The organism is Pseudoalteromonas haloplanktis ATCC 14393, assembly GCF_000238355.1.
Taxonomy (GTDB): Bacteria; Pseudomonadota; Gammaproteobacteria; order Enterobacterales; family Alteromonadaceae; genus Pseudoalteromonas; species Pseudoalteromonas haloplanktis.
The window spans coordinates 807,399-922,741 of the sequence record NZ_AHCA01000001.1; the positions used below are offsets into that span (position 1 = coordinate 807,399).

The 115,343-nt window shown below is 41.0% G+C and carries 98 protein-coding genes and 1 pseudogene (2 of these 99 cut by a window edge); 42 read left to right on the plus strand and 57 right to left on the minus strand.

From position 1 onward, the window contains the following. Positions 1 to 881, plus strand: the 3' portion of a protein-coding gene (locus PHAL_RS0103295) for a TonB-dependent receptor (protein ID WP_016706991.1). The gene continues 2,251 nt to the left of window position 1, outside the view; only the last 881 of its 3,132 coding nucleotides appear in the window; the start codon falls outside the window, past its left edge; its stop codon occupies positions 879 to 881. A gap of 61 nt (positions 882 to 942) precedes the next feature. On the opposite strand, the gene PHAL_RS0103300 is transcribed toward PHAL_RS0103295, so the two are convergent. Next, the gene (locus PHAL_RS0103300) at positions 943 to 1,374 is read right to left on the minus strand and encodes a MarR family winged helix-turn-helix transcriptional regulator (protein WP_016706992.1); all 432 of its coding nucleotides are present in this window, start codon (positions 1,372 to 1,374) and stop codon (positions 943 to 945) included. A 131-nt stretch (positions 1,375 to 1,505) separates the two neighbouring features. On the opposite strand from PHAL_RS0103300, the gene hmgA reads away from it, so the two are divergent. Together hmgA and maiA are read left to right on the plus strand one after the other, a co-directional pair. Then, positions 1,506 to 2,798, plus strand: a complete 1,293-nt coding sequence (gene hmgA / locus PHAL_RS0103305) for a homogentisate 1,2-dioxygenase (protein ID WP_016706993.1) — start codon at positions 1,506 to 1,508, stop codon at positions 2,796 to 2,798. Positions 2,799 to 2,810: 12 nt separating this feature from the next. Further along, positions 2,811 to 3,440 (plus strand): maleylacetoacetate isomerase, encoded by a 630-nt coding sequence (gene maiA / locus PHAL_RS0103310; RefSeq protein ID WP_016706994.1) that lies wholly within the window; start codon positions 2,811 to 2,813, stop codon positions 3,438 to 3,440. Here maiA and PHAL_RS0103315 read toward each other — a convergent pair. Beyond that, positions 3,437 to 3,670, minus strand: a complete 234-nt coding sequence (locus PHAL_RS0103315; protein ID WP_016706995.1) for a TIGR02647 family protein — start codon at positions 3,668 to 3,670, stop codon at positions 3,437 to 3,439. The genes maiA and PHAL_RS0103315 overlap by 4 nt on opposite strands. 97 nt (positions 3,671 to 3,767) lie before the next feature. Here PHAL_RS0103315 and PHAL_RS0103320 point away from each other — a divergent pair, with 97 nt between their 5' ends. After that, on the plus strand, positions 3,768 to 4,070 hold the full coding sequence (locus tag PHAL_RS0103320) for a DUF1496 domain-containing protein (RefSeq protein ID WP_016706996.1): 303 nt from the start codon (positions 3,768 to 3,770) through the stop codon (positions 4,068 to 4,070). Between the two features lie 78 nt (positions 4,071 to 4,148). Further along, positions 4,149 to 4,415: a VF530 family protein gene (locus PHAL_RS0103325; protein WP_016706997.1), complete on the plus strand. Its 267-nt coding sequence runs from the start codon at positions 4,149 to 4,151 to the stop codon at positions 4,413 to 4,415. An 8-nt stretch (positions 4,416 to 4,423) separates the two neighbouring features. Here PHAL_RS0103325 and PHAL_RS0103330 read toward each other — a convergent pair whose 3' ends face one another. Together PHAL_RS0103330 and PHAL_RS0103335 are read right to left on the minus strand one after the other, a co-directional pair. Beyond that, the gene (locus PHAL_RS0103330; protein WP_016706998.1) at positions 4,424 to 6,049 is read right to left on the minus strand and encodes a diacylglycerol kinase family protein; all 1,626 of its coding nucleotides are present in this window, start codon (positions 6,047 to 6,049) and stop codon (positions 4,424 to 4,426) included. Positions 6,050 to 6,317: 268 nt separating this feature from the next. Beyond that, on the minus strand, positions 6,318 to 7,319 hold the full coding sequence (locus PHAL_RS0103335) for a branched-chain amino acid aminotransferase (RefSeq protein WP_016706999.1): 1,002 nt from the start codon (positions 7,317 to 7,319) through the stop codon (positions 6,318 to 6,320). Positions 7,320 to 7,660: 341 nt separating this feature from the next. Between PHAL_RS0103335 and PHAL_RS0103340 the strand changes: the two genes are divergently transcribed. From PHAL_RS0103340 to PHAL_RS0103365, 6 genes are all read left to right on the plus strand, one after another. Then, complete coding sequence (locus PHAL_RS0103340; protein ID WP_016707000.1) at positions 7,661 to 8,200, plus strand: sigma-70 family RNA polymerase sigma factor; 540 nt, start codon at positions 7,661 to 7,663, stop codon at positions 8,198 to 8,200. Continuing rightward, positions 8,197 to 8,898 (plus strand): anti-sigma factor, encoded by a 702-nt coding sequence (locus tag PHAL_RS0103345; RefSeq protein WP_016707001.1) that lies wholly within the window; start codon positions 8,197 to 8,199, stop codon positions 8,896 to 8,898. Before PHAL_RS0103340 ends, PHAL_RS0103345 begins: the two co-directional genes overlap by 4 nt. Before the next feature lie 214 nt (positions 8,899 to 9,112). After that, positions 9,113 to 10,705, plus strand: coding sequence for a DUF4331 domain-containing protein (locus PHAL_RS0103350; protein ID WP_016707002.1), 1,593 nt, complete (start codon positions 9,113 to 9,115; stop codon positions 10,703 to 10,705). Between the two features lie 11 nt (positions 10,706 to 10,716). Beyond that, a complete protein-coding gene (locus tag PHAL_RS0103355; RefSeq protein ID WP_016707003.1) occupies positions 10,717 to 11,229 on the plus strand; it encodes an Ig-like domain-containing protein in 513 nt (170 codons plus the stop codon). A gap of 52 nt (positions 11,230 to 11,281) precedes the next feature. Further along, complete coding sequence (locus PHAL_RS0103360; RefSeq protein WP_016707004.1) at positions 11,282 to 12,289, plus strand: hypothetical protein; 1,008 nt, start codon at positions 11,282 to 11,284, stop codon at positions 12,287 to 12,289. Next, the gene (locus tag PHAL_RS0103365) at positions 12,286 to 13,398 is read left to right on the plus strand and encodes a HupE/UreJ family protein (protein ID WP_016707005.1); all 1,113 of its coding nucleotides are present in this window, start codon (positions 12,286 to 12,288) and stop codon (positions 13,396 to 13,398) included. Before PHAL_RS0103360 ends, PHAL_RS0103365 begins: the two co-directional genes overlap by 4 nt. On the opposite strand, the gene PHAL_RS0103370 is transcribed toward PHAL_RS0103365, so the two are convergent. The 8 genes from PHAL_RS0103370 to PHAL_RS0103405 all read right to left on the minus strand — a co-directional run bounded on the left by PHAL_RS0103370 (position 13,381) and on the right by PHAL_RS0103405 (position 25,316). After that, entirely contained in the window at positions 13,381 to 14,016 is a 636-nt protein-coding gene (locus PHAL_RS0103370; RefSeq protein ID WP_016707006.1) for a TetR/AcrR family transcriptional regulator, read from the minus strand. The genes PHAL_RS0103365 and PHAL_RS0103370 overlap by 18 nt on opposite strands. Before the next feature lie 133 nt (positions 14,017 to 14,149). Next, complete coding sequence (locus tag PHAL_RS0103375) at positions 14,150 to 15,547, minus strand: efflux transporter outer membrane subunit (RefSeq protein ID WP_016707007.1); 1,398 nt, start codon at positions 15,545 to 15,547, stop codon at positions 14,150 to 14,152. Next, positions 15,537 to 18,677 carry an efflux RND transporter permease subunit gene (locus PHAL_RS0103380; RefSeq protein ID WP_016707008.1) on the minus strand — a complete coding sequence of 1,047 codons (3,141 nt, stop codon included), beginning with the start codon at positions 18,675 to 18,677 and terminating at the stop codon, positions 15,537 to 15,539. The genes PHAL_RS0103375 and PHAL_RS0103380 overlap by 11 nt, the downstream gene beginning before the upstream one ends. Positions 18,678 to 18,689: 12 nt before the next feature. Beyond that, positions 18,690 to 19,844: an efflux RND transporter periplasmic adaptor subunit gene (locus tag PHAL_RS0103385; protein ID WP_016707009.1), complete on the minus strand. Its 1,155-nt coding sequence runs from the start codon at positions 19,842 to 19,844 to the stop codon at positions 18,690 to 18,692. A 387-nt stretch (positions 19,845 to 20,231) separates the two neighbouring features. Next, positions 20,232 to 21,860: a cyanophycinase gene (locus PHAL_RS0103390; RefSeq protein WP_016707010.1), complete on the minus strand. Its 1,629-nt coding sequence runs from the start codon at positions 21,858 to 21,860 to the stop codon at positions 20,232 to 20,234. Positions 21,861 to 21,955: 95 nt separating this feature from the next. Continuing rightward, positions 21,956 to 23,263, minus strand: a complete 1,308-nt coding sequence (locus PHAL_RS0103395) for a hemolysin family protein (RefSeq protein WP_016707011.1) — start codon at positions 23,261 to 23,263, stop codon at positions 21,956 to 21,958. 132 nt (positions 23,264 to 23,395) lie between these two features. Next, a complete protein-coding gene (locus tag PHAL_RS0103400; protein WP_029216004.1) occupies positions 23,396 to 24,088 on the minus strand; it encodes a substrate-binding periplasmic protein in 693 nt (230 codons plus the stop codon). Positions 24,089 to 24,200: 112 nt separating this feature from the next. Continuing rightward, positions 24,201 to 25,316: an arginase family protein gene (locus PHAL_RS0103405; RefSeq protein WP_016707013.1), complete on the minus strand. Its 1,116-nt coding sequence runs from the start codon at positions 25,314 to 25,316 to the stop codon at positions 24,201 to 24,203. Between the two features lie 503 nt (positions 25,317 to 25,819). On the opposite strand from PHAL_RS0103405, the gene udp reads away from it, so the two are divergent. After that, positions 25,820 to 26,575 (plus strand): uridine phosphorylase, encoded by a 756-nt coding sequence (gene udp, locus PHAL_RS0103410; RefSeq protein ID WP_016707014.1) that lies wholly within the window; start codon positions 25,820 to 25,822, stop codon positions 26,573 to 26,575. Here udp and cdd read toward each other — a convergent pair. Both cdd and PHAL_RS0103420 read right to left on the minus strand, forming a co-directional pair. After that, positions 26,556 to 27,482: a cytidine deaminase gene (cdd, locus tag PHAL_RS0103415; RefSeq protein WP_016707015.1), complete on the minus strand. Its 927-nt coding sequence runs from the start codon at positions 27,480 to 27,482 to the stop codon at positions 26,556 to 26,558. The genes udp and cdd overlap by 20 nt on opposite strands. A gap of 48 nt (positions 27,483 to 27,530) precedes the next feature. After that, positions 27,531 to 27,908, minus strand: a complete 378-nt coding sequence (locus PHAL_RS0103420) for a hypothetical protein (RefSeq protein ID WP_029216005.1) — start codon at positions 27,906 to 27,908, stop codon at positions 27,531 to 27,533. A 223-nt stretch (positions 27,909 to 28,131) separates the two neighbouring features. Between PHAL_RS0103420 and PHAL_RS0103425 the strand changes: the two genes are divergently transcribed. Beyond that, on the plus strand, positions 28,132 to 30,189 hold the full coding sequence (locus tag PHAL_RS0103425; protein ID WP_016707017.1) for a tetratricopeptide repeat-containing sensor histidine kinase: 2,058 nt from the start codon (positions 28,132 to 28,134) through the stop codon (positions 30,187 to 30,189). Between the two features lie 5 nt (positions 30,190 to 30,194). On the opposite strand, the gene ppc is transcribed toward PHAL_RS0103425, so the two are convergent. Next, a complete protein-coding gene (ppc, locus tag PHAL_RS0103430; protein WP_016707018.1) occupies positions 30,195 to 32,840 on the minus strand; it encodes a phosphoenolpyruvate carboxylase in 2,646 nt (881 codons plus the stop codon). A 221-nt stretch (positions 32,841 to 33,061) separates the two neighbouring features. Between ppc and PHAL_RS0103435 the strand changes: the two genes are divergently transcribed. The 3 genes from PHAL_RS0103435 to PHAL_RS0103445 are packed head-to-tail and all read left to right on the plus strand — an operon-like array spanning position 33,062 to position 34,778. Then, positions 33,062 to 33,427 carry a thiol-disulfide oxidoreductase DCC family protein gene (locus tag PHAL_RS0103435; RefSeq protein ID WP_016707019.1) on the plus strand — a complete coding sequence of 122 codons (366 nt, stop codon included), beginning with the start codon at positions 33,062 to 33,064 and terminating at the stop codon, positions 33,425 to 33,427. Beyond that, entirely contained in the window at positions 33,412 to 34,161 is a 750-nt protein-coding gene (locus PHAL_RS0103440; RefSeq protein ID WP_232321821.1) for an SDR family NAD(P)-dependent oxidoreductase, read from the plus strand. Before PHAL_RS0103435 ends, PHAL_RS0103440 begins: the two co-directional genes overlap by 16 nt. A gap of 8 nt (positions 34,162 to 34,169) precedes the next feature. Beyond that, positions 34,170 to 34,778, plus strand: coding sequence for a flavin reductase family protein (locus PHAL_RS0103445; RefSeq protein ID WP_016707021.1), 609 nt, complete (start codon positions 34,170 to 34,172; stop codon positions 34,776 to 34,778). Here PHAL_RS0103445 and PHAL_RS0103450 read toward each other — a convergent pair. The 5 genes from PHAL_RS0103450 to PHAL_RS0103470 form a co-directional block, all read right to left on the minus strand. Further along, the gene (locus PHAL_RS0103450) at positions 34,763 to 35,161 is read right to left on the minus strand and encodes a hypothetical protein (RefSeq protein WP_016707022.1); all 399 of its coding nucleotides are present in this window, start codon (positions 35,159 to 35,161) and stop codon (positions 34,763 to 34,765) included. The genes PHAL_RS0103445 and PHAL_RS0103450 overlap by 16 nt on opposite strands. 5 nt (positions 35,162 to 35,166) lie before the next feature. After that, entirely contained in the window at positions 35,167 to 36,111 is a 945-nt protein-coding gene (locus PHAL_RS0103455; protein ID WP_016707023.1) for an ornithine cyclodeaminase family protein, read from the minus strand. A 2-nt stretch (positions 36,112 to 36,113) separates the two neighbouring features. Then, the gene (locus PHAL_RS0103460; RefSeq protein ID WP_016707024.1) at positions 36,114 to 37,199 is read right to left on the minus strand and encodes a M24 family metallopeptidase; all 1,086 of its coding nucleotides are present in this window, start codon (positions 37,197 to 37,199) and stop codon (positions 36,114 to 36,116) included. After that, a complete protein-coding gene (locus tag PHAL_RS0103465; protein WP_016707025.1) occupies positions 37,196 to 38,245 on the minus strand; it encodes a proline racemase family protein in 1,050 nt (349 codons plus the stop codon). The genes PHAL_RS0103460 and PHAL_RS0103465 overlap by 4 nt, the downstream gene beginning before the upstream one ends. Positions 38,246 to 38,462: 217 nt before the next feature. Continuing rightward, a complete protein-coding gene (locus PHAL_RS0103470; protein WP_016707026.1) occupies positions 38,463 to 41,456 on the minus strand; it encodes a TonB-dependent receptor in 2,994 nt (997 codons plus the stop codon). Between the two features lie 290 nt (positions 41,457 to 41,746). On the opposite strand from PHAL_RS0103470, the gene PHAL_RS0103475 reads away from it, so the two are divergent. Together PHAL_RS0103475 and PHAL_RS0103480 are read left to right on the plus strand one after the other, a co-directional pair. Further along, positions 41,747 to 42,598: a GNAT family N-acetyltransferase gene (locus tag PHAL_RS0103475; protein ID WP_016707027.1), complete on the plus strand. Its 852-nt coding sequence runs from the start codon at positions 41,747 to 41,749 to the stop codon at positions 42,596 to 42,598. A 338-nt stretch (positions 42,599 to 42,936) separates the two neighbouring features. Further along, positions 42,937 to 43,905, plus strand: coding sequence for a dihydrodipicolinate synthase family protein (locus PHAL_RS0103480; RefSeq protein ID WP_016707028.1), 969 nt, complete (start codon positions 42,937 to 42,939; stop codon positions 43,903 to 43,905). A gap of 317 nt (positions 43,906 to 44,222) precedes the next feature. On the opposite strand, the gene PHAL_RS0103485 is transcribed toward PHAL_RS0103480, so the two are convergent. Continuing rightward, positions 44,223 to 44,729 (minus strand): GNAT family N-acetyltransferase, encoded by a 507-nt coding sequence (locus tag PHAL_RS0103485; protein WP_016707029.1) that lies wholly within the window; start codon positions 44,727 to 44,729, stop codon positions 44,223 to 44,225. A gap of 373 nt (positions 44,730 to 45,102) precedes the next feature. On the opposite strand from PHAL_RS0103485, the pseudogene PHAL_RS24720 reads away from it, so the two are divergent. After that, a pseudogene (locus PHAL_RS24720) lies at positions 45,103 to 45,427 on the plus strand (group II intron reverse transcriptase/maturase); the annotation flags it as partial. Between the two features lie 412 nt (positions 45,428 to 45,839). Here the strand turns inward: PHAL_RS24720 and PHAL_RS0103500 are convergent. Beyond that, positions 45,840 to 46,805 (minus strand): hypothetical protein, encoded by a 966-nt coding sequence (locus PHAL_RS0103500; RefSeq protein ID WP_016707032.1) that lies wholly within the window; start codon positions 46,803 to 46,805, stop codon positions 45,840 to 45,842. A gap of 239 nt (positions 46,806 to 47,044) precedes the next feature. On the opposite strand from PHAL_RS0103500, the gene PHAL_RS0103510 reads away from it, so the two are divergent. Further along, positions 47,045 to 48,088 carry an IS110 family transposase gene (locus PHAL_RS0103510; RefSeq protein ID WP_016707034.1) on the plus strand — a complete coding sequence of 348 codons (1,044 nt, stop codon included), beginning with the start codon at positions 47,045 to 47,047 and terminating at the stop codon, positions 48,086 to 48,088. Positions 48,089 to 48,578: 490 nt separating this feature from the next. Here PHAL_RS0103510 and PHAL_RS0103520 read toward each other — a convergent pair whose 3' ends face one another. Then, positions 48,579 to 49,175 (minus strand): hypothetical protein, encoded by a 597-nt coding sequence (locus PHAL_RS0103520; protein WP_016707036.1) that lies wholly within the window; start codon positions 49,173 to 49,175, stop codon positions 48,579 to 48,581. 294 nt (positions 49,176 to 49,469) lie between these two features. On the opposite strand from PHAL_RS0103520, the gene PHAL_RS0103525 reads away from it, so the two are divergent. Next, entirely contained in the window at positions 49,470 to 50,399 is a 930-nt protein-coding gene (locus PHAL_RS0103525; protein WP_036980292.1) for an integron integrase, read from the plus strand. Positions 50,400 to 50,493: 94 nt separating this feature from the next. On the opposite strand, the gene PHAL_RS0103530 is transcribed toward PHAL_RS0103525, so the two are convergent. From PHAL_RS0103530 to PHAL_RS0103545, 4 genes are all read right to left on the minus strand, one after another. Further along, the gene (locus PHAL_RS0103530) at positions 50,494 to 51,162 is read right to left on the minus strand and encodes a GntR family transcriptional regulator (protein ID WP_016707038.1); all 669 of its coding nucleotides are present in this window, start codon (positions 51,160 to 51,162) and stop codon (positions 50,494 to 50,496) included. A 133-nt stretch (positions 51,163 to 51,295) separates the two neighbouring features. After that, complete coding sequence (locus PHAL_RS0103535; protein WP_016707039.1) at positions 51,296 to 52,792, minus strand: aldehyde dehydrogenase (NADP(+)); 1,497 nt, start codon at positions 52,790 to 52,792, stop codon at positions 51,296 to 51,298. Positions 52,793 to 52,805: 13 nt separating this feature from the next. Next, a complete protein-coding gene (locus tag PHAL_RS0103540; protein ID WP_029216006.1) occupies positions 52,806 to 53,807 on the minus strand; it encodes a 4-hydroxyproline epimerase in 1,002 nt (333 codons plus the stop codon). Between the two features lie 3 nt (positions 53,808 to 53,810). Next, positions 53,811 to 53,990: a hypothetical protein gene (locus PHAL_RS0103545; protein WP_016707041.1), complete on the minus strand. Its 180-nt coding sequence runs from the start codon at positions 53,988 to 53,990 to the stop codon at positions 53,811 to 53,813. 271 nt (positions 53,991 to 54,261) lie between these two features. On the opposite strand from PHAL_RS0103545, the gene PHAL_RS22760 reads away from it, so the two are divergent. From PHAL_RS22760 to PHAL_RS0103560, 3 genes are all read left to right on the plus strand, one after another. Next, positions 54,262 to 55,551 (plus strand): NAD(P)/FAD-dependent oxidoreductase, encoded by a 1,290-nt coding sequence (locus PHAL_RS22760; protein WP_016707042.1) that lies wholly within the window; start codon positions 54,262 to 54,264, stop codon positions 55,549 to 55,551. Positions 55,552 to 55,576: 25 nt separating this feature from the next. Beyond that, positions 55,577 to 56,797 (plus strand): M24 family metallopeptidase, encoded by a 1,221-nt coding sequence (locus tag PHAL_RS0103555; protein ID WP_016707043.1) that lies wholly within the window; start codon positions 55,577 to 55,579, stop codon positions 56,795 to 56,797. A gap of 143 nt (positions 56,798 to 56,940) precedes the next feature. Continuing rightward, positions 56,941 to 57,600: a DsbA family oxidoreductase gene (locus tag PHAL_RS0103560; protein WP_016707044.1), complete on the plus strand. Its 660-nt coding sequence runs from the start codon at positions 56,941 to 56,943 to the stop codon at positions 57,598 to 57,600. A gap of 48 nt (positions 57,601 to 57,648) precedes the next feature. Here PHAL_RS0103560 and PHAL_RS0103565 read toward each other — a convergent pair whose 3' ends face one another. Beyond that, the gene (locus tag PHAL_RS0103565; protein WP_016707045.1) at positions 57,649 to 59,775 is read right to left on the minus strand and encodes a TonB-dependent receptor; all 2,127 of its coding nucleotides are present in this window, start codon (positions 59,773 to 59,775) and stop codon (positions 57,649 to 57,651) included. Positions 59,776 to 60,050: 275 nt separating this feature from the next. On the opposite strand from PHAL_RS0103565, the gene PHAL_RS0103570 reads away from it, so the two are divergent. Beyond that, positions 60,051 to 61,463, plus strand: coding sequence for a YfcC family protein (locus PHAL_RS0103570; RefSeq protein WP_016707046.1), 1,413 nt, complete (start codon positions 60,051 to 60,053; stop codon positions 61,461 to 61,463). A gap of 131 nt (positions 61,464 to 61,594) precedes the next feature. Here PHAL_RS0103570 and ppiC read toward each other — a convergent pair whose 3' ends face one another. From ppiC to PHAL_RS0103595, 5 genes are all read right to left on the minus strand, one after another. Then, on the minus strand, positions 61,595 to 61,873 hold the full coding sequence (gene ppiC, locus PHAL_RS0103575; RefSeq protein WP_016707047.1) for a peptidylprolyl isomerase PpiC: 279 nt from the start codon (positions 61,871 to 61,873) through the stop codon (positions 61,595 to 61,597). Between the two features lie 62 nt (positions 61,874 to 61,935). Then, a complete protein-coding gene (locus PHAL_RS0103580) occupies positions 61,936 to 62,829 on the minus strand; it encodes a hypothetical protein (RefSeq protein ID WP_138973916.1) in 894 nt (297 codons plus the stop codon). Between the two features lie 34 nt (positions 62,830 to 62,863). Continuing rightward, the gene (locus tag PHAL_RS0103585; protein ID WP_016707049.1) at positions 62,864 to 63,289 is read right to left on the minus strand and encodes a thiol-disulfide oxidoreductase DCC family protein; all 426 of its coding nucleotides are present in this window, start codon (positions 63,287 to 63,289) and stop codon (positions 62,864 to 62,866) included. 43 nt (positions 63,290 to 63,332) lie between these two features. Next, positions 63,333 to 65,717 carry an alpha-glucosidase gene (gene ygjK, locus PHAL_RS0103590; RefSeq protein WP_016707050.1) on the minus strand — a complete coding sequence of 795 codons (2,385 nt, stop codon included), beginning with the start codon at positions 65,715 to 65,717 and terminating at the stop codon, positions 63,333 to 63,335. Further along, positions 65,707 to 67,476 (minus strand): MFS transporter, encoded by a 1,770-nt coding sequence (locus tag PHAL_RS0103595; RefSeq protein ID WP_016707051.1) that lies wholly within the window; start codon positions 67,474 to 67,476, stop codon positions 65,707 to 65,709. Before PHAL_RS0103595 ends, ygjK begins: the two co-directional genes overlap by 11 nt. A gap of 68 nt (positions 67,477 to 67,544) precedes the next feature. Here PHAL_RS0103595 and PHAL_RS0103600 point away from each other — a divergent pair, with 68 nt between their 5' ends. From PHAL_RS0103600 to PHAL_RS0103620, 5 genes are all read left to right on the plus strand, one after another. Beyond that, positions 67,545 to 70,019 carry a hypothetical protein gene (locus tag PHAL_RS0103600; protein WP_016707052.1) on the plus strand — a complete coding sequence of 825 codons (2,475 nt, stop codon included), beginning with the start codon at positions 67,545 to 67,547 and terminating at the stop codon, positions 70,017 to 70,019. Between the two features lie 284 nt (positions 70,020 to 70,303). After that, positions 70,304 to 71,116, plus strand: a complete 813-nt coding sequence (locus PHAL_RS0103605; protein ID WP_016707053.1) for a hypothetical protein — start codon at positions 70,304 to 70,306, stop codon at positions 71,114 to 71,116. Beyond that, complete coding sequence (locus PHAL_RS0103610) at positions 71,117 to 72,157, plus strand: extracellular solute-binding protein (protein ID WP_016707054.1); 1,041 nt, start codon at positions 71,117 to 71,119, stop codon at positions 72,155 to 72,157. Continuing rightward, positions 72,157 to 73,656: an ABC transporter permease gene (locus tag PHAL_RS0103615; protein ID WP_016707055.1), complete on the plus strand. Its 1,500-nt coding sequence runs from the start codon at positions 72,157 to 72,159 to the stop codon at positions 73,654 to 73,656. The genes PHAL_RS0103610 and PHAL_RS0103615 overlap by 1 nt, the downstream gene beginning before the upstream one ends. A gap of 14 nt (positions 73,657 to 73,670) precedes the next feature. After that, positions 73,671 to 74,687 carry an ABC transporter ATP-binding protein gene (locus PHAL_RS0103620; protein ID WP_016707056.1) on the plus strand — a complete coding sequence of 339 codons (1,017 nt, stop codon included), beginning with the start codon at positions 73,671 to 73,673 and terminating at the stop codon, positions 74,685 to 74,687. A gap of 49 nt (positions 74,688 to 74,736) precedes the next feature. Here the strand turns inward: PHAL_RS0103620 and PHAL_RS0103625 are convergent, their stop codons facing one another. Together PHAL_RS0103625 and PHAL_RS0103630 are read right to left on the minus strand one after the other, a co-directional pair. Next, the gene (locus tag PHAL_RS0103625) at positions 74,737 to 77,514 is read right to left on the minus strand and encodes a collagenase (RefSeq protein WP_016707057.1); all 2,778 of its coding nucleotides are present in this window, start codon (positions 77,512 to 77,514) and stop codon (positions 74,737 to 74,739) included. Between the two features lie 287 nt (positions 77,515 to 77,801). After that, positions 77,802 to 79,340 carry an EAL domain-containing protein gene (locus PHAL_RS0103630; protein WP_016707058.1) on the minus strand — a complete coding sequence of 513 codons (1,539 nt, stop codon included), beginning with the start codon at positions 79,338 to 79,340 and terminating at the stop codon, positions 77,802 to 77,804. A 317-nt stretch (positions 79,341 to 79,657) separates the two neighbouring features. Here PHAL_RS0103630 and PHAL_RS0103635 point away from each other — a divergent pair, with 317 nt between their 5' ends. After that, complete coding sequence (locus PHAL_RS0103635) at positions 79,658 to 80,689, plus strand: LacI family DNA-binding transcriptional regulator (protein ID WP_016707059.1); 1,032 nt, start codon at positions 79,658 to 79,660, stop codon at positions 80,687 to 80,689. Between the two features lie 17 nt (positions 80,690 to 80,706). Here PHAL_RS0103635 and gtfA read toward each other — a convergent pair whose 3' ends face one another. Further along, positions 80,707 to 82,179 (minus strand): sucrose phosphorylase, encoded by a 1,473-nt coding sequence (gene gtfA / locus PHAL_RS0103640; protein WP_016707060.1) that lies wholly within the window; start codon positions 82,177 to 82,179, stop codon positions 80,707 to 80,709. A 175-nt stretch (positions 82,180 to 82,354) separates the two neighbouring features. Between gtfA and PHAL_RS0103645 the strand changes: the two genes are divergently transcribed. The 3 genes from PHAL_RS0103645 (at position 82,355) to PHAL_RS0103655 (ending at position 87,157) form a co-directional block, all read left to right on the plus strand. Continuing rightward, positions 82,355 to 83,584, plus strand: a complete 1,230-nt coding sequence (locus PHAL_RS0103645; protein WP_016707061.1) for an MFS transporter — start codon at positions 82,355 to 82,357, stop codon at positions 83,582 to 83,584. Positions 83,585 to 83,751: 167 nt separating this feature from the next. Continuing rightward, positions 83,752 to 86,148: a TonB-dependent receptor gene (locus PHAL_RS0103650; protein WP_016707062.1), complete on the plus strand. Its 2,397-nt coding sequence runs from the start codon at positions 83,752 to 83,754 to the stop codon at positions 86,146 to 86,148. Between the two features lie 61 nt (positions 86,149 to 86,209). After that, positions 86,210 to 87,157, plus strand: a complete 948-nt coding sequence (locus PHAL_RS0103655) for a carbohydrate kinase family protein (RefSeq protein WP_016707063.1) — start codon at positions 86,210 to 86,212, stop codon at positions 87,155 to 87,157. 36 nt (positions 87,158 to 87,193) lie between these two features. Here PHAL_RS0103655 and PHAL_RS0103660 read toward each other — a convergent pair whose 3' ends face one another. The 3 genes from PHAL_RS0103660 to PHAL_RS0103670 all read right to left on the minus strand — a co-directional run bounded on the left by PHAL_RS0103660 (position 87,194) and on the right by PHAL_RS0103670 (position 89,237). Then, positions 87,194 to 87,583, minus strand: a complete 390-nt coding sequence (locus PHAL_RS0103660; RefSeq protein WP_016707064.1) for a nuclear transport factor 2 family protein — start codon at positions 87,581 to 87,583, stop codon at positions 87,194 to 87,196. 86 nt (positions 87,584 to 87,669) lie between these two features. Continuing rightward, entirely contained in the window at positions 87,670 to 88,320 is a 651-nt protein-coding gene (locus PHAL_RS0103665; protein ID WP_016707065.1) for a DsbA family protein, read from the minus strand. A gap of 41 nt (positions 88,321 to 88,361) precedes the next feature. After that, entirely contained in the window at positions 88,362 to 89,237 is an 876-nt protein-coding gene (locus tag PHAL_RS0103670) for an MBL fold metallo-hydrolase (RefSeq protein ID WP_016707066.1), read from the minus strand. Positions 89,238 to 89,355: 118 nt separating this feature from the next. Between PHAL_RS0103670 and PHAL_RS0103675 the strand changes: the two genes are divergently transcribed. Beyond that, on the plus strand, positions 89,356 to 90,243 hold the full coding sequence (locus PHAL_RS0103675) for a LysR family transcriptional regulator (RefSeq protein WP_016707067.1): 888 nt from the start codon (positions 89,356 to 89,358) through the stop codon (positions 90,241 to 90,243). A 326-nt stretch (positions 90,244 to 90,569) separates the two neighbouring features. Here the strand turns inward: PHAL_RS0103675 and PHAL_RS0103680 are convergent, their stop codons facing one another. The 6 genes from PHAL_RS0103680 to PHAL_RS0103705 all read right to left on the minus strand — a co-directional run bounded on the left by PHAL_RS0103680 (position 90,570) and on the right by PHAL_RS0103705 (position 98,152). After that, positions 90,570 to 92,036, minus strand: a complete 1,467-nt coding sequence (locus tag PHAL_RS0103680; RefSeq protein ID WP_016707068.1) for a carbon starvation CstA family protein — start codon at positions 92,034 to 92,036, stop codon at positions 90,570 to 90,572. A 219-nt stretch (positions 92,037 to 92,255) separates the two neighbouring features. Further along, positions 92,256 to 93,173 carry a carbohydrate kinase family protein gene (locus PHAL_RS0103685; protein ID WP_016707069.1) on the minus strand — a complete coding sequence of 306 codons (918 nt, stop codon included), beginning with the start codon at positions 93,171 to 93,173 and terminating at the stop codon, positions 92,256 to 92,258. A gap of 2 nt (positions 93,174 to 93,175) precedes the next feature. Continuing rightward, positions 93,176 to 94,693: a mannitol dehydrogenase family protein gene (locus tag PHAL_RS0103690; RefSeq protein ID WP_016707070.1), complete on the minus strand. Its 1,518-nt coding sequence runs from the start codon at positions 94,691 to 94,693 to the stop codon at positions 93,176 to 93,178. Between the two features lie 26 nt (positions 94,694 to 94,719). Beyond that, complete coding sequence (locus PHAL_RS0103695; protein ID WP_016707071.1) at positions 94,720 to 96,441, minus strand: purine-cytosine permease family protein; 1,722 nt, start codon at positions 96,439 to 96,441, stop codon at positions 94,720 to 94,722. A gap of 71 nt (positions 96,442 to 96,512) precedes the next feature. Beyond that, positions 96,513 to 97,475 (minus strand): sugar-binding transcriptional regulator, encoded by a 963-nt coding sequence (locus tag PHAL_RS0103700; RefSeq protein WP_016707072.1) that lies wholly within the window; start codon positions 97,473 to 97,475, stop codon positions 96,513 to 96,515. Further along, on the minus strand, positions 97,472 to 98,152 hold the full coding sequence (locus tag PHAL_RS0103705) for an HAD family hydrolase (protein WP_016707073.1): 681 nt from the start codon (positions 98,150 to 98,152) through the stop codon (positions 97,472 to 97,474). Before PHAL_RS0103705 ends, PHAL_RS0103700 begins: the two co-directional genes overlap by 4 nt. A gap of 349 nt (positions 98,153 to 98,501) precedes the next feature. Here PHAL_RS0103705 and PHAL_RS0103710 point away from each other — a divergent pair, with 349 nt between their 5' ends. Both PHAL_RS0103710 and PHAL_RS0103715 read left to right on the plus strand, forming a co-directional pair. Continuing rightward, complete coding sequence (locus PHAL_RS0103710) at positions 98,502 to 100,040, plus strand: catalase (RefSeq protein ID WP_016707074.1); 1,539 nt, start codon at positions 98,502 to 98,504, stop codon at positions 100,038 to 100,040. Between the two features lie 399 nt (positions 100,041 to 100,439). Continuing rightward, entirely contained in the window at positions 100,440 to 100,916 is a 477-nt protein-coding gene (locus PHAL_RS0103715; RefSeq protein ID WP_016707075.1) for an ankyrin repeat domain-containing protein, read from the plus strand. Between the two features lie 55 nt (positions 100,917 to 100,971). Here PHAL_RS0103715 and PHAL_RS0103720 read toward each other — a convergent pair whose 3' ends face one another. Further along, positions 100,972 to 103,473: a S8 family serine peptidase gene (locus PHAL_RS0103720; protein WP_016707076.1), complete on the minus strand. Its 2,502-nt coding sequence runs from the start codon at positions 103,471 to 103,473 to the stop codon at positions 100,972 to 100,974. 599 nt (positions 103,474 to 104,072) lie between these two features. Here PHAL_RS0103720 and PHAL_RS0103725 point away from each other — a divergent pair. The 4 genes from PHAL_RS0103725 to PHAL_RS0103740 are packed head-to-tail and all read left to right on the plus strand — an operon-like array spanning position 104,073 to position 107,226. After that, on the plus strand, positions 104,073 to 105,587 hold the full coding sequence (locus PHAL_RS0103725) for a curlin (RefSeq protein WP_016707077.1): 1,515 nt from the start codon (positions 104,073 to 104,075) through the stop codon (positions 105,585 to 105,587). Positions 105,588 to 105,623: 36 nt separating this feature from the next. Next, positions 105,624 to 106,022 (plus strand): curli production assembly/transport protein CsgE, encoded by a 399-nt coding sequence (locus tag PHAL_RS0103730; protein ID WP_016707078.1) that lies wholly within the window; start codon positions 105,624 to 105,626, stop codon positions 106,020 to 106,022. Then, positions 106,012 to 106,452: a curli assembly protein CsgF gene (locus PHAL_RS0103735; RefSeq protein ID WP_016707079.1), complete on the plus strand. Its 441-nt coding sequence runs from the start codon at positions 106,012 to 106,014 to the stop codon at positions 106,450 to 106,452. The genes PHAL_RS0103730 and PHAL_RS0103735 overlap by 11 nt, the downstream gene beginning before the upstream one ends. Continuing rightward, positions 106,453 to 107,226, plus strand: coding sequence for a CsgG/HfaB family protein (locus PHAL_RS0103740; RefSeq protein ID WP_016707080.1), 774 nt, complete (start codon positions 106,453 to 106,455; stop codon positions 107,224 to 107,226). A 114-nt stretch (positions 107,227 to 107,340) separates the two neighbouring features. On the opposite strand, the gene PHAL_RS0103745 is transcribed toward PHAL_RS0103740, so the two are convergent. The 7 genes from PHAL_RS0103745 to PHAL_RS0103775 form a co-directional block, all read right to left on the minus strand. Further along, entirely contained in the window at positions 107,341 to 107,712 is a 372-nt protein-coding gene (locus PHAL_RS0103745; RefSeq protein WP_016707081.1) for a hypothetical protein, read from the minus strand. Positions 107,713 to 107,756: 44 nt separating this feature from the next. Continuing rightward, positions 107,757 to 108,218: an HIT family protein gene (locus PHAL_RS0103750; RefSeq protein ID WP_016707082.1), complete on the minus strand. Its 462-nt coding sequence runs from the start codon at positions 108,216 to 108,218 to the stop codon at positions 107,757 to 107,759. 137 nt (positions 108,219 to 108,355) lie between these two features. Beyond that, complete coding sequence (locus PHAL_RS0103755) at positions 108,356 to 109,048, minus strand: response regulator transcription factor (RefSeq protein ID WP_029216007.1); 693 nt, start codon at positions 109,046 to 109,048, stop codon at positions 108,356 to 108,358. Between the two features lie 298 nt (positions 109,049 to 109,346). Further along, positions 109,347 to 110,552: a sugar efflux transporter gene (locus PHAL_RS0103760; protein WP_138554461.1), complete on the minus strand. Its 1,206-nt coding sequence runs from the start codon at positions 110,550 to 110,552 to the stop codon at positions 109,347 to 109,349. 80 nt (positions 110,553 to 110,632) lie between these two features. Beyond that, positions 110,633 to 111,277, minus strand: coding sequence for a GDSL-type esterase/lipase family protein (locus PHAL_RS0103765; RefSeq protein WP_016707085.1), 645 nt, complete (start codon positions 111,275 to 111,277; stop codon positions 110,633 to 110,635). After that, positions 111,278 to 111,802 carry a DsrE family protein gene (locus PHAL_RS0103770; protein ID WP_016707086.1) on the minus strand — a complete coding sequence of 175 codons (525 nt, stop codon included), beginning with the start codon at positions 111,800 to 111,802 and terminating at the stop codon, positions 111,278 to 111,280. 48 nt (positions 111,803 to 111,850) lie between these two features. Then, the gene (locus tag PHAL_RS0103775; RefSeq protein ID WP_016707087.1) at positions 111,851 to 112,315 is read right to left on the minus strand and encodes a flavodoxin family protein; all 465 of its coding nucleotides are present in this window, start codon (positions 112,313 to 112,315) and stop codon (positions 111,851 to 111,853) included. A 100-nt stretch (positions 112,316 to 112,415) separates the two neighbouring features. Between PHAL_RS0103775 and soxR the strand changes: the two genes are divergently transcribed. Further along, on the plus strand, positions 112,416 to 112,877 hold the full coding sequence (gene soxR / locus PHAL_RS0103780) for a redox-sensitive transcriptional activator SoxR (protein WP_029216008.1): 462 nt from the start codon (positions 112,416 to 112,418) through the stop codon (positions 112,875 to 112,877). A gap of 15 nt (positions 112,878 to 112,892) precedes the next feature. Here the strand turns inward: soxR and PHAL_RS0103785 are convergent, their stop codons facing one another. From PHAL_RS0103785 to PHAL_RS0103800, 4 genes are all read right to left on the minus strand, one after another. Continuing rightward, a complete protein-coding gene (locus tag PHAL_RS0103785) occupies positions 112,893 to 113,399 on the minus strand; it encodes a DUF6795 domain-containing protein (protein ID WP_016707089.1) in 507 nt (168 codons plus the stop codon). A gap of 131 nt (positions 113,400 to 113,530) precedes the next feature. After that, a complete protein-coding gene (locus tag PHAL_RS0103790; RefSeq protein WP_016707090.1) occupies positions 113,531 to 113,743 on the minus strand; it encodes a hypothetical protein in 213 nt (70 codons plus the stop codon). A 138-nt stretch (positions 113,744 to 113,881) separates the two neighbouring features. Beyond that, positions 113,882 to 114,871 carry a hypothetical protein gene (locus PHAL_RS0103795; RefSeq protein WP_016707091.1) on the minus strand — a complete coding sequence of 330 codons (990 nt, stop codon included), beginning with the start codon at positions 114,869 to 114,871 and terminating at the stop codon, positions 113,882 to 113,884. Between the two features lie 8 nt (positions 114,872 to 114,879). Further along, positions 114,880 to 115,343, minus strand: partial view of a hypothetical protein gene (locus tag PHAL_RS0103800; protein WP_016707092.1) — the end only. The gene runs 2,749 nt beyond the window's last position; only the last 464 of its 3,213 coding nucleotides appear in the window; the start codon falls outside the window, past its right edge — the gene reads right to left on this strand; the stop codon is at positions 114,880 to 114,882.

Consider the following 115,343-nt stretch of genomic DNA (forward strand, 5'->3'; position numbering starts at 1 on the left):
TTGATGGTCGTCCTATCTACCAAAGAAAAGAAGACGTTCTAAATCCTGATAAATACCGCGATGGTGATTTAATGCTTACCAACGTCGATGGTGATAGCGGCGACTCTTCGATCATTTCGGCAGCAATCAGTAAAGCTTACGACAATGGTATTAGCATCCAATTTGCTTATGCATACACAGATTCTGATGATGTAAACCCGATGACGAGTTCAACGGCAAGTTCAAACTATGGTAACTTAGCAACCTCAAATCCTGGAAACCCTGGTGTAGCAACATCAGATTATGAAATCCCACATCGCTTTACCATGACTCTTGGTTACACTAATGAATTCTTCGATGGTTATAGCACGCGCTTTAACTTATTCGGCGAAGCATACAAAGGTCTACCATACAGCTATACGTTTAATGATAGTGATGAAGATGGGTTCGGTGATTACAATTCAAATGGTTCTCGCCAATTACTTTATGTACCTCTTGAAAACGATCCTAATGTAACGTATGACATGACTGCTGCTGAAATTGCAGACTTCAATAAATGGATTGGTGATAATGGTCTTGAGCGCGGTCAAATTACTGGCCGTAATAGCCAAAATGCAGATTGGTTTGTGAAGTTTAACTTTAAAGTTAGCCAAGAAGTACCTGGCTTCATGGAAGGCCACAAAGGTGAAGCTTACTTTGTTATCGATAACTTAACTAATATGTTAAACGATGACTGGGGCGTATTAAAGAAAGGTGGTTTTGTAGGCAATCCTGTCATCTCAACATCTGTTGATGCACAAGGTAACTACACATATTCAGGTTTCTCAACTGCGTCTAATACATCTGTACAATCAAGTGCTTCTGTATGGGAAATGCGTGTAGGTGTTAAATACACTTTCTAATCTAAGCGTTTTATAACTTACTTAGTTAAAATAAAGCCCATCATTTGATGGGCTTTTTGTTCTACTCCGCTAATTTACTCGTTAACTTATCTAAACAGCTGAGCAAGGCTTGATATTCCGCTTTATTTAAGACCGTTAATAACTCTTGCTCCCACGCTAAGGCATCTGGTGCTAATTTTTGATATAACAGCCTTCCCTGCTCACTGAGTTGTAATAAGCTGGCGCGCTTGTCATTTGGGTTAACTAAGCTCACCACTAATTGCTTATCGATCAGCGCTTTTATCGCCCTTGATACGGTTGACTTGTCCATAGCCGCTTGCACACATAATGCTTTGGCGTTGCTCTGCCCAAACTGGGCTAAATTAAACAAAATACGCCATTGCGGAATTGTTAAATCACTTTGCTGTTGGTAAACAGGTGCAAACTCCTCACTCATTTGATTGGCTAAATTAGCTAAACGGTAAGGTAAAAAAGTATCTAGATCGAGCGCCATCGCATGCCTCTTTTTCTTTATTTACAAGTATGCTTTGCCTGTCCATAAATATGTACACTTGCAAAAAGCATGATGATTGAATTTAGTCTCACTTGAGAGTATCTTACAGTAAAACACAAAGGAGTCGAGTGATGACGAGCGAATTAAAATACATGACCGGATTTGGCAATGAGTTTGAAACCGAAGCCTTGCCAGGTGCCCTGCCGATTGGCCAATTTAGCCCACAAAAAGTCAAATATGATCTGTATGCTGAGCAATTTAGCACTACGGCATTTACCGCGCCCCGTGCAGATAACCGCCGTACGTGGATGTACCGTATTCGCCCGTCAGTGGTACAAGGTGATTATAAGGCTATTGATAATGGGTTAATTCGTACGGCACCCATCACAGAAGTGCCAACACCACCTACCATGTTACGTTGGGATCCTATTGATATTCCCAGCGCACCGACCGATTTTATTGATGGTTTAATTACCATGGCTGCAAATGGGTGTGCTAATAGTCAAACTGGTATTGGCATCCACGTTTACGTAGCGAATAAGTCGATGACTGATCGCTATTTCTACAATGCAGACGGTGAAATGCTGTTTGTGCCACAACAAGGTGAGCTATTACTTAAAACTGAATGTGGTCATTTAAGCATTAAAGCCGGCGAAATTGCGGTCATTCCACGGGGGATTAAATTCCAAGTAGTACTATTAACTGACACAGCACGTGGTTATATTTGCGAAAACTATGGTCATGCCTATGTTTTACCTGAGCGTGGCCCTGTGGGTGCAAATGGCTACGCCAATGACCGTGATTTCCACTACCCGGTCGCCGCCTATGAAGATAAAGAAGGTAACTTTGAATTAATCGCTAAGTTTAATGGCAACATGTTCAGTTGCGATATTGGCCACTCCCCTCTTGATGTTGTTGCGTGGACAGGTAACAGCGCACCTTATAAATATGACCTCGCACGCTTTAATGTGATGAATACGGTAAGTTACGATCACCCAGATCCATCAATATTTACTGTACTCACATCACCATCCGGGACTGAGGGGGTTGCTAATATTGACTTTGCTATTTTCCCACCGCGTTGGATGGTTGCAGAAAACACCTTCCGCCCACCTTATTATCATCGCAATATCATGAGTGAGTTTATGGGCTTAATTGAAGGCGTATACGATGCTAAAGAGCATGGTTTTGTTCCCGGCGGCATGAGCTTACACAACTGTATGTCGCCCCATGGTCCTGAGGCCGATGTATTTGAAAAAGCCTCTAACGCAGCACTTGAGCCGCAACGCTACGAGAACACCCTCGCATTTATGTTTGAGTCTCGTTATATAATTTCGCCAACCAAATATGCCCTTGAAGGCAAAGAGCGCCAACCTAACTATACTGATTGCTGGCGCACAATTAAAAAACACTTTAAAGCTTAAAAGGCCATTTTAATGAAACTTTATACTTATTTTCGCTCATCTGCCGCTTACCGTGTTCGTATTGCTCTTAACTTAAAAGAGATTGAACATCAGCTGGTCACTGTTAATTTATTAAAATCAGAGCAGCAAAGTGAACAGTACCTTGATAAAAACCCACAAGGTTTATTGCCTGCGCTTGAGACAGATCAAGGCGTGTTGGCACAATCAATGGCAATATTAGAGTACCTTGAAGAAACCTACCCACAAACCCCGTTATTGTTTGGTGATGCGTGGCAAAAAGCGCAGATCCGCAACCTATGTTACGCCATAGCGTGTGATATTCACCCTATTGATAACCTACGTGTACTGAAATATTTAAGTAATGAATTAGGTGTTGATGATGACGCTAAAAATGCCTGGTATCGTCACTGGGTTGAAGTGGGTTTTGAAAAGCTAGAGCGACTACTCGATAATGACAATGACTTCTGCGTAGGTGATAAACCAAGCCTTGCTGATGTGTGTTTAGTACCGCAAGTATTTAATGCCTATCGTTTTAACGTCGATATGACTGCGTATCCTAAAATAGCAGCCATTTATGAGCGCTGTAATAAGCTAGACGCATTTATTGATGCTGCTCCTCAAAACCAACCGGATGCAACTTAACCACTTAAAGCACTGTGTAGCACAGTAACATGCTCTATTAAATCCAAGCCCAGATCAGTTAAATAACCGCCATCTGGGCTATCAATAATACCTTTATCAAATAACCTTTGCGCTGCACTGCGCAAGCTCTCATCAGCATCACTGTGAAGTTTTATTCCTTGCATTTTACTCGTCAGAGGAAACTTAGCGAGCAGTGTAAATTCGTCAATCATTGTTTGCTTAAATTGCATGTGTTCACCTTGCTTTTAGAAAATTATTTTTTTGTTGGTTATTTACCCTAACACGCTTTAAGCTTAGTGTAGTTATTTTTTTATGCAAAGGCTGAATATGAGAATTTCAAGTATTATAGGTGTTTGTTTTATTTGTTTTATTTACTCAGTAAGCAGTTTTAGCAATACGCCAAAAACAACATTGCTACTCAATCCGCAACAAGCGATAGATCAACATTCAATTTGTTGGTATGAAGATAAACGCTACAGTGAAGGGGCTATTATTTTAATGGCTAATGTACGTGTGATCTGCACAGCAAAAACCCCAAGCCATAATAATAGTCCATTGACTTGGCTCATGCTCAATGAGCAAAATGAAATCATTTACCCAAGTATGCCTAAAACAATTCGAGTGAACTAATACCCACGCGCAGAACTAATTGGTATCAACGCCGGGTTACGCTACAATAGCGCGACTTTTAACAAACAATAGTGAATTATGAATCAACAAGCAAACAACCCATTACATGGTATTACACTTGAACAAATAGTCGTAAAACTCGAGCAGACTCTTGGCTGGAGAACAATGGGTGAGCACGTTGATATTCGCTGTTTTAAATCAGATCCGAGCGTTAAATCAAGCCTTAAGTTTTTACGTAAAACCCCTTGGGCCCGCAGCAAAGTAGAGCAATTATACTTAGATCACTGCGTAGACTCACAGGGACCAAGCGGTGGTTTTGTTTGGCCAAGTATTAAAAAGAAATAACTCGCGCGTTATTCTATCTGCTCTGTGCAGATCACTGCCAGTGATTGCGGAGTAATTTCAATTATGAGCTTATCGGCGCTTTTAACTTCGCCATCAAGCACGTATTTTATTTCCTCCGCTGCCGATATTTCAACACGACGCGCGTTAGTATGATGTGAATTAATAGCAAAATGCGCCTGAGTGATACTACTAAAGACTAATTCGGCAATACTTAACACATTGGCTGATGCGTCTTGGTTTGGTGTAAGCCAATTTACATCGAGTAAACCATCATAGTGATCGGGCTGTCCCCCGCCTTGTGCTAGTAATGTAGTAAAAGGAGCTGCATTAGCGACAATTAAGCTATTGGTATGTATTTGCTGTGGCTGATTATCATCAAGCTGTACAGTAAAGTCTTGAGCTTTTTGTTCACCTAAAGCCTGCCAAAACCCTTGTAAATATGCGAACTGACCAAGTTCATTTTTAGTATCACGATCAGCTTTTTCAATCATATGCTGTTCAAAACCAATGCCAGCTAACAGCAACATCAGCTCACCATTACAGTATGCAGTATCCATTAGCTTAGTCTGTCCGTCTATAATCAAGTCACAAGCTACTTCAACAGGGATCAGCTTAGACTTAATACCCATTAATACATGTGCCAACGCATTGGCCGTTCCCAGCGGAATAATACCGAGCTTGCAGTCACTATTAACGAGTACACTAGCAACTTCTGCCACTGTACCATCCCCACCACAAGCAATGACCATATCAGGGGATTCAGCGATAGCCTGTTTGGCCAGCACAATACCGTTTTGTTCTTGTGATGTGCAAAGTACTTTTAAATCATAATAAGCAGATAAGCGTGCAACAATTAGATGCTCTTTTTGTTGCCATAATTTAGTCCCAGAGACTGGGTTTGCAATTAACACCGCTTTATTTTTTATTAATAACTCACCACTTCTATGACGCTTAACAAGTTGACGTAATTGATGTTTATTTAAATTTGCTGTTGCTCGCGTTTCTTTTATTTGCGCCAGTACTTGATGTACATCAGCATTTTTATCCTGGCTCAATAAATAAGCGGCCATTACAAACACTGAGCGCCCACGCCCAAGAGCACAGTGCACCACAACTCGGCGGTCATTTTTGATATGATGGGCAATCCAATTAATTGCTTGATTTAACTGTGAAGACGTTGGCGCACGGTGATCAAGTACAGGGATATTTAAATAATTTATATTTTCTTGCGTTGATGACCATTCCAGTCCATCAAATTCACAAGTTACGTCTAAAATAGCCGTAATACCGTTATCTTTTAAACTATCAATATCTGAAGGGAACAAACGACAAGCAAGAAATAAATGCTCATTAATTTGCTGTAACGGCGGTACTTTATCCTGTTTTCGGCTCCACGCATTGTAGACTTGTGCGCCCAGTAAAAATGGAATAAATGCCCAGCGAATATAAAACGGAATAACGCCATTTTCACGTTTACGGAAGATTTTTGCGAGATTAAAAATATAGGCACCGCTAACCAGTAATAAAGACAGTGCAGCCCAATAAAACAAAACGGCAAAGTAACTAGGACTCACCTGCCAGCCCATAACAATAAATACAATTGCCAATACTAAATAGCTGATTGCTGCCCACATACCTATTCCTTTTTTTATTAGTTTTAGCGTATAGACAAAGCAATCTGTACGCCACTAACAGAGAAAAGTAAATTTATCTTACTTTTCATAACTTTAAACTATCACCTATTTAATACTGTGATTGCTTACTTTGTTAACATAAGTTATTTTTACACGCTTATACAACAAACTTACATAGTTAAAAGCATAGAGCATAAATTGCTACCAGCCATAAAAAAACCTAGCTTATAAATAACCTAGGTTTTTTTATGGTATTAGGGCTGCGCCGTTAAACGTCGATTTTAGTCAACCAACCATGCTTATCTTCTGCTTTGCCCCACTGAATATCATTCAACGCTTGGCGTAAACGCATCGTTGTTGGACCTGCTTCACCAGTGCCAACTTTATACTCTTTATTATTATGGATAAAAGTACCAACAGGAGTGAGTACCGCCGCCGTGCCTGATAACGCAGCTTCGGTGCCAGGTTTTGCAGCACGCTCTAATAACTCAGTCACGGTAAAGTTACGCTCCGATACTGTCATCCCTAAATCTTTAGCAATTGTTAGAATACTGCTGCGGGTAACACCGTGTAAAAATGTACTGTCGAGTGCTTTGGTAATGATCTCATTACCATCAATTAAGATAAAGTTTGCAGCACCGGTCTCTTGTACATCGCCACCAGGGCAAAATAAGATTTGATCGGCTTGATGTTGTATACGAGCTGCTGTGATCGGCGCTAATGCACTCGCATAGTTGCCACCACTTTTGATCATCCCCATATGAGGTGCACAGCGCATTCCATCTTCTTCTAACAATACTCGCAGAGCAGTCGCCCCACCAGCAAAGTAATCACCTACTGGCGATAATAATACATACAACAATGAGCTAAGTGAAGGAACAGCCGCTTTACCAATCGCAGCTTCGGTGCCGATATGAGTCGGACGAATATACATAGAGCCAGGTGGCAAGGGTGTTTCATCGGCATACTGACGCACAATATCAATAATCATCTTTTCAAGCATTTCGCCATCAACTTCAGGCAAGCTTAATAAATGCGAACTTTGCTTCATTCGTGCAATGTTAGCATCCATGCGGAAAATATAGACTGAACCGTCTTCATGGCGAAATGCTTTTAAACCTTCAAAACACGTACTTGAATAATGCAGAACATGTGCCCCAGCATGCAGTTCAATTTTATCTGAAGGAACAACTGAGCTTGCGCTCCATGCATTATCAGTAAAATGAGCTTGAATCATCTGCGGCATAAATACTGTACCGAATGCGGCCATTTTAATCTCTCTTATGTGGTCTATTTTTCCTCCATTGTATGACATTCATGCACCGTTTAACCATCACTAAAACAAGGCATTTACTATGAAAAGGTGATTTTTTTATGGTTTGCTCGAAGAAATAGTGTTTCTTGCTGAAATTGCAGTATGCAACACGCCTGAATGGATAAATAGTAAGCAATATTAATGTCAACTTAAAGTTGATCCTAGCAACTTGCTAAGCCGTATTTAGCTGCTAGGCTAAATGATGAAAAATAAAGTTAAGCCCTCATCATATTCGTTTTTTGCATCCACTTGACGTTATCAAACGTTTACTTAATGAAAAGAAAAATAGGAACTCTATGGAAACCGACGAATTGTTACCTTTGCTAAGCGCAACCGCTCAGGGCAATAAACAAGCATTTGCCAAACTATATAATGCGACTAGTCCAAAACTTTTTGCGATTAGTTTAAAAATGCTCAGTAATCGTGCTCATGCAGAGGAAGCATTACAAGATGCATTTGTAAAGATTTGGCATAACGCATCAGAATATCAAGTGACTAAAGGGACTGTGATCAGTTGGATGATCAGCATTGTTCGATACCGAAGCTTAGACTCATTGCGCTATCACAAGGTACGCAAAGAGCAGGCTTTAGATGACGACTATGCTAGCGCCGACGATATCAGTGATCTGCCATTAGAAGTTGATTATGAAGATGGCAGTAAACTCGTTGATTGCATAGAGCAACTAGATGAACAGCAAAAACAAGCGATCCACTTAGCCTATTACAAAGGCTTAACTCACAGCGAGTTAGTTGATCATATTGAGACCCCGCTTGGTACAGTTAAAAGCTGGATCAGACGTGGCTTGCAACAGTTGCAAAGGTGCTTAACGTTATGAATTATGACAACCAAAAACTCATCGATATGCTTGCTGCAGAGTATGTATTGGGCACCCTTAAAGGGCCTGCGCGCAAACGCTTTCAACGCTTAATGCTCACTTCTAATCGAGTCAGAGAAGCAACATGGATGTGGGAGCAGCACTTAAATAATTTAGCCAGTTCGATAAAATCAGAGCCACCAAGTGATGCTGTTTGGCAAATTATTTCTCAACGGATTGACGCTAAGCCAAGCATAGAAAAAGTCGTACCTGAATCTAATGTGATCAAACCAAAAGCGAGTATTTGGCAAGCATGGTCGTTAATCGCAACTGCGGCGAGTATTGTATTAGCATTAATTATTTGGCAACCGCAAGCGCCGCTACAACAGCAAACTCAGCAAATAGCTTTGTTTAAAGATGCATCAGAGCAGCCCCTTTGGTTTATTGATATTGATGAGCAGAATTTATCCATTAAAGCCAGCGACAAGCTGATTGCCAGAACAGACAAAGATTACGAATTATGGATGATTTTAAAAGGTCAAGACACACCTATATCGCTTGGTTTACTGCCGAAAAGTGGTGTTAAATCGCTATTAAAAGATAGTCGCTTTAATGCTCAAGACATTGCACTTTTAGCTATCAGTTTAGAGCCGATAGGTGGCTCACCCAATGGCCTACCTACTGAAGTTGTTTTCACAACTGAACTAATATTATTGTGAAGCCATAACTGAATACATTCCTACACTTTAGCCAGCGCAAGCTGGCTTTTTTATAACGCGGTTAAATAACAAGAAAATAAAAAATACTCTAAAACCACTCAAATCTGCACATTGAGTTTTACATTTAATTAAACTAATTTACGTTTCTTTGCATCCAATCGAATCTGCTAACCGTTATAGCTATGACCACTCTCTAAAACTAAAGGAAAAAGTCATGAAAGCTTTAACTCCATCAATATTAGCAGTTGTAGTATGCAGTACCTTAGTAAGCGCCCCAACTGAGGCGTCAAGCCACCGTGAAGCACCGAATATCAGCCGCTTTCCAACGTTAGATTCAACCGATTTTTATGCATTTAATAGCTATGAGCAAGGCCGTGGCGACTACGTTACGCTTATCGCCAACTACATTCCACTGCAAGATGGCTATGGCGGGCCAAACTACTTTGCAATGGACCCTGATGCCACTTATAGCATTCATATTGATAATGATGGTGATGCTGTTGAAGATATCACTTTCGCATTTAACTTTAAAAGTATGCTGCCAAATGAAAACCAAGGGGTGGCATTAACTGTAGGCCCTGAAGATAATCAACGTACAGTGGCAGTGCCATTGAAAAATGTTGGTGGGGTTGCTGCGGGTAACAATGCAGCGGTGAACTTTAGTGAATCATACACTATGACCATGATCACCGGTGAGCAGCGCACAGGCAGTAAAACCATGCTGACTAATACAATGACCAGCACTAATGAGTTTCATAAGCCGCTAGATTATATTGGCGATAAAACATTCTCATCAATGGATGGTTATAAAAGCTACGCAGCGCAATTTGTTTATCAAGTTGCCATTCCTGGTTGTGAGGGTATGGCAAAAGTGTTTGTTGGCCAGCGCAAAGACCCATTTGTGGTGAACCTTGGCAAAACCTTCGATTTGGTAAACTATGTACCTGTTGAAGGCGACAGTGCGCCAGGCGCCGGTGATGGTGAAGGTTTCCCTGGTGGCATCACCCAAGATGTAGCAAACGATGACTTAGCGGATAAAAATGTCACGGCTATTGCTGTCGAAGTACCTAAAACCTGTGTAACTGGTGAAGGTAATGGCACGATTGGTACATGGACTACAGCCAGCCTGCCTCAAGCGCGTATTTTAAACCCAAATGCTAAATTTGCTAGCAATGCTGCTAATGGTGGTGCATTAACTCAAGTCTCTCGCTTAGGAAATCCGCTTGTTAATGAGTTAGTTATTGGCTTGAAAGATAAAGATACGTTCTCTACCTCTGCACCTAAAGATGACGGACAATTTATTGACTACGTCACGCACCCATCTTTACCTGAGCTGTTAAACATTTTATTCAAAGATGCAGTTAACAGCACCTTAGGTGCCAACCTCGAAACGCTAGCACCGACTAATTTCCCACGTAATGATTTAGTTACTGCGTTTTTAACGGGCTTCCCGGGTGTAAATCAGTTAGCGACGGTAACCGGTGCGGAAATGTTACGTTTGAATACTGCAATCGCAGCAAAAGCGCAGGCAGATCAATCTGCCTTTGGTGTAGCAGGTGATGATTTAGCAGGTTTCCCAAATGGTCGTCGCCCTGGTGATGACGTGGTTGATATTGCACTTCGTGTGGTGATGGGTCGTCTATGTTACCCAATCCCAGTTAACGGTACTGACACAGATTTAGGCCTATGTACTTCTGATCAAGCCAGTGTTGGTAATGTACCGTTTACAGATGGTGCGCCACTTAACGCAACCATGATGGATGCAAGCTTCCCTTACTTAGCAACACCGCTTGCTGGGTCTAAATAAGGAGAACACTCATGCAACACTTTAAATTATCACACCTAGGGTTACTGCTTGCTGCGCTTACGCTCAGCGCCTGTAACGATGACGACAGTGACAAAGTCACTACGCCACCTAAAGTCAATAAAGCACCTACAGCATCCGCTGCTATGGTGACCACACAAACTGAAGTCGCAATTGCAGACATGCTTGAAGGCTCTGATCCTGAAGGTGACAACCTAACGTTTAGCTTAGTGACGGAACCAATGTTAGGCACAGTGGTAGTCAACAATGATGGCAGCTATACCTACACACCTAACCTTGAAACTACCGGTTCAGACAGCTTTACCTTTGCAGTAAGTGATGGTGTAAACAGCCAAGTAACAGCAATGGTCGATATTACCATCGAAGCACTAGAAGTGGATTTTGCGCAATTTGGCCGTGCTGCATTTAACCAAACTGCAACAGATAAACCATTGAGTGTAAATGGGCGGATATTCACCAACGCGGATGAACAAGCTAACTTTGATGAGCTATTAACAGATAATTAAGCTTTATTTCAAAAAACTTGCCGGCCACGGATGGCCATTTTAGGAGAACACTATGATCACTCGTGTGCTTATTTACATAACTTTAATCGTGCCTTTTCATATATGGGCTGAACCTTATATTCCTAGCGGTGAAACTGTAATTACTAAAGCACGTTCAACTAATATTGCTACACTCAGTACAAATGAACTCATGGCACTGCTACTTCGCAGTCAGCAAGTAGGACAAACAGAAACCAACCAAGGACTGCTAAAGGCACAACTGCATGAACGCTTTATACAATCACCAACAGCGGATATTGGTTACATGTATGCACGTGTATTACAGCGCGAGCACTTATTTCCAAAAGCATTATTAGTTACTCAAGAGGTGTTACAGCAACACCCTGATCATATTAATACACGGCTACTACGCGCTAATATGTTAATGGTACAAGGTAAATTTTCTGCAGCTAAAGAGCAGTGCTTGCAACTTGTGGGCCTGACAACAATCGATGTAGTTAACACCTGTGCGCTTGATGTATTAAGCCAAAATGGGCAATTAGCACAAAGTTACCAAAGCTTGAAAAATAGTAGTGTGCCGCACAAACAAAGTGATACTACACGCCATGTATTAGGCGAAATGGCACTTCGATTAAATAACCCAAAGGCCGCACTAAACCATATAAATACACTTTCTTTAGCTAACGCACCGGTAAGCCTGGTGGTGCTTTGGGCGGATATTCAGCTAGCTCTAGGTCATTATCAAAAAATACTTAATACCATCCCTTCACTAACGAATGATAATCAAAACCTAGAGGATGCACTGTTACTGCGCCTAGCAATTGCTGAACAAAACAATACAAAAAACCCACAAAACAACTGGCAAAAAATCATGGCGAAGCGTGTAGAGTTAAGAGAGTTACGTCAGGATGAGTATCATGCCAGTGATCTTGCTCGCTATTATTTAGATCTTAATAAACAGCCAGACAAAGCCTTGTACTGGGCAAAAGTTAATTGGCAGCACGCTAAACTTGAGTCTGACCAACAATTACTTAAACGTGCACAGGGAGCATCGCTATGAAACAGCTATTTATCATACTTCTCTATAGTGTTTTTTTTATGCTCAGTAATGTTGGGTATAGTCACCAACTCAGTACCAGTTACTTAAATTTAGACTTAGTTGAATCAAACGATGAAAAGCGTCACTTCACGGGGAGTTGGCAAGTAGAGCTGGCCGATTTAGAACAAGAAATTGCTTTTGACTTAAATGCAGATGGCTATATCACATGGCAAGAAATAACCGCAAAGCGAACGGCTATCGATACGTTTAGCGCAGCCTCATTAAATGCCACAACTCTAGATGAGCAGCCATGCACAATCTTTAGCAGCGCATCTTTAAAGCTTGATTCTCATTTTAATCAACCGTTTGTAGTGATCCCACTGAACTTTAATTGCGCCGCTGACAGTACTTTCACCCTTAGTTACAAGGCATTTTTTAACCTTGATGCAAACCATAAAGCAATAACCACTATAGAAAACCAAACTCGGGTGTTAAGTGCGGGATATTCTACGCAAACCTTTGACTTAACTGGCAGCAGTTATACCGAAACATTTACCCAATATGTTTATCAAGGCATATTGCATATTTGGATGGGCCCTGATCATATTTTATTTTTAATCGCACTATTACTAACCTGTGTATTGGTTCGCAAAAACAACACATGGCAAGGTATTGATTCGAAAATCGCTATTTTTAAGCACACAGCCTGGATTGTGACTGCATTTACGTTAGCACACTCAATTACGCTAACTGCAACAGCCATGGATTTACTCTCACCTAGTAGCCGCTGGGTAGAGTTAGGTATTGCTGTTTCTGTATTATTTGCAGCACTTAATAATATTTGGCCGCTCATACTGCGATTAGGCTGGATCACCTTTGGTTTTGGCTTGCTACATGGAATGGGGTTTGCCAGTGTATTGGGGGAGTTTGGTTTATCTAATGACTATCAATTACTTAGCGTGTTAGCCTTTAATTTAGGTGTCGAGGTAGGCCAATTGGCTATTTTAATTGTCGCACTGCCACTACTTATTTGGGCAAGAAACCACTCTTGGTATCAAAAATGGTTAATGCCTGCAGGTTCATTCGCGATTGCACTTATCGCCATGCAATGGTCAATTGAGCGGCTCTAGTGACTCAAAGGGCGTAAGTAATGTTTTCATCGCTGGACGTAATGCAACGAGTAACCCCGCTTTATTAATCGAAGGGTTAAGTGTTTTGCGTAATAACAGCCCGCTCATTACAGCAAACATCACTTCTATACGGCTGTCTATCTCAGCCATTGAGGCTAATTTTAACGGGCTCCTTTCACCAATCAGCAAGCTGCGCATTTTCTCTCGCGCCAGCTTGTCTGACTCTCTAAGTAATAGAGCTACTTTTTCATTACGGGCTGCTTCAGCTAGCATTTCTAAATCAAGTGCACCTTGATTTATATCAGTATGGCGCTCTACACCATTATCAAGTCCATCCAATAAAATGGTGACGAGATCACCTGGTTGATCCTCAAACTCTTGAAATATAGAAAACATTTCCTCCATATCTCGTTCGATAATAGACTCAATAATCGCTTCTTTACTAGCAAAGTAATTATAAATATGACCCGTGCTCATGCCCGCTGTTCTTGATATTTCAGCCATGCCTGCGCCATGATAGCCCTTACGCTTAAAGCAATCTGCGGCAGCTGCTAAAACTTGCTCCCTACGAGCATGTGCCAAAGCGGGATCTGTTTTTCTTTTGGTTTTGGTATTCATGGTGTCCTCGAAAAGCGCTGCTTTTCTTTTTTAACCTGATAAATTTAAACTAGTTTACATGATCTTAACTACTGGTCTGTTGCTATACAACTAAAACCATGCAAACTAGCTTTAAAATAAGCCAATACAAGCGTTATTCAGAACGCTGCCAGCCACCACCTACAGCCTTGTACAAGCTTATTTGACTGGCAATAAATGCTTTTTTCCCAGTGATCAACTGCTGCCCTGCACTCACCCAGTTTCTTTGGGCATCGAGTACTTGTAGATAACTGTCCGCCCCTTTTTCAAATCGAGCTTGCGACAGAGTAAACGTTACTTGATTGCTATTATAAAGCTCTTCAAGCGCTGCCAACTGTTGCATATACCCTTCTCTGTCAGCCAACGAATCTGAAACTTCTTTAAAAGCCTGTTGAATGGTCTGCTCATAGGTCGTTAAAGCAATTTGTTGCTGCGTTTGCGCCACATCTAAATTAGCTTGATTTCGACCCATATTAAAAATAGGCAAATTAATGGATGGCACAAAACTCCAAGTCCCAGAGCCAGATGAAAACAAGTTATCTAGCTCGGCCGATGCAGTACCGGCATTTGCTGTCAGGCTTATACTAGGAAAAAACGCGGCTTTTGCTACACCTATATTGGCATTTGCTGCTAGTAAACGATACTCAGCCGCTTTAATGTCTGGGCGTTGCTCCAATAATTCAGATGGCATACCAACCGGCACTGCGGGAAAGTTTAAAACTTCATCTAAACTCTCAACAGGCAGTAAATCAGGCTCTACAACTTGGCCAACCAATAAATCCAATGCGTTTTTATCGCGTTTTAATAAACGCTGATAATTAGCAATATCCACTTTGGCAGTAGCAACCGTACTTTGCACTTGGGCAAGGCTGAGTTTAGACGCCGCACCAAGTGCATAAGTTTTTTCCATTAGATCCAATGACTCTTGCTGACTTGTAAGCGTCTCATAGGCAAGGGCTAACAATTCTTTGTCCGCCGCATAATTGAGCCATGCATTCACCAGCTCAGAAATTAAACTAATTCTTACACTGGTTTGTGTTTGCTCTGAGGCATATAAAGTCTGTAAAGCTTGATCTGATTGATTACGAACCTTACCCCACAAATCTAACTCGTAAGCAGTCATCCCCACTGTAGCTGAATAACTTTCGCTTATATTTGCACTCCCCGTTGATGATAAATCCGCAGGCAGGCGCTGACGCGTCCCCGAAGCTGAAAAATCAATCGAAGGGTATAAAGCTGAGTCTTCAATTTGGTACAAAGCTCTTACTTGCTGCACATTAAGTGCAGCGAGTTTGATATCTTTATTATGGATTAAGGTCTGTTCAATTAGAGCTTGTAGTTTTTCATTATTGAAAAACTGCTGCCATTTTAAATCAGCAACATTACCTTGCCCAGCTTCCACTGCGTAATTATCAGGTACTGGTAATGGAATGTCTTCAAGCTCTGGGGCCATCTGACACGCGCTTAGTACCAACACACTCATGCTTGCTAGGCTCAATGCTTTAAACTTCATTTGCTTGCTCCTGCGCTACAGCCTTGTGTTTGCCAGGAAAAACTCGTCTGACTAATACAAAGAACAATGGTACAAACACCACCACAATAATTGATGACGCAAGTGTGCCACCAATAACAGAGATACCCAGCGCATTTTGCGCACCAGAACCTGCACTTGAAGCAATAGCCAGTGGCAATACGCCGCAAATAAACGCCATCGATGTCATCATGATAGGACGAAGACGTAACCGTACTGCCGCAATTGCAGCCTCAACTAGGCCCATTCCTTCATCCATTTTATGAATAGCAAATTCAACAATCAAAATAGCATTTTTAGATGCAAGCCCGATGGTCGTTAATAAACCGACTTGTAAGTAGATGTCATTCGATAAATTAGCAACAAAGGCCGCCATTGCAGCACCAAACACCCCTAAAGGTACAATCATCATTACTGCAGCTGGCACTGACCAACTCTCGTAAAGCGCCGCCAAACATAAAAACACCACCAGTAATGATAACGCATACAGCATTGGAGCTTGGCCACCACTTAAACGTTCTTCGTATGAAATACCCGTCCACTCAAACGCTATACCTGATGGCAACTGTTTAACTAGTTTCTCCATTTCATCCATCGCTTGACCAGTACTGTAACCAGGCGCTGCTGAGCCTTGAATTTCCATTGCTGAAAAACCATTATAACGTTCAAGACGAGGAGAACCATAAGTCCAATATGACTGAGCAAATGCTGTAAATGGCACCATCTCACCACTGCTATTGCGTACATACCATTTATCTAAATCTTCTGGCACCATACGTGACTCAGGTGTGCCTTGTAGGTAAACTTTTTTCACACGGCCACGGTCAATAAAGTCATTGACATAACTACTACCCCACGCTGTAGACAGAGTATTATTGATATCAGCCTGTTTAAGGCCCAGCGCTTCTGCTTTGGCTAAATCAATATCAAGCTCCAGCTCTGGTTTATCTTCTTGACCATTGGGACGTACACCAGCGAGCACTGGGCTTTGTGCAGCCATGCCCAACAACATATTACGCGCTTCGAGTAGCTTATCGTGACCAAGCCCTACACGATCTTGTAAAAACATAGTAAAGCCATTAGCAGTACCCAGTTCTACAACCGCAGGTGGTGGGAAGGCAAACACAAACGCTTCTTTTATGGTTGAGAAATAGCCCATGGCTTTACCTGCAACCGCACCCACTGATAAATCATCGCGTTGACGTTCATCCCAGTGTTTTAAACCAACAAAGCCAATCGCCGCATTTTGACCAGATCCTGCAAAACTAAAGCCTGTAACACTAAACACTGAACGTACCGCTTCAGATTGATCTTCTAGGAAATGCTTTTCCATTTTTTCCACAACTTTGAGCGTTTGCTCCGTTGTCGCACCCGCAGGTAAACTTACTTGGTTAAACAAAATGCCTTGGTCTTCGTCTGGTAAAAATGCAGAAGGTAATTGTGAAAAGATAAACACCATACCGCCTACAATTAAGCCATAACATAAAAGGTAACGTTTGCTGTGTTTGATCATGCGCCCAACAAAGCTTTGCGCACCACTATTAGTTTTATCAAAGCCGCGGTTAAAACCAATAAAGAAACGACCAAACAATGACTTGTCATTATGAACGTGACTTGGCTTTAACATAGTTGCACACAATGCTGGGGTTAAAATAAGTGCCACTAACACAGATAAACTCATCGCAGTGACTAAAGTCACCGAAAACTGACGGTAAATTACCCCAGTTGAACCCGCAAAGAACGCCATCGGTACGAATACTGCCGACAACACCATCGCAATACCCACCAATGCCCCTTTGATTTCATCCATTGATTTACGTGTTGCTTCAAGCGGTGACAGCTTCTCTTCAGTCATTACCCGCTCTACGTTTTCCACCACAACGATGGCATCATCCACCAGCAAGCCAATCGCTAACACCATGGCAAACATGGTCAAGGTATTAATTGAGTAGCCCAATACTTGCAACACAGCAAACGTCCCTAGCAAAACCACAGGTACGGCAATGGTCGGAATTAGCGTTGCTCTAAAGTTTTGTAAAAACAGATACATAACCAAAAATACCAACACAACGGCTTCAATTAATGTACTGACTACTTTTTCAATTGATAAAGATACGAATGGCGTTGTATCGTAAGGCACAACACTGGCTAAACCTTCCGGGAAAAATGGCTCTAACTCAGCTAATGCAGCTTTTACTCCAGCGGCTGTATCAAGCGCATTTGCACCACTTGCCAGTTTTACCCCTAATCCAGAGGCGGGTTTACCATTAAAACGGGCAACAACACCGTAATTTTCACCACCGAGTTCAACTTTAGCTACGTCGCCTAGACGCACAACCGAGCCATCTGGATTGGTCTTTACAAAAATATCTCTAAATTGATCTGGGGTTTGCAAACGACTTTGTGCCGTCACTGTGGCATTTAACTGCTGACCCGAAATAGCCGGTAACGCACCTAATTGGCCAGCTGATACTTGCGCATTTTGCGCGCTGATCGAAGCACTAACATCAGACGGTGTCAGTTTATACTTTTGCAGCATATTAGGATCAAGCCAGATACGCATCGCATATTGCGAACCAAATAGCTGTACTTCGCCTACCCCATTAACCCGCGAGACAATGTCTTGCACGTTCGATGCAACATAATCACCAATGTCGATGTTATTCATGCTGCCATCTTCAGATACAAAACCAACCACCATTAAAAAGTTACGGGCAGATTTAGCCACCGATACACCTTGGCGCTGCACTTCTTGCGGTAATAATGGCGTTGCTAAAGCAAGTTTGTTTTGCACTTGAACTTGTGCGATATCAGGATCGGTATCAGCATCAAACGTCAGCGTTAACGTGGCTGAGCCGTTTGATTCCGACGTTGATGACATATATAACAGGCCATCCAAGCCTTTCATTTTTTGTTCAATAACTTGTGTTACCGTATCCTCTAAAGTACGCGCTGATGCCCCAGGATAATTTGCTTGAATGCTAATGGCTGGCGGCGCAATAGAAGGATACTGAGCAATAGGTAGCCCTTTGATTGCAAGTATACCCGCCAACATAACTACAATGGCCAATACCCATGCAAAAATAGGCCTGTCGATAAAAAATCGTGACATTAAAATACTCCGTTATTGAGTTTTAGCAGTTTCGGCTGGCACTGCATTAACAGGTGCGCCCGGCGCTATTTTTTGTAAGCCTTCAACAATTAACTTGTCACCATCATTTAAACCATCGGTGATCAACCAATTAGCACCGACAGTACGATCTGTTTTTAATACCCGAGGCTCTACAGTGTTGTCTTTACTAACTACCATGGCAGTTGGCTCACCTTTGGTATTACGGCTAATACCACGTTGCGGCGCTAAAATAGCGTTAGCTTTGACGCCTTCAACAATCACAGCTCTCACATACATGCCTGGTAATAATAGTTTTTCAGGGTTTGGAAATTCAGCACGCAACGTCACTGAACCTGTACTTGGGTCAACCGTCACTTCAGAAAACTGTAAGGTACCTTTGTGTTGATACACTGAGCCATCTTCCATTTTTAATTCAACCGCTGAATGGATAGCAAGATCTTTGTTGAGCTCACCATTAGCAATGGCTTTTTTCAAACGTGTTAATTCACTGCTTGATTGGGTTAAATCAACATAAATAGGATCAAGCTGCGTGACTGTAGCAAGTGCCGTCGCTTGGTTAGCACTGACCAACGCTCCCGCGGTCACATTAGATTTGCCAATTTGACCACTGATTGGTGACTTAACCTTACTGTACTCTAGGTTAATTTGTGCAGTCTTTAGTTGCGCTTGTGCAGTTAATAAATCAGCTTGAGCACCTTTATAGCTTGCATCAGCTTCGTCAAAGTCTTGCTGGCTTACGGCTTTTATTTTTAACAGCTCATCATAACGCTCTGATTTTGCTTTAGCGTTAGCGATACTCGCTTGCGCTTTGGTGATCGCCGCTTTACTCGTTGCAACCTGCGCTTCAAACGTCGACGGGTCTATTTGATATAACGCCTGTCCTTTTTTAACTTCAGCCCCTTGAGTAAATAAACGCGATTGGATAATCCCGTTTACTTGCGGACGAATTTCAGCCACTTGCGAAGCGGTAACTCTGCCCGGTAACTCTTTAGTCAAGGTTAATGGTTGACTCTTTAAAGTGATCACCCCAACCGGAATTGCTTGTTTAGCTTGCTGACTGACTTGAGGACTTTGATCGCAACCGGATAAAGCAACTACACTTGCCAAAGCGGTAACAGTAAAAAGAACGACGCGTGAACGCTGCATGTTAACTACCCTTAATTTAGAATGAACGATCATTCTAAATTAATTTATTGCATTTTCCAACGTTAATTGAGAATTATTTTTAAAAGGTATAAGGGGTGTAAAGGCTTGTAAAAATGCTTGACTGTGCGCTCTAAGTCAGTACAACTCGATAGCCTAAATAGCCGCAGTGTGTCATAACGGCTACTTCTTAGGTGCTGTAAAATTAAGTATATGAAAACACTTAAATACAGAGAATAGAAACCACTAAAAGGTAATTTAAAATTATTTATGTGCCAAATGACATGGCATTATTGACGCTGTTTAGATAAGCATGAATTGCACAAGGGCATCAATTTAAAATGAGCGACTGACTACTGCACAAGTAGCTCATTTATAAAATGAAGAAACTTACTGAATTGTTGAAATATTCACATTAAGCTGGGTAATTGCACAACCTGTGCTACTTGAATTTAAGCGATGATATTGGGTATTTTTACTCGCCGTTAGCGTTACTAAAAACTGATCCTGTTGGCCGACAGCCGTTTTGTCTTGGCTTAAACACATCGCTTGAGTAAGGGAGCGCAACTTAGCATCCATTAAAATATTACTAAAACGCTGCATCGGTAAAGGCGGCATTTTAATTGCAGGTAACGCATTATCAATACTACGCTGACTTAATAAAAAGGCATCATTCTTTATTTCAATTACAGCACCTGAAGGCCAATAATCAAATTGAAATTGCTGTTTCGCTTTTGATTTCACATGCACCACACCGCGCTCACCTAACACAGTTAATACATTACTTTGGGCCGATTTTATCACCACCAAGCTAGTCTGTTCATCAATCCCTAATCCATCTGTTTGCTTACTGGCTGATAAAGAAGTAGCAAGTCCCACGCTGCGGTTCTTCTCGCTAAAATACGTATCCAGTAAAGCAAATGGGACACTGCCTAACCCATGTCCTAAAACGCTTTGTTGGCCTTGCAACGCAGCTAAACTAGAAATTGGTTTAACAGTAACACTATTGCCTGTCTGCTCCTGCTTTCCTGACAATAAGTTGCCACTAAAGCCCGAGGTTATTAATACTGGCGCATCAGCAATTGCATCAGTCCACGGGTAAGCATTCCCGCGAGAATCAAATAAAGCAGCCGTTAAACGCTGCTCTGTAGCATTATCAAATTCAGTCCCGACTAACATAATGCCCGTGCTTGCTTTGATCCGCGCCGTAAGGTGCGCTACACCCTGCGAGCAGGCTGCTTGCTCTTGGGCAATACGCGTTGGATATACACGCTCACGATTATAAACATTCGCCTGTGCTCGGTAGGTTGTTAATTGATCACATTGCTTTTCCTGTAATGCTGATACAAGCGAAGGAGTTAAAGGCAGCCATTCAATTGCCACTCCTGTTTGTGATAATACCGTTTCATAATAATTAGCATCAGCATAAGGGTCTCGAGCACCCGTCGTCAGTACTAATAAGCTGGGTTGCTGCGATTTAACTTTTAAACTCGCCGCAATAAATTTATAGCTGTCGGTTAACCACCCTTGAGCTTGCTTGCTGTGTTCAATATCAATATTAAACACCCTACTTTGCCCATTCGGCTTAGCAATTTCAAGCATATCAACAACGTACTCAAATTCAGCTTGCGATAACTGGCTTAACTGCTCACTTGCTATATCGCGCCACGCCCAGAGCAATTCTTGTTTACTAAGCGCTGATGGATGTGTTGTTAACAATCGCTTTAAACTGCTCACTGTTGGCGCCAAACGGCTTTTATCTGCCGTTGGCCAGTGACTCTGTACATCATCAATTACGTGCGAAGTTAATAAGTACACTGCCCCTTTTTCATTCCCTAATGGAGTATCAATATTACAAAACTGGGGAGTTAAGCTAGTGCAGGTTTCAATTGCACTGCCCATAATGATCAACGTTTGTTCTTTATTATCGGCAAACGTTACATGCGATTTTAGTAAAGCAAACAAAAACAAAGCGCTGCTGTTAAAGCACAAAAGCAATACACGCGAAAAAAGCGGCATGAAATACCTTGAAAAAATAATTAAACACGGCTTATATTGTTAACTATCTAATCTGCAACAACAAGCAACGTTTTAAATAACCAACCTTATTTTTCTCACTGTGCGTCATTGTTACTAGTCGCCAACGAAGTTACTTTTGACACTAACAACTGCTCAACCCTTATGCCTTCGACATCAACCACTTCAAACTTAAAACCCGCATATTGGATGTATTCAGCGCGTTTTGGAATACGCTTCATTGAGTAAATTAAGTACCCAGCCACGGTTTCGTAATGCATTTGATCGGGAAATTCGTCGATCTCCAAAACTTTTGCCAGATCTACAACAGGGGTTAAGCCATCGACTAACCACGAGTTTTCGTCTCGCTCAATGATCAGTTCATCTCCGGTATGAGTTATCAAATCGCCCATAAACCCTTTCATTAAATCTTTTACTGTTACAATACCTACCACTAGCGCATATTCATTAACCACCACAGCAAACGGTTTAGCTGCCGCTTTAAATGCGTTTAGCGCTTCAGATAAACTGAGTGTTTCTGGTAAATAAAAAATATCTTTCTCAAGCATCTCGCTGTTGATCTTTGCTGCATCTCCCTTGAGTACTTGGCGTAAGATATCTTTCGACTCGACCGAGCCGATTAATTTATCTAAGTTACCATTGCACACTAAAAAATGATTATGAGGGTGCTCAATAATTTTACTGGCAATGTCCGCACTCGCTTCATTAATATCAAAATAAACGATTTGGTCTCTAGGTGACATAACACTCGATAAAAAGCGCGCTTCTAAGTCAAATACGTTACCAATTAAGTCATACTCTTGCTGCTGTAAACTGCCGTATTCAGCACCAGCGTCCATCATCGCAACAATATCTTCGGTGGTGACGATATCTTCACGCTCGGCGGGTACTTTAAATATTCTTAAAATAACGTTCGTTAAGCCGTTAAAAAACACCACTAATGGAGTTAATGCAAAGGTAACCCAACGCATTAAGGTAACCAGCCTTACAGCCACAGCTTCTGGCATGATCATCGCTAAACGCTTTGGCATTAAATCAGCAAATAGAATAAATAATGAGGTAATCGTGAAAAACGAAATTAAAAAACTAATTTGTGCTAACAGCGGCCCTTGGTAAACCATCACCAACACACTTTCTACATAAGGTGAAAGTGCCTGTTCACCAACAATACCACCTAAAATGGCGATCGCATTTAAGGCTATTTGAATCATGGCAAAAAAAGCGCCGGGTTGCTCTTGCAGTTTTAAAACAGCAGCCGCTTTTGCATTCCCTTCATCAGCCATAACTCTTAATTTAATTTTACGCGATGCAGCAATGGCGATTTCCGACATCGCAAACAACGCACTGATCAAGATCAACAAACCAATCCCGATTAAGTCACCCATTTATAACTCCAAAAATAAGCGCTTTTATAAGCAAAAGCAGCTGGATTATAGCCCCTTTTAAAGGTTCGGCAATTGAAATTTAAGTAATATTAAAAAGCTTTTAATATCAATTAGCTAAAAGTGATTTAAAGCTTATTGATAGGTACTAAATGCGCTGCTGAGTCTCGTTTTGGTAGGATTGTCTAATTGTTTATTACACGCAAAGTAAAGCCCTGGTTGCTCCAGATCCAATCGTAAAACAGGTAATAACTTATCAGCCATATCACCTTTTGCTTGTTCGTATTGCGCACGTTGCTCGGGTAAAACAACCATATCGATGCTGTTTTTACGGTTTTGAACTATTTGGAAAATATTATCAAAGCTACTCATTAACATCAGGTTTTTACCTTCTTCAAAACCTTGTGATAATAAATAATGGTGGCTGTAATTATCTTTTAATACCGCAATACGATATTGCTTTGCTTGCTCCAAGGAAGTAATCGCTATATTTTTGGAGTTTAAGGCATATAAATAAGCGTCTAACTCGGCTAATTTTGCAATCCAAACAAATTTATTTTCACGGGAAATTGAACGCGTCATCGAAAAAATACATGTCTGCGGATCACGCAGCGCCATGTTAAATGCTGTACTCCAGCCATTGACTGATATTGCATAATCAAGCGCTGAAGCATCTAACACTCGGCGTACTTTATCAGCAATATCCCCCACTAGTTGGTTATTTTCATCAAGGTATTGGGCAGGTGGAAAGTGCTCAGTCACTATATTTAATTTAGCGACACTTTGACTACTAATAATTATGAATAAAAAACAACACCACTTAGCCACTATTTCCCCACAAATTATTATTTTAAGTTTTGATTGAGCGTAAATTAAATATAACGGGGAATCACTGATTTGTGAATTAAAAAAGCAGCATGTCATTGCATGCTGCTTATTTTTATTTTACTTGATTCATCGCATTAATTAAAAAAGCGGAAATTTTCGCACCTTCTCTCAGCGTGGTTTCAGAGCTTGATTGACCAACAAGCGAGCTATCTGTAAATGGTGCGATTTCCATCATATCTGCGCCAGTTATCGGAAACTCATCAGCTAATGCCACTAATATATCTAATGCATGATTAGGTGTTAAGCCGTTACCTTCAGGTGTACCCGTTGCCGATGCAAACTCTTCATCCAACGCATCGATATCAAAACTAACATAAAGCTCATCCACATTATCTGCCTTTAACTGAGCAATCACCTCAGCCGCAACCGCTGGTGCACCACGTTCAATGATCTCATGCGCCCAATGTTGCTTAATACCGAATGTCGATTCCCAGTGCTCCTTAGGTTTACCACTTGAACGAATACCAAATTGAATAAGGTGATGTGGTGCAGGCAAGAACTCTAAAATATGAGTACACCATGAGCCAAAACATAAATCGATACCTAAACGCTCAACAAGTAAATCTGTATGTGCATCAAAATGAATAATCGCAGTACGTTTACCTTGCTCACGCTTGGCTTTTAAATAAGCTTTTGTCAGTGGGTAACTAATTGAGTGATCGCCTCCAATACCAAAAATACCTTTATCTTTAAAGGTTGCGTAAAAGCTGTCGCAGACATCTTCCGTAATAGATAAAGGGCTTACGTAATACTCACTGTTTGGGTTGTCGTACAATGCTTTTTGGCAATTGCTGATAGTTGCATCATTTAAGTATTTATCATGCAATAAATGGGGAATAACCCGCACATCGCCTAAATCAAATGATTTAGCCTGTGGCTGTTGATCAATTAAGGTGGAACGTAAAAATAACGGCCCCCAGTTAGCGCCACGTAGTATTCCACCACCACAATCAGAGCTGATCCCAAGCGTAACAGCTTTGTATGGGCTGTTTGATAAAGTGTCTAACGAGTCACGCCACAAAGTATCTACATTATCTTCTTGTCCATAGAGTTTCATGCGCAGTGCAGCTTTACGTTCTTTTGCGGTATTCACCGTAAAAACACCATCACCAGGTGGGCATAAACAGTGCTCAACTTTGCTTTTAAATGTTTGCCATTGTGTGCTCATAACGATTCCTCACTTTGCTCTTTTGCGTAATTATGCAAAAAGAAAACTGCTAAAAAATAAATTTAATAAAAGCTTCATTTAGCGTTGTTGGCCCAAAAAAAGTGCAAATAGCCAAACCAGCCTCACCTTCTAAAAAACAATTTACTTAATATAAAACATAAGCTTAACTTTTATTTTCAAACAGCGTATAAATTCAAATTATATACTCAGTAAGATAGATATAGTGTCTATACAGACAAGTCAACCGGCTTGGCTATTGCATCGCTGTGCTGACTGCTTGATTATTCAAATGCAATGAATAAACCTTAAAGTCTATTTATTTTTTAAGATTAAACGGGTAGCTAAGCAGTTGGTTATCAGACAGAGCACCCCCTATTTTATAAAAACGGACATCCGTCCTGTACAGCATTTAGCATTCTGGTAATTATGCTAAATTGACAACGACTCTTTAAAAATTAACGTGGCTATCACGTTAAAAGCAAAAGTAATAATAAGGCTTCGCTATGGAAAAGGTATTTCACTTAGGGCTCACACGTAACGACTTACAAGGCGCGACATTGGCAATTGTGCCAGGCGATCCAGATCGTGCAGCCCGTATTTCTACGTTTCTTGAAAACCCCACATGTCTTGCTAAAACCCGTGAGTTTCACGTTTATTTAGGGCAACTCAATGGTCACTCTGTGGTGATTTGCTCAACCGGTATAGGTGGCCCTTCAACATCTATTGCTGTGGAAGAGCTGGCACAGTTAGGTGTTGATACGTTCTTACGTATTGGCACAACAGGCGCTATTCAACCACATATAAATGAAGGTGATATCTTAATTAGCCAAGCTTCTGTGCGTTTAGATGGCGCAAGCCAGCACTTTGCACCACTTAGCTTTCCAGCTGTATCCGACTTTTTTAGCACTCAAGCAATGGTTACAGCTTGTGGTAATTTAGGGATTGATTTTCATATTGGTATTACTGCATCAAGCGATACTTTCTACCCAGGGCAAGAACGTTACGATACCTACTCAGGTTATGTACCAAAAGCGTTTCAAGGTAGCTGTGAAGAATGGCAAAAACTGGGAGTCATGAACTATGAGATGGAATCAGCAACACTATTCACTATGTGTGCTGCCCTTGGTTTAAAAGCCGCTTGTGTCGCAGGGGTATTAGTCAATCGTACGCGTCAAGAGATCCCAAATGTAGATCACGGCGAGATTGAGAAGAAGTCCGTCGCCGTGGTACTCGAAGCTGCTAAATTACTGTTGGTCTAATCTTCAATGGTAAACTGATGCTTTGCAGTGCTGGTAAGTCATTATAACTTGCCAGTACTGCTTGACTGGCAGTTAACTGATTTTCCTTGCCTTGCGTTTGCAATAACTCAATCCCTTTGACAACCTCTTTACTCATTGTCAAACCAGCTAAATGTAGTTGGCTTACTGCACTTTGTAGTGGCGATAAACTTGGGCTATACGCTGCATTCTCAGCATAACAGCCATAAAAATCACCATTTTCGAACGTGCTAATTTTAACCGCGCTATAATTTCCCGAGTAAGGAACGTACGCTGCCAACGCGCAACTGAGTAACTGCTCATCAAACTCAGTCGTTACAGCAAACCCATGCAATTGAGGTGCAGGATTAAAGAGGCTATATGCATTACCTAAATCCTGTGGGCCAAATGCATAAGGTAATAATTCGGTTAATTTAAACTGCTGTTTTGGCAGTAAAATATCAAAGCTCTGTGCATCTGCCAATTCATTCATAAATTGGCGGCAATAGCCGCATGGTGCATCGCTGATGGCAATTTTTACAATTTTTTTCGCCCCATTGAGCCACGCATTATTAATAGCAGATTGCTCCGCGTGTACCACAAGGCTTAATGCCTGCTGGGTAAATTCAACATTCGCGCCAAAATAAAAATGTTGCTCACCTTGTGCATCAAGACCGCACACTATTGCACCTACAAAAAATTGCGAAATAGGTGCAACGGCAAACTGTGCCGCAATAGGAAGACAAGCACGTAAAATTACATCCACCGGCTGGTTATACTGTTGACACAGAGCTGCCACATCAGTGCTGGGTAAAATACCCGCATGGCGTTTTATTGTTAGATACAACTGTTGTTGTTGCCCAGCACTAAAGCTAAAAGCAGTGGCTGTTTGAAGAGATGTTGTAGGCATAGACTAGTTTCATAATTTAATGGCTAACTAGTCTAAAATGTTCAACGCTTAAATGCTAGGTTGATTTACTAACCAATTTTTAGCGCTATTAAAACAATCAAAGTTTTCGGCTTTAATATCGAAACGTTTTGCCTTTTGCAAAAACAAATCGTGCATAAAGCCATCAAAGCTTACTACTCGCGCAACAAAACAACGAGCTAACCAATTTGAAATTGCTGGCATTATCGTTATCAAATCACTTGCGGGAAATTTATGGGTCAACTCGGACACATCAACCAATAATTTATTGCTGCCATACATAGACACATACTGCTGCGCTATTTGATAAAAATTTATCACATCCTGTGCACTTGCTGTCCCTCTGAGCGTCATCATGATCAACGACGTGGATGCATCATAGGTGATGCAAGTAGACACATTCGACATTTTACTACTCGGTAATTAACACACTTGCCCCAATGGCAAAACAGCCGACATTCTAGATAAAATATAAAAACAGTCAATATCTAACAATAAATCAGGTCTGACCAGAGCGCAAAACCAACCCAAAGGATTAGTTTTGTTGCTGAAATGATACTAATGGCGCGGTGAAAAATAACAATTCTTCGCTATACTAAGTAAATGCTGTATACAAGGTAAGCCCCTCATTATGATACTGTCGTTCTTTTTTCGTATCGTCGCATGTGTATATTTACTAATTTTTAGCGCAATACTTTTTGCAGCGCCTCTTACTGACTCTGAATATGAAGAACTCAGGCAAAATATTCGCACTGCTTATGCTGAGAACCCGGTCACTGCAATAGATTTCACTAACACTATTCTAGATACCAAAGAGCTCACTCTTGAACAACAAATTAAAGTACTCAATTACAAAGCTTGGTTCCAACTAGAAACTGATCAACTTGAAGAAGCAATGCGTACTTTGGTCACTTATAAAGCCATGACCTTACGTTCAAATGATCCCACTTTAATCTATGGATATTATAATATTAGCGGTGGAATTTACTCTAAACTTGCTCTGTACGAACAAGCACTTAATTACTTTTTGCAGGCCCTTGAACAAGCCAATTTACGAAAAAAAGAATTAGTGCATCAAACTGAAAATAACATTGGCGAAGTATACCTTGCATTACATAAGCTTGATGAAGCTGAACATGTTTTTACTCAATACTATGAATACACTAAAACACTCAATAAGCCGTTAGATTTCTCGATTGCAATGACCAATTTAGCGAAAGTGATGGTGGCAAAACAACAGTACCAAGCAGCAAAAGAGCTACTTGATCGTGCAATAACATTACAACGGGCTAATCAATTTGATTACCATTTATCGTGGAGCTATCAATTATTAGGTCAAATTGAACGAGAAACTGAAAACTATCCAAGCTCGGTAAATTATATACAACAAGCTATTTTATTATTTACCAATAGTGGCACGCCTGTTGAGCTGATCAACGCTAAGCTATCGCTTGCTAAAACTTACCATCAAATGGGCGAAACAGAGAAAGCAAAGCTGTTAACTCAAGAAATACAACAGCAAGCTAAGCAACTCAAAAATTTAAGTTTAACCGCCACTGTAAGCGAATTTTCAGCCTCACTCTCAGAGTCGACCGGGGACTTTGAAACTGCTTTAATCGCCTACAAACAATATAACCAAAGTAAACAAGCGCTGTTACTGCGCCAATCTAATGTAAATTTAGCCAAAGCAATCGCTGAAGTGGATATAGCAGGTAAAGAGTTAAAAATAGCTAATCTAACCAAAGAGCAACAAATTAAAGCAACAGAAGCAAAAGCATTCAAAGAGCTATCTTTAACCATCACAATTTCATTAGTGGTACTACTGCTTGGTGCCATGTACGCCATTCGCAGTGTTCATAATCAAAAGAAAGAACTGGCAAATACCTTAGAGGTGCTCACCAACACACAATCTCACTTAATCGAGGTTGAAAAAATGGCTTCGCTCACAGCACTGGTTTCCGGTATGGCTCATCAGTTAAATACACCCATTGGCACTATTGTTACGGCCAGTTCGTTTATTCAAGACAACTTACAACTACTTGAACAAAAGTTTCACAATAAAACACTCTCTCCTAGTGACTTTAATGTTTTTATTCAACAAAGTAATACAGCTAAAGATTTAGTGATCAGCAATATTAATCGGTTAGCCACCATGATTGAAGAATTTAAAGCGTTAAATGTCTCCATTGCGTTAGATAAACCGATGAGCAAGATTGAGCTGAGCAGCTTTCTCACTGAACGAATGAGCACATTACAAAGTTATCTTTCTAAAGAAATTAAATGTGAGTTTAGTGGTGCAGAGTTAAGCATTACTACGTACCCATCGATCCTGGGTGACATATTTAAAACCTTAGCCATTAATGCTTATGAACATGGCTTTAATAATACTGACAATGCATTAATCAGCATTGATATTCAACAGCGTGATGACCAAGTGATCATTGTTTTCCAAGATAATGGCAGTGGGATAGATAACGCTATCTTAAAAGATATTTTTACGCCGTTTTATTCCACCAACCCAGGCGGAAATCATTTAGGGTTAGGACTGAACGTGGTGTTTAATGCGGTAAAATCTAATTTATTTGGTAATATATGCGCCGAGCCTTGTGAGAACGGCGCACGGTTTGTGATCACATTACCAATTGATGGCCCCAAAGCTGCAAAAGAGCACAATGAAGCCATAAAATAAAGGCACTAACCGGTATTACGCATACCTGCAGCGATGCCTGTCATAGTGATCATCAGTGCATTATCAATATCACCCGAGGCACCTTCTTGCGCTTCACGAGAACGTTTAAGCAGCTCTACTTGCAGTACATTTAGCGGATCAGTATACGGGTTACGTAAGCCAATTGACTCTTTGATCCAAGGTTGATCAGCCAGTAAGCTTTGCTGCGGGCTTAATGATTGCACGAGTGCAATCGCCTGCTTAAGCTCTTGGCGTAGTTTGTCACCCAGCGGCTTATATTGCTCCTCAACAAGAGCATCATCATAATGCGCGCTTAACCAGCTATCCGCCTTACTAAATACCATTTCGAGCATTTCTAAACGAGCGCGGAAAAACGGCCATTGTTGACTCATTTCATTTAGAGTCTCCACACCGTACTTTTCAAGTGCAGCTTGTAAGCCTGTTAACGCACCTAACCATGCAGGTAGCATAAGGCGGTTTTGACTCCATGCAAAAATCCACGGAATTGCACGTAAGCTCTCAACACCACCATGCGGATTACGCTTAGCTGGGCGCGAACCTAAAGGTAACTTACCCAGCTCTTGCTCCGGTGTAGCCATTCTAAAGTAAGGAACAAAATCTTCGTCAAAACGCACGACATTGCGATAATGCTCGCATGATTTTTCGCTGATCAGCGCCATCACATCACGCCATTCTTCTTTCGGCTCTGGCGGTGGTAATAAGTTACTTTCAAGCACGGCACCGGCGTAAATATTTAAGCTCTCAAGCGCAACATTTGGTAAACCAAACTTAAAGCGGATCATTTCACCTTGCTCAGTAACACGTAAGCCGCCTTTGAGTGAACCCGGTGGTTGTGAACGTAGGGCTTGGGCAGCAGGTGCACCGCCGCGGCCAACCGTACCACCACGACCATGGAATAATACCAGCTCGATACCGCGTTCTTCTGCTAAATGTACTAGCTTATCCATCGCTTCATATTGGGCCCAACCAGCTGCCATCATGCCTGCGTCTTTGGCTGAATCAGAATAGCCGATCATCACGTTTTGCACGCCCTCAGCTTGACCACGATACCAGTTATTATCTAATAACTGCGTGATCACATCGCTACCAGCGTTTAAGTCATCTAAAGTTTCAAACAATGGCGCTACAGGGAGTTTAAAGCTACAGCCACTTTCTTTTAGTAACAGTTGTACAGCTAATACATCAGAGGCTGTGCGCGCCATAGAAATGATGTACAAACCAAATGTTGAGGCATCTTGCTTAGCGATCACATCAAACGTGTCGAGCACTTCTTTGACATCTGCACTTGGTTGCCAATGTTTAGGAATAAGTGGACGTCGCGAGTTAAGCTCTGCCAGTAAGAATGCTTGCTTATCTTCTTCTTGCCATTGGTCGTAATCACCTAACCCTAAATAACGGGTTAATTCTGAAAACACATCGCTGTGACGTGATGAATCTTGGCGTACATCTAATTTCGCTAAACGGATCCCAAAACTATTGATACGGCGTAATACGTCAAGCAGTAAACCATTAGCAACCACGCCCATGTTGGTTTGTAGCAATGAGCGATAACAAGTTTCAAGCGGCTGCTTTAACTGGTCAATATCAGTCACGACATCTTGTGCATCTGTGCGCTTATTCATGATCTTAGCGCCAAGGTGAGCAACAGTCTCGCTCACTTGTGCTTTGAGTGTTTTTAGTACAGCACGATACGGTTCAAAATCTTGCCCTGCTAATTCAATAAGTTCATCACTGGCTTGTGACATTGAAAGTTCAGTACTGAGGGTCTCGATATCACGGCTGTACAAATCAAGTGCCATCCAACGCCCATGATCAAGTACTTGCTGAGTAACTTGGGCAGTGACAAATGGGTTACCATCGCGATCGCCGCCCATCCAAGAAGTAAACTCTATTGGGCTATAATCATTAGGTAACTCTAAATCCAGATGCTGTTTAACTTCTTTACTAAAATCACGTAAAAAACGCGGCACAGCGTGCCATAAACTATTTTCAATTACTGCAAAACCCCATTTTGCTTCGTCTATTGGGGTTGGGCGTGAGCGGCGAATATCATCAGTATGCCAGGCTTGGCTTATCAACTGAGCAATACGATTTAAAATATTTTCCCGCTCATACGGTAAATTATCGGTACGCTCAAGCGCCGCTAAACAGTCACTTAATTCAACGTGTTTATTTATAATTGTACGGCGGGTTACTTCTGTTGGATGCGCAGTAAGCACTAAATTGATATGCAGTTTTGCGAGCGTGTCTGCTATTTGATTTGGATTCACTTTCCCTGATTGTGCTTGGCTAGCCAATACTTTTAAGGTTTGCGTAAGCGGGCTTAATTGGCAAAAACCAACATCATTAAAACGTGAGATAGTGTGAAATTGCTCTGCAACGTTAGCTAAATTTAAAAAATGATTAAAAGCACGAGCTACCGGTAGTAACTCTTCATCGGTTAAAGCATGCAGAACATCAATTAAGGCTTGGCGGTCTTGCTCGTTTCCTGTGCGTGATGATTTTGCTAAAGCACGAATTTCTTCTACTTTATCTAAAATCGCTTGTCCTTGGGCGTCTTTAATTGTTTGGCCAAGTAATTGACCCAATAAATTAACGTTCCCACGCAAGGCGGCATATTGTTCACTCATTCCTGATACTCCGTTGTTGATATTTATACCATAAAGGCATTCTTAATAAGCAATGTACGATTTTTAAAATGTGGAGTGTGAGATGTGCTAAAAATCGGCATTTTGCTTACCTTTATATTTGTAAGATCCTATTAATATCATCCTAGCGGCTAATTTAACAGATCCAAGGCTTATTCTATTTCGTAACAAGAAATAATGTACCGATCAATTTTAGGTAAATCATGATCATTTTTTACGATGGTAACTGCCCATTGTGCGCCAAAGAAATGCGCTTGTTAAAAGAGGCTGATATATATAATAAAATAACGTTAGAAGACATTAATGCCAATGACTTTGAACAACGTTTTAATTACATAAAGCACGAAGATGCACTGGCTTTTTTACATGGTCAGCAAGACAACGGTGAAATGATTTATGGCTTAGATGTTACTTTTGCCGCATGGCAAACGGTTGGCCGCCATAAATGGTTAACAATATTGCAGCTACCTGGTATACGTTTTATGGCAGATCAGATTTATAAAGTGTTTGCAAAATACCGCTCACCGATTGCCCGATTAACGTGTAAATCTACATGTGGTATAAAATAATGCCTGCAAGCTATATTTTATTTGGCGCAAGCAGTGCCATTGCTAAAGCTTACATTGCCCGCATAGCTGAAAATACGCCCACCGCAAACGTGATTTGTATTAGCCGTTCATCACTTGCGCTATCACAAAATACACTGCAGGTTACCCAGTTACAAAGCGATTACTCTCGTTCCAGCTTACAGAGTATAAGTGAGCACTTACGCTCTCATCATATTATCCCTTCACAGGTGATTATCTTTAATGGTTTACTCCACTATGCTCAGGCAATGCCAGAGAAAAAATTAGAAGACATAGACGAAACGTACTTCTCTACCTTGCAAAGCAGTAACGCACTAACCCCAATTTTATGCATACAAGCCATATTGCCATTACTTGATCAACAAACGCCCTGCACAATAGCTGCGCTCAGCGCCCGTGTAGGCAGTATCGACGACAACCAACTAGGCGGTTGGTATAGCTACCGTGCCTCCAAAGCGGCGTTAAATATGTTGTTTAAAACAGCGGCGATTGAACTGGCTCGCAGAGCAAAACAAACGAGGTTGGTGTTATTTCATCCGGGTACTACCGATACTGAGTTATCAAAACCATTTCAAAGAAATGTTGCCAAAGGCAAACTCTTCCCCCCTGAATTTGTGGCTGAGCAGCTTTATACCCTTTTACAGCAACCAGAGCAGCTAACGGATATAGGCCAACCTGCTTATATTGATTGGCAAGGCAAACATATCAATTGGTAAGGATTTTTATGCATTTCACAAAACAACAACTTAACGAGCTAGCGCCGCGTTTTCGTACTCAATTAATCAACTCGTTATCAGGCTTTAAAAGTGCTAACCTCATTGGCACACAAGATAAGCTCGGTAACACCAACTTAGCTATTGTCAGCTCGGTATTTCACTTAGGCGCACACCCACCTTTGGTGGGTATGATCATGCGCCCGCACAGCGTACCGCGTCATACTTTTGAAAATATTATAGAGACTGGTGTTTATACTATAAATCAAGTGAATAGCGAGATTTACAGCCAAGCCCACCAAACTTCAGCCCGCTATGATAGGGATGAGTCAGAGTTCGATGCAACCGGTTTAAAAACAGAGTATTTGAATGACTTCGATGCCCCATTTGTTTTACAGAGCCGCTTAAAATACGCCGTTAATTTAGTTGAACATCAACATCTAGCTATTAATGGTACCGAGCTGGTGATTGGTGAAATCATCGATTTACATGTCGACGGTGCTGCAGTGCAAGAAGACGGTTTTATTGATTTAATGTCGATCCAAACGGTAGCCGTCAGTGGCCTTGATAGCTACCATACAACGCAAGCACTCAGCCGCTTACCTTACGCAAAAAAATAACTTCCGATCCACAAACTAATACCACTGAGCAACCAGCACAATGCATAGTTTTGCCACAACTGTGCATTGTTATAAACCTTTTGTGGGTTGTTTTTATCAACCAATACGCAACAGGGCAGACCTTGTTTAAATCGAGAAAATAGCGTTTTATCATAACTTATCAACACGCTATGTAAGTGGCTATTAAACCTAAAACTAACTAACATTGACTGTTGTGGCAGTAATTCATGTGCGCCAATACGCATATTAACTGCATTGGTAATATCATCAATTTCACATACTCGCCAACGCTGCTTATTGACTTTGCATTTCAGCCACCTAAAAATAGGCAATAAGCCTGCACCAACAAAACAACCACCCAAAATAAAAAGCATGGTGCTCATTATTATTAACCTTGTAAAGATTGATACACGTGATATGCGGCTATCAAATCACTCAACGCCGTACCCACAGATTTAAACACCGTAATATCGGTTTCATTAATACGAGCATAGACGTTTGCTTTCGCTAACTCAGCTAATTCGGCGCATAGTTGCTGCTCGTTGAATACCCCTTCCTTTATTGGAATAAGTAACTCACCGGCTTCGCCTAATACATTTGCTTTGCTATCAACGTAAACGCGACTACGCGTAATTGTTGCCGTATCGCATTCTCTTGCGTCACTATGGTGGTTACCAATTAAATCAATATGGGTGCCTGATTTTAACCAATTGCCATCAAATAATGGGGTTGCACAGCCCGTAGCACAACTGATCACATCTGCACTGTAAATTGTGGCCTCGTTACTTTGCCCTATTACAAATTCGACTTCAGTAAACGCCCCCTGCAAGCGACTTTGTAAAGCTAATAGCTTTTCTTGATTGCGAGCAATTAAAGTGACTCGTTTAAAATTGCGTACAGTCAAATGCGCTCGCACCATATACTCGGCTAAGTTACCACTGCCAAAAAAGACTAAATGTTTACTATTCTCACGGGATAAATAATGGCTGGCCAGTGCAGACACAGCTGCTGTGCGCCATAAAGTAATACGCGTACCATCAACTAAAGCTAACGGCTCGCCATGCTCTCGCGAAAACAACATAATTTTAGAATACAAAGACTCATAGCCAGCTTGGCTATTTTTAGGAAAATACGTAAAGGCTTTAACACCAATTACGTGCTCGTTCCATGCAGGTAATACTGCAAACGCATCATGGTTTGAATCACTATTATCAAGCTCATACACATTTCGCTTAGGCATACTAAAATCGCGAGCAAAACCTTGCTGCATTGCGGTTAATAAACGCTCAAAATTAAGGGCATTATCGATCTGTGCTTGTTCTATAACTTGCATTGTTATAGCTCCAACTCAAAAGGTTTAGGGGCATGTGTTAAAATCTCATAGCCCGTGCTGGTAATTAAGATGTCTTCTTCTAAACGCACACCACCAAAATCAGGGATATAAATACCCGGCTCTATGGTGATCACATTGCCAACCTCTAATATGTGCTTGCAATTGCTATTGATAAACGGCTGTTCGTGTAAGAAAAGCCCTACTCCGTGACCAAGCCCTTGCCCAGCATAATCCCCAAAACCAGATCCATCGAGTATGCGTTGTGATGCATTTTGTAAGTCAATGCAAGGAACGCCAGGTTTAATTAAATCAATCGCAGCTTGCTGCGCTGTCGCTACTGTATTGTAGATTTTCGCTTGTTTAGTTGATGCCTGACCTAATACGTAGCTACGGGTCATATCTGAGCGATAGCCGTTAACAACAGCGCCAAAATCGAGGGTAATAAAATCACCTTCTTTAAGTACGCGATTACTTGGGCTGCCATGGGGTAGCGATGTACGCTCTGCAAACATTAAAATTGTAGCGAACGCCATGCCTTCTGAACCTAGTTTTTGCATTCTAAATTCCAGCTCTAGTGCCAAATCTCGCTCACTCACCCCTTCTTTAAAATATGGCAGGGTTTGCGCTAACGCTTCATCTGCGATTGCAGCAGCCGCTTTAATTTGTGCAATTTCCCACTCATTCTTGATCATTCTTAGGCGCTCAACCAAGCCTTGCACCGCCACCGTAGTGTGACTCGATAATTCATCAGCCACTTGCTGCCACACCGCCACATTAATAAATGCGGCATCAAAGCCCAAATGGCTGTTAGCAGGTAAAAAGCGATTAATACAATGGCCCAAACTTTCGTTATCACGGTCGCGGCTTATCACTTCAAAACCTTGGCACTCAGATTGTGCGCGCTCAAAGTAACGATAATCAGTGATCAATACACAACGTTGTTGCGTGACAATTGCATACGCGGCATTACCACTAAACCCGCTCAAGTAGCGAATGTTCTCATGCCCTAACACTAATAACGCCGTTAAATTCTGCTCTGCCATACATTGTTTTATTAATTGTTGGCGTGCTAAAAAATGATTATTCATCGAAAAATAAATCCTTGCTTTAGGGGATCTGTTGGATCAATTAAGAATGTATGTTTGCCTGTAACAAAAGCTGTGCCTGTAACACGTGGAATAATTGCAGTATGTGTTTTAACATTGCATGACTGTTGAATGCTCACGTTAAACACTGAGCCCAAAATACTTTCAATGTTAACACTTTGCCCTACCGCCAACTCACCTTTTGCGAACGCAAGTGCAGCGCGGGCACTGACGCCTGTACCAGTTGGGCTTCTATCAAGCTCACCTTCTGCAAATATACATACATGTCGGCTAAAATGATTGCTTTGTGATACCTGACTATTAGAGTAAAAAATAACCCCGTATAAAAAACCAAGTGCCTGATCAGTTGGGTGCTTTGGTTGATATTGTTTTGTTACCTGCTGTTTAATCGCTTTACCCAGACTAATGATCTGTTCATGATTATCTGCTGCTAAGCTTAAATCAACAGTATCAGCGTCAACGAACGCATAATAGGCGCCACCAAATGCAATATCACAGCTAACCTCCCCAACCATAGGCAATGTAACTTTCACGTCGAGCTTATCGACAAAACTGGCTACATTATCAAAAGATACTTGCTGTAACTGAGCATTTTTAAGCTCTACATACGCGGTGATCAGCCCTGCTGGGGTATCAATACGTAACTCATTAATTCCATCATTAAAATGAGCAATAGCACTGTCTTTTGCAGCCGTTGCTAAGGCTATAATGGCATGCCCGCACATGGTGCTATAACCTTCGTTATGCAGAAAAAGTACGCCAAAGTGGCTACTCTCACGCTCAGGAGCCGTAATTAATGCACCGTACATATCAGCGTGCCCGCGCGGCTCAAACATCAATGCTTTTCGTAAGTCATCAAAACGCGCCAAACAATCAGCACGCTTCTGGAGCATAGTTTGCCCTTGCACATCGCTAAAACCATCAACAATAATCCGAAGGGGCTCACCACCGGTGTGCATATCAAGTGTATTTATTGATAACCAATCATTATTTGGCTGTTGCCAGTGAGAGAATAAAGTATGGGTCATATGTCACTCTTTTTATTTTTGTATACAGTATATCTTTTATATTTATACTGCAATCGTTTCAACTCTAGTAATAAGAAAAATGCCAAGTAGTTACCTACTCAGCATCAGGACTGTGTTACTCACAATGAGAATGTGCTTAAACATTTTGTCAGTTTTAGCTTTCGCTTGTTAGGTGATATGTACTAAAACGACAACTTACAGCCACTTACCAGGGAACTTAAAATTCTATACGCGCGGTTAACGATACATACCGAGCGCCTTGTCGGCCTGTAACTAAACCATAATCAGGATTAAGCTCTAAGCCATTATCACCGTACTGAGCGCGTTCCTCATTTATTGATAGTGCGCTATCACCATCAAATAAGTTATAAACGGTGCCTTTGAGTGTCATATCAGAGCCAAAAAAGTCAGTGTAATAAGTAAGCGACATATCTACGTTAGTTAACCAAGGTAAATTGCCTTTACTACCACGAGGCGCTGGGTTACCGTTTTCATCATAATGCGATGCTTGGTCGTAGTATTTACTAATACACGCATCCCAAGGATTGCCTTGCTCGCAGCTATCTACACCTTCAGGGTGAACTGAGAAGTAACTTTTTGGTCGACCCGATGTTGTTCGCGCAACTAAGCCAACGGTTAATGAGTCGGTAATATTGTAGGCACCGCTAAATTTAATCGCATGGCGGTGATCGTTTGGTAAATTACCATAGCCATGATCCATCAAATCGCCATAGTCATAAGAAGTTGTCCAGCCCGGATCTGCTTGATCGTTGTCGGTTTTCACTAAGCCCTCAGTATTACCGTAACTGTGTGACCATGTGTATGATGTGTTGATCCGTAAATCATCGGTTACATTGCCATCTAAAGTAAATTCAAGCGCCAAATATTTACGCTGTGCTTCAGGTAATGCTAGCTCTTCAGCACTTAAATTCACGTTATCAACTTGCCCATCGCCATCAAAATCATACGACATTTGGATCGCTTCACCTGGGTTATTAAGCACATAATATGAACCTTGACCTACGTTATCGGTGATCCCCATCTCGGCTAGTTTTTTAGCAAGTACAGGACCCACATCGGTGTCTTCAACACTGCGACCTAAATCACGATAGATTGCACGTACACCCGCCGACATAGTATCAAACACTTCTTGCTGATAGCCTATCGTAAACTCATCACTGTACATTGGCTTCAAAGAAGCAGAAGCAATAAGTCCAGGCTCTGTAATGCCACGTTGACGCCAGCGTCTATCACGTAACATATCACCTCTGCTAGGTGAACCATCCGCTAATAAAGTAGGTGAGCCATTGCCTTCTAATTGATCTAATTCGAAATACTCAAACCACTCAATAGATGCCGATCCTTGAGTAATATTCATGTTGGCCGAGACAGGCTGAAAGTAGCGCCCAAAAGTTGCGAATACTTTAGCACTACCATCACCACTTACATCATAGATAGCTTGTAAGCGCGGTGCTATTTGGTTATCAATATCAACAAAAGCGCGGCCATCCGATACGGTGTTTTCAAACTGACTGTAACGCAAGCCCATATTAAGCACTAAATTATCAGTTGCTTGCCATGAGTCATTAATATAAAACGCTAACGAAGTGGTATCTGAATCAACTTCACGGCTACGAACGCGTCGCTCGATAAAGTCACTGCCCAGCGCTGCACCCGAGATATCATTCTCACCTGCGGTTTTTATTGTCCACCAGCCTTGTGCATCACCCACCCCGTTTTGACCTTCAAAGTAATCAACTTTCACGTTGGTGTAGTCAATACCAAACTGAATTGAATGCATATCCAGATCCCAATTGAAGTCAATGCGGGCTTGATCACGGATATACTCTTCTTCAGTGACAGATGAGTTTGTGTGCTGGCTTAACGTTACAAAACCATTTCTCTCATCCCAAACACCAGGATTAGGTGAAGCAACAACATTTTCAACATTTTCAGTTACACGACCAACCACCGCTGATACCGAAAACGTATCTGTAAGGTAACCGTTATAGTTAATACTATATACATTGCCGCCATCTTCGCCTGGCGCATCCACGCCTTGTTGGTCACCTACCACATTATCTTGCCAGTTATAAGCGAATGTTTTGTCAGTCCAAGTGCGTTTATTATTCATCGCAGAGAAACCCACAGAATGGTCTTCGTTTATAAACCAATCTACCTTGGTAAACCAACGGTCTTCATCACGCTCAAAATCAGAGAAAGTTGTTTGCCCTGCGCCCGTTGATTCTTCACGTCGCGGTGCAAATAAACCATAAAAGAACAGGGTATCTTCAATAATTGCACCGCTTGCCCACAGTTGTAGCTCTTTAAAGTCGTAACTGCTTTGTTGTGTATTAGTACTTATAGTGCCGCTGTCTTGAAATATTGAGTCATGCTGACTGCGCAGGCTGTCTGGATCCCAACGCACCTCAGCACCAAATTTAAAATCATTATCACCTGATTTTGAAACTGCATTGACAATACCACCTAACGCGCCACCAAATTCAGGGCTTACACCACCCGTTTTAACTTGTGTTTGCGAAATCGCTTCCCAAGGTAGGCGAATAGAGCCTAAGCCTGTACGAATACTCGTTACGTTTAAGCCATTAAAATAGTAGCCATTTTCAGCCGCAGATGAACCACCAAAACTTGACGCACCATTAAAGCTTGAGCCACCTGGAGCTGCTGTACCTGGCGCTAATAAAGCAATACTTTCAAAGCCTGTGTTTACTGGCATTGCTTTAAGTTCAGCATCGCTAAAAGTTAGCCCAGAGGTAGAAGAGGCCATATCAACACGACGTATAGCAGCACCAGTTACAGCGATACGCTCCATATCTGTTCCGGCTTGAAAAAGTTGTACATCAAGAATAATGGATTGACCAATGGTCACAGCCACATCTTCTTCAACCATTGTTTGATAACCATCTTTCACAATAGTGACATCATAAGTGCCCACTGGCACATTACGCAGTAAATAATCGCCTTCAGCATTACTTGTAATGGTATACACAAGACCTTTCGTTTTGTGTTTAAGGGTAATTTTTGCACCAATCAAATCACTGCCAGATTGCGCCACAATATGACCTTTTACAATACTACTGCCATCAACGGCTTGCGCAGCAGGCGCCATCATTAATGCAGCAGTAACCGCCGTTGCTAATAGGGTTTTTACACCCGCTCCCCGAGTTTGCTTTTTATTATATGTAAACATGAAAATGTTCCTTTGATCCTGTTAATTTTTTGTTGTCTGTCTAACCTCTGACGCAAAAAATATACACCCATTACATATTGTATACAATATTAAATATACATTTATTTTTTAAGATCGTCTTAAAATACCATGTTGTTAATCGCAAGCTGTGCTGAAACATCACCATGAAAAAAATTAAAAAAGCCTGTTATTAAACACTTGTGTGAAATAACTGTGCAATTTACACGCTTCGTTCTAAGCTTATACGCTCAACAAAAAGTGCAGAATCAGCAAAAATTAAAAGGACTCACATGCAAGAGCAGCGCTTAACCATCAAAGTCATGTCTAAAGAAGAAGTGAATATTGCCGTTGAATGGGCCGCGCTAGAGGGCTGGAACCCAGGTCTGCATGACGCACATAGCTATTACCAAGCAGATCCGCATGGCTTCTTAATTGGCTACCTTGGTGATGAGGCTGTGGCAACCATTTCTGTAGTTAAATATAATAGTGACTTTGCTTTTTTAGGCTTTTATATCGTTAAGCCCGAATACCGTGGCAAGGGTTATGGAATGCAAATTTGGCAAGCAGGACTGAGCTACCTAAAAGGGTGCAACATTGCCCTTGATGGGGTAATTGAACAACAAACTAATTATAAAAAATCAGGGTTTTCATTCGCCTACAATAACATTAGGTTTGCCGGAATCGCTGATGGTCAACTAGCAAAAAATGACCATATCATTGAGCTTGCAAGGCTACCATTTTCTGCAATAGCCGATTACGAAAAACCCTTATTCCCCGCTGCGAGAGCTGACTTTTTACAAAGTTGGATAAGCCAAGTTAACTCGCACGCGTTAGGAATTTTAGACAACGATAAATTAGCCGGTTACGGTGTGATCAGAGCGTGTCGCGAAGGGTTTAAAATTGGCCCTCTATACGCGAACACTCCTCAATTAGCTGAGTCGTTGTTTCTCGCATTAAAGGCATCAGTTCCTACAGGTGAAACTATCTACTTAGATGTGCCTAATATAAACCAAGCCGCAATGGCTTTAGCGCAACGCTATAATATGCAGCCATCGTTTGAAACAGCCAGAATGTATACACAGCAACCCCCCACTACCCCTTTAAGTAAAGTGTTTGGTATAACTTCTTTTGAAATTGGCTAAGCCTAGCACCTATTTATAGCTGCAAGTTTCTCGCGCAGCTTTTGTCTTGCCAAGCATTCATTATTAATCTTTATATTCATATTTTCACAACAGCGAAATCGGCCTTAAACATAAAATGCGAGTTAAGTCACTTTAACGTGGCTCATGTTTGCTCTGCCGTTTTTACTTTCTAAGTACTTTTATACACAAGCTTTATGGAACACTGCTGCTCTGTTAATTCTTACTAAACTCTAAACTAGGTGTCAGATTTATTTTTATCTCGGCTTTGCCAAAGCTAATTTAACTGATACACTCAAACTGTATAATGTATACAATATATATTTATAAGAGGAATGATAATGGAAACGAATAGTAAAGATTGGCGATACACTGTTATGCCAGCTGTATTTACATGGCTAAAAGAAACTGAATCCGGCACTGTTGAAATTGACCTTGAAGCAACACAAAAATACGCTGCAGATATTTTAAAAGTGCAAGGAAAGGGTGGCACTCGCATGGGTGGACTAGTCGGCTCAGGTACACTCGGTGAAAATAGCTATCTAAGCGCGGAGCAGCGCCTTTCTTTACTAAAAGCCCTATCAAGCGTTGCGAAAGAGTACAATGTGCCATTGATCAGTGGCGCGGCGGCTGAGACAAAAGAAGAACTTGCCAAAATAGTTACAGAGCTTGCGACTGTTGGCGTAGATACAGTTATGGTGATGCCACCAAAAACAAAGGAAGCGCCTTGTGATGAACAAATGTATGCGTATTACGCACTTGCAGCAGCGGCTGCAAAAGCAGCGGGCATAACAATAATGCCCTATAACAACCCTGACGCAGCCGGCTATCATGCGCTCTCAACGGATCTACTTACAAGACTTGCCGCCCTGGCGGAAGTCACTGCACTTAAAATATCGACTATCGACGTGTCAGTTATTGAAACAATGATGCTAGAGAACAAAGACTTAAAAGTATTGGCCGGTGTTGACACTGTGACTGTTCATGCAGGCCTTGCTGGCGCATGTGGTGGCATTACAGGTGTTGGGTGCATATTCCCAAAAGCGAGTATTACTATGCAAGAGTATGTAAATAGTGGAGAGTGGGCTGAGGCAAATAAAATATCTCAGGCGATGAACTCCCTATCCTACCTTGATGCACAGCCATTACTTTTAGAGTACCTTAAGTTTGCTTTTGGCATTCATCATAATGATCTAACTGGTGGGCTTCGCACTTTTGGCAAGAAGTTAACCCAACAGCAAATTGATGATGTTCACACAAGGTATTCCCTAGCAAAAGAACGACTTGAGATCCTCGATTTACTAGACTGATCTTTTAAAGTATTCAAATAGCAAACTCCGTTGTTACGGAGTTTTTTTATCTACTATTTATTCAATATTCATGCAAATTAAACGTCATAAACACACTAGAGATACCACTGTTAAGATGGGTGTCTAGTTTATTCTCACTGACAGCGATGTGATCGCAATAAGGGATTAATAAGTTTTTGCTGTAATTAACTTGCACAACAGCCGCATCGACAGACGAAGTAAACGGGTTTGTTTATTGATTTTGAATTGACCGTCCATTTATAAAAACGGTCAAAAAGAATACTAGTGCCTATTGACAGGGTTAAGGCTCATATGTGTTAACCCTTTGCAGAAAAGGATTCATGATAAGTAACGATTCCTTGAGGTAAATCCTCTTGAAATAACAAGGCTTGAAAATACTCCGGCGGTACATCTGGAAGAACCAAGCCTCCTCTAGGCTTGAAGCCAAAACGATGATAGTAATTTGGGTCTCCGAGCAATACACAACCTTTAGCTTTTATATTCTTTAGCTCTTGAATGGCTGCATTCATAAGCTTCGAGCCAATACCTTTACTCTGATTATTGGGAAGAACTGAGATTGGGCCCAGACCATACCAACTATCTGTACCATCAGAAATAGTTACAGGAGAAAGCGCCACATGACCAACGACATTGCCTTCATCTTCAGCAACGAGAGAAATTGATAATGCACCAGATTCACGAAGTGCTTTAACTATAAACTGCTCCGTATGATCGGTATGTGGTGCCTCAAGAAATGCGGCTACAGTAATTTCATGGATACTTTGAACATCGCTTGATTGTTCTTTTCGGATACTAATACTCAATCGGATATCTCCTTGAGGGTTAACGAGCCTGTAGAATAACTCGTTTTAATTTATTTTTATTGATGCATTAACCATAGCCAAGTTCCTATTTTGATTCAATCGACAACTGACTTTTACGTAAAATATAAAAGAGGATTTGCTGTTGCTTTAATTGTGTTTTGGAAGGTATAACAGGTGTCTGAGTGGCTTATTTTAGATGGTAAGGGCTTACTCAATTAGTGCATCGCGTTTTCACATATCAATATAAGCCTTCAAGTTCATCCTCATTTACTTCTCATTCCCTCCTCTTTGTGCAAAAAAACTTAGTGAATTATTCACAAAAAGGTTAAAAGGCGCTGCGCTTTAGAGTAATACAGATTCTAAACCAAAAAATTTACGCGGCTGGGTATACCACGACCTAATAGCCAACGCTTATCAGCTAACGGTGGATTTAGATCACTGGATCCGCCGTAGGATAAGAATGTGCTACTGGCTGCAATGACGCTCTTTGCAAAGGAATAGCACGCACCAAAGTACGCAGTTTAATGAAATTGGGTGTTAGCGAACGACTCGCCATTGCATGTGGTATCACCAGTAAAGGTCCTTGTAGAAGCTCAAAAACAAAAGGAATTAACATTGCGATAGGCAATGACTATCTAGCGTCAAAAGGTTTAGCGTCATTGAGAGATATTTGGATCAATATTCATTACGGGAGATGAACCGCCCATTGCGGACCCGCATGATGGGTGGTGTGGGGGCTGGAGGTTAGAGACCTCCGGCTACCCGATTAGAAGTATTTTACTACCAACCCTCTAGGTAAGAACCTATTTCTTTACCCTTTGAAATATCATCTTGATTAATAAAGGCACTCTTAGTTTCAGGTTTGCGAAGACTGTAACGATGAAACAAAAAACATAATCCCAAATATAGTAACCAGAAAAATATAAGTACCCCAACAAGTAAACCAGTCTTCGCTAATAAGCCTAACCCATCTCTGAAATAAATTATTGGAGATCCTATTAAACATACAAGCCAAGATATGTGCATGAATGAGGTCTTGGCTGCGATCTTAAATACGGTAAATGAATACATTGAGGCTTAATTAACCCTTTGATACTTCTAACGCTTAAATCAGCCGCGCTCTTGAGCGTCGGCTGCATTTACTTGTTCAATGTTTTCAGCTTCTACCTTGGCCTTTTTGAAATCTATATTTGCAATTGATTTTGGATATGGAAGTCGTCGACCCCAGATAATCCAATAACCATAAAGCATATTCAAAATAAATATGGAACCCATAAAATATGGAGCGAACCTTCCGAACACTTTGTACTTCGCTCCCTCCTCAATTTTTTCTACGGCATTTGCAAGCTGCTCGGGAGATAAATAGCCAGTAAGCGCTTTAGATACAATCTCCCTTGTTATCGTAAATTCCCCAGACATTGAAAAAATAAAATAACCTAGCCCACCAAAAATAACGGTGATAAATGCTGTGAAAGCTAACTTTGAACTCAGCGAACGCTCTCTACGATGACGAACTGGTGTTGTTAAGTCCATTAATAGAAATGCTGAATTTCCTCCCGAATTTACACATTTTATACCTTGAGGGGCGCCCAACACCGTACCGGACACAATCACATCCGTACTAAATTTCCCAGTGTGTAAAATTTCCAGAGAGAAACCATCGTTGTGGTCTAAAAATTCAAAACCTACCTGAACTACTTTATTGGATATCTTACTTGTCTGGCATGCTATGACGTCACGACTTTTCTTTAGAATCTGAACATTTAGTATTTCAATCTCATCCGAGTCATTCAGCTCGATTGTTATAGGTTGATTTTCAGGTATATCACTGCGAACTATTGGCTTTCTACCGTCGTTCCAAAACCAAACAATAGTGGATTGAACTCCATCCACTTTGTGTCCTTTATAATAAACTTCAATGTCATCAGGAGCATCAGAAGAACGCTGTATTTTCCTAAGTGTCTTGTACATAAACTTAGGAGACTTTTTCTCTGAATAACGATGTGCAAAGAATGCAGTCGCTATAATACTTAGTATCCCAAGGATAATTCCAATATTGTTACTAATATCTTGCATTTTCTACTACCAAATTGTTAGACGACTGAATTAATGGCATTGAACGCCGCATTAAGGTGTGAGCAACGCAACCACGAAACCTAACCATACCACCGTAAACACAAAACCCAACGATGGAATGAAAAATGCCAAGCGTTGGGAATCACTCTTAAATGCATTGATACTCATTGAGCCTCCTCCCCAGCATCGCGATTATTCGCTACGCTGAAAAGGCAACCAACCTTACAGGAGAAAGCTCAATGAACTTTTACAATAACATGCATCCATATTATTGTGGAATCGATTTACACGCGCGATTACTTTACGTCTGTATCATTGATAATACAGGACTTATCCTTGTTCACAAGAAAATTAAAGATGATCCTGACGCACTGCTAAAACTACTTAAACCGTATATCGGTGATATTGTGGTTGGCGTAGAGTGCATGCACTGCTGGTATTGGGTCGCTGACTTTTGCAAAGAACACACGATCGACTTTATCCTTGGTCATGCGCTATATATGAAGGCGATTCATGGCGGCAAAGCCAAAAACGATAAAATTGATTCGTATAAAATTGCCAAACTCATCCGTGGCGGTAACTTCCCGCTTGCTTATGTCTATGACAAAGATATGCGTGCTACGCGCGATTTATTGCGCCGAAGAACCAAAATTGTTCGTCATGGCGCTGATTTAAAAGCCCATGTCGCTAATACTGCCAGTCAGTATAATTTACCTGCCCACAATGTTAATTTAAAGAACGTTTGCGACAGAGAAAAGATGCGCTATTACTTCCCTGATCCCGTTGTGCAACGCTCTATTAATTTAAACATGGCCATACTCGATTGCTATCATAAGGAGCTTAAGCCTTTAGAGCATTACATTGAACAAATGGCTAAACAACACAACCCTGTTCACCTTAATATCTTGCAAACAATTAATGGTATAGGCCGCATTCTAGCACTCACCATTATTTATGAAATTGGTGACATCAATCGCTTTTCCAGCGTGCAAAAGTTCGCTTCATACAGTCGGTTAGTCAAATGCAAAGCGGAGTCTGCTGGCAAAACCTATGGCACCCAAGGTAATAAAATTGGCAATGCACATCTCAAATGGGCTTTCTCGGAAGCTGCAGTATTACTGCTGCGCCACAATCATAACGCCAACAAATACCTTGAAAAACTACAAAAGCGAATGAGCAAAGCCAAAGCACTATCAGCGCTTGCGCATAAGCTGGGTCGCTGTGTTTATTACATGCTTAAAAAAGAGACGGTATTCGATGAAGCAAAATTCTTAAAGAGTTAGTCACGGTACTGAGTGAGCTGAACACCTAACTGGATATAAGGCTGAGCATCAATCAATTGGGTGAGTTAATGACCAACAAGGTTTAACCTTATTATATGCCTACAGACCTAAGCCACTTGCCTTGATTAGACGCTCAGTACGCGTGCATTAATACAATAAACAAAGTCGCTTACACCTGACTTGAGCCTGAAACTAACTGGATCACCAAGATGAAACCAGCCGCCTTGAATAGTGCCATGATTAGGTTAACCGATGAATGTCTAGTGCCCCTACAAATCCATAAGGATATGGAAAAAGTAGGCTGCGATGAGATCGCAATAAGAGAGCCTCTATATGTGTTTGCCGTAAGCAACTTGCTTAATAGCCACATCGACAGACGAAGTAAACGAATTTGTTTATTGATTTAGAATTGACCGTCAATTGATAAAACGGTCAAAAAGAACACTAATGCCTATTGACAGGGTTCAGGCTCATATGTGTTATATGCGTGCTAGACTATTGTAGATTGCACATAGATATAAATACCCGCAAGGACAATAAGCCCTATACACATGCAAGTGACAAACTTTGTCGTTCTATAAGCTTTTTCTCCAGACTTTACGACCTCCCATTCATTTTTTAACAAAACTTGAGATTCAGTAATAACTCCATCAATTTTACTTTTTACAAAGTCTTTATCACGCATTTCTCTAGGGCTAGAAATGTAACCGTCTAATTCTTTTAGTTTGTCTATCAGAATTTTGTCATCTTTGACGTTTAGCCGCATCATTATTCGATTATAGCACTCAGAGTAGTGTTCAAAATCTGTTGTGATTAGCTCATTAAATTCCAATAACCACTGACGGCCTTTATATGGTTCTGCTTTCTCTTCTTCTGAAATTTGAGTAAGTTGCCATTTACTTGAGATACGATCAAAACTTGCAGTCAATTTAGCAATGTCATCACGTAACGCATCTATCCAGTTTTGGCGGAACTCTGAGATTTTCCCCTCTTTTTGGTTAATCAGAGAAACAAAAGAAAATATACCTGTTAATAAAGCACCACAAATGACACCAAGTGGAACAAACATCGTACTCGTAATTTCCATCAATACTCCAAATTTAGTGTATAAGCATATAACAGCTTATAGAACGTCACTTTGGGGGGTTATAACACCCCAAAACGGCGTATATTACATGGCTTAATAATTCCACTAAACAACTCCAATGTAAACAGACAATTACGTATGTTATAAAATTATCGCTGCTAAAATACACCAAAACGACTTTTAATAATGTTATTGGACAAAACACAAATTACTGTCTATACATACAGTACCACTTGGAAAGTTGAAAATTATTTATGAAATCTCTTTTTCTAAGCATGATTAAAGATCATATGTATAGCAAGCAAGCGGTATGCAAAGAGGAGCACTATTGAAGCTTACCTGTTTTGGATAGCTGCCTATATCCGTTTTAATAATATGCAGCACCCAAGCTCTATGGGAGACACTCAAGTAGAATTGTATTTAAACCATCTAGTAAACTCGCAAAATGTAGCGCAAGGCACACAAGCACAGGCATTGAATGCGCTAAGTTTCTTATATAAAGAAATAATTAAGTGTCCCCTCTCATTATCATTAAACTTTGTAAAAAGTGAACGCCCAAGAAAATTACCCGTTGTGCTGACACAAACAGAAGTTTCAATGCTATTTAAATACTGTATGGCAAAACATTATTTAGCGTGCGCACTACTTTATGGTAGTGGAATGCGGCTAATGGAAGTATTGCGCTTGCGTGTGCAAGATATTGATTTTGACTATAGCTGCGTCCGTATTTGGGATGGCAAAGGAGGAAAAAACCGTGTTGTAACGCTTGCAACTGAGCTCATACCGCAAATACGGACACAAATTCAATTAGTAGAGAGTTATTTACAGCTAGATCTAAATAACCCGCTATTTTGCGGCGTGTTTATGCCACATTTATTACGTAAAAAATATCCAAATCATGACAAACAGCTGGGTTGGCAGTATTTATTTCCATCTTATAAACTCAGTATTGATCCCCAAAGTAAACAGTTAAGAAGGCATCATATAGATGAAAAACAATTACAGCGCGCGGTAAAAAAAGCAGCTCGTGATGCACAGATTAATAAACACGTTACCCCGCATACCTTACGCCATTCATTTGCAACGCATCTATTACAAAGTGGTGCTGATATTCGAACGGTTCAAGCGCAATTAGGCCATAGCGATGTGCGAACAACTCAAATATATACACATGTTTTACAACAAGGTGCCAATGGCGTGATCAGTCCATTCTCGAGGTTATAAAACAGGTAAAAAGGACGGCCGTATATTTTTGTCAATAAATTTAACGCGCTAAAGCACATTATAAAAAATGTGCTACTAAGGGACTTATTTAAAACTACCTTTTTTCATCTTCTATTTTAAGTAATAGCTTTTTAATGTCGTTTTTGGCGCCTAAGATATGTTTTTTCAAAAAGTCACAGGCTTTTTTAGTGTCCTTTGCACGACAGTGATTTAACAATGTACGGTGCTCTTCGGGTGCGGTGGTTAAGCCACCGGCAAGTAGAATATGCATGCGTACGTAGCGCTCTGAATTTTTACTATACATATCTACCAGCTCACGGGTTTGTGGGCGTTGTGCGCGGCTGTATAGTTTGCCATGAAAACGGCTGTTTAAATCGCCTGTGGCAAGGTGGGTATCACCCGCATCCATGGCGCTTTCAAGCTCAGTTAAAATAAGCTCAGCGTCGATTAAATCTTGATCTGTTAAACCGTCTATTGAATGGCTCAGCAGCTCGGCTTCGAGTAAGGCTCTTAAATCAAAAATTTCATCAATTTGTGATGCTGAAAGCTCTGTTGCCGTGGCTCCTTTGTGCGCTTCGAAGTTTACAAGTCCTTCTGCTTCTAGCTGAAGAAGTGCTTCACGTACAGGAATACGACTTACATTAAGCTCAGCAGCGAGTGCGGCTTGACGTAGCGGATCACCGGCTTTGATCTCACCTGTTAAGATTTTTTCACGAATTGCTTCTGCGACTAGTTGGGTACGGGTTTTATGTTCGATAGCCATGGTGATCCTCTTACATTGCATTTAGCATACATTATACCCAAGTTCGCCTATATGCCAAGTGAGAATCTGCCTGAACCTCTCTATAAATAAGGAAAGCGGGAATATGCAATTTGCCTTTCCCGCTTAAGACTAGTTATGCTTGATAACAAATTGGTCGCATAAAACGTAACATTGCATTTGTGCCCACAGAGGTACTGCGTACATCGGTTGAACTTGGGAATGGCCCTCCGTGGTTCATTGAACCGCACACTTCAACACCTGTTGGCAGCTGATTCTTTATCAAACGGCCAACTTTATATTGCAGCGCTTCGATAAGGCTGTCGGCGTTGTTTAAGTCAGCTTCCGTGCCATGAATACTGGCGGTTAACTGCCCTTGTAATTGGTTTATCAATGTCATGAGCTGCTGTTCACTGTCGTAGCGCACCACTAACGCAGCGGGGCCAAACACTTCTTCATGCAAAGCTGGGATTGCCAAATAATCATCAGCATTACAAGCAAATACATGTGCATTAGCATGAAATTCATGCGCCAGCTTGCCTTTACCTAGCAGGCTAAGCTGATCAAGCTGAGTTCGCTCTGCTATTTGGTGTTTAAAGGTTTTAACAATCCCAGGAGTGAGCAAAGTGTCTGATGGGGCATCATTAATACACGCTGTTATATGTGCTTCGAGTTCGTCACACCCGGTTGGTACTAACCAAAGCCCTGGGCTGGTGCAAAACTGCCCGTTCCCCATCAGCATTGACTGGCAAAGTGATTGTGCCATCTCTTTGCTATGTTTAATGGCTTTATTGGGTAAAATAACTTGTGGATTAATACTGCCAAGCTCACCATAAAATGGGATCGGCTCTTCACGCTTGGCAATTGTTGCTTGCAGCTTACTGGCCACATTAAATGAGCCTGTAAACCCCACCGCTTTTATTGCCGGCGCAGCCACTAATTGATGCGATGTGTCGTAAGCTTTACTTTGTACCATTGCAAACACGCCTAACGGCATTGCACATTCTTTAATGGCTGCAAGCGCCGCACGTGCCATCAACTCACCCGTACCTGGGTGCGCGGTGTGGTTTTTTACAATTACTGGGCAGCCTGCTGCAAGGGCTGCGGCGGTATCGCCGCCCAGTGTTGAAAAGGCGTACGGGAAATTAGATGCACCAAATACAGCCACCGGCCCCAGCGGTAAATAGTTAAGTTCAGTGTGTGGCTTTGGTAACGGTGCTCTGCAGGCATCTGCCTCATCCACTATTTTTAAACCCAATGGCGACTCAGGGTTGTCACGCAATGCATTAGCAAAGGCTTTAAGCTGATTTACGGTGCGCATACGTTCACCTTGTAAACGTGCCAGCGGCAAGTTGGTTTCTTGCTGTGTTTGCTCAAGTAACTCATCACCAAGCGCTAAAATATGATCAGCAATACATTCTAAAAAATCTGCACGTTGTGCAAAACTGGTTTTACGATACTCATAAAACGCCGATTGTGCGGCTTCTATTGCACTGTCTAACTCAGTGGCGCTGAGATTAAAAAAGCGCGTTGCGAGTGGTTCATTACGGGCGGGGGAAAATGCGTTAAATTCACCATTTCCAGAATGACCGAGCCATTGCCCTGCTACTAAACTTTGTCCTGTTAATGTCATGCTTTGCTCCTCATTAAATTACTTGAAACCCAAATGCGTATGGGTCATCGTCATCTACGGTGATAGCACTTGTGCCCGTCACCCTAGACCAACCTTGAATACTTGGCAGAATGGCTGTTATGCCTGCAATCTCTGTTACATGTTCAATGCAACCAATAAACTGACTGCCAATATAACTTTCGTGAATAAAATTTTGCCCTTGAGCCAACTGCCCTTTGGCAAATAGCTGCGCCATGCGAGCGCTGGTGCCTGTTCCACATGGCGAGCGATCAATGGCTTTGTCGCCATAAAAAACAGCGTTTGCGGCATCTGAATTGGCATTTTTGGGTGTGCCAGTCCATAAAACATGGCTGGCACCTTGAACGGTTGGATCAAGCGGGTGTATGCATTTTATTTGCGCGTTTATTGCATCACGCACTAGCGGGCTATATTGCAAAATTTGCCCAGCCGTTAAATGTTCAATGCCTTTATAATTACCTTGCGGTTCAACAATAATGTAGAAGTTGCCGCCATAGGCGATATCTACTGTCAGCTCGCCCAATTCAGGCACTTCAATAACAATCGACTGGTGTGCTAAATAGGCAGGAACATTATAAATTTTTACCCACTGCACTTTGCCATCGGTCATTTCATAATTAATTTGAACACGCCCAGCGGGTGTGTCTAACAGCAAGGTCCCTGGCACTTTAGCCTGTAATAAACCATGCTCTAAAGCAAAGGTAACAATGCCCATTGTACCGTGGCCGCACATAGGTAAGCACCCTGACGTTTCAACAAATAAGATAGCGGCATCGCCATCCTCTGTGGTAGGTGGATATAAAAATCCGCCCGACATCATGTCGTGACCGCGAGGTTCAAACATCAGTGCTTGGCGGATCCAATCGTGATTTTGTAAAAAATCTTGGCGTTTCTCACTCATGCTCTGTCCGCGTAATTGCGGGTGGCCACTGGTTATAAGCCTCACTGGGTTACCACAGGTATGGCCGTCAATACAAAAAAAGCTTCCTTTACGCATCACTTAGCCCACTTTAAATTTTGTTAAGTTTGTAGGGCGTGCTATAGCCTGTGCGATCGTGCCGTGAACAGCTTTGTTGATCAGTTTATTGCTCATGTTTGCTGTTGTTGCAAAGTCAAAGGCGTCGTCTGCACTAAACTGAGTCATTACTACTGCACAGACTCTTTGCCAAGTTACTGTCATTTTAATTACCTGATTGATGTTTAGGCTTGATATCATAGGTATATTGTATACAATAATCAATATCCCACTTTAACATTTTCTTACTTCATTCAGAGTATGGGGGTGTTTTAAGGGCTAGATGTTTGACTAATACATTGATAACAAATAACTAAAGTTAAATTTTAAACGTTAATAAACTTTCTCTTTTGGGCAATTAATAACAAATGCAATTAATCACAACTCGGCATGCTTTCGGGCGAATCAGCAAATTGCATAATTGAGGGTATACATTTTGGAACATCAAAAAACACAGCATGTAGCGGTAGTTGGGGCGGGGATCATTGGTATTTGCTGTGCGTTAAACTTGCAACGCGCTGGCTTTATGGTCACTTTATATGATGAAAATGGCTTAGCCCAAGGCTGCTCAAAAGGCAATGCGGGGCATTTTGCTACCGAACAGGTTTTTCCACTTGCGCATCCATCACTATTAACAAAACTACCGGCCATGCTATTAAACCCATTAGGGCCACTGCACATTGATTGGCGTTACATATTCAAAGCCCTGCCATGGTTTTGGCAGTTTATTAAAAACATGCCTACAAAAACCTATCATGCAAACACACAAGCACTTAAGGCATTAAACCAACAGGCGATTCCTGCTTACGAACGACTGCTAAATGACTATGAGTTAGGGCATCTGCTAACTAAAAAAGGCAGTTTGCTCACCTTTGAGACCACTTCACTCAACAAAATTAAAAGCTTATTACACAGCTATATTGCACAGGGTATAAATGTTGAATTACTTGATGCTGAGCAAGTTCAGTTACTCGAGCCTAATTTATCGAAATCAATTCGCTACGCGTTATTGTTTAAAGACGTTGCCCACAGTGTCGATCCGCACTTATTTTGCCTTCACCTCGCTGAGCAGTTCAGTACCTTAGGTGGGCAGTTCTGCCAACAAAAAATAACGGCTGTACATCAGACTACACAAGGCTATGAGCTGATCAGTCAAACGCAAACAAACATGGCCGATAAAGTTGTTATCGCAGCAGGTGCGTGGAGTAAAGCGTTACTAAAACCACTCGGTTATAAAGTACCACTTGATACTGAGCGAGGTTATCACTGCATGTTGGCAAGTGATTATGGACTTGCACGCCCTGTCGCCTCAGCCGAGCGCAGCTTTATTATGACACCAATGAGCCAAGGTTTACGCTTGGCAGGCACGGTGGAATTTGCTGGAATAAAACGAAAAATGAATAACAAGCGTGCCTTAGCATTACTGCCAAACGCTAGGGCGCTGCTTCACACATCAACAGCTTCGTTACATGCAAAAAGTACCTGGATGGGTTGTAGACCATCGCTACCGGATTCGTTGCCCGTTATTGGTTGCGCCCCAAACCACGATAACCTGTACTTTGCTTTTGGCCACCAGCACTTAGGATTAACCCAAGGCGCCGTGACCGCAGAGCTAATAACCGCCCTGTGTTTAAATCGCCCGCCGCAAATAGATATACACCCTTATTGTGTGAGTCGCTTTTCAACGCAACCCGCTTGCAGTAAAGCACAGCCACACGCACAATAGCCGCATATAAATAAAGGAGAGCACCATGACAACATTCGGAATTGGTACGCAAACAAAAGAGCAAGCACTCGCCAGTTTAACCAATATGACTGACGACTTAACCCCTATTCAGGCTGATGAGCATTTAGCGCGTATTGCCAAAGCACAAGCCTACATGCAAGCCAATGGTATTGATGCCATCTACTTAAATGCAGGCACTAATTTAACCTATTTTACTGGCATGCGTTGGTACGCCAGTGAACGCATGGTTGGTGCTATTTTACCCGCCAAAGGCGACATACAATACATTGCCCCGTATTTTGAAATTGGCTCTCTAAACGGTTTTAAGGTCATTGATGGTCCTATTCGTGGTTGGCAAGAGCATGAAAACCCGTATGAGCTCTTCGTAAAAATAATCACAGAGATGGGCATTGCGGCTAATGGCACAGTGGGCATTGATGAAAGCGCGCAATTCTTTATTTTTGATGGTATCAATAAAGCACAAACCGGCTTAACGCTTATAAATGCGCAACCTGTCACTGCACATTGTCGTATGCATAAATCAGCGAATGAGCTGGCGCTAATGCAACGCGCAATGGATATGACCTTAGCCGTGCATAAAGCTACGGCCAGTATGCTTTATGAAGGTATTAGTACGACTGAAGTGGAAGCTTTTATCAAACAAGCGCACCAAAAAGTAGGCGCGCCAGGTAATTACTTTTGTATCGTATTATTTGGGCTGGCAACGTCATTTCCTCATGGCGTAAAAGAGCCACAAATCCTTAAAAAAGGCGATATGGTATTGATTGATACCGGTTGTAAAGTGCATGACTACCTATCAGATATCACCCGCACGTACGTTTTTGGTGAAGCAACACAGCGCCAACGCCAATTTTGGGATTATGAAAAAGCCGCACAAATTGCCGCCTTCAACGCCGCAAAAATTGGTGCGCCTTGTGAAGCAGTTGATGCCGCCGCGCGCAGCTACTTAGCCGCGCAAGATCTAGGTCCTGAATATCAAACGCCAGGTTGCCCGCACCGCACAGGCCACGGTATTGGTTTAGATATTCACGAATGGCCGTATTTAGTGGGCGGTAATAAAACCCCACTTGCAACAGGTATGTGTTTTAGTAATGAGCCGATGCTAGTTATACCTGATGAATTTGGCGTGCGCTTAGAAGATCATTTCTATATGACTGATAACGGGCCGAAATGGTTTACTGAGCCTGCCCATAGCATCGAAGACCCTTTTGGTTTAGCTGAATAAGTTAATCCAATATAACGACTGCACGGTAAACGCTTACCGTGCAGTTTAAGCACTTATTTCTGTACATTGAAAACTTCCGCTCTTGAATTAACCCCTCCCGCCTGCATATAGACCCGTACACACTGTAAAAAATAGGCTCACTCATGAAAAAGCTAAAAATCGACATCGTTTCAGACGTAATGTGTCCGTGGTGCATTATTGGTTATAAAAACCTTGAAACCGCATTAGCGCAATTAAGTGACGAATTTTCAGCTGAGATCAGCTGGAAGCCATTTGAGTTAAACCCTGATATGCCAATTGAAGGACAAGATTTAAATGAGCATTTACAACAAAAATACGGCCTGAGCGAAGAGCAAGGTGATGAAAACCGCAAACGTATTTTAGAGATGGGTGAAAAAGCAGGCTTTACCTTTAATTTTGACGGTAAACGCATCATGATCAATAGCTTTGACTTACATCGCTTACTCACTTGGGCTGCCACTGAAGGCAAACAAACCGAGCTAAAACTCGCTTTATTTAAAGCCCACTTTACCGATTTAATTTTCCTGAATGAGCAAGACAACCTACTTGATGTAGTACAAAGTGTTGGTCTTGATAGAGCCCGCGCAAAAGAAATTTTAGACTCAGGCGAGTATTTCCAAGAAGTACGCAGCGAGCAAAATGCGCTACAGCAAATGGGCATTTCCTCAGTGCCAACCTTTATCATTAACGATCAATACGCCCTCACTGGCGGCCAACCAAGCGACGCATTTGTGCAAGCATTTAAACAAATTGCCGAGCAAGAAGCGCAGCAACAGCAGTAATAAAGTGCAAAGCCACGTAGCGTTGCGTGGCTTTTTAGAAACTACGATCTACCAATTATATAAATATTGTAGGCTAATTGTACGGCCTCGTCCTGGTATTGAGCTGGTATTATTGCCGTTTCGCTGTAACTGGCTATAAACTGAAAAATACTGTTCATTGAACAGGTTTTCGATGCCAACTTGTAATTTGCCTTGTCCGAGTTCTACTTGGTTTGTCCAATCAACAACCGTGTAACTATCAACATCACGACGACCAAACGCATTATTACCATCAATACGATAGTCTTCTCCAGCGACATAGAGGGTCGTTAAGCTACTTATCCAACCATTGTCGTTATCATAGTCAATTTGTGCGGTAAACTTGTTGGGTGGAATACTAAAGCCATTCATTGGTTGAAATTGCTCTGCATTTTGACCTCGCTCTTCCCCATCTATGTAGCTATAGGCTAAAGAAACATTAAATGCATCTGTTAATAAAAAATCAGCCGTTGCTTCAAACCCATCAATTTTTATTTCATTACGGCTGACGCTTAAGCCCATTCCTTCACTTTTCACGCCGCCAAGCTCAGATTCAGATTTAAACACCGCGAAACTTAATGCGGCTGAACCCACAATGCCGCGCCAACCTGCTTCATAATCAGTGGTTTCAATCGGCTCTAAGTTTGATTGGCTTAAATCGAATTGGCTATTTGCATAGCGAATCTGTAAACCGATATCCGGCAACTCATAACCTTCATTAGTTGCAATATAAAAAGTATGGTTATCAGTAATATCAAATGTCGCACCTAGATTATAAACAAACGAGTCGTAATCATAGCTACTACCATTGATAGGCACATTTTGGCCAAGTGTGGTGAATGAATCAAAGCTTGCATCAATTTGCTCGTAACGCAGACCGCCTTCAAGGCCAATACTGTCCGTCGCATCCATTCTTACTTGCGCGAATGCAGCTGCCGTTTGATGTGAAATTTCAGGGACAAACGCTTTATCACCCATTTCTTTAAAAACAAGGTAATTACTATTGTCATAAACATCGCCATCATAAGTTGTCACCGGCATTTCGCTTCGTTCGTCTTGCGTATCAATCCCCCAGTCTAGCTCGATATTTTTTGCGAGCTGTGAGTTAACAGTTAGCCGTAAACCTAAGTTTGAGCTTTCAAGATACGTTTGCGCTAAATGATTCCATGTTGCAAAGGGGCGACCATCAAATGGTGAAAAGCGCGCATCATAATCACGGTAATAAAGCTGCGTTGATAATTTATGCTCGTCAGACAACTGATTTTGGTACTGAACATTAAGCACTAAATTATTTATTTCATTTTGCTTATTAAGCTCAAGACCTTTTATTGATTGTGCTTTACTAATATAAGGCAGTGTTTTTACCGTTGGATCTGAGGCATAATCCGAGTCTTGATCTAATACATAAGCAAGCGCTGATAAACTTAATGTTTGCGCTCCCCATGTTTTACTTACTTTAGTATCAAAACTATAAATTGTACTATCAAAGTTATCACCTTGACTTGGCTCAGGCGCTAAACGATCACCATCTGCATCATAGAAACCATTTATTTCTTCTATACTTGCACCTATACGATAAAGCCAACCATTCGCTTCACCACTAAAAGACTGAGATACAGTATAGCTGGTCGCATCTGAACTAATTTCTTCCAAGCTAGTTTTCACTTGAGCACGGGTCTGTGCCTGTGTTTGCGCTTGCCCTGCTTTAGTATAAATATAAATCACACCGCCAGTTGCACCACTGCCATAAAGTGCATTACCGCCACGAAAAACTTCAATTCGATCAACTTGTTCGGGGTGTATATTATGTAAGTCACGAGAGATATTACGGTTCGTGTTCATTGGCACGCCATCGATAAGCACAAGTGCATTACGCCCGCGCATAGTAGTACCAAAGTTTGTCAATGCAGGTGTTGGCGGAGCCATACCCGGTACTGTTTTTGCTAACACTTCAGCTAAATTTTGTGCATTTGCGAATTGAGTTTCTAATTGTGCTTGATCAATCACTGTAACATTGCGCGCGATAGAATTTAAATCACTGGCCATACGGTCGGCCTTGATTTCAATATGTTCAACATCATCAGCAAAACTATAAAAAGGCACTACGGTGAATAAAGACGAGAGGGTTAAAGAGATTATGGTTTTTTTAATTAACATGTATTTCACTTATTGTAAGTAACTTAAAAATGGATAACTGAAAAACTATATACCAATTCCTAAAACTTAAGGATGTAGCTATTTCAGGGATTAAACTATAATTAAAATGATAACCATTATCAATAAACGGTTATTTATTGTTGTCTTAATATCTACCCGTTACATTCCTTTACAGTGCAACGTTGCTATTTTTATTGTGATTTTATAACTCGTGTTATCCTTAGCAAAAAACAGCGAGGCATATCTGCTGCGCCAATTATAAAAATGGAGAACGTATGAGTAATTCTTTCAAAGTGCCGCATACTTTGATTTTACTGCTAGGTATGATGGTCACTGCGTTAGTTGCTACCTGGTTAGTACCACAAGGTTTTTTTGACACAACACTCACCGAGTCTGGTCGGGAAATGGTCCTTGCTGGCACCTATCAAACGGTTGCAGAGCGTCATTATTTAACCCCTTGGGATTTATTAACGGCAATACCGCGGGCATTTGCAGCGGCGCAAGATGTGATCTTTTTTGTCTTAATTGTTGGCGGTGTTCTGGCCATTGCTCGTGCTACTGGCACGGTTGATGCGTTGATTGGGCGTTTACTTGAGCGTCATGGTAAAAAGCCGCAACGACTTATATTTATGGTGGTTTTTTGTTTTGCCTTGGCATCAAGCAGTATTGGTACAGCGGGTGAATACATTCCGTTTGTACTCATTCTTGTGGCTTTATGTAAAGCTATGCGCCTTGATGCAATGACTGCGGTAGGGATGATTGTCGCCGGTTACGGGATTGGTTATGGGGTGTCTGCGTTTAACCCATTCACAGTGTTAATTGCCCAGCAGATTGCAGAAATTCCTGTTTACTCTGGCTTGTGGTTACGTTTAGCGATTTTTGTGCCCTTTGTGCTGATTGGTTTTCATCATGTATGGCAATACACCAAGCGTGTTGCCGATGATCCGAGCAAGTCGATGATGTTGGATGTTCCCTGCCCACTTAATGATAAAGCCACACCAACCTACCCTGAACTTGCACTGCGTCACAAACTGATTTTAGGCAGTTTTATCATTACGCTTGCCATTGCGGTATGGGGCATTGCCACTAAAGGTTGGTACTTATACGAGTTAGGCGGCGTATTTATTGCGTGGGGTGCTGTGGTTGCAGTGCTTGGTCGTTTATCGGCAGATGAAACTGCAAACCGCTTTATTGAGGGTGTGTCAGATTTAGTCACCACGGCTATTTTAATTGGTGTTGCCCGCGGTATTGCATTAATTTTAGAAGACGGGCAAATATTGCATAGTTTAGTACATGGTATGTCGCTGCCATTATCCTATGTGAGCGCTGAAATATCAGCCATTGGTATGTTAGTGATTCAAACTGTGCTTAATACCTTTATTCCGTCAGGTTCTGGGCAAGCGTATGTCACTATGCCACTTATGGCACCACTGGGCGATTTAGTCGGCGTACCACGCCAAGTTGCTGTGCTTGCCTATCAATTTGGTGATGGCTTTTCAAATATGATTATCCCAACGAATGCGGTATTAATGGGGATTTTAGGCATGGCGGGTGTGCCTTATGGTCACTGGTTCCGCTTCTGTTTACCACTGTTGATCAAGCTGATGGTCGCAGCTTCCATTGTTTTAGTGCTTGCGGTGATGTTTGGTTATGGCTTAGATGTACAACCAAGTGCCGTTGGTGGTTAAAAAACGCTGCGCTTTAGAGAAGTAATTGTAAAATAGGGTTAGGCTCTAGGAAGTGATTAGGTGCTAGGGGTATTCGAAGCTCGTCGCTCGAAACCCGTAGCATTTTTTCTTCTTATTTACTCTCATTCACTTTAAGTTCTATAAAGCACTTTAACTACATGCCAACCAAACTTGGTTTTAACTAAATGTGGTTCTAATATTTCTGCGCCAAAGGCTACTTTATCAAACTGTGGCACCATTTGGCCGCGTTTAAATTCGCCTAAATCACCGCCTTTTTTACCCGATGGGCAAGAGGAATGTTTTTTAGCGAGCACATGGAACTTAGCGCCTTTTTTTAACTGCTGGATTATGTCTTCAGCAAGCTCTTTATGCTTAACTAAAATGTGTAATGCGTGTGCGGTGCTGGCCATGATCTATCTCTACTAAATTAAACTGCTGTGATTTTACCACAACAAATATGCAATGTTGATTATCACTGACCATAATAGCCAATCAAACGAATGGCTATGCCTATTTCATCACGGTAATTCAGCTCTTCTCGGTACTCTAGAAAGGGCTCTGCCTCAAAAAATAACCAACTATACTGAGCTTGTTGTCGATACCGATACGAGAGCGTATAACGGGTTAAATCGTCAAAACTATTTTGTACATTGACACCAAATACCATCGCTCTTTGCGGGTCGGGTATATAACTTAAATACACGCCCGAGCGTAATTCACTATCAATTTCATCGGCAATTTCACGGTAATTAGCTGAAATATTTAGCGAATAAAATTCATTTATTTTGGTGTCACTAGCGAGCTTTACAAAATAACCAAAGCCATCTGAAAAATAATACTCACCACCAGCGGAAGCAATATACTCGGTGTTATTAAATTCTTTTTTCCAACTAACAGCACTGCGGCCATATAATTGACTACGCGATACACCGATACGGTTTTCAAATTCTAGGTTTGCGGTACGCTCAATGATAAACTGCAACGCAGCATTTATCGTTTCATCGTCTTGCTCTAAAGCTGAATTGGTTTCAAATGGGAGGCGACTAAATTCATCAGCGTCGTTATCAATTATGAGGTTTATGCGGTTTTCCCAGTTAGGTAAGCTTAAAGACACTTTAAACCGGGCTTCGGTATCGGCTAAGTCTGCACTTCTTGGTGCCCAACCTAGATGCAAATACCCCTTAGCATGAGCGGGGCTTTGAGTACTGTCATCACTTAACAGATCATCTAACCACTGTGCCGTATTTTGCATGCGCAAATTAAGTTTATCGCGCATATCAACCATCACCGGCGTATCATCACTTACCTCATTTTTGGCAAACGCACCTAGGCTGAGTAACAGTGAATACAGCACACATAATTTCACTAAAGAACCCAAAGCACGATGCCTTTAATATTTATCACAAATAATGCTGATCATACTCATCACTTGGCAGCACGCAATAATTATATTGACCAAATAATCGATAACGATTAAATGCAATACGATCATATGACCAATCGCGTATATTTTTAGGTATTATTCGCAAGATTTTAACACTGCGCCACGGCCCACCTAGTTGTGATACTACGTTGAGTACCCCATCACTTTGTGTGATGCATTGACTGTTTTCAACATAAATCATGGTTTTAAAACTATCCGTTGGGTAGCAAAAGTGCGTGAGGATTGCTTGGCCTTTTAAAGACTGCACACTACATAATTTAAAACACAGCTTTTTATCGTGTTTAATAATAAAATTACACCATGCATTACAAAGCTTACACTGCCCGTCAAAGAGTATTATTTTATTGTTTTGTATAAGCTGTTGAGCATTTAATTCACCCATACTTAGCCTTTAATTGAATGTTTATATCAATATTTATGTAGCTCTATTCACACCAACGCCCTTGTTTTTGCATTATCAACAATAAATGCGCGGCACTCCACGAGAAATTAGGCGCGCCTTGTTGTTCGCCCGTCAAAGGATTGTAATTTTCGCGAATAGGGGCACTTGCCAATAAGCCATCAGCATGAGTAAGTAGTTGCTCACTGAGTTGCTGCGCTTTTTCACAGTAACCGTAATGGCTCATGCCCACCAAACCAAAATACAGCTGATCAAGCCATACTCGACCTCGCCAATAGATATCTGCACCAAAAGCAGGGTTGCTCAAAGCCGCGCTGCCAAGTGGTACGTAGGTATTGAACTCTTTTTCATCAAGCATTACATCAACCACTTGCTGCGCTTGTTCAACCGTGGCTACTTGATTAAATAGCGGCGACCAGCCTTCAGGGCCTTTGCCGCGCTTAACTAACGGCTTGCCTGCACAGCCACTTGCTAACGGTTGTGCTGCTATTTCAATGTCATAATAATAGCCTGTTGTTTTATCGAACATACATCGATTTATATACGCTCTTAGTTTGGTTGCTTGTTTTAAAAAATAACTCGCTTGGCGCGGATAATTCAGTTCTTTAGCCATTTTACTTAAATAGCGATTATCCGCTGCCATATAGGATGCCTGATCGACTGATTCTTGCAGTAATGAGTAGCCAATCAAACGCCCAGATTTATCAAAATTTTCGGCAAAACCTACATGCCAATCAGTGGCGTTTTCGCCATTTTTTATATACCTGTCGAGTTGTTCACTGCTGATAAAACCAAACACCGCTGCATCATCTCGGCCCGACTCCCACGATGCCGCCGTTTGCGCAGGGATCTTTATCTGTTTTTGTGGATGGGCAATAAGCTGATCCTTATAATTTTCAAGACCACTTTGCGCAGCCCAACCCGTTGCTGTTTGCATCTCAAAGCGTAATTTACCGTCATCCGTTGTATGAGCCTTATCAACTGTTGCGCCATACTCTGGCACGCCATTGCCATTGTGATCTCGATTAGTTAGCCACCAGTTTCTATAGCTGACCAACTTTGGGAATATTTCCGCAAGCCACTGCTTATCATTTGTGTATTCATAAACTTGCCACACAGCCCAAGCGGCTAAACTGGGTTTAGTATTACGTTCGTTCCAGTTAGTCCCATCACCACCCCGTTCAGGGCTTAAATTATAAGCCACTAAATCAGGAATAAACCCTAAATCCCACGGTCTTACAGCATCATTTGCTGTTATTTGGTGCTCAAATACCGCATTGAGATTTTGCTTTGCAAGTGCTGGGTGAAAAGTCGCCAGGGCAAAAGCGTGCTTATAACTATCCCACGGCCAAGTTTGATTACCGGAAAACCAGCGACCTGTCACGGCAGGACTTACGGTATCAAAGCCCACAGCACCGGCTTTAGAACGCCAATTACCAATCAAGGTTTCAATACTTTTTACCGCCAAGCGTTGATGAATGTGATCATTATTTACAATAGGTAGAGTTGCTTGTTTGATATAATGTTGCCAACGTTTTTTACTGCGTGATAGGTAGTTCTCTGGTTGCTTTAAAATATCAGCAATCTTGGCCTGTTCGCTCGCTTGCTCTTGACTATCAAGTAGGTATGAGTACGTAGTATAAAAAGTATGATTACCAGCAATATTAGTGTGGCTGATATAGCTCAGGTTGTCGTAAGTGGTGTTAACTGGCAATGTTTTATGTAATTGTAGCTGTGAGCTACCCGAGGTGAGTATCTGCCCAAAAGCACGTACTTTACCAAAGCTCAACGTTATACTATTTTTTGTTGCTTGCCACTTTGGCTGTAATTGTGGATATACCGCAAACGGTGAACGCGCATCATTTGACTTGCCATCTTTAGCACTCAAATGACTAACAAGCTGCCCTTCGAACTGCAGAATAAGTGGCTTAGATGTGATAATTTGGGTTTTCACCAAAGACGTACGATTTGTAACAAAACGCAAGGTCAAGTTGATTTCCACCCCGTCACCTCTAAGCTCTTGTACTAAAGCTCCAGGCAGACTGTACGCCTGCATTGTGAGCTTAGCTTTATTAGCATCATTAATTTCACCACCTTTATAAACAGTGAGTTTTTCAAAATATGGGGCTACGAAATTGAGGTATTCTTCGGTGATTATGGCAGGTCCTGTAAAAGCGCCTGCATTTTCACTGCTTGGCAGTAAATGCCCATGCCATGCACCTAAGTCAAATAATGGACTAAAGCGTTGATGATCGCCTTGCTCAAAGTCTTGCATGTAATATGGACTTCCCGTGCGATCAATTAAATTTTTATAATGACTATTTTCACCGCTCACTGGGTCATTTGCTGTGGCTTGTAAGCTCAACATCAGCATGGCAGCTATTAAAATAAGTCGCTGTTTAAGTTTCACTGTGGGTATCCTTATTATTTCGCGCTAGAAGGTAAAAACCAAAGCCAGTGAAAAGCGCGATCACTGCAAATAATAGCCACATGAGTGCCGGACGTTGCAGCTCTTTCACTAAGTAACCATAGCTCCAACCTGATAAAAAACCAGCAAATAAAAAACCCAGCGCCATAGATACAAAATAATAACCCATAAACATTGCAGCGCTATCTTTAGGGGCTATACTGGCAACATATTCTTGGCTTTTTGGCGAGGTGAGCATTTCACCCAAGGCAATCAATAAAATAACCGTGATCATGACCGCCCCGCCCAGTTGCGTCATTAATAAACCCGCGCTCATTAGCAATAACACTAAAAAGGCACCCGCAGTCACAATCAAACCACTGATCAAAACCGATATCACCTTAAATCTTTGGCATTTTACACTAACGATTATTTGTAATAATACTATGGCCGCAAAGTCTAAATTAATCAGGTACTCGGGATTAACTTGTCGGTAAACCAGCCATTGCTGGGCAAGTTGTTTACTTTGTTGCAGGGTAAAGTCGCTAGTGGCTATTTGCTCAATAAAAAGCGCTATTTCGCTCACTGGCACGTTTACTTTTAAATGCACTAATTCAAGGCGTATTGCTTCAAGCTCAGTGCTCGCTAAAGGTGATGAAGATGCATAATTAACTGACAAAAGCTGAATTTTTTCACTCAATGCTCCACTATCAACAAACGCAAAAAAATCCACTGTTGATTGACCAAAGTAACTGAGTAAAACAACTAAGTCTTGAGTGTTTGTATAATCGCGTATAAACAACGGTAAAGTGTAAAATAGCTGATTATACACAGTCCAAAACCCTGTCAATATGGCTAAGTACAAGGCAAAATTACGGTTACTTACCCGCACCGGCTGTAAGTGCCATTTATGGCTTTGCTTAGTACTGACACTTTTATCCCACAACCAGTTTGTCCCTAACCATAGAGCAATTAATACAAAAGCTTGCGTATAACTGAGCCAACTCACGCCTGCGGTCATTAGAATAATCACACAAGTAAATAACAACAATGCAAAGCGGCTGTTGCCTAATACTTGTTGAGCTTGTTGAAATACCTGCTTAAGGCTGGTATTTGCTTGCGAAGATGGGGTTGCTTCGCGATAAAATAGCAGCGGAATAAAGTTAAGCAAGATCCACACGGCCGACATTACAAATACCGCATCCCAGCTGATCGCACGCATATAACCGGCGACTAATGGGCCAATAAAGCCCCCCAAATTAACCATAGTGTAAAAAATACCAAACCCTAGGCCACGGTTAGTATCATTCGTGCTGCGACTTATAGTACCAACCACGACAGGTTTAAAACACGCCGCGCCAAATGCCACCAACATTAAAATCATAAAGAACGAATTAAAGTCCGTTACTTGGCCTAAAAAGTAGTAACCTGGCGCCATAATTATAAAGGAAATTATAAACAGCCTTTTATAACCATACCGATCAGCCAGCGCGCCTGTTAACACCGGTAATAAATATAAAAAGAAAGGAATAATACCTTGCACAGCACCACGCTGTGCATCATTGAAGCCCACCCCACCTTGTTCAACTGGGGTAGTCATATAGACAGATGAAACCGCAAAAAAGCCATACCAAGCTAAGCGTTCAAAAATTTCCATGGTGTTTGCAATATAAAAAGCTAAACCAAACCCTCGCCAACCTTGGCTTTGCTCACTTTTAGCGCATGGCTGTGCTGTTGATTTTAATTGTTGATTATTATTCATAGTTTACTTTTATTATCAAAGGCAGTATTTTATATTGCATACAATATACAAATAAAACAACCGTCACAATGAAAAACTTATCTCTCACACTCATTACATTACTGCTCATAGCTTGCCAACCACACAAAGAGGTTAGCTCAGCCAGTAATGCCGCACCTGCGTCAACGCTTGCAAAACAAGCAACCTCCCTTAAGGCCGATATAACCGTACAAGGCTATACCAGCACATTACAAAACATAGATATTAAGTTCTTAGGTAAGACCATCCCCTACACCTACAGCGATGGCAAAATTGGTAATAGCCGAGGCTATGATTGGTGGGTAAGTAAACACTTTGCGCTGAAGAGCGATCTACCAAAAGAAAAAGTAACGCTTTATTTAGAGCTTTTAGAAATGGCTTATCCACACTATGTTGCGCTATTCGGTATGGAGCCACCTAATATTGAACGCCAACGAATAGCCGTGGTTTACGGCAGTAGCCGTGCAAGGGTGCGTGAAGCCATGCTTGATGATGGTTTTTTACGGGGCGTTCATAAAACCGCGGGCGGCGAAACCATGTTTTATAACCGCGCGGGATATAACTTCCCAAGCCATCGTGAGCACCACCAACGTTATATTGTGATTCACGAAACCATGCATGCTTTTCATATGGCTTTAAATGGCCACTCAACCTGGGCACCTAATTGGATCACAGAAGGCTTAGCCGATTCTGTGGCTCACCATGTTTACGATCCAAAACAAAAACAACTCACTGTAATGGTGTTCGATCGTGCCCCTATGAATTATATTGAAACAGGTTTAAAGCAATATTACAGTGCTAATAAACCCACTATTGAGCAAATAAACGATGATCCCGCACTCAAACGCGGACTTAATTTCTTTATAATTCATTACCTTTTAAGTTCACCAGAGCGTGCTCTTTACTTTGCTTCATTCATTGAACAGCTTAGACTTGCAAACCCTCACAGCGAAGCCACTCTATCCACCGCTAATTCATTACTTAAAAAAACCTTTAAAGATTGGCAAGCAGTAGAGCAAGGCTTTGCAGAGTTTGTGCAAAATATAAAACCCAGTTTTCATATTGTATCAGGCCCGTGGGAGCAAAATGGCAACGCATATTGGCTTCGCAACACTGATAGCAGTGAACGTGCACGATTAGATATAAATCCAGCCAACACGGCCACTCACCCTATCATGGATTTCCCTGCGCCGGCCCAACATCCACTGATTAATCTTACAGATCAAAACCATGTTGCAGCATTAATTGAGTTTGAGCCATCACATATTCACAGAGGTGAAATTGGCATAGCGCTTCAAAAAGAGCGCAGCAAGCATAACCAACAATACCGGACAACATTTATAGGTGAAGAGCATGCAAATGAAGATCAATTCCTTGCTCTCAACGTTATTGACGGTGAACATATCTTGATCACGGCCAGTAATATCGATGAATTTGCAACATTGCAAATAGCTTTAGCACCGCAAATTAAACACGCAATTGCGAAAAGCGGTGTGCTTGGGCTAAATATTGCTATAGAGCAATCAATGCTCAAGGTTAGTGTGAAAGCTGAAAATAGCAAAATAGTTGAGCAGTCGTTTTTAGTGCCTTTACCCACCAGTTTAGCTGCAAACTTAGATGCTAAAAATATCAGCTTATTAAGTAAAAATAACAACCATGCAATCACCCCCTACCTTTTTGTAGAAAATTCAATAGAGCTGTCACCTTCTAACTCAACGCAATTAACTAACCCTTGGTTGTTTGAAAACGACAGCCTACTTAGCCGAGCCTTTCAAACCTGTCAGCAACATAGATCTCAACTAGTAAACTGTGACACTGAGCTTAGCGATCTACTAGCAAAAATACCGTCGCGTGATCACCATAGCCGTGTTGAAACCGAGTTAAATTTCATTATGGAGAACTATAAGAAGCGCTTAAGTAATAATGGATTCAAAACGTTGTCAGGAGTAAATACACATATTTACTTTAATGAGCAACAAGCATTTTTAAGGGTGGTTAACCCAAGCAATTCAGCGTTAAGCATATCAGCACAGGTAAGTTTTACTAATAATGATGCAGGGATCATCAGTACACAGCAGATTGACCAAGAGTTACCCGCTGGTATTCATAATCTCGACTTAACCTACCCCAAAGACGCAGATGCGATTGTAATTGAGCAGCATCTACAATGGCAATCACTTCACTATAGTGCAACTTTACAGCAATCGACAGTGCCTTTTAATGGTGTAACACTCAACATTACACACACACAAAGCGATACAGGAAGTTGGTTATTCAATGCTACATTATCAGGTCCTTATTCAGGTAAAACGTCTGGCAACTTAATTTTATCAGCTAGCTCTTTTACACAAGCAACTGCGGTAAACTCACAGCAACAAACAGTTAAAATCGCCCCTTATGAACATAAGAACTACCGCTTTGAATTAGCACCAAATGACACTTTGGATTTAGTAACGATTACCGCCCTTTTAGATGTTGATGGTGAAGAAATCAAATTAGTGAAATATATCAACTTAACACCGTAATACATAACTAAAGTGCTTGAAGCGTTTTAGGGTATTAAACGCTTCAAGCACTACTGCTTCATTAACCTGTGTCATAACAACAAATGTATTATTTTGTTACTTTTGTTCAATATACCATCAGCTAGCCGAATTCCCCCTGCCTGATCATGTACCTAATTACATTAAGTTATTTAAAAATATAGAAAAATTAGGATTTAAAGTGTAAGTTTAGGTATATTGATTTTGGTCATAATTACGGATATGATAATGGCTATCATTTACAATTACCATTTCGGACACTCTGTATGAATTCATTATTTAAATCAGCAACAACGTTAGGTGTAAGCCTTCTTTTAGTGTCAACATTTGTTGCACAACCAGTCCTTGCTAATGGCCCAATTGGCGAGCATGTTAATCACCTACAAGCGAATATTAAAGATTACTCTGAAGAAGTTGAATGGATGATCGGTAAAGTCGACACCATGGTAAGCGCTTACGAAAGCAAAGGCGCAAAAGCAGTAAATAGCGATGATTTAATTGAATACTGGGAATCAGTAAAGTTTCACAGTGCTATTGAAACTAACTATGTGCCAGTTTACGCATCGATTTGGCAAGGTATTTATGGCGTAAAAATGGCTATTGATGACAACAAGCCAGCAAGTGAAGCTCGTAAACAACAAGCAGCGATGGATTCTGCATTGTGGCAAGGCCTAGGTGCTGTTAAACTTGCAGCACAATTTCAACAAAAAGGCTTGCTAGATAACATCACCACAACGGCAACCGAAGGCATGACACAAAGTGCCACCATTGATGAAATCAAACATAAACTTGATCGTGTAGTTGCAAAATATGCTGAGCGTTTAAGTGATGAAGCAACGAGCATTGTTCACGATACATACCTTCACTTATTTGAAGGTGTTGAAGGTACACTAATCGCAAAAGATGCGAAACTAGTTGAAGTACTAGAAAAAGATTTTAACGTAACCTTGCCTAAAGCAATCGCGGACAACAAAAGCGTTGACCAAGTTCGCGACGTGATCGTTGATATGCAAACAAAATTAGACCGCGCTAAGGTATTACTTGAAGAAGCCGAAAAAGCGCGTAAGGATGTATTTTAAGTGAAGCGTAGGACCTTTATACAAGGCCTAGCTGCGTTAGGGGCTATTGGTTCTTTACCATTGCCTCTTTCTCACGCACTAGCTGCCAGCATAGCAAACCCTGTATCTGTTGATGACTTACCAAAGCTAAAAGGTCAACTGACTTTATACTTAGGCCGTGGTGAAGGTGGTTTGTACGAAAATGTGCTGCAAGCAATTGAGAATAAAAATCCTGATTTTAAATTAAACATTCGCCGCGGGCCTACTGCTGCTTTAGCAAATACCATTGTTGCAGAAGCAAAAGCAGGTGTGCGTAGAGCTGATTTATTTTGGGCTGTGGATTCGGGCGCTATTGGTTTAGTGTCAGATGCCGGTTTAGCTCAAGCACTGCCTAGCGATCTATCAGCACAGTTACAGCCGCAATTTCGCTACAAAGACTGGGCGCCAGTAACTGGGCGTATTCGAACACTTCCATACAACACCGCTCGTTTAACTAAAGAGCAAATTCCTAACAGCATCATGGAGATTGCTGATAGTGATTTAAGTATTGGTTGGGCACCGGCTTATGCATCCTTTCAATCATTTGTAACGGCCATGCGTATCCTTGAAGGTGACGATAAAACAGCCAAATGGCTGAAGAAAGTCAAAAAACGCGCTAAAACCTACGCCGGTGAACTAGGTGTAGTAATGGCAGTTGAGCGCGGTGAAGTAGATATTGGTTTTGCAAACCACTACTACACATTGCGATTAAAATCAGGGAAACCGGACGCTAAGCTTGATCTTGCATTTACTGAACAAGATGCAGGTTGTTTAGTCAATGCTTCGGGGATTTTAGCGTTAAGCGAAGATCCGCTGGCAACCAACTTTATGCGATACCTGTTAAGTACTGAAGTGCAAGGTTACTTAGCCCGTGAAGCCTATGAAATTCCGCTCGTTAATGGCGTAGACCAACCAAAAGGACTGCCTTCTTTAGCAAGTGTTTCGCCTCCTAAAATTGACCTTACTCAGTTAGCTGATTTACGGCCAACTATAGACTTGATGCGTAATAGCGGCGTATTGTAATGCGATTACCAGCTTCTTACCCAATGGCGCTGCTTGCAGCGCTCATTACCTTGACCCCTATTTTTATTTTAATAACGCTGGCAACTGACGCCAGCTCTTTTTTTGATAGCCATAATCTAAAAATTCTTGGCAACACCCTCTCCCTCATGGTGCTCACCGTCATTGGTTCAATTTTAATTGGCGTGCCTTTAGCTTTTATTAGCGCCTACGTGCAATTACCCTTTAAAAAATTCTGGCTGGTATTTTTTGCCGCTCCTTTAGCAATTCCCAGTTATATTGGGGCGTTTACTTTATACGCGGCTTTTGGTTCTGGTGGAGAGCTGCATAACTTACTTGGCATTGAACTGCCCGCAATGGATGGATTAACTGGCGCAGCCATTGTAATGACACTGTATACCTTCCCGTTTGTAATGATGACGACCCGCTCATCTTTGCTTAGTTTAGATGCAAGTATGGTTAATGCAGCCCGTACTTTGGGTATGTCGATGACCGAAAGTGTATTTAAAGTTATTTTACCGCGTGTAGTAAATGGGATCGCAGCAGGCTCGTTACTTGTAGCACTGTATACTTTGTCTGACTTTGGTACTCCTGCCATGATGCGCCTCGATACATTTACGCGAGTCATCTATGTTGAATATAATGCCTTTGAACTGAGTCGAGCAGCCATGTTGTCACTGCAATTATTAGTGATCGTTGGTTTTTTACTGTTGATTGAATCGCAAATCAAAACGGCCAGCGAGCGCCATGGCAAAGCATTAACTTTATTCCCAACTAAATGGCAACTCGGCGCTATGTTCGCCACTTTTGCGCCTGTACTGCTGTTAGCCATCGGCTTACCTTTAGCTATTTTTTCGCTATGGCTTGCCCGCGATGGTTTTAGCGCATTTGATTTTAGTATTGCGTGGAACTCTGCTTATGCCTCCGCCATCGCAGCTGTAGTGGCTGTTATTGTCGCAATACCTGTTGCTCATGCGGCGCTTAGCGGTAAAACAGGCCGAGTTATGGAACGTGTAACTTATTTTGGTTTTGGTATTCCTGGTATCGTCATGGGTACCGCATTGGTGTATGGCGGCCTGCAACTACCGTTTTTATATCAAACACTGGGGCTACTTATTATTGCCTATATGCTACGTTTTCTGCCGCTGGCTGTCGGCTCGGTGCGCACCAGTACCGAACACCTCGATCCTAGTTTAGTTAAATCAGCACGGGTTCTTGGTGCCAGTCCACGAGAGGCATTTACGCGTATCACCTTGCCACTGACTATGCGCGGTATTATTGCCGGCGCTGCATTGGTATTTTTAGAATCAATGCGCGAATTAGAAGCCACACTATTGCTTGGCCCAACTGGGTTTGAAACGCTATCAACTTATTTATGGCGTGTTTATGAAGCAGGCTACTTTGGTCGTGCAGCTATCCCTGGCCTATTGTTAGTAGTGATTTCTGCTTGTGGGTTAGCTATTATGATGTCTGGCGAAAAACGTAACCAACTCGAACACTGAGGATTGAAATACACATGCTATCTGTAAGCCAGTTGTCTATAGATTATGGCACCAACCGCGTAGTAAGCGAGCTAAATTTATCACTCGAAAAAAGTGAAATCCTCATGCTAGTAGGCCCTACAGGCTGTGGTAAAAGTACCATTTTGCAAGCACTTGCTGGACTAATCCCAATCACTGAAGGAGAAATAAACTTAGGCAAATGGCGGGCAACGCCAAAGCTTACTGTGCCACCTGAAAAACGCAGTGTGGGCATGGTATTTCAAGATTTTGCGTTATTTCCGCATTTAACTGTTGAGCAAAATATTTGCTTTAGGTTAAAAGACACCGCAGTAGCCGATCATTGGATCACGCTACTTGGTCTTGAAGCGTTCCGTAATAAAAAACCGTCAACCCTTTCTGGCGGTCAAAAGCAACGAGTTGCCCTTGCGCGTACACTTGCCCATCAGCCCGATTTTGTTTTACTTGATGAACCACTGTCAAATCTTGATGCCGCATTAAAAGACATGCTGCGCTGGGATATTCGCAATGCGCTTAAAAAAGCTGGCGTGCCTGCTATTTGGGTTACCCATGATCAAGAAGAAGCCTTATCTATCGGTGACCGTGTGGGGGTTTTACAAGCTGGTAAAATTCAACAACTCGATACTCCCGAGCACTGCTTTAGCATGCCAAGCAATCGTTTTGTGGCGCGATTCTTAGGAGAAGCGAGCTTTATTCAAGGTCAATTTAATCAAGGTATAGCCCGTACAGATATCGGAAATGTTCCGGCACACGGTGTAGACTGCGAACACGGTGATGTAGACGTATTATTACGTCCCGATGACGTAGTTTTAGTTCAAGGTGAAACTGGCAATAACGGGGTTGTAGTATGGGTTCGCTTTGAAGGTGGCAGCCGTTTATGCGCCGTTGAGCTTGATTGTAAAACACAGGTTACGAGCCGCGTAAGCCATGAAGTCGTCGTAAACCCTGGCGATAAAGTACATGTTTCGTTAAGCACGTCTCACCCATTAGCTGTTTATAAACGCGAACAATAAAACGAAAAAAGCCCATGGTTATGGGCTTTTTGATCATTTTATTTGACTGTTATTCGCGACAGCCTTGGCTGTTAAAATCAACCACCAAACTGGCACCATTACTATTCCCTGCCACTTTTAAGTAGCCCCAATATTCATTTTGACCGGAGATAAAAATACACTCTGCGTTACCGTTATTAGTTGAATGCGCTACTTCGTTAGACCCATTTGGCCAACCACTTGCCGCATAGCTTAAACTAATATCACCACTGCCATTTGCGGTAGTGATTGCAATGCCACTTTGGCTTTGCACATCGGCAATACTAAACCACATAGGATCCGTGTTTCCTAAACAAATCACTTCACCATCATTTAAACGGCCACTACTGCGACTCCCTTGTGTAGCACATACATCGGGTACATTCGCGGTTGCTTGGGTAAACGACGCTGTTAGCTGAACATTATCAAACGCATTGTAACCGCGCAGCATTATTTGGTATGTACCTTGTTGGGCTGGTTCAATAACACATTGCTCATTATTGCCACCAAGATAAGGGCGACAATCGTAAATAGCTTCACTTGGTGTGGCTTCATAACTAACATATAAATCTGCATCACCTGTGCCGCCTGCAATATTAAAGGTAAGCTCACTTGCACCTTGCGGCACCTCAAAAGTGAAGTACTGCAGTTCGTCCTGCTGGCCACTCACATTAATTGATTGACCATTTTGAAGTATATCATCTCCACCACTACTACTTTGCTCGATACTCGCAGTTGTCGTTACAGATATACTTGCACCTTCGTTATCAACGACCGTTAGACTAACACTGTATTCTCCGGCACTGGTATAAGTGTGCAGTGGGTTTGCTTCATTAGATGTACTGCCATCACCAAAATCCCATTGGTAACTTACAATAGAACCATCGCTATCTATACTACCGCTGCTAGTAAAGCTAATTTCATTATTTTGTACACCGGAATAAGGGCCATTTATTTGTGCTGTGGGCGTACTATTGGTTGGAGTGCCTGCAACAAAATCATCACACCATTGTACAAATTCATTCTCGTAACTGTTAGCCCATTGGACTGTTTTAGCTTTGTAAGCACTCCAATCACCCACGCGAGTATGAGCAAGCATGGCATTTACTTCATCGTTATGGCGTTCAAACATAAAACGTACCGCTAAGTAACCCCAACGGTAAATTCGATCTTGATCAAAGCCATCATAAGTAGTGGCAAAAATCTGTGCGAGTGTAAAACGTGAGCCATCGCTAATGGTCGCTTTTGCTGCATCGTTGTTATTTAAATTTGCAACGTATTCTGCAACACCTTCAGACCACCACACAATATCTTCTGTGGGTGAGTTAAAATTACCATATAAATCAAAGCGACCATCCAAGTAATGCACATATTCGTGCTCTAAGTTCCAAACATAGTGCTCGGCGTTGGCATAACTTGCTTCATAGGCAATAAAGTTTGCTTGATTACCTACAACTGATGGATCGCCTTCTAAATACATCCCGCCATTATTGGTGTTAATACCAAAAATAGCGCCTGCGTATTTACCATAATCGTCGCTGCTATCAAATATATTTACTTGTAAAAAGCTGTTGTTGTCATCTGCAACAGGCGTGTTGTTAGTAGCGAGCTTAGTATGAAATAATCCCTCTTCAGCGCCCATTGCGTCACACGCTGCGGCATGCTGAATGGCGGTCATGTTTTGTGAGCGAATTTTAATGGTACTGCTACAGCTATAACTTTGCGACAAGGCTTGTGCAATTAAATCATCAACAAAGCCACATATGCCATAATCATTACAATCAGCGTAGTAGCTTACTGAATCTGCCGCTGCAAGCCATACCGCGTCGCCATAGCCAAAGCTGCTATAGGTGCTAAAAATTGCCTTTAAGCCGTTATCAACAGAGGTTTGAATGGCGGTATTTGAATACTGTTTTAACCTTGCAAGTTCACTGGCTGCATTAACTATTAAGTATTGTGCATCAGAGCCAATCATCCATTGCTTTTGCGTAAATGCACTGAGTTTAGCGACTAAGTCAGTATCTGTGCCAACAGCTGTAACAAATGCATCATTCCACTGCCCGCGATAAAGCAAAGTAAAAATGCCATTTACTGCGCTGCGCATATTCCATTTTGCAGCATAGCTTTCGTTAAAACGGGTTAGCCACTGTTTAACAACACTCAAGTAACGATGTTGTTGGTCAGCACTGTCCATAGTGATGATCACTTCAGAAAGGGTTTTGCCGTGACCATCGTTATCATCATAAAAATGGCTATTATTAACAAACGCGTCAATTGCATCAATAACTGCGGGCGTTACCCATGTACTAAAACTGACACTGTCGTTATAAAATTCAACATAAAAGCCAGCACGTAAGTATAAAAATAACGCCTCTAACTCAATATCCCCACCGCCAGCGTAAGTCTGTGAGAGCGACTTAGCATGATTGGCTACGGCATACATATTATCAGAGCTAAATACTTGCCCCTGAATTGACGCAGAAGCACTAAAAAGCTGATTAACACAACTCGTTCCTTGGCTTTTTAGCTCAGTAATAATGCTGCTAGTGCTGGCAGTAGCAAGTGCCGTTAAGTCACAACTCACTGTGGCTGCCTGACTACGCATCATCATATTAGTTAACTGTTGCGGTTGTGTTTGTAACTGAGCAATGGGCGCTTTGTCATTATGATGGTGCTCAACACCATGATGGTGAGCACGATCGACAATCGCTGTTTGTGGCGTAAATAGACGCTCATTAGTGGTGTTTGCAAGTGCAATCGTACTTGCTCCAAGTATCGGTAGCGCCAGAATCAATGTATTAATTTTCATAATTTACCTTTGATAATTTTTATTATCTCAATCCAGAACGGGTTATTGAGGATGCAATTTGTAACATTTAATTATCATTGTATACAATATATTTTATATAACATTAACGAATATCAATATATTGGTTTTAGCAAATAAATAAAAAGTAATACTTTACAACTACATTTAGGCTGCTGCTAAAAACCTGAAATATACTTATAAAAGAGGGAGTAACGGAGGGGTTCACCTAAACGCTGGTTAAAACATTAAACACCTTAACCAAAGTTCCGATTCAATGTGGTTGTGTATTAGGATTTTTCTTTGGTACTCATAAACTGTTTAAATTGCTTTATAGGCATTGGTTTACCGTATTTCCAGCCTTGACCAAACTGCACACCTGCTATTTTTAAAATAGCTTCTTGCTCTTGAGTTTCAATGCCCTCAGCAACACAGGTGTAACCAAGTTTGCTCACTAACTCCATAATATAGGGGATCATTGAAGCCTTTAATCCAGCAGTCGCAATATCTTGTACAAAGGTGCGGTCAATTTTAAGTTGATGAAAACTTAAATTTTGTAAGTTAGCTAAATTCGAGTAACCCGTACCAAAGTCATCGATTGATAACGTAAACCCCGCATCGGCTAAACTTTGTAAGTGGCCGTGGGCAATATTTGAATCAAGATACTCATCTTCGGTGATCTCTAAACAAATACTAAATCGGGACGCTAACAATCCAGGCATCTGTATCAACTCTGACAATTTACCTTGTTGAACATCATAGGGGAAAATATTTAACGAGACTTTAAAGCCATCAGGCAACTGAGACGCCTCACTCAATTCATCTAATATGGTAATAACCATTGCTTGGGTAAATACCCAAGTTTGTTGATGCTTACGAATTAAGGGAATAAATTCATCGGGAGTAAGCATGCCAAATTTGTCTTTAAATCGTGCTAAGACTTCACACCCTATCACCTGCTGAGTTTGCAAATCTATGATGGGTTGGTAAGTCCAATAAAAAGACTGATGATACAAACCTCGACGCACCCTACGCCATGTTGAACGTTTGGTCGCCATATAATAACTTGCCAATAAGCCCGCTGATAAGCCCGCTAACACACACAATGCAAGACAGATTAAAAACAGCATACTTTTTTGGCTAATGTACTCCCGCCACGGGGAAAATACCGCAACACAATAATTCGGGGTCACTTGACTACACACCACTAAGCTCTCATACGGCAGTACCATTGAGGAACTTATTTTTTCGTACAGGCCTTCGACTCCAGTCAAGTGGTTAATCGTTTGCTTAGTTTTGAAAAATACCTGCCAATTTTTAGCGCGCACGCTGTGCAAGTCAATTTTGGCGGGTTGAATAATAGCGTTGTAATTATGTTGGCGCACAATAATAGCCTGCATGATGCGCTCAGGAAATAAAATCAGAGAAAATGCAGGAGCGAACCTAACTCTGACACCATCACGCTCGATATAATCAGGCGCTTTATCGTTGAGTGGCGTTGCAAGTAAACCGTTTCCCGCTGTGCAAACTAATTTATCGTTTTTAAAAAAGCCAATATCGATCAAATAAGTGGCATCAAATAATGCTCTTCGCATAGCCAATAATGTGGTGTCATCGCATTGTGTATAATTTAGCGCATTTAAAGCTGACAGTAACTTTTCACGTTCTGTATCAACAGCCTCAACATGATTGATTAATAAAGCTGCATCCGCTTGTATTTGATAGTTTAATCGCTGTCCCGCTAAGATAGCCATAATAACAACACCAAAAATACACACCAGAAAACCGACTAACCCTGCAAACAATGATTTTTGTTGGTACTTTTTCATGAAGGCTACGTCACTATCCCATTATTGTTGTTATTATCGTATTTTGAAGTTTAGGTTAATTGGTGAGTTTTAGCTATACTAGCTTTTAAGTAAATAAAATTTATTCGTTTAAAATCAAATTCATTACCAAATCAGTAACAACTAAAAACAATACTTTTGGGTTAATATCAAAACAATACAAAAACAATACTTTTTTATTAATAACAATAATAAGAAACGACCTTCTACCGCTTCTGCCTAGTGTAATTAACACTTTGATTTAAATTTAAATATGTTAATTTATCGACTATATCAAGTTGGCTATTTCTGAGAGCGGTATGAGTAAAAAAAATCATTGGACATTAAAAAGCATCGCCAAAGAACTCGGCGTTTCAAATGCCACAGTTTCCAATGCCTTTAACCGCCCAGATCAACTATCAAAAAGCCGACGCGAGTCAATCTTAGCCGCTTGTAACGAGCTTGGATATTTTGGACCAAATAAAGCAGCACAATCATTACGCCGTGGTAAATTTAATATTGTCGCACTGGTACTCCCCGACAGCATTGAGTATATGGTGTCAGACCCTGTTGCCAGCAGTTTTATGCGTGGCGTGGCGTCCATACTCGAAAAAGACGGTATCAATCTTTTATTATTTTCGGGTAACAGCGATAGTCTAAATAGTGTCATTGATTTTGTTGATGGCTTTATTTGTTATGGTCGCCCGCGTAATCAATCATTAGTCGAACAGCTAAAAACGGTGCCTAAGCATGTGGTTACTGTTGATTTTGATATAGATAGAAATGCCTCAGTTAATATCAATAATGAGCAAGCAAGCTACGAAGTAGCAAAACATGCTTTACACAATAAACACGATCAGGTTGCAATACTAGGGCTGCGTTTATTGGATGAAAACGTACTGTGCCGTGTCTATGATCACCATGAATGTGAGGCCGGCCAATCTATAGCTCACCAACGTTTACGTGGTTATCAAAAGGCACTAACTGAGCTTGATATTCCCATTGCAGAAGACCGCATTTGGAATATTCCTGAAAGTAGTGAACGCTTTGCAAGTATTGCAGCTAAAGAAGCTCTTTGTAGCTTACCTCGCCCTAATGTAATGCTGTGTATGAGTGATTTAATAGCCCTTGCAGCAATGCGTGAAGCTTTGAAGTTAGGTTTAAAAATACCCGAGGATATTCGGATCGTTGGATTTGATGGTATAGATGAAGCACAACGGTTTGTTCCCAAGCTAACCACTATCCACCAAAACAGTGAAGAAAAAGGCGCTTTAGCCGCCAATTTATTTATTACTAAAGAAGAACAAAAAGCACTTATTAACTACGAGTTACAATTAGGCCAAAGTGGCTAATAAGTGCCTTAATTAAACTAGCTTAATAAATCGCTTAATGATGTGGTTATTTGTTCGTTTTCATTTTGCTCAATGATTAAAGCTTCGCGGCTTTCGAAGTTAACTTTGAGCTCTATTGCTTGCTCACCTTGCTGCCATTTTAGGCTACAGCAATTACCACTACCTGCAACATTAAACTCTCCGTTAAACGCACTGCGCGTATTACGGATAGTGATTAATTTTAGCAATCCTTGTACAACCGGTTTGGTCAGTGACTGGTCAATAATATTCGCATCTAAATAAGGACGGTTAATATCACGACCGACATTAGATGTTGCCAGCAATTCCATATCGTTTTCACACGCGAAAAGTCCGCCGTAGTAGACCTGAGGTACACCTGGTGCAAAAAATTGTATGGCACGAGCTAGCAGATAATCAAAGTCACTTGTGCCTAATGCATTATAATACGTACAATTTACTTGGTATAAGTCGACATTGCTGGCAGCTGCGCCTGTTGCTTGACGACTTTGATCGTGACTATTTGCATGAATCGTCTCAACCAAGTTATCTATTTGTGCTGCATTTAGTAGCCCCGCTTTATCACCCATTGGCCCTGCATCTATGATGCCTATACCATCATGGGTATCCAGAACCGTTAAACAGTTTCGAGGTGAAATTCCTAACCATTTCACCAACGCGTCACTGTTGTTGGTAAATAAACTATGTAAAATTAGCGGCGGTAAGGCAAAGTCGTAGACCATGTTCACACGTTTTGCGACTTCAACCTGAGTTTGATAATGGCTATGGATCTCAGCAATTGTTTCCATCCCCAATTCATTCGCTTGAGCTGAAAGTTTATCCAGATAATCAAATGTTTGATCAAGCATAAAGCAATTGGTACCCGCTTTTTTTATCGCATAGCCTGCTGCATCTAACCGAATAATATTTACGTTATTTTGCGAAAACTTTGTCAACACATTATCTAAATATGCAATCCCCGCACTAGACTTAACATTTATATCGATTTGATTGTCGGTAAACGTTGTCCAAAACTCATACGTTTCCCCGTCTTCACAGGCTATTGGCGTGAAGCAACTACCTGGGCGCGGGCGATAAATAGCTTGTTGTTCAGCGTCGCTCATACCTTTAGGGAAAACATCTTCTTTTGTTAAAAACAAATCCCAATAAGCTGATTTTTTGCCATTTTTTAGCACGTCTTTAAATTGAAAAGATTGCGCTGACACATGATTAACAATCAAATCAGCCATCAAATCATACTCTTTACCTAGAGTTTGAATGTCTTGCCATGTACCAATACGCTCATCAACAGCGCTATGATCAATTGGGTCAAAACCGGCATCACTGCCATCAATCGGGTTATAAAAAGGTAATAAATGCACCCCACCAAAAACGCCTTCAAGGGGGCCATTAAGTAAGTCAGTTAAAGCGTTAATGTCTTTACCCGTAATTCGATCTGCGTAAGTGATCAGTTGAACTTTATTCTTCATCATGTGTAAATACCAAGTTGAATCTTAATCGATTAAGATATATCTTTAACTACGAAACCAATTTTTACAAGAAGTTTTTACAACTTTGATACAAAGACGGGCTAGTTAAACTATGATTTAGTAATTAATCTATTGAGTTAATTACTAAAATGCTTAACTACCTGACGAGGATATGAAGATGAACAACACACACACACTCGTTAGCAATACATCATTGCAACACATACGCTGGTTAACATATATGATGTTTTTTATGTTTGCCATGACCTCAGATGCGGTTGGCATGATCATCCCAGAGTTAATAAAAGAGTTTAATTTAAGTATGACACAAGCAAGTGCATTTCATTATGCACCTATGGCCTTAATAGCCTTAAGCGGCTTATTTTTGGGATTTTTAGCCGACAGTTTTGGACGAAAACAAACCATCATGCTTGGCTTATTCATATTTTCTATTAGTTGTTTTCTGTTTGCGATAAGCAGTAGTTTTATTATCTTCGTGATACTTTTATGCCTTATTGGTTTGGCCATCGGCCTTTTTAAAACGGGCGCTTTAGCTCTGCTCGGTGACATATCACACAGTAACAATGAACACACTAAAACCATGAATAAGGTCGAAGGTTTTTTTGGCATCGGCGCTATAGTGGGCCCTGCTTTAGTCAGTTTTTTATTAACTCAGCAAGTCAGTTGGACATACTTGTATATTATCGCTGGTGTTATGTGCTTAATCCTCGCAGTACTGGCATGGCGTGCAGAATACCCGCCCGTAGTTAAAAGCGCAGAAAAACCGACCTCATTTACCACAACCATGAAAATGGTTAAAAACCCTTATGCTTTGGGCTTTTCACTTGCTATTGCATTATACGTTGCAACCGAAGTGGCTATTTATGTATGGATGCCAACTCTATTAGCTGACTACACTGGTTCTTGGACCTTAATGGCAACGTACGCTTTAACAATTTTCTTTATCTTACGCGCTGCTGGTCGCTTTATTGCCGTTTGGCTGCTTAATCGCTTTAGCTGGCAAAGTGTTATGGTTTGGTTAAGCTTAGGGATTGCCCTTTGTTACGTGGGTACATTGATTGGGGGAGTGAATGCAGCAGTCTTGCTATTGCCTCTTTCTGGCTTGTTTATGTCTATGGTCTACCCAACTCTTAACTCAAAAGGTATTTCATGCTTTGCTGTACAACAGCATGGAGCGGTTGCAGGGGTTATCCTCTTTTTTACAGCCCTTTCAGCAGCATTAGCCCCCTTATTTATGGGTATGATCAGTGACATGTTTGGTCATGTAAAATATGGCTTTATTCTCGCTACAGGGTTCGCCGTATTATTATTTATAGCCATGCTGTATAACTATTTTAAAGATCCTTCGGCAGCGGCTTTGCACCAAATCAGCTCCGTAAAAGAATAATTTGATGTAAAAAGCATCAAATAAAATGTCTTTAAAAACAATATTAGTTAAGAAAAACACGATTTATCAGCAAAAAAAAGTTGCTTAATGTAAAAACTTTGTTATTTTTACTTAATCGATTAAGTAAAAATAACAACCCGCTGGGTAAGTAATCAACGAGGCACACAATGACAACATTCAACACATCACTATATTTACTTAGTTCTCTCGCTTTAGCTGTTAGCCAAGGGCTATACGCTGAAGAAGCACAAAAACCTGACCAAGCCCAAAAGGGTTTAGAAACGATTGTCGTAACGGGCGTACCAAAACGTACAACCATCATGGAGTCTAGCGTATCAGTTAGCAGTGTATCTTTAAGCGAAATTGAAGTGGCAACACCTCGTTCGACAGCTGAAGCATTTCGAATTATCCCCGGGGTTCGCTCAGAATCAACAGGTGGTGAGGGTAACGCAAATATCGCTGTTCGCGGTTTACCTGTCGCATCTGGTGGCGCTAAATTTTTACAATTACAGGAAGATGGCCTTCCCGTAATGCAGTTTGGTGATATTGCATTTGGTAATGCTGACATCTTCATGCGCCTAGATAGCACAGTGCAAACTGTTGAGTCTATCCGTGGTGGTTCAGCATCGACAGCCGCCAGTGATGCCCCAGGCGGTATTATCAATCTTATTTCAAAAACAGGTGAAGAAGAGTCAGGCAGTGTCGCAACAACGATTGGTTTAGACTATGACTCTTTAAGAACTGACTTTGAATATGGCACCTACTTAAACGACAGTGTACGCTTTCATGTTGGTGGCTTTATTCGCCAAGGCGAAGGTCCGCGTGAAGCTGGCTACACAGCAAATAAAGGCGGTCAAATTAAAGCCAATATCACGAAAGAGTTCGATACAGGTTATGTGAGACTTTACTACAAGCATTTAGACGACCAAAGCATAGGTTACCTACCTATGCCTATGTACTCTGATGGCAGTTCAATCGAAGGGTTTGACTCACAGTCAGATACACCACATTCAGCTCAGTTTTTATCAACAACACGCCTTGATGGTGATAACCAAATAAGTCGAGGAGACATGCGTAATGGTATGAATCCACAAGTTGATGCCGTTGGCTTTGAAGCTGCTTTTGACCTAGATAACGACTGGCGTATTGAGAACCGCTTTAGAAAATCATCAGTCAGTGGCAACTTTATTTCATTGATCCCTGCTGAGGTTGGCAACGCAAACAATATTGCCGCAAGCATTGCTGGCGCAGGTGCGACATTAAGCTATGCAACAGGTGGTTCACAAGGACAAGCATTTACCGATGACCTTGCTATGCGTATTCATACTTTTGATGTAACCATGAATGACTTTGGCTCTATCGTTAATGACTTAAAACTAACAAAAGAATTTGGCGAAGATACCAGCCTTACATTTGGTTATTATGCATCAAGTCAAACCATTAGCATGTCATGGCTGTGGAACTCTTATTTAATGGAATTAAAAGGTGATAATGCTGCTTTATTAGACGTATACGCAGCGAATGGCGAGAGTTATTCTGACAGCGGTTTATATGCATACGGCACTCCTTTCTGGGGCAATTGTTGTCAGCGTAACTACGATACTGACTATGAAACACGCGCCCCCTATGTGGCTTTTTCGACAAAGTTAGGTGATGTAAGTATTGATGCCAGTGCCCGTTATGACAGTGGTGAAGCACGCGGCCATTATGCTGGTGCTGTAACATCAACAGTTGATATGAATCGTGATGGGTCAATTTCAATTCCTGAACAAAATGTAGCTGGTATTGATATTAGCAACCCAAGTATTGTTAATTACGACTGGGATTACGCATCCTATTCTGTTGGTGCAAACTACCAAATAGATCCAAGTTTTGCCGCTTTTGCCCGCATAAGTCAAGGTGGTCGCGCCAATGCAGACCGCTTATTATTTGGTAAAGTGGCAACTGATGGCTCTGTGGCTGATGAAGATGCTGTTGATGAAGTAAACCAGTATGAGTTTGGTGTTAAAAAGCGCTTTGATTCATTGTCTGTTTTCGCAACCGCATTTTATGCTGAAACAGAAGAGCAAAACTTTGAAGCGACGTCACAAACCTTTTTCGACCGCGAATATGAAGCAAAAGGGATTGAACTTGAATCAACCTATTTTATAAGCGCTTGGGATTTTCGCGGTAACCTAACTTGGACTGATGCTGAAATAGCTAAAGATGCCTTAACACCTGATGTAGTCGGTAATACGCCTCGCCGCCAAGCAGATTTAATTTACTCACTTATGGCTCGTTATAACTTTGAACAAGGTTCTGCTGGCTTGAGCTTTATCGGCACTACCGATGCATATGCGCAAGATAGTAACGACCTTAAGTTTGATGGCTATACACAGGTAAATGGTTTTGTAAGCTATGACTTAACAGAAAACCTTAATATTGCATTTAATGTTAACAACCTCTTCGATACAGTGGGTATTACTGAAGCTGAAGAAGGCAGTGTACCTGAGAATAACATTATTCGAGCACGTGCAATCAACGGCCGTACTACATCACTCACATTAAAATACATGTTTAACTAATTAAGCTCACCTCCCTCTGTTTGTGCCCAGTCTCTAACTGGGCTTTTTAAGGTTTCAGAACATGAACAAATTACTAAGTTATGGCGAACTACTCATAGATATGTTGCCTCATGACAATAGAAATTCAGCCTACTCTCCGATACCAGGCGGAGCACCCGCTAACGTAGCTGTCGGCTATGCAAAACTTGGCGGTAGCGCTACTTTTTGTGGTGGTATGGGGGATGATAACTTTGCAAAACAATTAACAAAAGCGTTAATTGAGTACAACGTTGGCACTGATTACTTATTCACCATTAAAGATTCCCAAACTGCCATGGTCATTGTCAGTTTAGATGAGCAAGCCGAACGCAGCTTTAACTTTTATCGCCATGAAACAGCTGACTTATTAGTTAATGAACAACACCTAGAACAAATTCAGTGGCAGGATTTCTCTGTACTGCATTTTTGCTCAAATACCCTGACCGATCCCCTCGCAGCAAATGCGACCGTAACAGCGTTAGAGTATGCTTGTCAGCATAATATATTAATCAGCTTTGATGTTAACTTACGTTATAGCTTGTGGAAAACCCCCGACCAAATAGCGAAAGTTATAGCACGCTGCTATGGTTTTTGTGACATCATTAAATTATCCCGAGATGAACTACAATTCTTAGCGAATACAAAAGGTACAACTCCAGATTGTTATCTTGAAGAATTACTCACTCTGGGAGTTAAGCTAATCTTTGTAACTGACGGGCCTAACCCTTCCAAAGCAATAAGCCGTAAATTTTCTATAGAACAAAATGCCCCTAAGATAACAGCATTAGATACCACCAGTGCTGGAGATGCATTTATTGCCGGTGTTTTGTATTATTTCCACCATTTCAACTCGAACAGCCCAGTAAATGAGCAAATTACTAATGAGAAAATTGTCGCCCAAGCGATGGCTTTTGGCTTACGTTGCGGTTCAAAGGCATGCTTAAAGAAAGGGGCTTTTCCGGCATTACCCATTTTAGACGATGTAATTTAATCCACCTTACAGTATAAAAGCTATGCAGTAACTATGTTACTGCATAGCATCAAATACCACTTTACTATCTACTATTTGCTCAAAATGAGTAATTTTTTGATTTCTGAGCTGCCAAATGTGCACAACTCTTGCCTGCATTTTTTTACCTGTTTTAATATACTTACCTGAATATGTGCCATACACAACAACCGTATCATCATCAGATAAGTAATTTTGCGGTGTGAACATATAGTTATCCCATTCACTGGCAAGCTTTTGAAAAACGTGTTTCGCAATATCATCCACACCGTAGTAGGTACCGGCATAAGCAAAACCGTCAGCTTCTTTCCAAATAATGGTATCACTTGCATGAAGCGCGAAATTCTGGCTATTCTCTTGCGATGTTTTTCCTTTATACGTACTTTTAATAATGTCTAAGTTGTTCATTTTCGCCCTTCAACGATAAAAAGTTAACTCGGTATTACTACGATGTAAACCGAAAAATATAACGATAACTTAAAACTTCCAGCGCATTAGCCAAGAGCAAGTGATTGTCGCAAATAGTTGGACCATTGAGCCGTTTTTCCATAAAAACTTGCGATATCAGCGTGTTGCCATTGACAATTGTCAAATTCAAATGCTGCACTAGGAAAGCCCTGCCCATTAATTTCACGTAATAAGCCTCGGCTTTGCGCGATATGTTGCGCTGTTGCATCCCCCTCAAGTGCATTAAAGTGAGTTTCGAAAGTACGTTTATTTAAACCCAGTTCAGCTGCAACCTCAGTAAGTACATTAAGCTGCATTATGTTTTGACCCTGAGCATAATAGGCATGCTGAACACTACTTAACATTTCACCAGCCGAGATTCCAAGTTCTTGCGCAGCTAATATAGCTGTAATAGCCGGGGCCGAGTCAAGAGTAATACCGCTCATCTTTAAAAGCCCATCGGTATAATTAGTACCAAACAATTGACCTGTTTTTTGTGCAATAATGCTATCGTTTTTAATTGCAAATTCACGCCATGCTGCACTAACCGGTTTTACATTGTGTCCAGTTAGCATACCACCGTTATGAATTTCCACAGTTAAACCAACTGTGCTTTCAGCCGCGATAATCAAAGGTACACTTGCGTAAGTCCATCCACATAGTGGATCAACAATAATATGTAACGTTATTTTTTTCATAAAGTATTTCCTATTAAAATAGCTACTTAGCATAGTTGCGCTTAGTGCCATTGCATTTCGCCCATAACCACTTTCGAGCTTAAATCTAAAATACTTTTTGCACCTAAGTCTGGATACGCTTGAGTCATTATCTCTACAAATTCAGCTGAATTTTTTGCACTTTTAGCTGCACCATCTGCTTTATTTAAATAATCTTTCATGAACGAAACAGCTGAAAGGTCTTGTTTACTACCAGCTAAAAAATGACCGGGGATCACCACTTCTGGTGCTAAACCTTCAATATTAGTCAAGGTTACTTGCCAAGTTTTACGCTCTGCTACAGTGCTAGAATCAGCTAACCATGCATGCATTTTATCAAACACCACAACCCCGCCGACAACTGTTTTTATAGATGGTATCCATAAATATGTATGCTTAGGGTCGTGCTGTAAATTTTTAATAAAAATATCAGTACCATCTATTGTTAGTGAATTTGATAGCGTCACCTCTGGCACAAAAAGTTGTGTAGGGGCATTGGCTTTTAGGATTGGTCCCCAGTAGTTTAATTTGCCTTGCATTGAATGTTTAATATTGTCTACCGTTGATTTAGTCGCCAATATTTTTGCATTCGGAAATGCGGTTTTTAATACATCTAAACCAAAATAAAAGTCAGGATCGCTATGACTAATAAATATAGTGGTCAATTTTTTTCCGCTTGCTTTTATCTTTTCAACGAGTGCTTGTGCATCGTTACGTTGAAACTGCGCATCTACTAATAACACTTCGCTATCACCACTGATAATGCTTGAAGACACAGCAAAAATGCTTTTATTTTGTGGGTTGTATATATCTACAGTTACTTGGCTTTGAGCTAGAACGGGCTGTGTTAATGTGCTTGCTAATAAGGTGCTTGCTAAAACTTGTTTAACTTTTTTCATTTTGAGTATCCTATTTGTTATTTCGTTAAGATGAAGCTATTGTATGTTGCAGTTTAAGAGTTAAAAACTAGATATAGTGCAACCATCTGTTGCATATTTCGGTCATATAGGAGAGTGAATGGATAGGATAATTGCAGCAGATGTATTTATTAAAATTGTAGAGCAAGGAAGTTTTGCGAGTGCAGCTCGTGCTTTGGATATGTCTAGATCGATGGTGACACGGTATTTAAATCAAATGGAGGAGTGGGCAGATACACAGTTATTACATCGCTCTACCCGTAAATTAACACTCACACAGGAGGGTGAAAAAATACTTAATTACTGTAGAGAATTAGTTGCGATTGCCCAAAATATTAGTTCGCCCATAGAAAGCGACAATGCCATAAAAGGGTTAATTCGACTTTCTTGTTCACCATTTTTAGCACATGACGTACTACCAAATATGATACAACCGTTTTTAAGCGCCCATCCAATGGTCAGTATTGATATTCAAATAAGTAATCACGTTACAAACTTGGTAGAAGACCGAATAGATTTAGCAATTAGAATCACCAATGATTTAGATCCCAATATAATTGCGCGTTCACTAGGTAAATGCCATTCAGTATTGTGTGCAAGCCCACCCTATTTAAAGAAAAACACGCGACCTGTTACTATCGATGATTTAAGTCGGCATAATTGCTTAAACTATTCACGGTTTGAGAAAAGCGTGTGGCACTTTACACATAAAAAACAATCTCTATCTGCCGCCATCACAGGTAACTTTAGCGCTAATGATTCAAGCTTACTACTCAAAGCAGCTCTTCACGATCAAGGCATAACCTTACAACCAAAATTTGCCGTGCAAAATTACATAAATAATGGTCATCTTGTTCACTTACTTCCACACTTAATACCAAAAACGTTAGGCATATATGGTATTTACCGTTCTCGAAAACATCAATCACTTGCACTGCGTGAATTTATTGATAATTTAGTGATTTATTTCGATCAACTTGATACCTAACAAGAGATTTAGCCCTTAAACCTCTCTATCGCTGCAGTGCTACTTGCTAAGAGAAGCTTTTCAGCTGTGTATCAACTAACACATTAAGAATTCGGTCTATCACAAAGATGATTATTTATTAGTCGTTACATATGTGTAACCTAGCTCTTAAGTTTAAAAAACGCTTATCCCGCACACTGAAAAGATATAGATACACCATCCGTTGTGTACCACAGCGTTAGGGGTGCTATTCAAGCAATTTAATTTTAGCGCACAAAAAACGAGCTATTTAATAGCTCGTTTATATTTAGCCAAATAACATAAGAAATTATATTATTTAAAGGTAATTATATTGCAGGTTTAGCCTTATGCTTTGAATGCACAACAGCAAGCCCTATTAGCCCTACTACCGTAACAACGGCACCAATTGGCTTGCCTAAATCACTTGATAAGTTAAAGCCTATAGCTGCGGTCATAATGTACGAAAGTGTCACAGCAGAAGCGATTACCGCAGGTACACTTGCTATCCAGTGGAACGCACCGCGATCAAATAAGTACTTAGTTGCAAGCCACAATACACTCGTCGACAACAACATATTTGAAAATGCAAAGTAGCGCCAAATAAGTGAAAAATCGAGTTTTGTCATAAAGTAAGCTATGGTCAAAATTGGCAAAGCTAACAATAAACGGTTACGTAGACTTTGTGGAATATTAAAGGCATCAACAACAGTCAAACGCAGTGAACGAAACGCTGTATCGCCTGACGTAATAGGGAAAACAGCCACCGCAATAATTGCCATAATACCACCAAGCACGCCTAAGTAACTATTGGCGATGTGATTAACCACAAGGCCAGGGCCACCCATATCAAGCATTGATTTTAAGCCTGCATAGCCCTCTGGAAATGCAGCAATACCGGCAAGTGCCCATACACAGCCGACAATGCCTTCACACATCATGGCGCCGTAATAAACTGGACGTACATACTTTTCATTAGTTAAACAGCGGGCAATGATAGGCGCTTGCGTTGAGTGGAAGCCACTGATCGCACCGCAAGTAATAGTAATAAACAATAATGGCCAAGTTGGTAATCCATCGGGGTTCGGCGCTAAGAAGTCATGAGCGTGATCGGCTTCAAAGTAGGCCAAAAAGTCACCCGCAACAGGTAGGTGTGGTGCATTCATTAATAACGACACAGCAACAGCAACTGTCATTACAATCATTAGCAAGCCAAAAATTGGGTAAAATTTAGTAATGATTTTATCGATAGGCAGTAAAGTGGCTAAAAAGTAATAAGCTAAAATAACCAATACCCAAAAGGTGTTGTTAGCTAAAAACGTGTCTTTAAATAGGTCTAAGTTACTTAACAAACCTGCTGGGCTCATAATAAAAACCACACCGACAAAAAACAGTAGCATAGCGGTAAATATGAGCATAAAGCCTTTAAATACAACATTGTAGTACTTACCGGCTATTTCTGGCAAACTTTTACCGTCTTCTTTGATGCTCATCACACCTGAGAAAAAGTCATGTACAGCGCCGCCCAAAACATTGCCGAGAACGATCCACACTAATGCCACGGGACCATATAAAGCACCAAGAATAGGTCCAAAAATTGGCCCTACACCAGCAATATTTAAAAACTGAATTAAAAAAGCACGAACAGGATGAATTGGCACATAGTCAACACCTTCGCTAAATCGTGTTTGCGGTGTTGCTGCTTTTGGGTCCATACCCGCTTGTTTTTCTACAAAGGGGCTATAAAACTTATAACCCAATATTAAAATTGTTAAACAGATAAAAAAGATGATCATTAGCACGTTTTCTCTTTTTGTATGAGTGATATAGAGCGTATTGTCGGCCGCTCCGCCTTTCGATCCATGAATAATCGACGCACGTTAACAGGGCTTATGAAAATGCACAATAAGACTATGTGATAAGAATGCTATTTACATCGGTACACAGTGTTCTGGCAACAAAAAATAGACAAAAAAAAGCGGCTTTTAAAAAACCGCTAACAAAATATTACTAGATCAAGCTGGATCCATAAAATCATTAATTTGCTTATGAGTTAATACTGGCGTGGCTCCTTGGCTCTGTGCAACCATCGCGCCCACGGCACATGCAAAGTCGACACTATACTGGGGGTCATCACTACTACATAATTGATATATAAGTGCGCCAAGAAATGAATCACCTGCACCAACGGTATCAACGACACTAATTAAATAACCTGAGTTATAGTAATTAACACCTTTAATTGAAAGCAATGCGCCATGACTGCCTTTTGTTACACATAAATAATCTGTGTTGGTTTGTTCAGCAATAAATGCTAGGTTCTGCTCCAATGAGTGATATTTACACCCCAATGCTTTTGCTATTTCATACAACTCATCATCATTAAGCTTTATAAAATCAGCTTTTTTCATCAGCTTTAGTAAGGTGTCGAGCTTATAATGTGGCGCACGTAAATTTACGTCAAACACCTTAAAGTTCGCGACATTAAGCAACTGCTGTAAAGTATTATATGAAACTTCGCTTCGCCCTATTAAGCTACCAAACACAAATACATCATCACTGGACACTTTTGTTAATAGTGAATCAGTTAAGGAGATGTTATCCCATGCGGTGTCTGCAATAATTTCATACGTTGCACTACCACTGCTATCTAGGGTTACTTCAACTGTGCTGGTAGGCTTATGTTCATTAAGCGCGATGTAATCACAACTCACTCCTCTTACAGTGATCTCACCTAGTAACTCTTGCCCTAATGCATCTTTACCAACAGCACTGATCATATCAGCCTTTATACCCAGCGCATTAATGCGAACACACATGTTCAAGGGGGCGCCACCTAATCGCTTATCTGAGTCAAAGCAATCCCATAACACTTCACCAAAACAACTAATTGTTAATTCGCTTGCCGCTTTTTGTTTTATCAATATGCTCATTTTCAATTACTCTTTTTAGCTAAAGTGGCCGCCATTACACTTTTTATTTGGCTACTCGGTGCATAGAGCGCTGCAATAGCTTGAGCATAGTGACTAACAAACTGTTCGTTATTTACTAAATCGCCAAAAATACTACTAAGCTCAACAAATGAAGTTGTGTTTGTAGCGGTCAACTTTGCAGCAGCGTTAAGCTCTGCAGCCATCACATCATGAATTTCTAACGCTTTACTTTGTTGGTTGACTCTCGTGTCACTGTATAAACACCAACTAGCAATTACCAATGTTGCCAACGATATATCCCTATTATTAGCAAGGTTATCAGTGATAGTAGCGATTAAGAATTTGGGTAACTTAGCCGAACTCTCAGAGCAAATACGCGATAAGCTATCTTTAATATTTGGATTAGCAAAACGCTCAATTAGGGTGTCTTTATAGCTCTCAATATCGATACCTGGTAGTTCATCCAGCAATGGGGTTACTTCTAAATCCATAAATGCACGCAGATATTGAGCAAATAATGGGTCAGAAACCGTTTCATCTATGGTGCTGTAGCCATGAAGCTCCCCTAACAAACCAAGTACCGAGTGACCCGCATTTAATAAGCGGATTTTCATTTTTTCAAATGGGGTTACATCGCTAACAAATTGCGCCCCAACAGTATCCCAGTTTGGGCGACCATCACTGAACGTGTCTTCAATCACCCACTGGGAAAAAGACTCACAGGTAATTGGCCAAGCATCGGCAACACCATAAGCTTGAGTGACGTAATCGATATCTGATTGCTTTGAAATAGGGGTTATACGATCAACCATTGCATTAGGAAAAGCAACATGCTGCTCAATCCATTGAGCTAATTGACTATCTTGCTTATGGGCAAACGCTAATAACATTTTTCGTGTGACATGGCCGTTATGTTGAATGTTATCGCATGATTGCACTGTAAATGCCGCCATCCCTTGCTCCATACGTAACTTAAGTGCTGCGGTGATGTAGCCAAATGCAGTGTTCGGTTGTAATGGGTTTTCAATATCATGAACAATATCAGGGTTTGCATAATCAAACTCACCCGTTGCAGGGTGAAAGTTATACCCGCCCTCTGTAATGGTCAAAGACACTATCTTAGTGTCTTCATGGGCCATTTTATCAATAACAGCTTGTTTGTTTTCTGGTGCAAACAAAAACTCCACCATTGCACCAATAACCGTGTTATCAACACGACCATTAGGGTGACGAATTGTTAAAGTGTAGAGGTTATCTTGCTTATTTAGTACATCGCGTAAACCGCGATTGGCTTCTAATAAGCCGACTCCACAAATTCCCCACTGCTCATTACCTGGAGTTTTGAGTAACTCGTTAATGTATGCAGCTTGATGTGCACGATGAAAGCCACCGACTCCAATATGCACGATACCCGTCGTTACTTTACTACGATCGTAAGTGGGTACATCAACATTACTTGGTAAGGTTGTCATACTTTGTTGATTGAGCTCAACAATGTGAGTGTGTTGTGATTGGTTCATGCTGTTGTCTACCTTACTAAACAAAATTACGATGCTGTATTCAATACTTTATGGCGTTTTAACGACCAATAAGCACTTGCAAAATAAAGGAGCGTGCAAATAAAGCACACTATTTCAAAAAGTGATTTGTTGTCTTTATAAATGCTCATAGTGTCGCTAAAAAACATCACTTGGCTGGCAAAGATAACAATAGTGACTAACGATAATGTAGAGACTGTATTTAATACTTTAGTGAATACCGAAGAGTCGACAACCACTGGTGAAAGTGCCTTTGCTGTTTCTTGCTGGTAAGCTTTAATTGCGTGTAACTCTTGTTCATCAGCAACAATGGCATCGCTATAATCTTCATCTGCTCCGTACTTTTTGGCTAAAAGCGTATAAATAACAATGGTGAACAACCAGGTGGGAATGAATAAATAATAAAACGACATAACATCAAGCGCATTTAAACCAAAGCCAAATACTAATGCTGCTGCCCATGAACCAATAGCTGGCACATTACGCGTAATATTTTTATATTTAGCCCAATAACGCGTTAAACCAATTCTAGGAAACAACACATGTTCAGCAAACACGATGCCGCCAACAGGGACCACAATTAAACCTGCATAGGTGAGCAACGGTAGCATTTGCGAAAACACAAATGGAAAGCAAGCAATAATAACAGTAACAACACCCACAACTGCTGTGGTGCGCTCACGCGAATGGTTAGTAAAAATAGATTGTGCAGCAAGTCCAGCTCTATAAAGGTTAGCGTTTGCAGTAGTCCAGCCAGCAATAATAATGATCACAAACCCTGTCCAACCAAGCGCGTGATAGGCAACATCACCAGGATCAAGCGCTGAAATAGTCGTTTTAAGTAAAACAGCAGCCCCAGCTCCCATAATGCCTGCAGAGATCCACGCTAAATAATGACCAAAGAACATCCCCACGCCAGAGAACAAGCCATAGCTTTTACGTTTAGCAAATCTAAAAATTGCCATATCAATCAAGCCAAAGTGAGTAATTGAATTAGCAGCCCATGCAAAGCCAATCACTTCAAATAGCCCGATACCGGCTTCACCATCCGCATTTGTGCCAGTCCAAATTGAAGAGTCACCTATGGTGATAAAATCACTAAAACCACTTAATGATGTTGCACCTAGCACATGATTTGATAATTCAGGAAACAGCGCAAACGAGCCACCAATAAAAATAACAAACAACCAAGGCGCACATAGTTTAGAAAAGTCGGCTACGGTAGAAAAACCATACATTGCAACAAACACCACGATAGAGCCAACAGCCAGCACAATAGCTACAAACCAAAAGCTATTTGGATACCAGTTTAACTGGGCAGGTATATCAAATAAAAACCTAACCGCGGTGGAAGATACCGTGATCATCGCCGCTGATATCACACTAAATATAACCACGTTTGCCCAGTTATAGAGCTTGGTCATTGAGTTGCCTGCAATTTTATTTAAATAGTTATATAAACTTAGTCGTGTTTCTACGGCAATTGGCGCTGTCAGTAACCACCACGAGCACATGGCAAGCAAGTTACCGATCAATAGGCCTAATAGAATGTCGATTGTTGAAGCACCAAGCGCAACAAATGTTGCACCAATTACAAACTCAGTGGCGGCCACATGCTCACCGGCATATAAGCCCGCAAAATGTTTCCAACCATGAAGCTTATGTTGAGCAACGGGTAGCTGCTCTTCATTTACCTCACTATAATTAGGTGCGCTTTGATGTGTTGTCATTATCACTTCCTGTGCCCATACAATTACTCGTACCCTTGTTCGAATAACGGCTTAAGGCGTGTTATAAATTTTTATGAAATATTTTTCAGAATTTGTTCAGCCGTATACTCGTTAGTGATCAACGCATTGATCAGCTTACCTTTTAAGGCACTCGTAATTGCTGTAACTTTTTCTGGGCCGGCCGCAATGCCAAATACAGGTTTGTCGGCATTAATTTGTAAGGGGGCACTTAGTAAACACTGCATTAGCGAATTATCAATAAGCTCACCGTTGTTATCGTAAAGCCAACTCACTACCTCGCCGGCCACGCCTGTATTTTGAAATGATTGCAATTGTTCAGGTTCAATAAAGCCATCCATCAGTAACGGCGAGCTCTGAGTCATATGACCAATACCAACAAAAGTCGCATCAGCATTTGCTGCTAAATTAAAAATATTTTTAACGGGAGCTAAATCATGCAACAACGCTTTTTGCTCGTGTGTTTGTGCAAATAACGGTAGCGGTAATGGAAAATGCTTTGCATTCACTCGATTAGCCATACTCACTACAATATCGAACTTTGAAGCTGAGCCGTCTTGCATCATATTACCCACGATAGAAACCAAGTTATGCTGCTCACATTCCATATTAGGTAACTCGTCGATACAGGCTTTTAATGAACGCCCGGTTCCAAAAGCAAGTGTTTTAGGCTGCTTTGATTTTAAATAGCGCTCTAAAATTTTTGCTCCACTTTGTGCAAGGCCATAGGTAGAATTTATATCTGACGGATCACTCGGCGCTATTTCACACTCTAATAAATTAAATTTACTTTTAAGTTGCTCAGCAAGCTCCATGCACCGGGTAATAGGATGATCTAACCGTACCTTGATCAAGCCTTCACTGACAGCAAGTGCGACTAAACGCTGTGCCGATTGACGTGATACATCTAATTTCTGTGCTATTTCGTCTTGCGTATTTTTTGCAACATAGTAGAGCCATGCCGCACGTGCAGCATCTTCTAACTTTTTTAGTTCACTGTTTGATTTTTTGTTCATAATAATGACTTACGTTTAAGTTCTGGGTAGGCAATAAAAAAAGACTGCCAGTGTTCGAGTAGAGCAACGTCTGGGAAGTTAATATGTACGTGATTGACACCGGTTTCTAAATGCTGACCGCCAAAGTAATGCAGCACTTGCATACCCGCACTATACCCAGCTTGAATACCCGCGCTGCTATCTTCAATTACTAGACAGTTTTGCGGTGAAACTCCCATGACACTCGCGGCATGTAAAAATAAATCCGGTGCAGGCTTACCAAATCTAACTTCTTCACTGGTAAAGACATCTGCAAATAAAGCGTCTAACTGAACGGCATGCAATGCTTTTTGCGTTCTTGGTAAACTACTGCTTGTAGCGATACAAAAAGGCACATTTAAATTCAATAAGATATTTTTAATACCTGCTGTAGGCTGCAAATGATCCGCAAACATAGCGACTAACGCTTGCCTATAATCATGCTCAAATTGATCAGGTAACTCGACACCAAAAGCTGACGTTATCTTTTCGCTGACAGTCTTAAAGTTACAACCTAAAAAGTGCTGTTGAACATAATGCATGTCGATATTGATCTTTAATTTACTCAACATTTGAATTAATACATGAGCACTTAGGATCTCACTATCAATAACAACACCGTCACAATCAAAAATAACTAGCTCTATATTACTGGTCATTTGCCACCTTTTAGTGCAATTAAACTAACAACTCACCACTTTGGGCATTAGCCCAACCGATGGGCATATTCTCTCTTACACATAAGAATGTCAATAAAAAGTGAATAGGTAATGCACCAATATGAGGTTTATCGCCGTTTTTATGAAATAAAAGTCAGTAGTTTCAAGGTACTTAGCATTAATCACTAGACTTAGGTCTAAGAACTAGCAATTAACTCGATTCATTCAATCCAAAATACAAATCACACCAATCTAAACAATCAATTTTACCGAACGAAAAACAATTCATACACTGAGCTCAGTTAAAACGTTTGCACGGCGCAAACGAGTAAATTACATGAGGTCAACTATGAATACTCAATTGAACAACACAAACAAAAAATCACTTCTCACACTAAGTGCACTTACACTAGCAATGGCACTACCAGTCACTGCCGCAACGATGCTCACAAAAGACAATGGCGCAGCTGTTGGCGATAACCAAAATTCAATTACTGCGGGTGAGCGTGGCAGTGTATTGCTTGAAGATGTGCAGTTAATTCAAAAGTTACAACGCTTCGCACGCGAACGAATTCCTGAGCGAGTAGTCCATGCCCGAGGTACAGGCGCACACGGTGTGTTTGTTGCGAGCAAAGAATTAGACGATTTAACTATTGCAGCTCCATTTAGCGAAGCAGGTAAAGAAACTGAAGTATTTGTACGTTTCTCATCCGTTATTCACTCAAAAGGAAGCCCTGAATCCTTACGTGACCCACGTGGCTTTGCGACCAAGTTCTACACTGATGAAGGTAACTGGGATTTAGTGGGTAACAACCTACCTGTGTTCTTTATTCGCGATGCGATTAAATTCCCAGATATGGTGCATTCATTAAAACCATCGCCGGTTGATAACATTCAAGATCCGAATCGCTTTTTTGACTTTTTCTCATATGAGCCGGGGTCAACTCACATGCTGACTTGGGTTTACAGTGACTACGGTACACCAGCAAGCCTTCGTAAAATGGATGGTTGGGGCGTTCACGCATACAAAATGATCAATAAATCGGGTGATGTTAAATACGTAAAATTCCATTGGGTAAGCCAACAAGGCATTGATAATTTAGATGCTAAACAAGTCGCTAAAGTACAAAGCCAAGACTTTCAACACTTAACACGTGATCTATATGAAGAGATAGGCAAAGGTAACTTCCCTAAATGGGATCTTTACATTAAAACCCTTGATCCATCACAGCTTGATGACTTTGACTACAACCCATTAGATGCAACTAAAATGTGGTTAGATGTAAAGGAAACAAAAGTCGGTACTATGACATTAAACCGTATGCCAACTAACTTTTTCCAATCAACTGAACAGGTTGCAATGGCACCGGCAAATATTATTCCGGGTATTGAGCCATCTGAAGACCGTTTGTTGCAAGGTCGTGTGTTTTCATACGCGGATACACAAATGTATCGCTTAGGTGCAAACCACCAACAACTACCTATTAACCGAGCAAAAGTTGATGTGGTTAATTACAACCAAGATGGCGCGATGAATTACGGTAACACCACCAGCAATGTGAACTATCAACCAAGTCACGAAAATGTGAGTGAAAACCCAATAGCCCGTAGAAGCCAAACGCAGCTTAAAGGCTACGTACAACAAGCCGCTATTAAAAAGCAGCAAAACTTTGCTCAAGCAGGTGTGTTATACCGTGGGTTTAGCAAGCAAGAACGTACTAACCTAATTAACAACCTAGCGGGTGATTTAGGCAAAGTACAAAACAGCGATGTTAAACACAAAATGCTCAGCCACTTTTACAAAGCCGACACTGAATATGGCACACGTTTAACTAAAGCCGTAAACGGTGACTTGAAAATGGTTAAGCAACTGGCGGCAAAACTTTAATTATTAAAGTAATTTAACTCCCAACCTTGACGAGGAAACTGAGGGTCTGTTGACCTTTTATGATTAAATTTGCAGCAGTCTGTTTGGTATTTAGGCAAGGCAGCGCCTATGTAGTGTGGTTATTCCCCATAAATAGGCGATAACGCAGCATTAATGCCAAACAGGCGCTGCCCTTTGGGTTCTGCCTCGGGGCGATTTACTCTTTGTTACTTACATGGATGTAAGTAAGGGGCGTGAGCAGGACGCGGAAGCTTTGCTCGGTTTTTACTTAGCCCACTAGGTTACAAACCTCGCGCCGCGATTAAACCACCCCGAGCTTGAACAAATTTCAATCTACAAAGGTCAGCAGACCCTGGCCTTCCTCTTTTTTAAGGACACACTTTTTTAAAAGGCAATCTGATGCGTAAATTCTTTATTATTCTAATTACTGTTTTAAGTTTTAACTCTGTTGCAAATGAACCAACAAACACCGACACGCAATCACAATACGATAACCTACTTGCCTACTATTTTGCAGCAGCACGAACAGGTGATGAGCAAGTCATTAAACAATTCGTAACCGCTGGTATTCCAATCGATAGTTATAACAATAAAGGTTACACCGCCTTAATGATTGCAACCTATCACGGTCACAAAAGTACTGTCGATTCATTATTAAACTTAGGCGCCAATGCGTGTCTAGAAGACAACCGCGGTAACACAGCACTCATGGCGGCTATTTTTAGAGGCGAATTTAGTATTGCGAAAACCCTAGTAAGCCTAGATTGCGACACCGAGCATGCCAATAAAGCAGGGCAAACAGCTGAGCAGTTTGCTCAAACCTTTGGTCAAGACAAAGTGCTTGAATTATTAGATTCAATAAAACCAAAGCAATAAAAGCCCTGCAGGGGAAATAACAGGGCTTAGCTATTTTGGTTAAAATGTAATTAATTTATTCGAATGTCACCGTCACGATGTTCGAACATACATTTTCTGTAACACATAGTTGGTAGTCATATGCAGGTAACGTGGCATTACGAGCAAAGCCACGATAGCGACCAGTGTCTGCGGTTGTACCAACCAACTCGCCATTTCTATATACACTAAGTGTTTGCTCGCCAACTTGTGGCCAACTTAACTCTACGCGCATAGTATTAAGGCGTGTTTTGTTCGCACGTACTAAGCTCAATTCAATTTCAACATCACTCACAACCACTGTTTGCATTGATGTATCAGTATTGCCTTCGCTATCAGTGACCGTCAGGGTTACTTCATAATTCCCAGCTTGCGCATAGGTATGGGCTGGGCTTGCATCTGTTGACGTAGCGCCATCACCAAAGTCCCAGCTCCACTGCGTGATATCGTTATTTGCATCACGGCTAGTGTCTGTAAAGCTTACTGCAAGGCCTTGAGTGTCAAACTCAAAACCGGCCTCTGGTGGTTGCGAGCTAACTTCGCCAATAGCACTAAAGGTCAATGACCAATTGTTTAAAGTACCCGTGTCAGCTGCAAAGGTATCTTCGACATATAATGTCCAATCACCCGTTGCCACTTCGCCATTAAAATCAGCCAGTGCATAACTTTGTACTAAATCATCAGCACTCCCGCCTGATTGACTATGCAAGGTTGACGTGGTGCCTGTTGGTGAAGTTAACGTAACAATTAAATCACCAATATAACTATGTGAAATATTAATATCTGCTTGAGTCGCAAAAACAGTCAGCGGATCATTTACTGTGATCACTGAACTGATACCAGCCACATCGTTATCGGGAATATCAACTGGGGTTTCATTTGTGTAAGTGAAATCATTTAAGCCCACAGGGTCAACCAATAAACCTACTGACTTTTGCTTAGCAAGCTCACCTGAGCTGCCATTTACAGTAAAGTTATAGCTTCCCCATTGGGTAGATTCTAACGTGGGTACCGTTAATGTTACGGTATCGCCTGGCATTGCGGTTGTTGCAGATAAACTCGCCTGCGCCAAATCACTCACTAACTCTAGATCAACAACGCCACTCCAATCTGCTATGGAGCCAATTTCGAATGTATAGGTTGCCGTTTCACCGGCAGTGATCTGCTGACTAGTTGGTGTTACAGATAATTTAAAACTTGGTGTTGGATCGGCTTCTTCAAGCGCTCTATTAGCATTAAGGCGTTTACCTGATATTGTTTTACCTTGTAACTGGGTGTTGTCATCACCACTGCTCATTAGCAACTGTTTAAGCTCACTTGTTGATAGGTCAGGATTTAGTGACAACACCAAAGCCGCAACACCCACAACATGCGGCGTGGCCATTGATGTACCAGAATAAGTTGCATAACCATTACCTGGTACAGTTGAATAGATAGCGCTGCCTGGTGCACCAAGATCAACACTGGTTAAACCCCATTGAGAGAAATCAGACATGCTATCGTTACGATCAGTACTGGCCACTGACAACACGCTTTCATGCTCATAATTTGATGGATAATGTGGATTTTGATCATTATCAACGGCGTCATTACCTGCAGCGGCAACAAATAAAATGTCCGCTTGTTCACTGGCTGTGATCGCATCAGCAAGTGCTTGGCTAAAACCACCACCGCCCCAGCTATTATTCAGTACGCGAACATTCACACCATCATTTTTTAAGCTCACCATGTAATCAATACATTTAATTGCATCGGATGTAGAACCTGATCCTGACGCATCTAAGAATTTACAACCAACGATCGCCGCTTCATGGTTAACACCCACGATACCGTTATTATTATTGCCTGTGGCGCCAATAGTTCCTGATACATGCGTACCATGACCTTGATCATCCATTGGATCGCCAACATTAGTTATGGCATTAATACCATGCACATCATCTATATAACCATTGCCATCATTATCAATGCCATCGCCCGCTATTTCATTCGGATTTATCCACATATTAGCCATTAAGTCGCTATGACTGTGATCAACACCGGTATCAATAACCCCAATAACAACATCTTTACTGCCTGTGGAGATTGACCAAGCCTCTAGCGCATCAATATCCGCATCTGCGGTACCACTAGATTGGCCTTCATTATGTAATCCCCACAGCTTTGAAAAATCAGGATCGTTAGGCGCACTGGCAATACTCACGCGATAATCAGGCTCAACGTACTCTATCGCAGCATGGGTTTGCAGCAATTTAATCGCTTGCTTGGTGCTCATTCCTGCAACTTCAAATTTAGCTAAGCGGCCCGATAGAATCGACGCATAATTGTCATCGACCCCATCTTTATTTAAATCACTCACTTTTGCTTTTACTAAACTGCGAGCTTGACTGCGCATAGCCTGCGAGGTGCCTTTTTTATACATTACAAGTAACGAATTTTCAGAAGCGCGAACTGTTGGCTCTGCGGACATAGTCGTCACTTGTGCTGCTGCTAAACATGGCAAAATTGCCAAACTTAAAATAGATAATTTAGTTTTCATATTCTGTATCCATAGTTAGAAATATCAACTTGTCGCATAAATGCAACTACGATTTGCTAACTTCACTACTTTTGAAATATCACATGGCAAGCTTTATAAATGAACAGAAAAGCCATAACACACAAGAAAAATTCGCATGATCACTAAAAAATCAGTCATTAACACTATTTTTACAGGCTGAGTTGTTAACAACACATTCATTTTTATGAGTTAAGGGCACTACAAAGGCACTTACTTAATCCCATTATTTTTTACCAACTTTTATTTAAAATGGGTAAATAAATTCAATAAATAACATAACCAACTGAAAATAAAGCAAATTAAAAACCCTAAAAAGAGATGATTTAAGTCTTTTTCAATTCACCATAAAGTGATCATTCGTTGATCACGGTAACTAACGAGTGCGAGCAGTCAACTGCCACCACAGCGGTACTGTTATCAACATCACTCTTCACTCTCTTTTGCAAGAGTGAGCTTTTTTGCTCTTGATATCACAAAACTTAATCAGCAAGGCATGCTGAAATACAACAACGCAGCTAGTTTGGGTGCTCAATAGCACTGAAATAGTCGCTTTAATAATTATAAGTTAAGGAAAAATCATGAAGTTAAAGAAATCATTATTAACATGTGCAATCGCAATTGCATTAAGTTCAAGCTTTGTGGCACACGCAAATATTGATGATAAAAATCAATCAAGCTCCGTATTAGCAAGCCAAGTCTCTAGTACTGCGGTGGGTAATGTACTCACCATTGAACAAACCTCATTGCAAGGTATTGGTAACGATGTAATGGTCACGCAGCAGGGCGATGGCCTTGAAGCAAACATAACAAGTTTAGGCGATAACAACAGCATTAGCGTTGATCAAAAACAATTTCAAAACTTGTCGTTAACCTACACCACTGGCGATAACAACACATTAAGTCACACTCAAGATGGTGAGGTTAATGGCGCATTGTCTGATATTACGGGCAATGATAACACCGTAACAGTTGCGCAATACGGTACTGGTTTTTTTGGTATTAATAACGAAGCGATTAACGTAGTTCAAGGTGACAGCAACGATATTGAAGTAACCCAACAAGATGGCGGCCATTGGTTCTATAACTTTGATTTGCAAGGCAGTGGTAACCAAATTAGCGCATCACAAGCGGGCCTTCTAAATGAAGCCACGCTGTCGCTGATCAGCGGTGACGAAAACACCATTGAAGTGACTCAAAACGGCTTGTTTAACGCTTTTACACTCAATGAACTGGTTGGTAATGCTAATGAAGTTGTGATCGATCAAGACGGTAATTTCAATGCTGTTACCGCTTTATCTATGCGTGGCGATGATAACAGCTTAGAGATTGAGCAAGCGGGTGACTCGAATACAGCATCATTCGCGGCTGTTGAAGGTAACGATAACGACCTAGCACTCGATCAAGAAGGCAACAGCAATAGCTTTACTTCAGAGTTATTTGCCGGGAATGACAACCAGGTTTCTGTTGATCAGCAACAAGATAATAATCAAGTCGGTGTTGATGTACTCGGTGATAACAACGAACTAACGGTAATGCAAAACGGTGCAATGAACGAAACTTACCTAGGTGCGATCGGTGCTGATAATGAGTTTTCAAGCACACAAATTGGTAGCGAAAACAGCGCCCATATTGCTAACTTTAATGGTGACGGCAATGATGTTGATTTAGCGCAAGCTGGTGATATGAACACCGCATTGATCCAATCTTCATACCCTGACACATCACTTACATCAAACGATAATGATATTAATATCAATCAACTGGGTAGCACTAACGAAGCAGTTATCACCTTTGCAAGTGTAATCGACAGTAATAATAACACGGTCGATTTTGTACAAAGTGGCGACCTAAATGCGATAGATTTAGTCATGGAAGGTAGCAATCACTCAATTGATATTGCTCAACAAGGCGATATGAATATGGTTGCTGGCATTGACGGCGGTGCATTTGTTGTTGGTGGTGACAATATCAACTTTGAAGTATCACAAGTAGGTAACGGTAACTTGGTCGAAGGCTACATTACCAATTCTAATAGCTCAGTGATCATCACCCAAGTAGGTGATTACAACACAGCTACTGTGACCCAAGAATAGGGATATTGGGGGGCATGCCCCCCCATATTGAAACAGATGTTAGTGAAAACCTTTATTACAGCCCTAAGCTTACTGTTTTTAACCACATTCACAGCCTTATCTCAAGGTGCTGAGGAATTAGAGATAGATGGCCTAGTGCTTGATCGCAGCATTAGTCGTTTTGGTCACCAATTTTATTTTGAATTTTCAAATCTTTGGCGCGATCTACCTTCAACTGCTGGTTTTAATATCGAAATAAAAGAAACAGTACTTCCTCGTGCGGGCACGCAACTGACCTTAGTAATGAATAATCAAATTGTATATATCACCTATTTAGGCCGTCGTTTAGAGCCAATAGATGAGCGTGTGGAACACGCTTTATACAGTGTAATGGATGCAATGGCGCGCTCTAATTTACATAAAGCGTCGCCTGATATGGCAAAAAATGGATGGTAAAATGACCCCCTACTCAATAAAAAATATAACAACAATAATAGCCCTGTTATTTCCCTTATCAATCTCTGCCACAGAGCTTGTGTATACGCCTATTAACCCGAGTTTTGGTGGTAGCCCGCTCAATGCCAGTATGTTGCTCAACAAAGCACAAGCACAGAACAAACATAAAGCGCCAATCATTGAGCAAAGCTACGCGGAGAAATTTCAAGACTCACTGGAGCGAACTTACCTAAATCGTATGGTAAGAGAGATCACCGATATTGCCTTTGGTGAAGATATCGACGAAAGTATTTTTAACCAAGACTCAATTTTTTTAAGCGGCGATTATGAAATTCAAGTGATCACCAGTACCGTAGATTCAATAACTGTGCGAATCACCAACACCACCGACAACAGTGTTGTGGTGATTGAAGTGCCGAGGTTTAGCTAAATGAAATCGCTATTCATTGCAGTACTCAGCCTTACTTTATCCGCATGCAGTAGCATGGGTAATTTGATCCCACCATCACAACAACAAGCAACCAGTTTGGAGCCAACGCAAACTTTCCAAGCATTACAAAAATTGCCTACCCCAGCGGGCAGTATTGCGGTTTCAGTTTACTCCTTTCGCGATCAAACTGGGCAATATAAACCACAAGGTAATGTCAGCTCTTTTTCAACCGCAGTCACTCAAGGCGCTAACTCAATTTTAATGCAAGCGCTACACGAATCAGACTGGTTTATACCCGTGGAACGTGAAGGCTTACAAAATATCCTGACTGAGAGAAAAATTATTCGTGCCGCGCAAGCAGAGCAACCCAATGCGATAGAACTACCCCCCTTAACCACCGCCAAAATAATTTTAGAAGGCGGTATTATCAGCTACGACACAAATGTAAAAACCGGGGGTTTTGGGATGGAATATTTTGGTATCGGCGCATCAGAACTGTACCGAGAAGATGCCATATCAATTTATTTACGCGCCGTAGATGTGCGCACCGGCCAAGTATTGCTCTCAGTCGCTACCAGTAAAAAAGTACTTAGCCAAGAAATGCGCGCAGGCTTTTTCCGTTATGTCAGTTACAAACGTCTAGCAGAAGCCGAAGCCGGTTTTAGTGATAACGAGCCGATGAGTATTTGTGTAACCCAAGCAATTGAAAAAGCCCTCAGTGATTTAGTTATCAAAGGCATCGACAAAGGCATATGGGCAAGCAAGCGTAGTTGATCCCCCAACGACAGCCTTAGTAAATAGTTAACTCTGGTGCTAAGGCTGTATACTACTGACTATTAAACAACCTAAAGGCTCAGCCCAATAACTAACTTGGGGAAATCCCCCCTGCTAGTAGTTATTGCCAACGGCAATACATAATCCTGCGATACAAAAAAAGAATAGCCACGACAAATGCTTGCCTCGGGTAAATGCCAGCGACATTACACCACTTAGAATAAACACCACAGCGATAATATGCAGGATATCAATACTGTAATTACCGCTGGAGTATAATATACAGCAGATGATAGCCGCAAAGCCCCACCAAGCAATGGTGGTTAAGTGCCAAGCAAATCGCAATACCCGTTTTGTAAACCAATCACTGCCTAATAATTTTGGTAAATTGTCGCGTTTAAATAGGCGGATCAAAATATACTTTTCACCCAAGTATGAGTGAATAATTCCGCAAAATAACAGTAAAAAAGCTGCTGCTTCTAACATTATGATCCCTTGTTCTGATTTAAAATAGCCTAACCTCTAATACCTTACGCATGTTCTCGAAGTAATTGAGCTAAAGCGGCAAGTTCATTGTCGTCAGCTCTTTCACAATCATGGGATGATAAATACCCTTGGTACTTTTCTATAAATGGCCCAAATGTCGGCTCTATATGGTGAAAATCAGATCCACTACCGGTACCATGCATTGGCGATAACTTACTATGCAAGTGATCAATTTCATATCCTTCTAAAAACATACCGGTTCGCCCCACACCTTCTAGTGCAGAGTCTAAAATAAGGGCTACTTTTTTAGTTGCTACAATCAATTTTTCAAGTACGTGATCAGATTGCGCAAAGGCATAGCTGGAAAGGTGCTGTTTAGGAATAACCACCGTCGCCCCTTTGGTATTTGGGTAGATAGTTAAAAAAGCCAAATGTTCATCGTCTTCCCATACTTTATGGCAAGGTTCTTTACCCGAAACAATATCGCAAAATACACATTGCGTCATAATTCATCCTTGATCTTTCTATATTTTTTATAGCCACTCAGTGACTAATGCCATAAAAGTTGAAGTTGAAAACAGTATATTAAACAGCAAATGTACCGATTGCAATTACATCCACCTTTTTGCTTAACGCAGCTCAGTTAGTTCTGCAATGGTAACCTAATCGCCATATAACGCTGTGCCCAATTAGATAATTCGATGCGATTGCGTGAATTAGTTTTTTTAAACGCGCTATAAAGGTGGGTTTTTACGGTGTGATCACTAATATTCAAACGCTCGGCGATACTATGATTATTCGCCCCTTGTGCGAGTAAGTAGATCACTGATTTTTCACGTTTAGTTAGATTTGATAATGCTTCAGGTTCACTATCTGCATCGTGATTAGATTGCGGCTCAAAACGACTTACCATAGCCAGCACTTCATTAAATGTCGCTGATATTATCTTGCGGCTAAACCAAAGTTCATCATTGATTATCCGCATTAACCCTTTGAATACATCTTCGGGTAAATCATTATTATAAAAAACACCTTTAAAATTATTAAGTAACAGGTTTTTTTCACAAATAGCATCTGACTGCGCATTAAACACAATAACTGGTTTCACTTTAGCCAATGCCAATAAATCTGCTGGAATTAAGTTTTGCCAATTACAGCCATTGCTATCAATTAAAAAAAGGTCAAACTCATTGCGATTGTTACAGTGAGGTAGACTATCGTCCATCTTCACTTTGCTAAAAAAAGCATCAAGAATTTTAATTAAGTAGGGATAGCACTGCGAGCGAACAGGCATTTTTAAAACCGTTTTAATAAATACAGAGGTTGGTTGAATCATTGCATCTCGTCCTTGAAACATTTTGTTTACAATACCTAAATCAACTACAACATTCAACCTGTTTTTTATTCAAATCCATTGATTTATAAAGAAATAAAAATAGCTAAACGTCTAGACACCTAACTATTAAGAATCTCTTGCAACAACCCTTTTTCATTAAATTAAAAACAAAAAACAACCCTTTGTTATTAATGAATTATTTAACTAAATTATAAAATCGTGACGTAAGTTACGAGTTCTAAAATTAATACCCATTAGATCAATACCCAAAGCCGCTATGTGTGAACTAGCGGCTTTTTTAAATCACATTTTGAGCTAATAGCTGTCCTTGCGACTCGCTCTCTTGGCGCTTTAAATAACTAAATAATAATAAACAACTCAGCGCAAGACTTGCCGCGATAAGCGAGCCAAGTGTAGCAAAACGAAAACTAAACCACTGTGCAATTAAACCCGTACTGGCAGTACCAAGCATCACCCCTACTTTAATTGCATTACCATAAAAAGCAGAAGTAAAACCAATCCGTGACGGCAGCTGTTCTTGTAAAATTGTTAGACCGATACCCGCAAAAATGCCATAAAAAATAGCATTAACACCTTGCAGTATGAAGAATTGCCATACTTGGTTGGCAAAAAATACACCAAGGTAGAACAAAATAGCACAGCTAAAAGCAAAACCTAGTAAGGTTGTTTTAGTGATGCGTTTGCTGAGCTTTGCGGTATACAGCATTACAGGTATTTCAATTAATGCCACCATGCCCATAAATATTCCAGGCATATTATTGGCAAAGCCCAGTTCATTAATTGTATAAAGCGGTAAGGCACTGGCGTACATAATATTGCCAATTGAGCCAAAGGTTATAGCAGCACCTAAAGCCCAAAACGATAGATTGATAGGCTGATTTGGCTCAGCCTTTTTAGCTCTGTCGTTAGCATCAGTGCTTGGCAAAAACTTCATTGCAAAAATTAATGCCAGTAATGCAAACGTCGCCGCGGTATAAAATGAGCGGCTAAAAGCAACGCCTGACGCAAGTAGGTAACCAAGTGGTGGGCCTGCGACCCAGGCAAATGAAATAGCGGCTCTTAGGCGAGTATTAAACTGAGTGATATCAATATGTGCTTGCTGATCAGCCCACTGGCGAGCAATGGTCATAACTTGCGGTATCGCAGCGTTTCCCATCGAGAGCAAGAGAACTCCGGCTGCAAACACTTGCCAAAAAGACGTTGCGTTGGCAAACACAACTAATGCCATCCCCATGCCAGAGACCGCGATCATAAACATCTTTTTAGCACTCACCCCCTTATCAGCCAACCCACCTAACCATTGACTAAAAAGAATGCCCATCAAAGTGACCCCTGTGGTGTATACACCCAAATAAATAGGTGGGCTTTGTAAACCCTCAACAATAAACAAACTCATAAGTGGATTAACAAATGCGCCAATTAAGCCCGTTAATAAGCTTAATAAAATAAAAACCACACCATATTGTTTGAATATTGACTTCAAGAAACACCACACAGACCTAAAAATAAGCCGCGCATTATACGCAGCTTTAAGTAATATTAAAATACAAATTGGATTATTAATTAATCAACATCGACGCTACAATTAACCAGAAAACCTTCCTCATTACGCAATAAGCTATCCAAGTGCTCAGCAAGCAAATTATGTGAAGCTGGTGCTAGATGGATCCCTTCATTAGGGCATGGATTTACTAGCGAATAAGCATCTAAAAAATGACATTGGTGTAATTTTGCAATCTCAGCATAGCGTGGTGCTAACTGTTGCGATTTAATTTCAGCACCAGCGTAGATACGTTGATATTGGCTAACTTCATAAACTTTAGACGGGCTAATAACAATACGTTTTGGTAGCCTAATATTGGTATAAAAGTGAGTAATCTCTAGCAGTAACTTATTCAACCCTTGCGCTATTTGTTCAGGCGTTAAATTAAAGCGGGTTTTTAAATCATTGGTACCAAGCTGAATAATAATCACATCCAATTGATTTTCTTCAAGATAAGGCTTTAAATATTTTAATCCAGACTTATCTCCGTTGAACGGCGGGTTATTCACCAAAGTACGATTAGGCTGCCCTGCTTCAATAACTTCATCACCCTCTCTCATTAACTGCTTTAATAAAGTAGGCCAGCGTTCCCCCTCAGCCAGCCGTTTGCCATCAACCGGTGAAATTCCAAAGGTATTAGAATCACCAAAACAAAGGATATTCATCTAAAACGGATTCAATGTATAACCTTGTTGCTGCAACTGCGCATGGGCAGTCATGGCTGAAAGCGCCATTTTCACTCCAGGTATTAGTTGCCCAGCCGCCACTTTCATATGAGTTGCCGATTGCCCACACACATACACAACTGTGTTATTAGCAAGGAGTTGCTCAATCAAAGATTGGGTTTTGTTATCTTTGTCAAAACGCGCTTTATAAAAGCTATTTTCAAGCACATCAACACTCGCACCACCATGTACAACTAACGCCAACTGAATGTTTTCTGGTTTTACTCCATGGGCAACATGCATATTGATAAAACGCGCTAGCGAGTTAATATGATTATTTTGTGAGCCCTTTGCAGCGCCATCGCCTACATCAAAGGCAATCTTAAACTGTGCTTGACTCAAATCAGAGACATGAGCTGGCACGTTATAAAAATAACCATAGTCTTTAATTACAGGAGCTGGCTCGTCTGCCAAACAAGTTAGGCTAGTTAAGAGTAGGCTTAAGCCAGTAAGTAACGTTTTCATAAATCATCCTTTTTACTTTTTTACTTAGCCTAACGCTAATTAGCATAATTAACTAGCCTGAACATGCGAATGGGCTTTAAAAGTCATCCCTAAATAATTGAATGTATGTTTAAACATATCAATAAATGCATCCGGCGCAGTCGCAGATGCTGCATTAGACAGAATTGAAAACTGTTTTTGTCTTAAGGTTCTCAGCTTTGGCTTAAGTGCTTCGTCATCCATATAGTCGGTAATTCTATCCATAAACGCCTTCATTTTCGGTGTCGTACTATACCAATACACAGGGGATGCAAACACCCAGTGTTCATAACGTAATAGCACCTCAAACAGGTTATAGAAATCATCATTTTTATATTGCTTATCATAGCGATAAGGTGAAATAACATAGTCATCTAAGCAAAAAACAATGCCACTTTGTTGTTTGCTATACGCATTAGCTTGTGCGGTGGTATTGCCATTTTTACGGCCACTTGAATAAATGATTGCGGTATTATTTACTGATTTGTCTTGCATTGAGTTAACTCCTTTTTTTATGATGGAGCAAAGCTTAAAACCTCAAGTTAACTTAAGGTCAACAAGCAATTTAGAAACTTTTTTAACAAGAAGAAAAACGATGACCGTTCAACAGAAAAAACTCATCGAGGCTAACTTAACAGTGGGCTTTGTGGCTAAGCGCAGTGGTGTAAAGGTATCAACACTACACTTTTACGAAACGAAAGGGTTAATACGTAGCTGGCGCAATAATGGTAACCAACGCCGATATAAACCAGACGTGCTACGCCGCGTTGCCGTTATAAAAGCGGCTCAAGCAATGGGTATAACGCTTGAAGAAATAAAGCAAACTCTTGCCACCTTACCCGACGAACGCACGCCCACCAAAAAGGATTGGTCAGCCTTGTCTAAACAATGGCAAGCCCAACTTGATGAACGCATTGCCTTTATGCAGCGCTTACGCGAACGAGTCGATGGCTGCATAGGCTGCGGCTGTCTGTCGATGGACAAATGCCCTATTTATAATAAAGACGATTACTTAGGTGATATACAAAACGGTGCAGTATTATTGAATAACAACTAAATTATAATCAATTTGTCAAAGCTTACAGGTTGTGTAAATAGTAAAACTTTGGCCTTTATTTTCTGCAATAGGTATATCGTATGTATGCGGCTCTTGAGCAATATCACACACAAGATTGCCTAATAGTTTAACAAGCGTTTGACTATCAGGATTCAAGGAAATAATTGAATACCATATAATTACGCCCTCTGGCGTACCATCATCAATATAAATATGTTGATGAACGGACTCGTTATCAAACATATTACTTGGTTTAGCCGTCCTAATTACCTTTTCTGGAAATGAAAAACGACCATAGTGATCGGTAACAGACTTATCAATATATTCCTTGCTATATGTAAGCGACCTCAGCACCTCTACTCCTGCTTGAGGTTTGCCATCACTTAACAAAACACCTTTAACTGGCGCTGATAATACATAATCCTGCTTTTGAAAAAAACCAAACATATCTGCGTAAGCCTGCATTGTCATAAGTAAAATGAGGGTACTTATTGAATAAAACATAAATCTGCGCATTAACATATCTACTTTCCCTTATTTTTCTTCATAGAGCCTAATAATGAGATATCACTCAAATGGAGAAAGTAATTCTAATTACCTGATAACAAAGTTATGTGGCATCTATTACGGTAGCTAAATCATTTTGCAATTAACTACAGATCTACCATAAAAAACGATGTGAATTTTTGCCACAAGGTTTTGCCAAACTTGATCTCGCTTTCAGCTTTTATGTTATCTGCATATTTCCATGGAAATTTAAAAATATCCGGTGTTGTTAGCTTTTTAATAGGTTTACTCATTAAAAGGTTATCGAGCTGCTCCTCGTCATTAAATTCTTTTCTCAACTCGTCATCCGCTTTAGACATGTGTTCTGGTCAACTCCAGCCAAATATTTCAATATACTCATAGTATTCCTTTATAAACCTAGGCAGCATTTGTGCTGCCTAGGTTTGAATTCCTTTTCTGATTGTTAACGTATCATGGACCCTGAAACTTAAGCAGTTTCACGGAAAGCCGATAAAAAGTTGAAGCGCAAGGTGCTTAGCTTTATATTTCCACGTTAATTGCTCTATGCGCTCAGGCTCTGCTTTCCAATGCTGCCAAGGTTTGATTATTTCTTCCTGCTCTCTACCTTTAAGCCAATCGAAAGGAAATGCTTCACTCAGAATTTCCTCTTCAATTTCTAATTGCTGCGAAAACGAAAATGAGGACCAAAACTCATCAGGCCGATTATTCCTCTTATCAAATTCAGCTGTAATGGGGTCTAAATGTCGGTGTTGTTCATATACCGGCACATCGGGCAATGGCTTACTTAAATCCATAAAGCGCACATAACACTCCCATAATAAATAACAATGGACAGGATTCGCTGAAAGCTCTACAACTGAACCGGTAACAGTTGTTTTAGGGTACTTCTCTTGGTCTATATGACTAATTTCTGGAAAGTAATTCATCACACCCGGCGCGCCCATTTTCGAGGTTAACCTGCAAACAATCTCTTCCCATTTAAAGCAACAGTTACCTAAGTCATCTCGTTGTTCACAACCTGGTATATCAAAAGTAAACCCGACCGTTTGGTTTTGCCTGTCAAGGTACATCATCTTATCAGGTATATATCTAGCCGTTATTGGTAGTAAATTTAAGAAGAATAAGTTCCAGCAAAAGGTAACAAGTGGTATCCACCACTGAAAATTTTCACCTTCATCATAAAATGGAAGTGATAAGATACTAATTAATGTAACAAAGCTTAATACAGCACCAATAGCCATTGGACCAAATAATATGGCTTTTATAGGGTTATTACCACAAGGTGCTATTTTATATTGCTCTTTTTTATTCGCGTAAATGCGCCTATCTTGATTTAGCCAACGTCGGAAAAAACATAATCCTCTAAATTCGCTTCCTTCATTTATTATTCGGTGCGCTTCAAAAAAACGATTAAACTTCGTTTTCTTTGGCATGATTCCAACACCAAAGTAATTATTCTTTTGCATCAGGTTCCTTATGCGATTGCTAAATCAGGTGAGGCATTTTCAATTGGCTTTTCAAACGCATCAAAATCTATCGGCAAAGTTAGACTTTCGTTGTAAATAAGTGTTGATGTTATTTCAACATCAAACACACTAATGTTCGGTGATTCAATTTCAAACTCATAGGTGGCTGCATTTAAGCTCAGACTATTTTCATCAAATTCAGATAAATACTCTTTAGTGCCTTCAACCCAGGTTGCTTTTTTATAAACATTTAACGTTGTTGGATGCCGCCATGAGTATTTTACATCTAATAGCAACTCGGATTTACCAACTATAAACATGGGTAATTCAACTTTTACTGTATAATAATTACCACCATCAAAAAAAGTAGGAGTATTAACAGTCACCTTAGGCGAGAATAATACACTTTGGATATATTTAAAATATTGGTTTGGGTCTGAGAAAGTATTGTAAATAGCGTCCTCTTCACCAG

Excerpts from the sequence above, each read along its gene's own strand:
- PHAL_RS0103300 (WP_016706992.1), bottom strand. The coding sequence starts at position 1,374 with ATGGCGCTCGATCTAGATACTTTTTTACCTTACCGTTTAGCTAATTTA.
- hmgA (WP_016706993.1), top strand. The coding sequence starts at position 1,506 with ATGACGAGCGAATTAAAATACATGACCGGATTTGGCAATGAGTTTGAA.
- maiA (WP_016706994.1), top strand. The coding sequence starts at position 2,811 with ATGAAACTTTATACTTATTTTCGCTCATCTGCCGCTTACCGTGTTCGT.
- PHAL_RS0103315 (WP_016706995.1), bottom strand. The coding sequence starts at position 3,670 with ATGCAATTTAAGCAAACAATGATTGACGAATTTACACTGCTCGCTAAG.
- PHAL_RS0103320 (WP_016706996.1), top strand. The coding sequence starts at position 3,768 with ATGAGAATTTCAAGTATTATAGGTGTTTGTTTTATTTGTTTTATTTAC.
- PHAL_RS0103325 (WP_016706997.1), top strand. The coding sequence starts at position 4,149 with ATGAATCAACAAGCAAACAACCCATTACATGGTATTACACTTGAACAA.
- PHAL_RS0103330 (WP_016706998.1), bottom strand. The coding sequence starts at position 6,049 with ATGTGGGCAGCAATCAGCTATTTAGTATTGGCAATTGTATTTATTGTT.
- PHAL_RS0103335 (WP_016706999.1), bottom strand. The coding sequence starts at position 7,319 with ATGGCCGCATTCGGTACAGTATTTATGCCGCAGATGATTCAAGCTCAT.
- PHAL_RS0103340 (WP_016707000.1), top strand. The coding sequence starts at position 7,661 with ATGGAAACCGACGAATTGTTACCTTTGCTAAGCGCAACCGCTCAGGGC.
- PHAL_RS0103345 (WP_016707001.1), top strand. The coding sequence starts at position 8,197 with ATGAATTATGACAACCAAAAACTCATCGATATGCTTGCTGCAGAGTAT.
- PHAL_RS0103350 (WP_016707002.1), top strand. The coding sequence starts at position 9,113 with ATGAAAGCTTTAACTCCATCAATATTAGCAGTTGTAGTATGCAGTACC.
- PHAL_RS0103355 (WP_016707003.1), top strand. The coding sequence starts at position 10,717 with ATGCAACACTTTAAATTATCACACCTAGGGTTACTGCTTGCTGCGCTT.
- PHAL_RS0103360 (WP_016707004.1), top strand. The coding sequence starts at position 11,282 with ATGATCACTCGTGTGCTTATTTACATAACTTTAATCGTGCCTTTTCAT.
- PHAL_RS0103365 (WP_016707005.1), top strand. The coding sequence starts at position 12,286 with ATGAAACAGCTATTTATCATACTTCTCTATAGTGTTTTTTTTATGCTC.
- PHAL_RS0103370 (WP_016707006.1), bottom strand. The coding sequence starts at position 14,016 with ATGAATACCAAAACCAAAAGAAAAACAGATCCCGCTTTGGCACATGCT.
- PHAL_RS0103375 (WP_016707007.1), bottom strand. The coding sequence starts at position 15,547 with ATGAAGTTTAAAGCATTGAGCCTAGCAAGCATGAGTGTGTTGGTACTA.
- PHAL_RS0103380 (WP_016707008.1), bottom strand. The coding sequence starts at position 18,677 with ATGTCACGATTTTTTATCGACAGGCCTATTTTTGCATGGGTATTGGCC.
- PHAL_RS0103385 (WP_016707009.1), bottom strand. The coding sequence starts at position 19,844 with ATGCAGCGTTCACGCGTCGTTCTTTTTACTGTTACCGCTTTGGCAAGT.
- PHAL_RS0103390 (WP_016707010.1), bottom strand. The coding sequence starts at position 21,860 with ATGCCGCTTTTTTCGCGTGTATTGCTTTTGTGCTTTAACAGCAGCGCT.
- PHAL_RS0103395 (WP_016707011.1), bottom strand. The coding sequence starts at position 23,263 with ATGGGTGACTTAATCGGGATTGGTTTGTTGATCTTGATCAGTGCGTTG.
- PHAL_RS0103405 (WP_016707013.1), bottom strand. The coding sequence starts at position 25,316 with ATGAGCACACAATGGCAAACATTTAAAAGCAAAGTTGAGCACTGTTTA.
- udp (WP_016707014.1), top strand. The coding sequence starts at position 25,820 with ATGGAAAAGGTATTTCACTTAGGGCTCACACGTAACGACTTACAAGGC.
- cdd (WP_016707015.1), bottom strand. The coding sequence starts at position 27,482 with ATGCCTACAACATCTCTTCAAACAGCCACTGCTTTTAGCTTTAGTGCT.
- PHAL_RS0103420 (WP_029216005.1), bottom strand. The coding sequence starts at position 27,908 with ATGTCGAATGTGTCTACTTGCATCACCTATGATGCATCCACGTCGTTG.
- PHAL_RS0103425 (WP_016707017.1), top strand. The coding sequence starts at position 28,132 with ATGATACTGTCGTTCTTTTTTCGTATCGTCGCATGTGTATATTTACTA.
- ppc (WP_016707018.1), bottom strand. The coding sequence starts at position 32,840 with ATGAGTGAACAATATGCCGCCTTGCGTGGGAACGTTAATTTATTGGGT.
- PHAL_RS0103435 (WP_016707019.1), top strand. The coding sequence starts at position 33,062 with ATGATCATTTTTTACGATGGTAACTGCCCATTGTGCGCCAAAGAAATG.
- PHAL_RS0103440 (WP_232321821.1), top strand. The coding sequence starts at position 33,412 with ATGTGGTATAAAATAATGCCTGCAAGCTATATTTTATTTGGCGCAAGC.
- PHAL_RS0103445 (WP_016707021.1), top strand. The coding sequence starts at position 34,170 with ATGCATTTCACAAAACAACAACTTAACGAGCTAGCGCCGCGTTTTCGT.
- PHAL_RS0103450 (WP_016707022.1), bottom strand. The coding sequence starts at position 35,161 with ATGAGCACCATGCTTTTTATTTTGGGTGGTTGTTTTGTTGGTGCAGGC.
- PHAL_RS0103455 (WP_016707023.1), bottom strand. The coding sequence starts at position 36,111 with ATGCAAGTTATAGAACAAGCACAGATCGATAATGCCCTTAATTTTGAG.
- PHAL_RS0103460 (WP_016707024.1), bottom strand. The coding sequence starts at position 37,199 with ATGAATAATCATTTTTTAGCACGCCAACAATTAATAAAACAATGTATG.
- PHAL_RS0103465 (WP_016707025.1), bottom strand. The coding sequence starts at position 38,245 with ATGACCCATACTTTATTCTCTCACTGGCAACAGCCAAATAATGATTGG.
- PHAL_RS0103470 (WP_016707026.1), bottom strand. The coding sequence starts at position 41,456 with ATGTTTACATATAATAAAAAGCAAACTCGGGGAGCGGGTGTAAAAACC.
- PHAL_RS0103475 (WP_016707027.1), top strand. The coding sequence starts at position 41,747 with ATGCAAGAGCAGCGCTTAACCATCAAAGTCATGTCTAAAGAAGAAGTG.
- PHAL_RS0103480 (WP_016707028.1), top strand. The coding sequence starts at position 42,937 with ATGGAAACGAATAGTAAAGATTGGCGATACACTGTTATGCCAGCTGTA.
- PHAL_RS0103500 (WP_016707032.1), bottom strand. The coding sequence starts at position 46,805 with ATGCAAGATATTAGTAACAATATTGGAATTATCCTTGGGATACTAAGT.
- PHAL_RS0103510 (WP_016707034.1), top strand. The coding sequence starts at position 47,045 with ATGAACTTTTACAATAACATGCATCCATATTATTGTGGAATCGATTTA.
- PHAL_RS0103520 (WP_016707036.1), bottom strand. The coding sequence starts at position 49,175 with ATGGAAATTACGAGTACGATGTTTGTTCCACTTGGTGTCATTTGTGGT.
- PHAL_RS0103530 (WP_016707038.1), bottom strand. The coding sequence starts at position 51,162 with ATGGCTATCGAACATAAAACCCGTACCCAACTAGTCGCAGAAGCAATT.
- PHAL_RS0103535 (WP_016707039.1), bottom strand. The coding sequence starts at position 52,792 with ATGACATTAACAGGACAAAGTTTAGTAGCAGGGCAATGGCTCGGTCAT.
- PHAL_RS0103540 (WP_029216006.1), bottom strand. The coding sequence starts at position 53,807 with ATGCGTAAAGGAAGCTTTTTTTGTATTGACGGCCATACCTGTGGTAAC.
- PHAL_RS0103545 (WP_016707041.1), bottom strand. The coding sequence starts at position 53,990 with ATGACAGTAACTTGGCAAAGAGTCTGTGCAGTAGTAATGACTCAGTTT.
- PHAL_RS0103555 (WP_016707043.1), top strand. The coding sequence starts at position 55,577 with ATGACAACATTCGGAATTGGTACGCAAACAAAAGAGCAAGCACTCGCC.
- PHAL_RS0103560 (WP_016707044.1), top strand. The coding sequence starts at position 56,941 with ATGAAAAAGCTAAAAATCGACATCGTTTCAGACGTAATGTGTCCGTGG.
- PHAL_RS0103565 (WP_016707045.1), bottom strand. The coding sequence starts at position 59,775 with ATGTTAATTAAAAAAACCATAATCTCTTTAACCCTCTCGTCTTTATTC.
- PHAL_RS0103570 (WP_016707046.1), top strand. The coding sequence starts at position 60,051 with ATGAGTAATTCTTTCAAAGTGCCGCATACTTTGATTTTACTGCTAGGT.
- ppiC (WP_016707047.1), bottom strand. The coding sequence starts at position 61,873 with ATGGCCAGCACCGCACACGCATTACACATTTTAGTTAAGCATAAAGAG.
- PHAL_RS0103585 (WP_016707049.1), bottom strand. The coding sequence starts at position 63,289 with ATGGGTGAATTAAATGCTCAACAGCTTATACAAAACAATAAAATAATA.
- PHAL_RS0103595 (WP_016707051.1), bottom strand. The coding sequence starts at position 67,476 with ATGAATAATAATCAACAATTAAAATCAACAGCACAGCCATGCGCTAAA.
- PHAL_RS0103600 (WP_016707052.1), top strand. The coding sequence starts at position 67,545 with ATGAAAAACTTATCTCTCACACTCATTACATTACTGCTCATAGCTTGC.
- PHAL_RS0103605 (WP_016707053.1), top strand. The coding sequence starts at position 70,304 with ATGAATTCATTATTTAAATCAGCAACAACGTTAGGTGTAAGCCTTCTT.
- PHAL_RS0103615 (WP_016707055.1), top strand. The coding sequence starts at position 72,157 with ATGCGATTACCAGCTTCTTACCCAATGGCGCTGCTTGCAGCGCTCATT.
- PHAL_RS0103620 (WP_016707056.1), top strand. The coding sequence starts at position 73,671 with ATGCTATCTGTAAGCCAGTTGTCTATAGATTATGGCACCAACCGCGTA.
- PHAL_RS0103625 (WP_016707057.1), bottom strand. The coding sequence starts at position 77,514 with ATGAAAATTAATACATTGATTCTGGCGCTACCGATACTTGGAGCAAGT.
- PHAL_RS0103630 (WP_016707058.1), bottom strand. The coding sequence starts at position 79,340 with ATGAAAAAGTACCAACAAAAATCATTGTTTGCAGGGTTAGTCGGTTTT.
- PHAL_RS0103635 (WP_016707059.1), top strand. The coding sequence starts at position 79,658 with ATGAGTAAAAAAAATCATTGGACATTAAAAAGCATCGCCAAAGAACTC.
- gtfA (WP_016707060.1), bottom strand. The coding sequence starts at position 82,179 with ATGATGAAGAATAAAGTTCAACTGATCACTTACGCAGATCGAATTACG.
- PHAL_RS0103645 (WP_016707061.1), top strand. The coding sequence starts at position 82,355 with ATGAACAACACACACACACTCGTTAGCAATACATCATTGCAACACATA.
- PHAL_RS0103650 (WP_016707062.1), top strand. The coding sequence starts at position 83,752 with ATGACAACATTCAACACATCACTATATTTACTTAGTTCTCTCGCTTTA.
- PHAL_RS0103655 (WP_016707063.1), top strand. The coding sequence starts at position 86,210 with ATGAACAAATTACTAAGTTATGGCGAACTACTCATAGATATGTTGCCT.
- PHAL_RS0103660 (WP_016707064.1), bottom strand. The coding sequence starts at position 87,583 with ATGAACAACTTAGACATTATTAAAAGTACGTATAAAGGAAAAACATCG.
- PHAL_RS0103665 (WP_016707065.1), bottom strand. The coding sequence starts at position 88,320 with ATGAAAAAAATAACGTTACATATTATTGTTGATCCACTATGTGGATGG.
- PHAL_RS0103670 (WP_016707066.1), bottom strand. The coding sequence starts at position 89,237 with ATGAAAAAAGTTAAACAAGTTTTAGCAAGCACCTTATTAGCAAGCACA.
- PHAL_RS0103675 (WP_016707067.1), top strand. The coding sequence starts at position 89,356 with ATGGATAGGATAATTGCAGCAGATGTATTTATTAAAATTGTAGAGCAA.
- PHAL_RS0103680 (WP_016707068.1), bottom strand. The coding sequence starts at position 92,036 with ATGATCATCTTTTTTATCTGTTTAACAATTTTAATATTGGGTTATAAG.
- PHAL_RS0103685 (WP_016707069.1), bottom strand. The coding sequence starts at position 93,173 with ATGAGCATATTGATAAAACAAAAAGCGGCAAGCGAATTAACAATTAGT.
- PHAL_RS0103690 (WP_016707070.1), bottom strand. The coding sequence starts at position 94,693 with ATGAACCAATCACAACACACTCACATTGTTGAGCTCAATCAACAAAGT.
- PHAL_RS0103695 (WP_016707071.1), bottom strand. The coding sequence starts at position 96,441 with ATGACAACACATCAAAGCGCACCTAATTATAGTGAGGTAAATGAAGAG.
- PHAL_RS0103700 (WP_016707072.1), bottom strand. The coding sequence starts at position 97,475 with ATGAACAAAAAATCAAACAGTGAACTAAAAAAGTTAGAAGATGCTGCA.
- PHAL_RS0103705 (WP_016707073.1), bottom strand. The coding sequence starts at position 98,152 with ATGACCAGTAATATAGAGCTAGTTATTTTTGATTGTGACGGTGTTGTT.
- PHAL_RS0103710 (WP_016707074.1), top strand. The coding sequence starts at position 98,502 with ATGAATACTCAATTGAACAACACAAACAAAAAATCACTTCTCACACTA.
- PHAL_RS0103715 (WP_016707075.1), top strand. The coding sequence starts at position 100,440 with ATGCGTAAATTCTTTATTATTCTAATTACTGTTTTAAGTTTTAACTCT.
- PHAL_RS0103720 (WP_016707076.1), bottom strand. The coding sequence starts at position 103,473 with ATGAAAACTAAATTATCTATTTTAAGTTTGGCAATTTTGCCATGTTTA.
- PHAL_RS0103725 (WP_016707077.1), top strand. The coding sequence starts at position 104,073 with ATGAAGTTAAAGAAATCATTATTAACATGTGCAATCGCAATTGCATTA.
- PHAL_RS0103730 (WP_016707078.1), top strand. The coding sequence starts at position 105,624 with ATGTTAGTGAAAACCTTTATTACAGCCCTAAGCTTACTGTTTTTAACC.
- PHAL_RS0103735 (WP_016707079.1), top strand. The coding sequence starts at position 106,012 with ATGGATGGTAAAATGACCCCCTACTCAATAAAAAATATAACAACAATA.
- PHAL_RS0103740 (WP_016707080.1), top strand. The coding sequence starts at position 106,453 with ATGAAATCGCTATTCATTGCAGTACTCAGCCTTACTTTATCCGCATGC.
- PHAL_RS0103745 (WP_016707081.1), bottom strand. The coding sequence starts at position 107,712 with ATGTTAGAAGCAGCAGCTTTTTTACTGTTATTTTGCGGAATTATTCAC.
- PHAL_RS0103750 (WP_016707082.1), bottom strand. The coding sequence starts at position 108,218 with ATGACGCAATGTGTATTTTGCGATATTGTTTCGGGTAAAGAACCTTGC.
- PHAL_RS0103755 (WP_029216007.1), bottom strand. The coding sequence starts at position 109,048 with ATGATTCAACCAACCTCTGTATTTATTAAAACGGTTTTAAAAATGCCT.
- PHAL_RS0103765 (WP_016707085.1), bottom strand. The coding sequence starts at position 111,277 with ATGAATATCCTTTGTTTTGGTGATTCTAATACCTTTGGAATTTCACCG.
- PHAL_RS0103770 (WP_016707086.1), bottom strand. The coding sequence starts at position 111,802 with ATGAAAACGTTACTTACTGGCTTAAGCCTACTCTTAACTAGCCTAACT.
- PHAL_RS0103775 (WP_016707087.1), bottom strand. The coding sequence starts at position 112,315 with ATGCAAGACAAATCAGTAAATAATACCGCAATCATTTATTCAAGTGGC.
- soxR (WP_029216008.1), top strand. The coding sequence starts at position 112,416 with ATGACCGTTCAACAGAAAAAACTCATCGAGGCTAACTTAACAGTGGGC.
- PHAL_RS0103785 (WP_016707089.1), bottom strand. The coding sequence starts at position 113,399 with ATGTTAATGCGCAGATTTATGTTTTATTCAATAAGTACCCTCATTTTA.
- PHAL_RS0103790 (WP_016707090.1), bottom strand. The coding sequence starts at position 113,743 with ATGTCTAAAGCGGATGACGAGTTGAGAAAAGAATTTAATGACGAGGAG.
- PHAL_RS0103795 (WP_016707091.1), bottom strand. The coding sequence starts at position 114,871 with ATGCAAAAGAATAATTACTTTGGTGTTGGAATCATGCCAAAGAAAACG.